At 72.1% G+C, this 115343-nt stretch carries 96 protein-coding genes, 1 tRNA gene and 1 pseudogene (2 of these 98 only partly in view); 66 read left to right on the top strand and 32 right to left on the bottom strand.

Annotated features, from left to right (window positions below; all coding sequences use genetic code 11):
- From H295_RS0110640 to H295_RS0110620, 5 genes are all read left to right on the top strand, one after another.
- Nucleotides 1–516, top strand: partial view of an ABC transporter permease gene (locus tag H295_RS0110640; RefSeq protein WP_028809241.1) — the final stretch only. 564 nt of this gene lie to the left of the window's left edge; the window shows 516 of its 1080 coding nt (coding positions 565–1080); its start codon lies off the left edge, out of view; its stop codon occupies nucleotides 514–516.
- A 7-nt stretch (nucleotides 517–523) separates the two neighbouring features.
- A complete protein-coding gene (locus H295_RS0110635) occupies nucleotides 524–1435 on the top strand; it encodes an ATP-binding cassette domain-containing protein (protein WP_020135343.1) in 912 nt (303 codons plus the stop codon).
- A gap of 1 nt (nucleotide 1436) precedes the next feature.
- The gene (locus H295_RS0110630; protein WP_020135342.1) at nucleotides 1437–2339 is read left to right on the top strand and encodes a sugar phosphate isomerase/epimerase family protein; all 903 of its coding nucleotides are present in this window, start codon (nucleotides 1437–1439) and stop codon (nucleotides 2337–2339) included.
- A gap of 11 nt (nucleotides 2340–2350) precedes the next feature.
- Complete coding sequence (locus H295_RS0110625; protein WP_028809240.1) at nucleotides 2351–3370, top strand: Gfo/Idh/MocA family protein; 1020 nt, start codon at nucleotides 2351–2353, stop codon at nucleotides 3368–3370.
- A gap of 132 nt (nucleotides 3371–3502) precedes the next feature.
- Nucleotides 3503–4723, top strand: a complete 1221-nt coding sequence (locus H295_RS0110620; RefSeq protein WP_028809239.1) for a tetratricopeptide repeat protein — start codon at nucleotides 3503–3505, stop codon at nucleotides 4721–4723.
- Here the strand turns inward: H295_RS0110620 and H295_RS0110615 are convergent.
- The 5 genes from H295_RS0110615 to H295_RS0110595 all read right to left on the bottom strand — a co-directional run bounded on the left by H295_RS0110615 (nucleotide 4720) and on the right by H295_RS0110595 (nucleotide 10244).
- A complete protein-coding gene (locus H295_RS0110615) occupies nucleotides 4720–5724 on the bottom strand; it encodes a Gfo/Idh/MocA family protein (RefSeq protein WP_020135340.1) in 1005 nt (334 codons plus the stop codon). The genes H295_RS0110620 and H295_RS0110615 overlap by 4 nt on opposite strands.
- Entirely contained in the window at nucleotides 5721–7046 is a 1326-nt protein-coding gene (locus tag H295_RS0110610) for a protoporphyrinogen/coproporphyrinogen oxidase (RefSeq protein ID WP_028809238.1), read from the bottom strand. The genes H295_RS0110615 and H295_RS0110610 overlap by 4 nt, the downstream gene beginning before the upstream one ends.
- Before the next feature lie 140 nt (nucleotides 7047–7186).
- Nucleotides 7187–8191, bottom strand: a complete 1005-nt coding sequence (locus H295_RS0110605; RefSeq protein ID WP_020135339.1) for a Gfo/Idh/MocA family oxidoreductase — start codon at nucleotides 8189–8191, stop codon at nucleotides 7187–7189.
- Between the two features lie 92 nt (nucleotides 8192–8283).
- On the bottom strand, nucleotides 8284–9060 hold the full coding sequence (locus H295_RS0110600; protein ID WP_020135338.1) for an SDR family oxidoreductase: 777 nt from the start codon (nucleotides 9058–9060) through the stop codon (nucleotides 8284–8286).
- Between the two features lie 17 nt (nucleotides 9061–9077).
- Complete coding sequence (locus H295_RS0110595) at nucleotides 9078–10244, bottom strand: phytanoyl-CoA dioxygenase family protein (RefSeq protein WP_020135337.1); 1167 nt, start codon at nucleotides 10242–10244, stop codon at nucleotides 9078–9080.
- A gap of 107 nt (nucleotides 10245–10351) precedes the next feature.
- On the opposite strand from H295_RS0110595, the gene H295_RS0110590 reads away from it, so the two are divergent.
- On the top strand, nucleotides 10352–11371 hold the full coding sequence (locus H295_RS0110590; RefSeq protein ID WP_020135336.1) for a LacI family DNA-binding transcriptional regulator: 1020 nt from the start codon (nucleotides 10352–10354) through the stop codon (nucleotides 11369–11371).
- Nucleotides 11372–11401: 30 nt separating this feature from the next.
- On the opposite strand, the gene H295_RS0110585 is transcribed toward H295_RS0110590, so the two are convergent.
- The gene (locus H295_RS0110585) at nucleotides 11402–12550 is read right to left on the bottom strand and encodes a Gfo/Idh/MocA family protein (RefSeq protein ID WP_020135335.1); all 1149 of its coding nucleotides are present in this window, start codon (nucleotides 12548–12550) and stop codon (nucleotides 11402–11404) included.
- Between the two features lie 121 nt (nucleotides 12551–12671).
- On the opposite strand from H295_RS0110585, the gene H295_RS0110580 reads away from it, so the two are divergent.
- Nucleotides 12672–13679 (top strand): LacI family DNA-binding transcriptional regulator, encoded by a 1008-nt coding sequence (locus tag H295_RS0110580; protein WP_020135334.1) that lies wholly within the window; start codon nucleotides 12672–12674, stop codon nucleotides 13677–13679.
- Nucleotides 13680–13697: 18 nt separating this feature from the next.
- On the opposite strand, the gene H295_RS0110575 is transcribed toward H295_RS0110580, so the two are convergent.
- Nucleotides 13698–14042, bottom strand: coding sequence for a cupin domain-containing protein (locus H295_RS0110575; protein WP_020135333.1), 345 nt, complete (start codon nucleotides 14040–14042; stop codon nucleotides 13698–13700).
- Between the two features lie 123 nt (nucleotides 14043–14165).
- Here H295_RS0110575 and H295_RS0110570 point away from each other — a divergent pair, with 123 nt between their 5' ends.
- Nucleotides 14166–14678, top strand: a complete 513-nt coding sequence (locus H295_RS0110570; protein ID WP_028809237.1) for a hypothetical protein — start codon at nucleotides 14166–14168, stop codon at nucleotides 14676–14678.
- A 46-nt stretch (nucleotides 14679–14724) separates the two neighbouring features.
- Here H295_RS0110570 and H295_RS0110565 read toward each other — a convergent pair whose 3' ends face one another.
- The gene (locus H295_RS0110565; RefSeq protein WP_020135331.1) at nucleotides 14725–15318 is read right to left on the bottom strand and encodes a TetR/AcrR family transcriptional regulator; all 594 of its coding nucleotides are present in this window, start codon (nucleotides 15316–15318) and stop codon (nucleotides 14725–14727) included.
- 177 nt (nucleotides 15319–15495) lie between these two features.
- Here H295_RS0110565 and H295_RS0110560 point away from each other — a divergent pair, with 177 nt between their 5' ends.
- The gene (locus H295_RS0110560) at nucleotides 15496–16926 is read left to right on the top strand and encodes an MFS transporter (RefSeq protein WP_020135330.1); all 1431 of its coding nucleotides are present in this window, start codon (nucleotides 15496–15498) and stop codon (nucleotides 16924–16926) included.
- Between the two features lie 81 nt (nucleotides 16927–17007).
- A tRNA-Pro gene (locus tag H295_RS0110555) sits at nucleotides 17008–17081 on the top strand.
- A gap of 117 nt (nucleotides 17082–17198) precedes the next feature.
- Here H295_RS0110555 and H295_RS47180 read toward each other — a convergent pair.
- Nucleotides 17199–17366: a hypothetical protein gene (locus H295_RS47180; protein ID WP_020135329.1), complete on the bottom strand. Its 168-nt coding sequence runs from the start codon at nucleotides 17364–17366 to the stop codon at nucleotides 17199–17201.
- Nucleotides 17367–17589: 223 nt separating this feature from the next.
- On the opposite strand from H295_RS47180, the gene H295_RS0110545 reads away from it, so the two are divergent.
- From H295_RS0110545 to H295_RS0110530, 4 genes are all read left to right on the top strand, one after another.
- Entirely contained in the window at nucleotides 17590–20280 is a 2691-nt protein-coding gene (locus H295_RS0110545) for a LuxR C-terminal-related transcriptional regulator (protein ID WP_028809236.1), read from the top strand.
- A gap of 112 nt (nucleotides 20281–20392) precedes the next feature.
- Nucleotides 20393–22021: an MFS transporter gene (locus tag H295_RS0110540; RefSeq protein ID WP_020135327.1), complete on the top strand. Its 1629-nt coding sequence runs from the start codon at nucleotides 20393–20395 to the stop codon at nucleotides 22019–22021.
- Nucleotides 22022–22037: 16 nt separating this feature from the next.
- Nucleotides 22038–22556 (top strand): hypothetical protein, encoded by a 519-nt coding sequence (locus tag H295_RS0110535; protein WP_020135326.1) that lies wholly within the window; start codon nucleotides 22038–22040, stop codon nucleotides 22554–22556.
- Between the two features lie 125 nt (nucleotides 22557–22681).
- Nucleotides 22682–22879: a hypothetical protein gene (locus H295_RS0110530; RefSeq protein ID WP_020135325.1), complete on the top strand. Its 198-nt coding sequence runs from the start codon at nucleotides 22682–22684 to the stop codon at nucleotides 22877–22879.
- A gap of 466 nt (nucleotides 22880–23345) precedes the next feature.
- On the opposite strand, the gene H295_RS0110525 is transcribed toward H295_RS0110530, so the two are convergent.
- Nucleotides 23346–24755 carry a DUF2252 domain-containing protein gene (locus H295_RS0110525; protein ID WP_020135324.1) on the bottom strand — a complete coding sequence of 470 codons (1410 nt, stop codon included), beginning with the start codon at nucleotides 24753–24755 and terminating at the stop codon, nucleotides 23346–23348.
- 340 nt (nucleotides 24756–25095) lie between these two features.
- Here H295_RS0110525 and H295_RS0110520 point away from each other — a divergent pair, with 340 nt between their 5' ends.
- The 5 genes from H295_RS0110520 (at nucleotide 25096) to H295_RS0110500 (ending at nucleotide 29733) form a co-directional block, all read left to right on the top strand.
- Complete coding sequence (locus H295_RS0110520) at nucleotides 25096–25755, top strand: HdeD family acid-resistance protein (RefSeq protein WP_020135323.1); 660 nt, start codon at nucleotides 25096–25098, stop codon at nucleotides 25753–25755.
- Between the two features lie 39 nt (nucleotides 25756–25794).
- Nucleotides 25795–27147 (top strand): hypothetical protein, encoded by a 1353-nt coding sequence (locus tag H295_RS0110515; protein WP_020135322.1) that lies wholly within the window; start codon nucleotides 25795–25797, stop codon nucleotides 27145–27147.
- A gap of 232 nt (nucleotides 27148–27379) precedes the next feature.
- Complete coding sequence (locus tag H295_RS0110510) at nucleotides 27380–27847, top strand: SHOCT domain-containing protein (RefSeq protein WP_020135321.1); 468 nt, start codon at nucleotides 27380–27382, stop codon at nucleotides 27845–27847.
- 31 nt (nucleotides 27848–27878) lie between these two features.
- Nucleotides 27879–28325, top strand: coding sequence for a DUF7144 family membrane protein (locus H295_RS0110505; RefSeq protein WP_020135320.1), 447 nt, complete (start codon nucleotides 27879–27881; stop codon nucleotides 28323–28325).
- A gap of 58 nt (nucleotides 28326–28383) precedes the next feature.
- Nucleotides 28384–29733 (top strand): diacylglycerol/lipid kinase family protein, encoded by a 1350-nt coding sequence (locus tag H295_RS0110500; RefSeq protein WP_020135319.1) that lies wholly within the window; start codon nucleotides 28384–28386, stop codon nucleotides 29731–29733.
- Between the two features lie 122 nt (nucleotides 29734–29855).
- On the opposite strand, the gene H295_RS0110495 is transcribed toward H295_RS0110500, so the two are convergent.
- The 5 genes from H295_RS0110495 to H295_RS0110475 form a co-directional block, all read right to left on the bottom strand.
- A complete protein-coding gene (locus H295_RS0110495; protein WP_020135318.1) occupies nucleotides 29856–30401 on the bottom strand; it encodes a hypothetical protein in 546 nt (181 codons plus the stop codon).
- Nucleotides 30402–30429: 28 nt separating this feature from the next.
- The gene (locus tag H295_RS43075) at nucleotides 30430–30975 is read right to left on the bottom strand and encodes an RDD family protein (RefSeq protein ID WP_051135531.1); all 546 of its coding nucleotides are present in this window, start codon (nucleotides 30973–30975) and stop codon (nucleotides 30430–30432) included.
- On the bottom strand, nucleotides 30972–31973 hold the full coding sequence (locus tag H295_RS43070) for a hypothetical protein (protein ID WP_020135316.1): 1002 nt from the start codon (nucleotides 31971–31973) through the stop codon (nucleotides 30972–30974). The genes H295_RS43075 and H295_RS43070 overlap by 4 nt, the downstream gene beginning before the upstream one ends.
- Nucleotides 31974–31978: 5 nt before the next feature.
- Complete coding sequence (locus H295_RS0110480; protein ID WP_020135315.1) at nucleotides 31979–33769, bottom strand: SulP family inorganic anion transporter; 1791 nt, start codon at nucleotides 33767–33769, stop codon at nucleotides 31979–31981.
- A gap of 207 nt (nucleotides 33770–33976) precedes the next feature.
- Nucleotides 33977–36931: a GH59 galactosidase gene (locus H295_RS0110475; protein ID WP_234021588.1), complete on the bottom strand. Its 2955-nt coding sequence runs from the start codon at nucleotides 36929–36931 to the stop codon at nucleotides 33977–33979.
- 168 nt (nucleotides 36932–37099) lie between these two features.
- On the opposite strand from H295_RS0110475, the gene H295_RS0110470 reads away from it, so the two are divergent.
- From H295_RS0110470 to H295_RS0110365, 22 genes are all read left to right on the top strand, one after another.
- Nucleotides 37100–38914: an ABC transporter ATP-binding protein gene (locus H295_RS0110470; protein ID WP_078616617.1), complete on the top strand. Its 1815-nt coding sequence runs from the start codon at nucleotides 37100–37102 to the stop codon at nucleotides 38912–38914.
- A 913-nt stretch (nucleotides 38915–39827) separates the two neighbouring features.
- Nucleotides 39828–41198, top strand: a complete 1371-nt coding sequence (locus H295_RS0110465; protein WP_020135312.1) for a sugar transferase — start codon at nucleotides 39828–39830, stop codon at nucleotides 41196–41198.
- 73 nt (nucleotides 41199–41271) lie between these two features.
- Nucleotides 41272–42588 (top strand): nucleotide sugar dehydrogenase, encoded by a 1317-nt coding sequence (locus H295_RS0110460; protein WP_020135311.1) that lies wholly within the window; start codon nucleotides 41272–41274, stop codon nucleotides 42586–42588.
- The gene (locus H295_RS0110455) at nucleotides 42578–43843 is read left to right on the top strand and encodes a glycosyltransferase family 4 protein (RefSeq protein ID WP_020135310.1); all 1266 of its coding nucleotides are present in this window, start codon (nucleotides 42578–42580) and stop codon (nucleotides 43841–43843) included. The genes H295_RS0110460 and H295_RS0110455 overlap by 11 nt, the downstream gene beginning before the upstream one ends.
- The gene (locus H295_RS0110450) at nucleotides 43840–45210 is read left to right on the top strand and encodes a Wzz/FepE/Etk N-terminal domain-containing protein (protein WP_020135309.1); all 1371 of its coding nucleotides are present in this window, start codon (nucleotides 43840–43842) and stop codon (nucleotides 45208–45210) included. The genes H295_RS0110455 and H295_RS0110450 overlap by 4 nt, the downstream gene beginning before the upstream one ends.
- The gene (locus H295_RS0110445) at nucleotides 45207–46727 is read left to right on the top strand and encodes a Wzz/FepE/Etk N-terminal domain-containing protein (protein ID WP_020135308.1); all 1521 of its coding nucleotides are present in this window, start codon (nucleotides 45207–45209) and stop codon (nucleotides 46725–46727) included. Before H295_RS0110450 ends, H295_RS0110445 begins: the two co-directional genes overlap by 4 nt.
- A 3-nt stretch (nucleotides 46728–46730) precedes the next feature.
- Nucleotides 46731–48665: an asparagine synthase (glutamine-hydrolyzing) gene (asnB, locus tag H295_RS0110440; protein WP_020135307.1), complete on the top strand. Its 1935-nt coding sequence runs from the start codon at nucleotides 46731–46733 to the stop codon at nucleotides 48663–48665.
- Nucleotides 48666–48681: 16 nt separating this feature from the next.
- A complete protein-coding gene (locus tag H295_RS0110435) occupies nucleotides 48682–50859 on the top strand; it encodes a bi-domain-containing oxidoreductase (protein WP_020135306.1) in 2178 nt (725 codons plus the stop codon).
- Entirely contained in the window at nucleotides 50859–52787 is a 1929-nt protein-coding gene (locus tag H295_RS0110430; protein ID WP_020135305.1) for a heparinase II/III family protein, read from the top strand. Before H295_RS0110435 ends, H295_RS0110430 begins: the two co-directional genes overlap by 1 nt.
- 8 nt (nucleotides 52788–52795) lie before the next feature.
- On the top strand, nucleotides 52796–54340 hold the full coding sequence (locus H295_RS0110425) for a right-handed parallel beta-helix repeat-containing protein (protein WP_020135304.1): 1545 nt from the start codon (nucleotides 52796–52798) through the stop codon (nucleotides 54338–54340).
- Between the two features lies 1 nt (nucleotide 54341).
- Nucleotides 54342–55574, top strand: coding sequence for a membrane protein (locus tag H295_RS0110420; protein ID WP_020135303.1), 1233 nt, complete (start codon nucleotides 54342–54344; stop codon nucleotides 55572–55574).
- Between the two features lie 2 nt (nucleotides 55575–55576).
- Complete coding sequence (locus H295_RS0110415; RefSeq protein WP_028809234.1) at nucleotides 55577–56821, top strand: glycosyltransferase; 1245 nt, start codon at nucleotides 55577–55579, stop codon at nucleotides 56819–56821.
- A complete protein-coding gene (locus H295_RS0110410; RefSeq protein ID WP_028809233.1) occupies nucleotides 56818–58071 on the top strand; it encodes a class I SAM-dependent methyltransferase in 1254 nt (417 codons plus the stop codon). The genes H295_RS0110415 and H295_RS0110410 overlap by 4 nt, the downstream gene beginning before the upstream one ends.
- Nucleotides 58068–58862, top strand: a complete 795-nt coding sequence (locus H295_RS0110405; RefSeq protein WP_020135300.1) for a glucose-1-phosphate cytidylyltransferase — start codon at nucleotides 58068–58070, stop codon at nucleotides 58860–58862. Before H295_RS0110410 ends, H295_RS0110405 begins: the two co-directional genes overlap by 4 nt.
- A complete protein-coding gene (locus H295_RS0110400) occupies nucleotides 58859–59506 on the top strand; it encodes a PIG-L deacetylase family protein (RefSeq protein WP_020135299.1) in 648 nt (215 codons plus the stop codon). The genes H295_RS0110405 and H295_RS0110400 overlap by 4 nt, the downstream gene beginning before the upstream one ends.
- A gap of 3 nt (nucleotides 59507–59509) precedes the next feature.
- Nucleotides 59510–60535, top strand: coding sequence for an NAD-dependent epimerase/dehydratase family protein (locus H295_RS0110395; RefSeq protein WP_020135298.1), 1026 nt, complete (start codon nucleotides 59510–59512; stop codon nucleotides 60533–60535).
- Nucleotides 60523–61806, top strand: a complete 1284-nt coding sequence (locus H295_RS0110390; protein WP_028809232.1) for a DUF4910 domain-containing protein — start codon at nucleotides 60523–60525, stop codon at nucleotides 61804–61806. Before H295_RS0110395 ends, H295_RS0110390 begins: the two co-directional genes overlap by 13 nt.
- Nucleotides 61803–63110 (top strand): membrane protein, encoded by a 1308-nt coding sequence (locus H295_RS0110385; protein WP_020135296.1) that lies wholly within the window; start codon nucleotides 61803–61805, stop codon nucleotides 63108–63110. Before H295_RS0110390 ends, H295_RS0110385 begins: the two co-directional genes overlap by 4 nt.
- Nucleotides 63107–64054 (top strand): glycosyltransferase family 2 protein, encoded by a 948-nt coding sequence (locus H295_RS0110380; RefSeq protein WP_020135295.1) that lies wholly within the window; start codon nucleotides 63107–63109, stop codon nucleotides 64052–64054. Before H295_RS0110385 ends, H295_RS0110380 begins: the two co-directional genes overlap by 4 nt.
- Nucleotides 64051–65283, top strand: coding sequence for a polysaccharide pyruvyl transferase family protein (locus H295_RS0110375; RefSeq protein ID WP_020135294.1), 1233 nt, complete (start codon nucleotides 64051–64053; stop codon nucleotides 65281–65283). The genes H295_RS0110380 and H295_RS0110375 overlap by 4 nt, the downstream gene beginning before the upstream one ends.
- The gene (rfbC, locus tag H295_RS0110370) at nucleotides 65280–65831 is read left to right on the top strand and encodes a dTDP-4-dehydrorhamnose 3,5-epimerase (RefSeq protein ID WP_020135293.1); all 552 of its coding nucleotides are present in this window, start codon (nucleotides 65280–65282) and stop codon (nucleotides 65829–65831) included. The genes H295_RS0110375 and rfbC overlap by 4 nt, the downstream gene beginning before the upstream one ends.
- A 7-nt stretch (nucleotides 65832–65838) precedes the next feature.
- On the top strand, nucleotides 65839–67164 hold the full coding sequence (locus H295_RS0110365; protein WP_020135292.1) for a glutamate-1-semialdehyde 2,1-aminomutase: 1326 nt from the start codon (nucleotides 65839–65841) through the stop codon (nucleotides 67162–67164).
- A gap of 31 nt (nucleotides 67165–67195) precedes the next feature.
- Here H295_RS0110365 and H295_RS0110360 read toward each other — a convergent pair whose 3' ends face one another.
- Together H295_RS0110360 and H295_RS0110355 are read right to left on the bottom strand one after the other, a co-directional pair.
- The gene (locus H295_RS0110360) at nucleotides 67196–67894 is read right to left on the bottom strand and encodes a phosphatase PAP2 family protein (RefSeq protein ID WP_020135291.1); all 699 of its coding nucleotides are present in this window, start codon (nucleotides 67892–67894) and stop codon (nucleotides 67196–67198) included.
- Nucleotides 67895–68001: 107 nt separating this feature from the next.
- Nucleotides 68002–69018, bottom strand: a complete 1017-nt coding sequence (locus H295_RS0110355; RefSeq protein ID WP_020135290.1) for a zinc-dependent alcohol dehydrogenase — start codon at nucleotides 69016–69018, stop codon at nucleotides 68002–68004.
- A 170-nt stretch (nucleotides 69019–69188) separates the two neighbouring features.
- Here H295_RS0110355 and H295_RS0110350 point away from each other — a divergent pair, with 170 nt between their 5' ends.
- The 11 genes from H295_RS0110350 (at nucleotide 69189) to H295_RS0110305 (ending at nucleotide 81300) form a co-directional block, all read left to right on the top strand.
- Nucleotides 69189–70901 (top strand): IlvD/Edd family dehydratase, encoded by a 1713-nt coding sequence (locus H295_RS0110350; RefSeq protein WP_020135289.1) that lies wholly within the window; start codon nucleotides 69189–69191, stop codon nucleotides 70899–70901.
- 121 nt (nucleotides 70902–71022) lie between these two features.
- Complete coding sequence (locus tag H295_RS48565) at nucleotides 71023–71145, top strand: putative leader peptide (protein ID WP_324606055.1); 123 nt, start codon at nucleotides 71023–71025, stop codon at nucleotides 71143–71145.
- A gap of 130 nt (nucleotides 71146–71275) precedes the next feature.
- A complete protein-coding gene (locus tag H295_RS0110345; protein ID WP_020135288.1) occupies nucleotides 71276–72142 on the top strand; it encodes a glutathione S-transferase C-terminal domain-containing protein in 867 nt (288 codons plus the stop codon).
- A gap of 438 nt (nucleotides 72143–72580) precedes the next feature.
- Nucleotides 72581–73564 (top strand): amino acid ABC transporter permease, encoded by a 984-nt coding sequence (locus H295_RS0110340; RefSeq protein WP_020135287.1) that lies wholly within the window; start codon nucleotides 72581–72583, stop codon nucleotides 73562–73564.
- Complete coding sequence (locus tag H295_RS0110335) at nucleotides 73561–74325, top strand: amino acid ABC transporter ATP-binding protein (protein WP_020135286.1); 765 nt, start codon at nucleotides 73561–73563, stop codon at nucleotides 74323–74325. The genes H295_RS0110340 and H295_RS0110335 overlap by 4 nt, the downstream gene beginning before the upstream one ends.
- A 108-nt stretch (nucleotides 74326–74433) precedes the next feature.
- Nucleotides 74434–75456: an ABC transporter substrate-binding protein gene (locus tag H295_RS0110330; RefSeq protein ID WP_020135285.1), complete on the top strand. Its 1023-nt coding sequence runs from the start codon at nucleotides 74434–74436 to the stop codon at nucleotides 75454–75456.
- A gap of 57 nt (nucleotides 75457–75513) precedes the next feature.
- A complete protein-coding gene (locus H295_RS0110325; protein WP_020135284.1) occupies nucleotides 75514–76320 on the top strand; it encodes a GNAT family N-acetyltransferase in 807 nt (268 codons plus the stop codon).
- Nucleotides 76321–76495: 175 nt separating this feature from the next.
- Nucleotides 76496–77695 carry an LLM class flavin-dependent oxidoreductase gene (locus H295_RS0110320; protein WP_020135283.1) on the top strand — a complete coding sequence of 400 codons (1200 nt, stop codon included), beginning with the start codon at nucleotides 76496–76498 and terminating at the stop codon, nucleotides 77693–77695.
- Between the two features lie 20 nt (nucleotides 77696–77715).
- Nucleotides 77716–79092: an NtaA/DmoA family FMN-dependent monooxygenase gene (locus H295_RS0110315; protein ID WP_020135282.1), complete on the top strand. Its 1377-nt coding sequence runs from the start codon at nucleotides 77716–77718 to the stop codon at nucleotides 79090–79092.
- The gene (locus tag H295_RS0110310; protein WP_020135281.1) at nucleotides 79089–80165 is read left to right on the top strand and encodes an LLM class flavin-dependent oxidoreductase; all 1077 of its coding nucleotides are present in this window, start codon (nucleotides 79089–79091) and stop codon (nucleotides 80163–80165) included. Before H295_RS0110315 ends, H295_RS0110310 begins: the two co-directional genes overlap by 4 nt.
- Nucleotides 80158–81300, top strand: a complete 1143-nt coding sequence (locus H295_RS0110305; protein WP_020135280.1) for an LLM class flavin-dependent oxidoreductase — start codon at nucleotides 80158–80160, stop codon at nucleotides 81298–81300. The genes H295_RS0110310 and H295_RS0110305 overlap by 8 nt, the downstream gene beginning before the upstream one ends.
- A 123-nt stretch (nucleotides 81301–81423) precedes the next feature.
- Here H295_RS0110305 and H295_RS0110300 read toward each other — a convergent pair whose 3' ends face one another.
- Nucleotides 81424–82104: a GAP family protein gene (locus H295_RS0110300; RefSeq protein WP_020135279.1), complete on the bottom strand. Its 681-nt coding sequence runs from the start codon at nucleotides 82102–82104 to the stop codon at nucleotides 81424–81426.
- A 171-nt stretch (nucleotides 82105–82275) separates the two neighbouring features.
- Between H295_RS0110300 and H295_RS43065 the strand changes: the two genes are divergently transcribed.
- Nucleotides 82276–83235: a YhjD/YihY/BrkB family envelope integrity protein gene (locus H295_RS43065; RefSeq protein WP_234021587.1), complete on the top strand. Its 960-nt coding sequence runs from the start codon at nucleotides 82276–82278 to the stop codon at nucleotides 83233–83235.
- Nucleotides 83236–83247: 12 nt separating this feature from the next.
- Nucleotides 83248–83409: pseudogene (locus H295_RS46615) on the top strand (aldo/keto reductase); the annotation flags it as partial.
- Here the strand turns inward: H295_RS46615 and H295_RS43060 are convergent.
- The 3 genes from H295_RS43060 to H295_RS0110280 all read right to left on the bottom strand — a co-directional run bounded on the left by H295_RS43060 (nucleotide 83404) and on the right by H295_RS0110280 (nucleotide 86707).
- Nucleotides 83404–84693, bottom strand: coding sequence for a chloride channel protein (locus H295_RS43060; protein ID WP_020135277.1), 1290 nt, complete (start codon nucleotides 84691–84693; stop codon nucleotides 83404–83406). The pseudogene H295_RS46615 and the gene H295_RS43060 overlap by 6 nt on opposite strands.
- A 127-nt stretch (nucleotides 84694–84820) precedes the next feature.
- Entirely contained in the window at nucleotides 84821–85231 is a 411-nt protein-coding gene (locus tag H295_RS0110285; RefSeq protein WP_020135276.1) for a DUF7144 family membrane protein, read from the bottom strand.
- Nucleotides 85232–85360: 129 nt separating this feature from the next.
- A complete protein-coding gene (locus H295_RS0110280; protein WP_234021586.1) occupies nucleotides 85361–86707 on the bottom strand; it encodes a hypothetical protein in 1347 nt (448 codons plus the stop codon).
- Between the two features lie 151 nt (nucleotides 86708–86858).
- Between H295_RS0110280 and H295_RS0110275 the strand changes: the two genes are divergently transcribed.
- The 3 genes from H295_RS0110275 to H295_RS0110265 are packed head-to-tail and all read left to right on the top strand — an operon-like array spanning nucleotide 86859 to nucleotide 88101.
- A complete protein-coding gene (locus tag H295_RS0110275; RefSeq protein WP_020135274.1) occupies nucleotides 86859–87302 on the top strand; it encodes a DUF6325 family protein in 444 nt (147 codons plus the stop codon).
- A gap of 27 nt (nucleotides 87303–87329) precedes the next feature.
- Entirely contained in the window at nucleotides 87330–87614 is a 285-nt protein-coding gene (locus H295_RS0110270) for an SHOCT domain-containing protein (protein WP_020135273.1), read from the top strand.
- Nucleotides 87615–87657: 43 nt separating this feature from the next.
- A complete protein-coding gene (locus H295_RS0110265; protein WP_020135272.1) occupies nucleotides 87658–88101 on the top strand; it encodes a GNAT family N-acetyltransferase in 444 nt (147 codons plus the stop codon).
- 347 nt (nucleotides 88102–88448) lie between these two features.
- Here H295_RS0110265 and H295_RS0110255 read toward each other — a convergent pair whose 3' ends face one another.
- The gene (locus H295_RS0110255) at nucleotides 88449–89534 is read right to left on the bottom strand and encodes a M12 family metallopeptidase (RefSeq protein WP_020135270.1); all 1086 of its coding nucleotides are present in this window, start codon (nucleotides 89532–89534) and stop codon (nucleotides 88449–88451) included.
- 95 nt (nucleotides 89535–89629) lie between these two features.
- Between H295_RS0110255 and H295_RS0110250 the strand changes: the two genes are divergently transcribed.
- Nucleotides 89630–91444 carry a helix-turn-helix transcriptional regulator gene (locus H295_RS0110250; RefSeq protein ID WP_020135269.1) on the top strand — a complete coding sequence of 605 codons (1815 nt, stop codon included), beginning with the start codon at nucleotides 89630–89632 and terminating at the stop codon, nucleotides 91442–91444.
- 83 nt (nucleotides 91445–91527) lie between these two features.
- On the opposite strand, the gene H295_RS0110245 is transcribed toward H295_RS0110250, so the two are convergent.
- A complete protein-coding gene (locus H295_RS0110245) occupies nucleotides 91528–94095 on the bottom strand; it encodes a CHAT domain-containing protein (RefSeq protein ID WP_020135268.1) in 2568 nt (855 codons plus the stop codon).
- 147 nt (nucleotides 94096–94242) lie between these two features.
- Between H295_RS0110245 and H295_RS0110240 the strand changes: the two genes are divergently transcribed.
- Genes H295_RS0110240 through H295_RS0110230 form a run of 3 tightly spaced genes read left to right on the top strand, consistent with a single transcriptional unit; the run spans nucleotide 94243 to nucleotide 96781 of the window.
- Nucleotides 94243–95670, top strand: a complete 1428-nt coding sequence (locus tag H295_RS0110240) for a S8/S53 family peptidase (protein ID WP_020135267.1) — start codon at nucleotides 94243–94245, stop codon at nucleotides 95668–95670.
- 59 nt (nucleotides 95671–95729) lie between these two features.
- Nucleotides 95730–96305: an RNA polymerase sigma factor gene (locus tag H295_RS0110235; RefSeq protein ID WP_020135266.1), complete on the top strand. Its 576-nt coding sequence runs from the start codon at nucleotides 95730–95732 to the stop codon at nucleotides 96303–96305.
- Entirely contained in the window at nucleotides 96302–96781 is a 480-nt protein-coding gene (locus tag H295_RS0110230; RefSeq protein WP_020135265.1) for a hypothetical protein, read from the top strand. Before H295_RS0110235 ends, H295_RS0110230 begins: the two co-directional genes overlap by 4 nt.
- Nucleotides 96782–96875: 94 nt before the next feature.
- Here the strand turns inward: H295_RS0110230 and H295_RS0110225 are convergent, their stop codons facing one another.
- Nucleotides 96876–97649 (bottom strand): N-formylglutamate amidohydrolase, encoded by a 774-nt coding sequence (locus H295_RS0110225; RefSeq protein ID WP_020135264.1) that lies wholly within the window; start codon nucleotides 97647–97649, stop codon nucleotides 96876–96878.
- 47 nt (nucleotides 97650–97696) lie between these two features.
- Between H295_RS0110225 and H295_RS0110220 the strand changes: the two genes are divergently transcribed.
- Nucleotides 97697–98026: a DUF5713 family protein gene (locus H295_RS0110220; RefSeq protein WP_028809229.1), complete on the top strand. Its 330-nt coding sequence runs from the start codon at nucleotides 97697–97699 to the stop codon at nucleotides 98024–98026.
- A 234-nt stretch (nucleotides 98027–98260) separates the two neighbouring features.
- Here H295_RS0110220 and H295_RS0110215 read toward each other — a convergent pair whose 3' ends face one another.
- Nucleotides 98261–100480, bottom strand: coding sequence for an NADP-dependent isocitrate dehydrogenase (locus H295_RS0110215; RefSeq protein ID WP_020135262.1), 2220 nt, complete (start codon nucleotides 100478–100480; stop codon nucleotides 98261–98263).
- Between the two features lie 205 nt (nucleotides 100481–100685).
- Here H295_RS0110215 and H295_RS0110210 point away from each other — a divergent pair, with 205 nt between their 5' ends.
- Nucleotides 100686–102239 (top strand): M1 family metallopeptidase, encoded by a 1554-nt coding sequence (locus tag H295_RS0110210; RefSeq protein ID WP_043217347.1) that lies wholly within the window; start codon nucleotides 100686–100688, stop codon nucleotides 102237–102239.
- 153 nt (nucleotides 102240–102392) lie between these two features.
- On the opposite strand, the gene H295_RS0110205 is transcribed toward H295_RS0110210, so the two are convergent.
- Both H295_RS0110205 and H295_RS0110200 read right to left on the bottom strand, forming a co-directional pair.
- A complete protein-coding gene (locus H295_RS0110205) occupies nucleotides 102393–103478 on the bottom strand; it encodes a mechanosensitive ion channel family protein (RefSeq protein ID WP_020135260.1) in 1086 nt (361 codons plus the stop codon).
- A 172-nt stretch (nucleotides 103479–103650) separates the two neighbouring features.
- A complete protein-coding gene (locus H295_RS0110200; RefSeq protein ID WP_020135259.1) occupies nucleotides 103651–104637 on the bottom strand; it encodes a lysylphosphatidylglycerol synthase domain-containing protein in 987 nt (328 codons plus the stop codon).
- Nucleotides 104638–104787: 150 nt separating this feature from the next.
- Between H295_RS0110200 and H295_RS0110195 the strand changes: the two genes are divergently transcribed.
- On the top strand, nucleotides 104788–106674 hold the full coding sequence (locus tag H295_RS0110195; RefSeq protein WP_078616616.1) for an ABC transporter ATP-binding protein: 1887 nt from the start codon (nucleotides 104788–104790) through the stop codon (nucleotides 106672–106674).
- Between the two features lie 42 nt (nucleotides 106675–106716).
- Here the strand turns inward: H295_RS0110195 and H295_RS0110190 are convergent, their stop codons facing one another.
- The 4 genes from H295_RS0110190 to H295_RS0110175 form a co-directional block, all read right to left on the bottom strand.
- Nucleotides 106717–107250, bottom strand: coding sequence for a hypothetical protein (locus tag H295_RS0110190; protein ID WP_020135257.1), 534 nt, complete (start codon nucleotides 107248–107250; stop codon nucleotides 106717–106719).
- Nucleotides 107247–107960, bottom strand: a complete 714-nt coding sequence (locus tag H295_RS0110185) for a hypothetical protein (RefSeq protein WP_020135256.1) — start codon at nucleotides 107958–107960, stop codon at nucleotides 107247–107249. Before H295_RS0110185 ends, H295_RS0110190 begins: the two co-directional genes overlap by 4 nt.
- Entirely contained in the window at nucleotides 107957–108673 is a 717-nt protein-coding gene (locus tag H295_RS0110180; protein ID WP_028809226.1) for a YqjF family protein, read from the bottom strand. The genes H295_RS0110185 and H295_RS0110180 overlap by 4 nt, the downstream gene beginning before the upstream one ends.
- 83 nt (nucleotides 108674–108756) lie before the next feature.
- Nucleotides 108757–109872 (bottom strand): hypothetical protein, encoded by a 1116-nt coding sequence (locus H295_RS0110175; RefSeq protein WP_234021584.1) that lies wholly within the window; start codon nucleotides 109870–109872, stop codon nucleotides 108757–108759.
- Nucleotides 109873–110016: 144 nt separating this feature from the next.
- Between H295_RS0110175 and uvrA the strand changes: the two genes are divergently transcribed.
- Nucleotides 110017–112485, top strand: a complete 2469-nt coding sequence (gene uvrA, locus H295_RS0110170) for an excinuclease ABC subunit UvrA (protein ID WP_020135253.1) — start codon at nucleotides 110017–110019, stop codon at nucleotides 112483–112485.
- A gap of 42 nt (nucleotides 112486–112527) precedes the next feature.
- On the opposite strand, the gene H295_RS0110165 is transcribed toward uvrA, so the two are convergent.
- Nucleotides 112528–114309, bottom strand: coding sequence for a PucR family transcriptional regulator (locus tag H295_RS0110165; RefSeq protein ID WP_020135252.1), 1782 nt, complete (start codon nucleotides 114307–114309; stop codon nucleotides 112528–112530).
- A 257-nt stretch (nucleotides 114310–114566) separates the two neighbouring features.
- Between H295_RS0110165 and dnaK the strand changes: the two genes are divergently transcribed.
- Nucleotides 114567–115343: the 5' portion of a molecular chaperone DnaK gene (gene dnaK, locus H295_RS0110160; RefSeq protein WP_020135251.1), read on the top strand. Its footprint extends 1131 nt past the window's final position; 777 of the gene's 1908 nt are visible here — the first part of the coding sequence; it begins with the start codon at nucleotides 114567–114569; its stop codon lies beyond the right edge, outside the window.

Genomic DNA, 115343 nt, shown 5'->3' with positions numbered 1-115343 from the left:
GCCAAGAAGGTCTTCGCGAACTCCTTCGAAGTGGGCGGCGTCCAGATCAAGATCACCATCATCTACTGGCTCGTCTTCGCTGCCCTCGCGACCTGGGTGCTGCTGCGCACCAAGTACGGCAACTGGATCTTCGCGGTCGGCGGCAACAAGGACTCCGCCCGCGCGGTCGGCGTGCCGGTGAACTTCACCAAGATCAGCCTGTTCATGCTGGTCGGCTTCGCCGCCTGGTTCGTCGGGATGCACAACCTGTTCTCCTTCAACACCGTGCAGTCCGGCGAGGGCGTGGGCCAGGAGCTCATCTACATCTCGGCCGCGGTGATCGGCGGCTGTCTGCTGACCGGCGGCGCGGGCTCGGCGATCGGGCCGGTGTTCGGGGCGTTCATGTTCGGCATGGTCCAGCAGGGCATCGTCTACGCCAACTGGAACCCGGACTGGTTCAAGGCCTTCCTCGGCGTGATGCTGCTCGGCGCCGTCCTGATCAATCTGTGGGTCAGCCGCACGGCGACCCGGAGGTGACCCACCCATGACCACTGAAGAGACCGGCACGCACGGCGCGATCCTCGCCGACACCCCCGACACTCCCGCGGGGGACGGGGCGATCGTCGAACTGCGCAACGCGGGCAAGTCCTACGGCAACATCCGCGCCCTGCACGGCGTCAGCCTGAAGGTGCACCCCAGCCAGGTGACCTGCGTGCTCGGCGACAACGGCGCCGGCAAGTCCACCCTCATCAAGATCATCTCCGGGCTGCACCAGCACACCGAGGGCGAGTTCCTCGTCGACGACACCCCGGTCCACTTCACCACCCCGCGCGAGGCCCTCGACAAGGGCATCGCCACCGTCTACCAGGACCTCGCCGTCGTCCCCCTGATGCCGGTCTGGCGCAACTTCTTCCTCGGCTCCGAGATGACCAAGGGCCCCTGGCCGATCCGTCGCCTCGACATCGAGAGGATGAAGAAGACCGCGGACGAGGAACTGCGGAACATGGGCATCGTCCTCGACGACCTCGAACAGCCCATCGGCACCCTGTCCGGCGGCCAGCGCCAGTGCGTGGCCATCGCCCGAGCCGTGTACTTCGGCGCCCGCGTCCTCATCCTGGACGAGCCCACCGCCGCCCTCGGCGTCAAGCAGTCCGGCGTCGTCCTCAAGTACGTGGCCGCCGCCCGCGACCGCGGACTCGGCGTCATCTTCATCACCCACAACCCGCACCACGCCTACATGGTCGGCGACCACTTCAGCGTGCTGCGCCTGGGCACCATGGAACTCTCCGCCTCCCGGGACCAGATCACCCTGGAGGAGCTGACCAACCACATGGCAGGCGGCGCCGAACTCGCCGCGCTCAAGCACGAGTTGTCCCAGGTGCGCGGCGTCGACACCGAAGCCCTCCCGGAAGAGGAAGACCTCACCGTGGCGGCCGGCGGCGAGGGGAAGTCCTGAGGTGGCGGCCCCGCTCGACCGCATCCGCGTCGGTTCGGCCCCGGACTCCTGGGGCGTCTGGTTCGCCGACGATCCGGCGCAGGTGCCGTGGGAACGCTTCCTGGACGAGGTCGCCGAGGCGGGCTACTCCTGGATCGAGCTGGGGCCGTACGGCTATCTGCCGACCGACCCGGCACGGCTGACCGACGAGATCGCCAAGCGTGACCTGAAGGTCTCGGCGGGCACCGTCTTCACCGGCCTGCACCGCGGCCCCTCGGTCTGGGAGTCCACCTGGGCGCACGTCAGCCAGGTCGCCGCGCTCACCCAGGCCGTGGGAGCGCGGCACCTCGTCGTCATCCCGTCCTTCTGGCGGGACGACAGGACCGCCGAGATCCTGGAGCCGCCCGAGCTGACCCACGAGCAGTGGGCCCACCTCACCAAGGGCATGGAACGCCTCGGCCACGAGGTCAAGGAGGCGTACGGGCTCGACCTCGTCGTCCACCCGCACGCCGACACCCACCTCGACACCGAGGACCACGTCGAGCACTTCCTGGACTCGACGGACTCCGAACTCGTCAACCTCTGCCTGGACACCGGCCATTACGCCTACTGCGGCGGGGACAGCGTCAAGCTGATCGAGTCGTACGGCGAACGCATCGGCTATCTGCACCTCAAGCAGGTGGACCCGGCGGTCCTCGCGGAGGTCGTGCGCGACGAGGTCCCCTTCGGCCCGGCCGTCCAGCGCGGCGTGATGTGCGAACCGCCCTCCGGAGTACCGGAGTTGGAGCCCGTGCTGGTCGCGGCGCAGAAGCTCGGCGTGGAGCTGTTCGCGATCGTCGAGCAGGACATGTACCCGTGCGAGCCGGACAGGCCGCTGCCGATCGCGGTGCGCACCCGCGCGTTCCTGAGGTCCTGCGGCGCCTGAGAGGGATGACCATGACCGAGCGAGGCACCCTCGGTGTCGCCGTCATCGGCACCGGCAAGATGGGTGCCGACCATGTCCGACGTATCCACGAGGTGGTCAGCGGGGCCCGGGTGACCGCCGTCGTGGACCTCGACGCGGACCGTGCCAAGCAGATCGCCGCCCGCGTGGAGGGCTGCACCGCGCACACCGACCCGGCCTCCGCGATGGCCGCGTCCGACGTGGACGCCGTCCTCATCGCCTCGTCCGGGCCCGCCCACGAGGAGGCACTGCTCCTCGCCCTGGAGCACGACCTGCCGGTGCTGTGCGAGAAGCCGCTCACCCCCGACGCGGCCTCCGCGCTGCGCGTCCTGGAGGCCGAGCGGGCACTCGGTCACCGGCGCGTCCAGGTGGGCTTCATGCGGCGCTTCGACGCCGAGTACATGAAGCTCAAGTCCCTCCTGGAGACAGGACAGTTGGGGCGGCCGCTCATGCTGCACAACCGGCACCGCAACGCCGCCAGCCCGCCCTTCTTCACCAGCTCCATGCTGATCAGCGACTCCGTGGCGCACGAGACGGACGTGACCCGCTGGCTGCTCGGGCACGAGATCACCGCGGTGACGGTGCTGCGACCGACCCCGTCGGCGAATGCCCCAGAAGGCCTCCAGGACCCGCAGTTCGTCGTCCTCGAGACCGACGGCGGCGCCCTCAGCGACGTCGAGATCTTCGTCAACTGCGGCTTCGGCTACCAGGTCCAGGCCGAGGTGGTCTGCGAACGCGGCACCGCCCGCATCGGCGACGGCCACGCCATGGTCACCAACATGGCCGGCCGCTGGGGCGGCACCGTCGCCCAGGACTTCGTCGAACGCTTCGCCGACGCCTACGACCGCGAGGTGCGGGCCTGGGTCGACGCCACCCGCCGCGGTGACGTCACCGGGCCGAGCGTGTGGGACGGCTACGCGGCGGCCACGGTGTGCGAGGCGGGCGTGCGCTCGCTGGAGGACGGGGGCCGGGTGCCGGTCGAACTCGTGGAGCGGCCCGCGCTGTACGGCTGACCGGCCGCCGCGCAGGGGGAGTTCGGCGAAGTTCCCTCGTGCTCGCTAAGCAGTCGTCGAATCGCGGCATCTTCGGGACGCCCTGTGCCACCATGGCGCGGCTGTCCTCGGCGGGGCGGCGAGGGGGTGCGCATGGGAGTCGTACGGATACTGCTGCCGTTGCCGCGTGCGGCGGCCAAGTGGGCGCCGGAGAAGGGCGGACCGCTGCTCGGGGCCGCGCTGTCGTACTGCGTCACGCCGTCCTGGGCGGGACTGCCACCGCCCTCGCCGGCGCGGCGGCTGGCCTGGGCCGAGGAGGCGGTCGCGGCCTACCGCGCGGCGGCCGACACGGCCGGCCTGAGCCGCGCCCTGGCACTGCGCGCCCACGCGCTGCTGCTCTCCGGCCGCTTCGAGGAGGCGTGCGGGGCGGTGGACGAGGCGGTGGCTGTGTGGGGCGCCGGGGCGGGCGGGGACGCGGGGGAGGCGGTCGCAGTGCGGGGTGCGCGGGACCGTACGACCCCGGACGAGGCGGCGGCCGCCGGTGCGGGTGCGGGTGCGGGTGCCGACGAGGTGACTGCCGCCGGTGCGGCCACAGGCCATGCGACTGTCGCTGGTACGGCAGCGGATGATGCGGCCGCCGCCGGTGCGGGTCTGGGCGGAGTGAGCGCCGTGCCGGATGTGTGCGCGGGGGCGGCGGTCGGTGGGGGCGGTGCGGTGTCGCCTGCGGTCGCCGCCTTCCTCGGGGACGTGCGGGCGCAGGCGCTCGCCGGGGTGGGGCGGGCCGAGGACGCCCTGCCGGTGGCCCGGGCGAGCGTGGCGGCCTACCGGCGCCTGCCCGCCCCCGACCGCAGGGACCGGGCGCTCGGCAGTCTCCCGGGCGCGCTGCGGACGTACGGCATGCTGCTCGCCACGACCGGCCGCCGCGAGGAGTCCGTGGCCGTCTACGAGGAGTGCGCCGCGCTCCTGGCCGCCATGTCGCTGCGGGAGCTGGCCCACGTCGAACGGGTGCGGCCGCAAGTGCTCGCCGAACTGGTCGGTGTGCTGCGCGCGTCGGGACGCCACGAGGACGCGCTCGGCGTCGGCCCCGAGGCCCGGGAGGCGCTGCGGGGGCCTCTCGCGTGGACCGTCCCCGAGACCGTGCTGCCCCTGCGGGTACGGCTCCTGGTCGACCTAGCCCGCTGCCACACCGCCACCGGCGACCCGGCCGAGGCCCGCGCCTGCGCCCAGGCGGCGGTCGCCGAGGCCCGCAAGCCGCACGGCGCGGGCGAGTTGACCTCGGCGCTGGACTGCCTCGCCGACGTGCTCGGTGAACTGGGCCAGACCGACAAGGAGTCGCTCGCCCGGCGCGAACTGGCCGAACTGCGCGACACCTAGGAGGACATGCGCGGCCGCGGCTCGAACCCCGCCGCCCAATAGGCGCCGTCGACGAGGGTCATCGTCGCCTCCGCGTCCTCCGCGTCCAGCGGCAGCGCCACGCCCCCGCGCACCCGGTCCGCGAACGCCTCCAGCTGGTAGGTGTACGACGACCGGGTGCCGAGCCGCTCGGTGCGTTCACCGTCCGCCGTGCGGACCACGAGCCGGTCGTCGAGGTGCGGCAGCACGAAGTTCGGCGCGAGCACCTCGCCCAGGGACCCGGTGACCCGGCAGCTCATCTCCAGCCGGTCGTACGCCATGTGACAGCGCGCCGACCCGGTCGCCCCGCCGGGGAAGGCCAGGTCGGCGTCGAGCCACTCGTCCACCCCGGGTGCCTGCGCCCGCTCCCCGCCCCGCGCGGAGACCAGCCGCGGGGTGCCGCCCGCCCAGGGGGCCAGCATCCGCAGCGCGTGCAGGCTGTAGCAGCCGAGGTCCATCACCGCGCCCCCGGCCAGCGGCAGCGACCAGCGCGGGTCGCCGTCGGGCGGTGCCGGGATCGCGACCAGGGCCTCGACGTGCCGCAGCTCGCCGATCTCCCCGCTCGCGAGGATCTCGTGGAGGCGCCGGGTGACCGGGTGGAAGAGGTAGTGGAAGGCCTCCATGAACACCGTCCCGGCCTTCGCGGCCGCCTCCCGCACCTCGGCGGCCTCCTCCGCGTTGCTCGCCGACGGCTTCTCGCTCAGGACGTGCTTGCCGGCCGCGAGCGCGGCGAGGTTCCACGGCCCGTGCAGCCCGTTGGCCAGAGGGTTGTAGACGACCTCCACCTCCGGGTCCGCGATCAGCTCGGCGTACGACCCCGCCACCCGCTCCACACCGTGCTCGGCCGCCCAGGCCTCGGCGCGGGACCGGTCGCGCGCGGCCACCGCGACGACCCGGTGACCGGTCGCCCGGGCCGGACCGATCAGCGACGACTCGCTGATCCGCGCGGCTCCCAGCACTCCGATGCGCAGCGGTTCACTCATCTCAGCGGTTCCTCCTGGCTGGTGGCGGGACGGTCGTCCCGCCGGGTCGGTGCGCCCTGAACGGGCGGGAAACGGCGGCGCACGAGGTCCTGGGCGTGGGCCACCACGCACTCCACGAGCTCGAAGGCGGGCAGTCCGCCGACATGGTAGGTGCGGTCACGGCCCTGGAGCGCGTCCAGGCGGTCCAGCGCGCCGTCCCGGAGGTCGTCGGATCCGAAGTGCGGCATGAACGCCCAGCCGTGCACCAGGTGCACCTCGCCGAGCTGCCCGCCGAGCGCCTCGACGTCCTCCCGCAGCAGCGCCGTGACCTCGTCGGGGCGGCCGTAGGAGTAGAAGGTCCGCACGTCGCTGCCCGGGTAGCGGTGGTGGTACGACACGCAGTGGCCGGCCGTCTCGCGGCTCGCCGTGTGGGCGGCGAGGAAGTAGAAGGCGTCCTCGGGCAGGCCGGACGCGGTGGCGAGGGTGGTGTGGTAGGCGTGGGAGCGGATCCGTGCGGCCAGGTCGCGCTCCTCTTCGTCGGCGTCCAGGGCCGGCAGGATCCGGTCCGGCGGGACGGCCAGCACCAGGTCGTCCGCGTCGACCGGCCCCGAGTCGGTGTGCACCCGCACCCCGTCGGGGCGCCGCTCGACCGAGGTCACGCGCACCCCGCACCGCACGTCCTTCAGCTCCTCCGCGACCCGGCGCCACAGCGTGGCGAACCCGCCCACCACCGTGAAGTCGCCCTTGTGGCCGAGCAGTTCGGGCCCGGGGTCCAACAGTCCGGTCATCTCGGCGTACTTGACGAAGTACAGCGCGGGTACGCCGTCGTCGAGATGGCCGTACCCGGCGGCCGTGAACCCGGTGGCGAAGGAGTCCGCCATCGACTCCAGGCCGTGCCCGGCGAGCCATTCGGGGACGGGCGCGGCCAGGGCCCGGGCGGAGTGGGCGAGCCCGGGTTCGGCTATGCGCGGGAACTCCCGTTCGCGCAGCGCCCGGTAGCGGTGCAGGGAGCCGTCGCGCAGGAACGCCATCGGCTGCCGGGCGGCTACTCCTCCGGGCGCGTCGAGGACGCGGTAGCGGCTGGTGCGCTCCGTCTCCACGTCCAGGTCCGTCAGCAACTCGGCGATCCGTTCGTACCTGTTGGTGCAGATGTGGCCGCCGAGGTCGTAGGCGCGGCCGTCGGTGTGCACGCTCCGGCACTTCCCGCCCACCGATTCCCGCTCCTCCAGGACGGTCACCCGGTGGCCGGCCCGCTCCAGTTCGCGGGCGACGGCCAGGCCGCCCGGTCCGGCGCCGACGACGGCAACGGTCCGGGGGGCTGCGGTGTCGCGTAACTCCTGCATGCTCGTGACTCCTGGGTCGGTCGGACGTGGCGGGCTCTCATGGTCGTACGGAGAGATCACGTGACCGTAAACGGGTGTCGCGGGCGCGCTGTTCACCGGGCCGTGTCCCGGGCGCGGACGCCCGGGACACGGCGGTGGCGTCAGGCGGAGCGGACCTCGGCGATGGTCACCGGGCGGTGCTCGTTGAGGGACAGCGTGCACGCCTCGGCGATCCAGCCCGCCTCCAGCGCGTCCGCGATGGTGCACGGCGAGGGCCGGGTACCGGCCACGACCTCGGTGAACGCGGTGAGTTCGGCGCGGTAGGCGGCCGTGAAGCGGTCCATGAAGAAGTCGTGCGGGGTGCCCGCCGGGAAGGTCACACCGGGCTCGACCGAGCGCAGCGGCAGCTTGTCCTCCAGGCCCACCGCGATGGAGTCCTGGAAGCCGTGGATCTCCATGCGGACGTCGTAACCGCGGGCGTTGTGGCGGGAGTTGGAGACCACCGCGATGGTGCCGTCGTCCAGGGTCAGGATCGCGCCGGTGGTGTCGGCGTCGCCCGCCTCCTTGATGTACTCGGCGCCCCGGTTGCCGCCGACGGCGTACACCTCGACGACCTCCCGGCCGGTCACCCAGCGGATGATGTCGAAGTCGTGCACCGAGCAGTCCCGGAAGATGCCCCCGGAGGCGGCCACGTAGGCGGCAGGCGGCGGGGCCGGGTCCAGGGTGGTCGAGCGCACGGTGTGCAGCTTGCCCAGCTCACCGCTCTGCACGGCGGCCCGCGCGTTCACGAAACCGGTGTCGAAGCGACGGTTGTAGCCGATCTGGATCGGCACTTCGCTGCCCTCGACGGCCCGGAGGACCCCGACGCCCTCGCTCATGTGCTTGGCGACCGGCTTCTCGCAGAAGACGGGGATGCCGGCCTCGACGCCGGCCAGGATCAGCCCGGGGTGGGCGTCGGTCGCGGCGGCGACCACGATGCCGTCGACGCCGGCGGCCAGCAGGGCCTCCGGCGAGTCCACGACCTCGCCGCCGAAGCGCTCCGCGGCGGACTTGGCGGCCTCGGCGAACGGGTCCGTGAGGACGAGGGACTCGACGGCGTCGAGTCCGGAGAGGGTCTCGGCGTGGAAGGCGCCGATGCGGCCGAGGCCGAGGATTCCGATACGCATGGGGGTGCAGCTCCTTGAGGGTTTTTCCGGTGAGCGGTGTGTTCGGTGAGCGGGGAGTCTCACGAGGTCTTTCGCGGGTGGGGAGGGTGAGGTCAGTCGAGGCCGCCCAGGACGTTCTGGTCCCAGTCGATCACCGATCCGGTCACCACGCCCGACCGGTCGGACAGCAGGAGGACCACGAAGTCGGCGATCTCGTCGGGCTGGCCCAGCTTGCCCATCGGGAGCCGGGCCGCGGCCTCCTCGCGCCAGTCGTCGCCGGCGCCGTGGAAGGCCTTCTGGGTGGCGTCCTCGCCCTCGGTCGCCGTCCAGCCGATGTTCAGGCCGTTGATCCGCACCCGGTCCCAGCGGTGCGCGTGCGCCGCGTTGCGGGTCAGGCCGATCAGCCCGGCCTTCGCCGCCACGTAGGGGGCGAGGAAGGGCTGTCCGCCGTGCGCCGAGGAGGTGATGATGTTGACGACCGTGCCGGGCGCGCCCCGTCCGACCATGTCCGCGACGGCCGCCTGCATGGCGAAGAACGGCGCCTTCAGGTTGATCGCGATGTGCTGGTCGAACAGCTCGGGCGTGGTGTCGAGGAGGGTGCCGCGGGAGGTGAGCCCGGCGGAGTTCACCAGGCAGTCGACCCGGCCGTACGCCTCCACGACCCGGGTGACGGAGGCCTTGGCCTGCTCGGCGTCGGCGAGGTCGGCGCGCACGAAGAGCGCCTTGCCGCCGGCCGCCTCCAGCTCCGCGACCAGCGCCTGACCGGGTTCCGGCCGGCGCCCGCTGACGGCCACGACCGCCCCCTCGCGGACCGCGGCCCGGGCGATGGCGGCACCGACGCCCTGGCTGCCGCCGTTGACGAGGACGACCTTGTCGTCGAGAAGTCCCATGGATGTGCTCGTCCCTTTCAGCTCGTGCGCCGCTCGGCGCCTGCCCGCAGCGCGTCCCTGAGGACCCGTGCGTTCCAGCCCTCGGCGAGCGCCCGCCGCACGAGGTCCGCCTGCGAGGGCGGGGCCAGTCCGTCGACCGGGGGGTCGCTGTCGAGGTTGGTCGGGAAGGGGTAGCCCTCGGCGCTCGCGGCGATCACGTTCTCCAGCCACTCCGCGTCGGCGCCCTCCGCCTTGCGCCGCAGCAGCGCGGGGTAGACCGCGTTGGACACCGCCTCCCGGTCCACGGTCTCCATGGCCCGCCCGAACGCCGAGGAGATCTGGAGCAGGTTGGCCATGCGGCGCACGTCCGTGGTGCGGTTGGTCCCGGCCGCGTGGAACAGCGCCGGGTTGAAGAAGGCGGCGTCGCCCTTCGCGAGCGGCAGCTGGACGTGGTGCTCCTTGAAGTACGCCTGGAACTCCGGCCGCCGCCACGCCAGGTACCCGGGCTCGTACGCCTGCGAGAACGGCAGGTACAGGGTCGGCCCCGACTCCACCGGCATGTCGCAGTGCGCGACCGCGCCCTGGAGCGTGAGCACGGGGGAGAGACGGTGCACGTGCGCCGGATAGGCGGCCGCGGCCTCGTCGGAGAGGAAACCGAGGTGGTAGTCGCGGTGCGCGGTCTGCGCGAGACCGCCCGGGTTGACCACGTTGACCTGCGAGGTGACCTGGTAGCCGGGGCCGAGCCAGGCCTCGGACACCAGGGCGAGGACGGGGTTGGCGTAGTAGTCGGCGAAGGCCGCGGGGTCGTACAGGGCCGCCTTCTCCAGCGCGTTCCACACCCGCTCGTTGGCGCCGGGCTTGGCGAAGTGGTCGCCTGCGGTCGCGCCCGCCGCGTACTGCTCGCGGATCAGCGAGTCGAACACCTCGGTGAACCGGTCCACCACCGCCGGATCGGGGAACGCCCCCTGGAAGACCACCACCCCCGGCCCGTCGGTCAGGGCCCGCACCAGCTCCTCCTGCACGTCACGGCGGTCCTTGGCGCCGCGGACCCGCCCGGCGTCGTACAGCAGGACGTTCCGGTCCACCCCGGACGCGTGCGGGTAGTCGGCGGGGTCGGCCGTCCGTTCGACGAGCGCACGGAAGGAGTCCAGGTCGCAGTCCTGCTCGGACAGCCAGGCGCGGCGGTGTACGGCGGTGAAGGACATCGGCGTCCTCTCGGTGACAGGGGCGACTCAGCGCTGTCATTCTTGTCATGACAAAGCCGTCGAACAACCGGCAGGCGGCCATCAAAAACCCCTCAAGGAGCAGACGCGTGGGACACCCGTTCCCCATTCGGGAGATCGCACGACAGGCGGGGCTCAGCGAGGCCACCGTCGACCGGGTCCTGAACGGCAGGGGCGGGGTCAGGGAGAACACCGTCCGCGAGGTCCACCAGGCGATCACCGACCTGGACCGGCAGCGCACCCAGGTCCGGCTGGTGGGCCGCACCTTCATGGTCGACATCGTGATGCAGACGCCGGAGCGATTCTCCACCGCCGTCCGCGCCGCCCTGGAGGCCGAGCTGCCCGCGCTGCACCCCGCCGTCCTGCGCTCGCGCTTCCACTTCCGCGAGACGGGCCCGGTGACGGAACTGACGAGAATCCTCGACCGGATCGCCCGACGGGGCTCCCAGGGCGTGATCCTCAAGGCCCCCGACGTCCCCGAGGTTACGGCCGCGGTCGGCCGGCTCGCCGAGGCCGGCATTCCCGTGGTCACCCTGGTCACCGATCTGCCCTCCACGGCCCGGCTTGCCTACGTCGGCATCGACAACCGGGCCGCCGGGGCGACCGCCGCCTATCTGACCGGTCAGTGGCTGGGCGACCGGCCCGGCAACGTCCTCACCAGCCTCAGCAGCGGGTTCTTCCGCAACGAGGAGGAACGCGAGATGGGCTTCCGCAGCGCCATGCGCGCCCGGCATCCCGACCGCGCGGTGGTCGAGATCGCCGAGGGCCAGGGACTGGACGCCACCCAGTACGAACTCGTCCGGGCGGCCCTGGAACGCGACCCGGACATCCGCGCGGTCTACTCGATCGGCGGCGGCAACATCGCCACCCTGAAGGCCTTCGAGGACCTGGGCCGGGAGTGCGCGGTGTTCGTGGCCCACGACCTCGACCACGACAACGACCGCCTGCTGCGCGAGCACCGCCTGTCCGCCGTGCTCCACCACGACCTGCGCCAGGACATGCGGGAGGCCTGCCACATCGTGATGCGCGCACACGGGGCGCTGCCACCGGCGGGACCCACGACACCGTCGGCGATCCAGGTGGTCACGCCCTACAACATGCCCTACTGACTACAACATGCCCTACTGAAGGGGCACTTGCTACACGTCCACCCACGCACCGCTCTCCGCGGACCGCGCCATCGCGTCCAGTACGGCCGCGCTGTGCACGGCGTCCGTCAGCGTGGCCCCGTACGACGTGCCCTCCGCGACCGAACGCAGGAACCGGTACGCCTCCACCACCTTGAGGTCGTCGTAGCCCATGGCGTTGGCCGCGCCCGGCTGGAAGGCCCCGAACTCGCCGTCGCCCGGGCCGACGTACACCGTGGAGACCGCCTGGTCCTGGTAGCCGGTGCCGCGGCCGACCCGCAGCTCGCCCATGCGGCGGAAGTCCCAGAACACCGCGCCCCGGGTGCCGTGCACCTCGAAGCCGTAGTTGTTCTGCTCGCCGACCGAGACCCGGCAGGCCTCCAGGACACCCCGGGCGCCGGAGGCGAAGCGCAGCAGGCAGTTGACGTAGTCCTCGTTCTCCACCGGTCCCAGTTCCCCGGTGGCGAGGGTGTGCCCGGCGGTGGCGCCGGTCGGGCGGGCGCGCTCGGGCAGGAAGACCGCGGTGTCGGCCGTGAGGGACGCGATGTCGCCCAGCAGGAAGCGGGCCAGGTCGGCGCCGTGCGAGGCGAGGTCGCCGAGGACTCCGCTGCCGCCGCGCTCACGCTCGTAGCGCCAGGTCAGGGCGCCCTGGGGATGGGCCGCGTAGTCGCTGAACAGCCGGATGCGGACATGGGTGATCGTGCCGAGCTCGCCGCCGGCGATCAGCTCGCGGGCGGCCTCCACGGCGGGCGCGTTGCGGTAGTTGAAGCCGACCGCGCTGCGCACGCCCGCGCCTGCGGCCGCGTCGGCCACCGCGCGCGCGTCCTCGACGGTCAGGCCCACCGGCTTCTCGATCCACAGGTGCTTGCCGGCCGCGGCCATCGCGACACCGATCTCGCGGTGCAGGAAGTTGGGCGCGGTGACGCTCACCGCCTGCACGCGCGGATCCGCGGCGACCTCCCGCCAGTCCCGGGTCGCGGAGGCGAACCCGAACTGCGCGGCGGCCTCCTCGGCCCGCCCCGGGACCTCCTCGGCGACGGCCACCAGCTCGGGGATCAGTGGGAGCCGGGGGTAGTGGTGCCGCACACGGGCGTAGGCCTGGGTGTGCACCCGTCCCATCCAGCCGAATCCGACGACGGCGACACCGAGCGTATCGACCATGGGGAACCCCTCCGCGAACTGTTTGGACCGTTCCAGTACGTGTCCAGGTCACCCTGAGTGCCGTATTCGCTCGCTGTCAAGCCTTTGACAAGCCGTGGGACCCCATGGAACGGTCCACCCCATGAGACCGCCGACGATCCGCGATGTGGCCGAACGGGCCGGAGTGTCGAAGTCGCTGGTCTCGCTCGTGCTGCGGGGCTCGGACCAGGTGCGCCCGGAAAAGCGGGAGGCCGTGCTGCGGGCCGTGCGCGAGCTCGGCTACCGCCCCAACGCCGCCGCCCGCAGCCTCAGCGAGCAGCGCACCCGCACGGTCGGCGTCCTCCTCCACGACCTGCGCAACCCCTGGTTCGTCGAACTCCTCGACGGCATGAACTCCCTCCTCCACGACAACGGCCTGCGCATGCTCCTGGCCGACGCCCGCCTCAACCGCCGTACCGGACAGGACCCGGCCGGGCCCTTCCTGGACCTCGGCGTCGACGGGCTCGTCGTGGTCGGCACGCTGCCGGAGGCCACCGCGCTCGGAGCGGTCGCCGAACGGCTGCCCGTGGTGGTCGCGGGCGCGCGCGAGCCGCGGCTGCCCGGGGCGGACGTCGTCGCGGGCGACGACGTGCGGGGCGCCCGCCTGGTCACCGAGCACCTGATCGGCCTCGGGCACCGGCGCATCGCGCACATCGCGGGGTACGGGGCGGTGGGCGAACTGCGCCGGGAGAGCTTCGAGGAGACCATGCGGGCCCACGGGCTCGCCGAGGGGGCCGTCGTCGAACCGAGCGACATGACCGAGGAGGGCGGCTACCGTACGACGGTCCGGCTGCTGAGCCGCGCGGACCGGCCGACGGCCGTCTTCGCCGTCAACGACATCGCCGCGATCGGCGCGGTGTCGGCCGCCGAGGAACTGGGGCTGCACGTCCCGCGCGACCTGTCCGTCGTCGGCTACGACAACACCAGCATCGCCCGGCTGCGCCACGTCTGGCTCACCACGGTCGACAACGCGGGGCACGAGGTCGGCCGGCGCGCCGCGCGGTGTCTGCTCGACCGGTTCGAGGGGCGCGGGGGAGCGGGCCGTACGGACCTCGCCGTACCGGTGCTGGAGGTGCGGGGGACGACGGCGGGGCCGCCGGACGGGACGTGACGGGGCCTCGGGGCTTCGTCAGAGGTTGATCGCGTACGCCTTCCGCAGGGTCTCGTGGACCGTCCACGTCGTGCGGTCGCCCTCGCGCAGGACGGCCATGTCACCGGGCCCCACCCGCAGGGTCGGACCGCCCTCGACCTCGATGGTCGCCGAGCCGCTGACGACGACGAACAGCTCGTCCGCCTCCGTGTCGGTGACGACTCCGGGGGTGATCTGCCAGATGCCCCGGATCTGGCGTCCGTCCGGCGACTCCCAGATCACCTTGCCGGTCACCTCGGGCGTCCCGGAGACGATCTGCTCCCGCGCGAGGGGCTCGGACTCGAGCTCGGCGTCGGGGACGTGGAGTACGAAACTGTGGTCCATGGGGCGACCCTAGCGAGATCGTCCGGGGCCGGTCCGTCGACAGTGTGTGGAGTGTCGGCGCAGGTGGGAGGACACTTCGTCGCGGACTGGCGGGGTGCCTCGGCCCGGGTGATCGTGGAGGACATGGCGGACACCCAGGCTGCCGCGCCCCCGGTGCGCCGGCACGACACCCGCGAGGCGGTCCTGTTCGGCGGGGTCTACGGCTCGGTGCTGGCCTGCTCGATGGTCGCCGCGCTTACCCAGTACGGGCACACGTCCCGGGACAGCCGCCGCTACGACGCGGCGTGGCTGCTGGTCACCGCGCTCGCCTCCGCTCTCGCGCACGGCTACGCCCACTACATCGCCGAGCGCACCCCGCACCGGCGCGGGGACGCCCTGCGCGCGTTGGCCGACGAGTGGCCGCTGGTCGCGGCGGTCGTGCCGACGGTCGTCCTGCTGGCCGGCGCGGGCTGGGGCTGGTGGCCCGCCAACGGCGTGGAGTACGCCGCCTTCGCGCTCAACATCACCCTCCTGTTCACCCTCGGCCTGGCCACGGCCCGCTGGTCCCACCGCCGCTGGCTCCCGGCGGTGACGATCGGGGTGGTGGACGCCATGTTGGGGGTGGTGGTCGTGGTGGCGAACGCGGTGATCAAGTAGGGCGTCGGGCAACGTTCCCCGGAAGCGGCGACACGGACCCGGGTGCTCAGGCGTCCGCCGCCCGCCCCGCCCGCACTCCGTCCAGCGCGATCGCCAGCACCCGGTCGCGCTGGACGTCGTCGTCGAAGGTCGTCGCCGTGATCCCGGCGACCATCCGGAGCAGGTCCACGAAGTCCATGTCCCGCCGTGCCTGCCCAGCCTCCTGGGCGCGCTCGAACAGCGGACCCCCCGCCGCGTACATGGAGTCCCGGCACGCGGCGAAGATCTCCGACTCGTCGTTGAGCGCCTCGCGCACCGCACGCTTGGTCACCATGTAGCCGGCGAACCGGTCCAGCCAGGCGGTGAGCGCCGCCCACGGTTCCTCGTCGGCGAGCTGCCGGGCCACCTCGACGAGCGTGTTCACCTCGTCCGCGTAGACGGTCTCGAAGAGGTGCCGGCGGGTGGGGAAGTTGCGGTAGAGCGTGCCGATGCCGACGCCCGCGCGCCGCGCGATGTCCTCCAGGGACGCCTCCGCCCCGTGCTCGGCGAACGCCTCGCGCGCGGCGGCCAGCAGGGCGTCGTAGTTGCGGGCGGCGTCCTTCCGGTGGGGCCGGCGGGACGCGACGATCTCGCTGACGTGGAACGACGACGGGGCGGTCACGACTGCCTCCCGGGGCTGAAACGGAGGTCGACCTCCGGAACGGGTTGAAGCGGAGGTATGCCTCCGGTAGAGTGGAGGCGTACCTCCATTTTAGCAGTCGAGGTGCTCCCACCGTCCTTTCCGCGACCGCTTCCCCAGAGGCTCCGGCCGCACCCCGTTCGTTCGGAGAGGCTCTCCATGCGCCGCAAGTCCACCCGTCTCACCTTCGCGGTCCTCGCGACCGGTGCAGGCGTGTTCTCCATGCTCCAGTCGCTGATCGCGCCGGCCCTGCCGACCGTCCAGCACGCCATGCATACCTCGCAGTCCACCGCGACCTGGGTGATGACCGCCTATCTGCTGTCCGCCTCGGTCTTCACGCCGATCCTCGGCCGGGTCGGCGACCTGGTCGGCAAGAAGCGCACGCTGGTCGCCGTCCTGGTGACCGTGGCCGTCGGCTGCCTCCTCGCCGCGCTCGCCCCGGGCATCGGCGTCCTGATCGTCGCCCGGGTCGTCCAGGGCGTGGGCGGCGCCCTGTTCCCGCTCTCCTTCGGCATCATCCGCGACGAGTTCGCCGCGTCCGAGGTCAGCGGCTCCATCAGCAACCTGTCCGCCGTGATCGCCGCCGGCGGTGGCGTCGGCATGGTCGCCGCCGGGCCCATCGTGACCGCGCTCGACTACCGCTGGCTGTTCTGGATCCCGGTCGCCATCGTGATCGCCGCGACCCTCATCGCCGTACGGTATGTGCCCGAGTCGCCCCGCAGGGCCGAGGGGAACGTCAACTGGCCCGGTGCCGTGCTGCTGTCCGCGTGGCTGGTCGCGCTGCTGCTGCCGCTCAGCCAGGCGGGCTCGTGGGGCTGGGGCTCGGCCCGGGTGCTCGGGCTGTTCGGCGCGGCCGTCGCGCTGTTCGCGCTGTGGCTGTACTCCGAGGCCCGCTCCCGCACCCCGCTGATCGACCTGCGGGTCATGCGGCTCCCGGCCGTGTGGACCACCAACACCGCGGCCCTGCTCTTCGGTGCCGGGATGTACTCGATCTGGTCCTTCCTCCCGGGCTTCGTGCAGACACCGTCGTCGGCGGGCTACGGCTTCGGAGCGACCGTCACCGCGGCCGGACTGCTCATGCTGCCCATGCTCGTGGCGATGTTCCTCTCCGGGGTGCTCAGCGGCCGGCTGGAGCCGGTGGTCGGCGCCAAGTCCCTGCTGGTGACCGGTGCCGCGCTGGGCGCGGTGGCCTGCGGCTTCCTCGCCCTGTGGCACGACGAGCGGTGGCAGATCGCCGTGGTCGCGGGCCTGTTCGGCCTCGGTATCGGACTCGCCTTCGCCTCCATGGCCAACCTGATCGTGGGCAGCGTCCCGGCCGACCAGACCGGCGCCGCGACCGGTATGAACGCCAACATCCGCACCATCGGCGGCTCCATCGGCGCGGCCGTCACCAGCGTCCTGGTCACCGGTCACCTCCAGCCCTCGGGCCTGCCGTACGAGTCCGGCTACACCCACGGTTTCGCCCTGCTGGCGGTGCTGTGCCTGGCGGCGGCGCTGGCCGCCCTGCTCGTTCCGGTACGACGGGCAGCCGTACGCCGGGTCGTCACGGAGGCCCCGGACGTGCGGGAGCCCGTCGCCACCCGGGGCTGACGCGGTGCCCGCCGGCCCGGCCGCAGGCTTGAGGTAGGGTTTACCCGCGCGATCACACGGAAGACCCGTGCGAGACGCGGCCGGGACGTGGCGCAGCTTGGTAGCGCACTTGACTGGGGGTCAAGGGGTCGCAGGTTCAAATCCTGTCGTCCCGACGGTTGAAGTAGCAGGTCAGGGGCTCTGCCGGAGGAATCCGGCAGAGCCCCTTGATCTTTTTTGGGCCGGAGTGCCGGCCGGTCCCCGTCGAGACCGGCAGGACGGGGCGACTTCCTTCACCCGGCGCCGTCGGCGCGTGCTCCCGCCGTCTCGGCGCCTCTGTGGATGGCTCGCCAGTCCCGGTACATCGCCAGACTCATGAGCGCCTGGCCCGTGCCGGGGCCACAGGTGTCGAGCATGCCGGACAGCACCTCGCCCGGTCCCAGTTCGAGAGCGGTGGTCACACCGTCCCGGTGCAGTCGGTCGACCGCGTCGGCGAAGCGGACGGGCTCGCGCTACCGGCGAGGTAGCCGAGGGACCGCGGGGCACGGGGGACCAGGTCCTCTGGTCCCTTCGTAGGGCGGTTCGGCCCTCTGGTGGGACCAGTGGGGACCTGTGCGCCGGGTGAGGGTGAGGGAAGAGTGAGAAGCTGAGCGATGGGGGGCGTTGCCCAGGACCTGACGACGCGTGGTGGTGAGCACCGTGGCTACAGGCGACAGGACCATCGGGGTGCCGGCCGAGGGCCCGGTCGATCCCTTCGGCGATCCCTTTCTGCGGACCCGGTTCGCCGTGCCGTCGAGGCCCGCCACCTTCCTTCCCCGCCGCCGGCTGACCCGGCATCTCGGCCAGGCCCTGCGGACCCCGCTGACCATGGTCAACGGCTCCGCGGGCGCGGGGAAGACCCTGCTGGTCGCCGACTGGACCGCGACCCTGGACCGCCCGGTCACCTGGCTCACCGTCGAGGCCGAGGAACAGCGGCCCGGCATGTTCTGGGCCTACTTCCTCCAGGCCCTGAACGCCGTCGGCACCCCCCTGTCCGACCGCGTCCACGTCCCGGCGGACCCGAGCCGGGTGAGCCGCAAGGTGCTCTCCGAGATCGCCGAGGACCTGGTCGGACGCGACCCGGCCCCGCTCGTCGTCCTCGACGAGTTCGACCGGGTGAGCGCCTCCAGGATCGCGGAGCAGCTGGAGTTCGTGCTCCAGCACGCCGGCTCCGGACTCCACCTGGTCCTCGTCACCCGCAACGAGCCCATGTTCTCCCTGCACCGGTACCGGGCGGCCGGGGCCCTGACGGAGATCCGCGACGCGGAGCTCGCCTTCACGCCCGAGGAGGCGGCGGCACTGCTGGAGCTGCACGGACTGCGCCTGCCCTGCGACGCCGTGCACGCCCTGGTGGAGCGCACCCGCGGCTGGGCCGCCGGGCTGCGGCTGTGCGCCCTGGCGGCCCAGGAGAGCCCGGACCCGCAGGCCTACCTCAAGGAGTTCGAGGCCGACCGCAGCACCGTCGCCGACTTCCTGCTGGCGGAGGTGCTCCGACGCCAGCCGCGGGAGACACAGGACCTCCTGCTGCGCGTCAGCGTCCTCGACCGCTTCTGCCCCGACCTGGTGAACGGACTGACCCACCGGACCGACGCCGGCCGCATCCTGGCCGAGCTGCACCGCGACAACGCCTTCGTCGAACAGCTGGGACAGGGGTGGTACCACCTGCACCCGCTGTTCGGGGAGATACTCCAGACCCACCTGCGGGTGCGCAGCCCCGGCCTCGAAGCCGATCTGCACCGGTCGGCGGCCCAGTGGCTGCGCCGCCGCGGCACCCTCCCGGAGGCCCTCGCGCACGGCGCCGCGGCCGACGACTGGGACTTCACCGCCAGCGCTCTCGTCGACGACCTGGCGATAGGACAGTTCTTCACCGGACTGCGCTCCGACGAGCTCAACGAACTCTTCTCCCACATGGGCCCCGAGGCCGTGGGACCCGCGCCCGAGCTCGTCCGGGCCGCCCGGGACCTGGCCCAGAGCGACCTCGACCGGGGCATGGCCCACCTCCACCACGCCGAGGCGGGGCTGGCCGGCGACGCGGGCGACCCCGCGGCCGCCCAGTTGAGCTGGGCCCTCCTGGAGGCGGTGGCCGCCAGACTGACCGGTTCGCCCGCGCGGGCCGAACAGGCCGCCGAGGCCGCCGACGAGGTACGACCGGAGATCCCGGCGCACCTCCTGGACAAGCACCCCGAACTTCCCGCCCTGCTGCTGACCCACCTGGGCTCCACCCGTCTGTGGGCCGGACGCTACGAGGACGCGCGAGCCGCGCTGACCGAGGCCGCCGAGTCTCCCGGCGGCGCCCAGACGGTGCTGCCCCGGGAGGAGTCGATGGGCCACCTGGCACTGATCGACTACCTGAACGGATGGCCCGGCAGGGCCGAGCACAAGGCCCTGGCGGCGATGACCGAGACCGAGCGGTTCAGCCTCCGCCGGCCGTCCGGCTCAGGCATCGAACGGCTGGTCCTTGCGGCCGTGGCCGTCGACCGCAACGAACTGGGTCGCGCCCAGTCGCTCATCGACGAGGCCGACGAACTCGCCCTCGACATCCAGGACCCCGTGCAGGCCGCCGGGCGGGCCCTCGCCACGGCCCGGCTCCAGCTGGCCCGCGGCAACACGCGGGCGGCCGTGGAGTCGGCGACCCCGGCCGTCTCCACCGCCGTCGCCTCCCCGTGGGCGGAGGGCCTGGAACAGGTGGTCGCCTCCGCCGTCCATCTGGCCGAGGGACGGACCGGGACCGCCGCCGAGCTGCTGCGACAGCTGCCGGACGACCGCCCCGCGTGGGTGGTGGAGGCCGCCCGGCTGAGACTGGCCGCGGGCCAGACGGACGCCGCGCTGGAACTCCTCGACAGCCTGCCCGCCGAGAGCCGGCCCGGGCCCGCGGTGACCGTCCGGGCGGCGCTGGTGAGAGCTCAGGCCGCGGCGGAGCGGGGAGACACCGAGACGGCCCGCAGGCTGGTCGCCCAAGCACTCCTCGGCGCCCGGCGCGAACGGCTGCGCCGCCCCTTCATCGACGCCGGACGGTGGATCAGGCCCTACCTGGCCGTGGCACCCGTGCGGACGCTGGCCGCCGGATGGCTCCTGCCCGCTGCCGCCCCCACGGCCGCCGCCGGACCGACCGGTGCCGGACCGCCCCCCGCGCCGGTCCTCGTGCAGGAACTCAGCGAGCGCGAACGCGATGTGCTGCGCGGGCTGGCCCAGATGATGTCCACACAGGAGATCGCCGCGGACCTGTACCTGTCGGTGAACACCGTCAAGACCCACCTCAAGAGCCTGTACCGGAAGCTGGCGGTGAACCGCCGCAGCGAGGCGGTACGCCGAGCACGGGACCTGCGGCTCCTGTGAGCAACCGGCAGGTCGCCCGTGACGGGTGAGGCGCCCGCGCACCCCGGTCCGCTGCCATGGGAGGAGCGGCCGTCCCCACCGAGCCGCTGACCGATCTGGCGAGGTGGTCACCATGCGGCGTTGGCGCGCTCTGATCGTCCTGGGCACGGCCCAGTTCCTGATGGTCCTGGACACCTCGGTCATGAACGTCTCGATCAGTCAGCTCGTCGAGGACTTCGACACCGAGGTGACCACGATCCAGGCCGTCATCACCCTGTACGCGCTGGTCATGGCCGCGTTCATGCTCATCGGCGGCCGGCTCGGCGACATCCTGGGGCGCCGCCGTCTCTTCTTCCTGGGGCTGACCGTGTACGCCACGGGATCGGCACTGACCGCACTCGCCCCCACCGTATGGGTCCTCGCGCTGGGCTGGTCCGTCGTCGAGGGAATCGGCGCCGCGATGGTGCTGCCGGCCATGGCGGCCCTCGTCGCGGAGTCCTACCGCGGGCCCGACCGGGCCGTCGCCTACGGCGTCATCGGCGGCCTCGCCGGTGCCGGGATCGCGGTCGGACCGCTCCTCGGCGGCTGGGTGACCACGTATCTCACCTGGCGGCTGGTCTTCGCCGGGGAGGTCGTCGTCGTCCTGGCCGTACTGTGCTGCCGCCGCATGATCGCCGAACCCGCCCGCACCGGGACCCGCCCCCGTCTCGACGGGATCGGAGCCGTACTGTCGGCCACCGGGCTCGGCCTGGGCGTGCTCGGGGTCCTCCAGAGCAGCACGTGGGGATGGGTCTCGCCCCGCAACCCGCCCTTCACCGTCCTCGGGTTCTCCCCGACGCTGTTCGTCGTCGGGGCCGGAGCGGCCGTCCTCGCCCTCTTCGTCCGCTGGGAACGGCGGCGGGACGAACGGGGCGTCGACCCCCTGGTCCACCTGCCCCTGCTGGGCCGGCCCGCGCTGCGCTCGGGTCTGATGGCCCTGCTGAGCCAGAACCTCATTCTGCTGGGGCTCTTCTTCGTGATCCCGCTGTACCTCCAGGTGGTGCAGGGCTTCGACGCCTTCGAGACTGGGCTCCGGCTGCTTCCGGTCTCCGTGACCATGCTCGCGGCCTCCCTGCTCGCCTCCTCGCTGGGCCGGACCGTCGGACCGCGCCGGATGATCCGGCTGGCCCTCGCCACCCTGGCCGTCGCCGTCGTCTGGCTGCTGGCCACCATCGACCCGGTCATCGACGACGCGCAGTTCGCCGGCGCCATGGCCCTGGTGGGCGTGGGCACGGGGCTGCTCGCGTCGCAGCTGGGCAACGTCGTCCAGTCCAGCGCGGGCGAGGAGGAGCGCAGCGAGGTCGGCGGGCTCCAGTTCACGGCGCAGAACCTGGGCTCCGCGCTGGGCACGGCCCTGATCGGGTCGATCCTGCTCGGCGCCCTCGCGCACGCCTTCACCAGCCAGGTCGCCGACGACCCGCGGCTGTCCGAGGAGACCCGCGCCGAGACCGGCGTCGCCCTGGAGGCCGGCATCTCCTTCGTCACCACCGACCAGGTGCGCTCGGCGGCGGAGAACGCCGGGCTGCCGCCCTCCGAGGTCGAGGCCGTCACGGACTCCTACGCCGCCGCGCAGCTCGACGGCCTCAAGGCGGCGATCCTCGCCACCGGAGGCATCACGCTGGCCAGTTTCCTCGTCACCCCGAACCTCCCGGCGGGCCGCGGCGGCCGGCGCGAGACGGCGGGCACCCCCGCGCCGTCCCCCTCGGCCGGACCGACGCGCTGACTTCCAAGGAGCATCCATGTCCACGACCGACCCCACGACGGTACGCGGGCCCGGCACCGGGACCCGGGCCCGCGCCGACTACTCCGGCGGTGTCTACGGCTCCATGCTCGCGGCCTCCGTGGTGATCGGAGCCGGCGCCCTCGGCTCCTTCCCACGGCTGGAGCTGGTGCTGCTGTTGCTGCTCACCGGGGTGGCGTTCTGGATCGCGCACGTGCACGCCCAGCTGTTCGGGGCGCGTCTGGCGCAACAGTCCCTCGACCGGCACGTCGTCTTCGAGGCCTGCCGGGAGGAGTGGCCGATCGTCAAGGCCGCCGTGCCGCCCGCCGTCGCGGTGGCGGTCAGTTCGCTGCTGGGCCTGGACCTGCAGGGTGCCCTGTGGCTGGCGCTGTCCGTCGCGGTGGCCGGACAGGTGGGCTGGTCGGTGGCGGCGGCCCGGCGTGCCGGTGCGTCCTGGCGCCTGGTCGTCGGCACCGCCACCGTCAACCTGTTGATCGGCCTGCTGATCATCTCGTTCAAGGTGTTCCTGAAGCACTGACCAGGTCGCCCGTGCGCCGGCCGGCGGATCACCTCCGCCGGGTGAGGCAGGAAGGAGGCGTTCGAATGGACCATCGGAGTACAGGGCGCCGACCGCCCGCCAGGCCGCCTGCGGGAGTACAGCCCATGCGCTACGAGATCCGAGTCGACGGACATATGTCGGACACACTGGCCGAAGCCTTTCCCGAGCTGGAACGCGTGGTCATGTCCGGGCAGACGGTCCTGTTCGGCTCGGTCATCGACGAGGCGCACCTGTTCGGACTCCTGGCCCGCTGCCAGTCCCTGGGGCTGCACGTGGTGGAGATGCGACGCATGCCCGACTGAGACGGGCCCGTCAGCTGTACCGGCTCGCCGTCGGCGCACGGCGCCGGGCAGTCGGACCGGTCGGCCGTCGGCGTGCGGGGCTCGTCGGCGGCACCGTCCGACGGGCATTGCGCGGGGCCGGCCGGCCGTACCGGCCCGCCGCCGGCACCCGGTGCCCGTCAGTCGCACCGGGTCGCCGCCGTGAGAGGGGCGAGCACGGGCCCCTGCCGCCACTCGTCCGCCCCGGGGCGGGGGTGGCTCACTCGTCTGAGTGCCGCTGTGGCGCACCCACCGCCGGAGTGCGTGTGCCCCCGCGCACGCTCATCTGCCCGTGGGTCCCTCACGCGGCCCGCCCCCGCCCTCACTGCCTCACCCCACCCCGAGTGTTCGCGCCCACCGCCCACGCGCCTCCCGCGCCGGTTCCGGGCCCACCCGGCTTCGAACGCACAGCACCGCAGGGCAGCGTGGTCGCTGCCGTTCCTCTCGCTCAGAGCGTCTCCGCCTGGACCCGGCCCGAGCGGACCGCGGTGGCCAGTGCCTCGAAGTCCCGTTCGTTCTGGTCGGCGTAGGACTGGGCGTAGCCGGTGAGGGCCTGGTCGAAGCGGTTGCCGGAGCCCAGGTAGGCGGCGATGGCGATCGGGTCGCCGGACCGGGCGTGGGCGCGGGCCAGCGAGGAGCCGCACACCCGGGCGAACAGGGCGAGCATCGCGGGGTCCATCATCTCCGGCCGGGCGATGCCCTTCCAGTCCCGCAACTGCCGTACGTAGAAGTCGCGTTCGACGCCGTCGATGCCCACCACATGGGTCCAGCCGAGGAAGATGTCACTGGTCGTCTGGATCAGATGCTGGCCGTCGACGACCCGCCGGCCCTGGTTGTCGAAGCGGTCCGCGCCGGTCTGCGCGGCCAGCACCGACTCCTGGGCCTCCTTGGCCTGGAGGAGCAGCGGGTCGTCGTCGTTCCTGCCCAGCAGGAGCAGGATCCAGCAGCGGGTGCCGACACTGCCCACCCCCACCACCTTGCGGGCCATGTCCACCAGGTGGAAGTGGTGCAACAGGTGCTGCCGTTCGGACGGCAGGGTGCGCGCGTACTGCTCCACAACGGTCTGCAGCTCCTTCTCCTGCTCGTTGTCCGCCGCGTAGGCCAGCAGATCCCTCAGCGGTGTGATCAGCGGCGGGTCGGCGGTGATCCGGCGGCCCTCCGGGGTGCTCCGCGTGAGCTTCGCGAAGGCCTGCATATGCGTACGGGTACGCGCCTGCTCGGTGGCCTGGGCGGTACGGCGTCTGGCCTTCTTGTCCATCGAGGACGCCAGCAGCGCCCGCAGGTGGTCGGCGTCGTCCTGGGCGTACCAGATGTCCAGGGTGCGCATCCCGGCGAAATCCCGCATCCGCTTGCGGTAGGAGCGGACGCAGGTCCGCACGATGGTGTTCTGCTCCTTGAGGGAGAAGCCGTTGGCGCGCGCCGCGATGGCGAAGCTCGCCGCCAGCCGCTTCACGTCCCATTCGAAGGGGCCGGGCAGCGTCTCGTCGAAGTCGTTGATGTCGAAGACCAGATGACGCTCCGGTGAGGCCAGCAGCCGGAAGTTCAGCAGATGCGCGTCCCCGCACAACTGCACCCGCAGCCCCGTGTTCGGGGAGGCGCCCAGGTCGGCCGCCATGATGGCCGCCGCGCCGCGGTAGAAACGGAAGGGCGACTCGAGCATCCGCCCGTAGCGGATGGGTACCAACTCCGGTACTCGCGTGGCCGACTGACGCTCTATCACCTCGATCGGGTCGAACCGCGCCGGGTCCGTCTCGAAGAAGCCGTGGCTCGAACGGGGCACGCGGGCGCGGGCGTTCCTGCCGATCGCCGCCCGTTCCGAGGGCGACAGAAGGACCGTCGAGGAGTTCGGTACGGTCATGGCTTGACCTCCTGGATCGTAGACGAGAGGCCGCACCACGACCGGCGGGCCGGACACCCGCGAGGTGCGGGCGACGGCCTCGCACACCGCCCGCCGGACCCGGGCGGGCGGTGCCCCGTCCGGGCGCTCGGGGGGAGCGCTCATCCCGTCCCACTTCGTTCGGGCCGCCGCCGGGCCGGCGTACGACCTCGTTCCCAGCCCACCGGCACGGCCGGACCCGCGGATCACCCACGACGGGTGACCCGGGCACCGGCGGTACGCGGGACGCTGGCCGCGTGAGGGGCCCCGCACCGCTCCGGCGGTGTGGGGGACGACCCGTTCGAGCGGGCGAGGAGAAGCCATGACCACGCAGCGGGGCCCGGCACCACACACCGCGACGGACCAGGACCCCTACGGGGGCACCCCCGGAGGCACGGCCGCCGGAGCGGACGTACTGGAGCGGCTCGGCCGTTCCTGGACCTGGATCCTCGGATCCGCGATCGCCACGCTCGTGCCCGGCATCCTCGTCCTGGTGTGGCCGGACGAGACCCTGCACGTCCTCGCCGTCCTGATCGGCCTGTACCTGCTGGTCGCCGGCTCGTTCAAGTTCGTCTCCGTCTTCGCCTGGCACGCACCCGGCGAGCGGCTCCTCGGCCTGATCATGGCCGTGCTGTACGTCCTCGCGGGCGTGCTGTGCCTGCGCAATCCGCTCCAGACCATCGCCGCCCTCTCGCTGATCGTCGGGGTCGTCTGGCTGGTGACCGGCATCCTCACCCTCTACACGGCGATCACCGCCGAGGACCTGCCGCACCGGGCCTTCGTGCTGGGCGCGGCCGTGATCGGCATCGTCGCCGGGATCGTGGTGCTGGCCCTGCCGACCGAGTCGGCGCGGGCGCTGACCCGGCTGCTCGGACTGTGGCTCGTGCTGCTCGGCCTGTTCGAGCTGGTCCTCGCCCTCGCCTGGCGGGCCGCGCTGCGCCGGTCCGGCATCACGGACGTCCGTCGGCCCGCCGACGCCTGAGGAACGAGCCCGGCGGCCCGGTCCAGCCAGGGAGCCCCCATGATTCCCGCCCCGACCTCCGGCACGCCGGGCGGCGACGCATCCCCGGGCACCGGCCACACCATGACCGCGGACGAGCACGCCGAGTACCGGCGACTGCGCCGCGCCGCGACGGTACGGCACCGCCGAGCGCGCTGCGCGGGCGCCACCGTCCTCCTGGTCCTCACACTCCTGCTCGCACCCCTCGCCCTCGTCGCGACCTGGGTGCACGACCAGGTCGCCGACACCGACCGGTATGTGCAGACCGTCGCCCCCCTGGCCTCCGACCCGGCCGTGCAGGGCGTCGTGACCGACCGGCTGACCGACCGGGTGGTGGCCCAGGTCGACGTGGAGGCCATCACGACCGCGCTCACCAGGACGCTGTCGGACAACGGGGCCCCGCCCCGGGTCGTCGAGGGCTCGAAGTCCCTCACCGCCCCGCTGCGCTCCGCGGTGCGCTCCGTCGTGGAGCGCACCGTGAGCCGCGTGGTCACGAGCGAGGTCTTCCAGCAGACCTGGGAGGGCGCCAACCGGCGGGCCCACGCCACCGTGGTGAACATGCTCACCGGCGACCGCGAGGGCGCGGTGCAGGCCGAGGGGGACACGGTGCAGCTGGACATCGGTGCCGTGGTCGACCAGGTGCGGCAGCGGCTCGTCGACGCCGGCTTCGAGAAGGCCGCCGCCATCCCGGACACCGACCGCACGGTCACGCTGTTCCGCACCGAACAGCTCGCCAAGGCCCAGGACGGCATGCGCCTCCTGGACGTCGTGGGCACCTGGCTGCCCGTCCTGACGCTCGCTCTCGCCGCCCTCGCCGTGTGGGTCGCTCCCGGACACCGGGTGATGGTGATGATCACCGCGCTCGGCGTGGCCGTGACGACGGTGGTGGTGCTGGTCGCGCTGGTCGTGCTGCGGCGCGTCTACCTGGACTCCGTGCCCTCGGCGACCCTGCCGCCCGATGCCGCCGCGGCGATCTTCGACACCTTCCTCCGCTTCCTGCGCGCGAGCGCCCGCACCCTGCTCGTCGTCTGCCTCCTCACGGCCCTCACCGCCTGTCTCTACGGCCCCGGCCGGGTCGCCCGCGGCGTGCGCGCGCTCGCCGGGCGCGGCGCGGCGGGCGCCGGGAGCACGCTGCGCCGCGCGGGGGTGACCACCGGTCTCACCGGGCACTGGCTCTCCGCCCACCAGAAGTGGACCACCGGGATCGTCATCGGGGCGGGTGCCCTGGCTCTCGTCCTGTGGAACCACCCCACCGTCGGCGCGGTGGCCCTCGTCCTGGCGCTGGTCCTGGTGGTGCTGGGGATCATCGCGGTGCTCGCCGCGGCACAACCGGCGCCCGACACCCCCGGCCGACCGGGACACGCGGCCGCGTGAGCCAGGGGGCCGGGTGAGCCAGGGGGCCGGGTGAGCCATACCAGGAACGCCGATCCGGTTCGCCCGGCACATGGGGCCCGGGCCGCACGGCTAGTGGAGAGCGCACGGGCCGGCGCGCCGGCCCGGTCACCCGCTCACCCGCGCCGGGTGAAGCCGTCGGCTCCTTGCCGTGGGCACGCTGAAGACGCACAGACAGGCGGCCGGGCGAAGGCCCCGGACGGAGGAGAGTGACATGAGCGAGTCCACGTACCTCGCGTACGACTACCCGCTGCTGAGCGTCTTCTGGTCGATGCTCTGGTTCTTCCTGTGGATCATGTGGTTCGTCCTGCTCTTCCGGGTCGTCGTCGACATCTTCCGCGACGACGCCATGAGCGGCTGGGCCAAGGCCGGCTGGCTGGTGTTCACGATCGTCCTGCCCTTCCTGGGCGTCTTCGTGTACATCATCGCCCGCGGCAAGAACATGGGACGCCGTGAGGTCGCCCAGGCACGGGCGCAGCAGCAGGCCTTCGACTCCTACATCCGCGAGACCGCCCAGGGCGGCGGCGGGACCAGCAGTGCCGACGAACTCGCCAAGCTGTCGGAGATCCGGGCCAAGGGCGACATCACCGACGAGGAGTTCGCCCGGGCCAAGGACCTCGTCCTGAGCGGCCACGGTTCGGGGACCGCCTCCACCGGTGTCGCCGCCGGCTCCCGGCACTGAGCCCACCGAACGATCGAAACGAGGGGTCAGGATGACCGCCACACACACCACGCACCGCACCACGGCCAAGCAGGACTGGGCCGCCGGCACGACGGTCTTCGCGGCCGTCATGCTGATGCTCGCCGGAGTGCTCGACATCTTCCGGGGCATCATGGCCATCGCCGAGGACGACGTCTTCGTCACGACGCGCAACTACGTCTTCGAGTTCGACCTCACCAGCTGGGGCTGGATCCACCTCGCGCTGGGAGTGGTGGGCGTGCTGGTGAGCCTCGGCCTCTTCCGCGCGGCCACCTGGGCGCGGGTGGCCGGAGTGGCCATCGCCGGACTCATCATCATCGCCAACTTCCTCTCCCTGCCGTACTACCCGGCCTGGTCGATCGTGATGATCGCGATGTCGGGGTTCATCATCTGGGCCCTGTGCACGGTCCGGCGCGACGACTCCTTCGAGCCCTTCGAGCGCCCCGGACGCGACATGTGACGACCCGTCGAGTGCGTGGCCCATGGGTGAGGGCCGCGCCGGGAGGGAGGGCGAGGACATGGAACGGCAGCAGCGCGACGGTGCACGCACCGGCAGCGTCCTCCGGGCCCGCCTCGCCCTCCTCGCCCTGCTGTGCAGCGTCCTGGTACCGCTCCTGGTGGCCGGACTGCGCAGTGTGCTGTGGGCCCTCGTAGGCATCGCCGGACTGGCGGTCGCCGCCGTCGGGGTGTGGTGGACGCTGGCCCACACCGGTGTGCTGCGCGTCCTCGGGCTGGTGCTGTCGGTGACCGCGCCGCTCACCGTGCTCTCCCTGTACGCCGCGTCGGGCATGCTGGGCCCGGCCTGTCTGTCCCTGGTCCTGTGGGTGCTGGCCGTCGCCTCGGCACGTACGGCCCTCGCGCCCCCGCGCTCCCCGGCCCGGCGGGCACCGGCACCGCGCGATCCCTGGGTCGTGATGAACCCCCGGTCCGGCGGCGGCAAGGTGGGACGCTTCGGCCTGGTGGAGAAGGCCCGGTCCGCCGGCGCCCGCGTCGTGCTGCTCGACGGGAACCAGGACGTGGTGCAACTCGCCCGGCAGGCCGTGGCCGAGGGCGCCGACCTGCTGGCGGTGGCCGGCGGCGACGGCACCCAGGCCCTGGTCGCCGAGGTGGCGGCCCGGCACGACCTGCCCTTCGTGGTGATCCCCGCCGGGACCCGCAACCACTTCGCCCTCGATCTCGGTCTCGACCGCGACGATCCGGCGGCAGCCCTCGAAGCCCTCACCGACGGCGTGGAACAGCCCGTGGACCTCGGCTTCGCCGCGGACCGGGTGTTCGTCAACAACGCGTCGTTCGGGACGTACGCCTCCGTGGTCGCCGACCCCGCCTACCGCGACGCCAAGCTGCACACGACCCTGCGGACCCTTCCCGGACTGCTCACCGGCGAGGACGCGCCGGGCCTGCGGATGCGGACCGGCGCCACGCAGGTAGGCGGACTCCAGGCGCTCCTCGTCAGCAACAACCCCTATCTGCGGGCCGTCGACGCGGCCCGCCCCGGACGCCGGGAACGCCTCGACTCGGGGCTGCTCGGAGTGCTGGGCGTGCGCGTCGCGAACACCGCGCAGGCGGCCCGCCTGGTGCGCGGTGAGCGCTCCGGGTCCGTCATGCGGCTGCGGGTCGACGAGGTCGTCGTGGACGCGGACACCAGCGACATCGCGGTCGGCATCGACGGGGAACACGTCCTGCTGCCGACCCCCGTGGTCTGCCGCAGCGAGCCGGGAGCGCTCCGGGTCCGCGTACCCCGCCACCGCCCCGGCAGGCCGGTACTCGCGGCACCGGCCGACTGGCGGCGCGTGGCCCGGCTGGCCCGGGGCGGGCGGGGTGCCGGGGCTGCGGCGCGGGGCTCCGCCGTGCAGGAGCCGGACGCCTGACTACTCGCGGCGCGGCCCGGCCCATTGCGACCGGTGACCTGTGCACGCGGCGCTCCGGCCGGGAGGCAGACGCTCCCGGCCGGAGACACGGGTCACCCGCGCCCGGCCACGTCACCCCGTCGTCACCCCGTCCTCGCGGTCAGCCGCCCGGAGGCCTGCTGCGCTGCCGTCAGGTCGTCGACGGTCTGGGTCGTCGCCAGCAGGTCCGCCGCCACCGGCGCCAGGGCCTGCGGGGTCAGGAAGCCCTCGGCGACGGGCAGCCCGCCCGCGTCCCGGATGGCCTCCCGCAGCGGCTTGGCCCACAGGTGCTCCAGCAGCACGAAGGCCGCCGCCGTACCGGGCAGGAGTTCCTCCGCGAGCGCCCTGAGATCACGCGGAGTGAACCCGAAGGCCCTGGTGCCGGGGCCGTACTCCGGTGCGCCGCGCGTCGCGTCCGGGAAACGGGGCGTCAGACCGAGCAGCGCCTCGACGGTCTCACCCATGCCCTCCGCCTCGTAGTTGAGGCCGACCGTGTCGCCGTCGATCTCCTTCTGGAGGAACAGCACGTCCAGGACCCGGATCTGCCCCTTGCCCTCCAGGACAGCCAGCTCCTGGAGGACACGGCCCTCGAACGCCGCGTCGGGGCCGAACTCGATGGTCAGCAACTGCACCGGACCGAGTGTCGCCATGACTTCTCTCCCTTTCTCCGCCCCGGGCTCATCCCATCCGGCCGCGCGCATCCCGCGCCTCACCCGCGGAAGGTGAACCCGTAGGACGTGAACCCGTAGGACGGTTGCGCGTACGGCCGTACCAGTCGTGCACGACGGCACTGCCCGTCACCGCGTCCTGGAGCGACGCACCGCGCCGGCTGAACGGGATCCACAACAGCCCCACGGGCAGCGCGACACAGAGCAGGGCCCGGATCAGGGCCGCGCCCGAGGTGAGGCGCCGCCCCGAACGGTCCGTCACCCGCAGGCCCATCAGCTGGTCCCCGGCGGTCCGCCCGCCGAAGAGCCACCCGCAGGCGAGGTAGACGACGAGGGCCCCGGAGCCGAGAGCCGCGGTGGCGGCGGGCCCGGGGTCGGGGAACGCGAACGGCGGGCCCACCAGCAGCCGGTGGGCCGCGGCGTACCCGGCCTCGGCGGCCAGCAGGATCGCCAGCACCACGAGCAGGTCCACTGCGGCCGCCGCCGTCCGCGACACCAACCCCGCCGGACGCCCCTGCACTTCCTGCGGGCGACGGGCGCGGGCCGGGGCTGTCACGGCGTCTCCACCGGTGCGGCCGGCCCGTCGGAGAGCCCGCCCGCCCCGGACGCGCCCGCCCGGTGCAGCAGCCGGTCCGTGAGCCGCTGCACCAGCCGGTCGGCGCGGGCGTTCTGCTCACGGAACGAGTCCAGCGTCTCCGCGGTGATGCTTCCGCCGGTGTCCCGCACCACCCGGCCGAGGTCGAGTTCGTCGAGCACCGACTCGGCGTACGCCACGAGGTCGAGTCGGGCGAGCACGGGGTCCGGGTCGACGCGGGCGAGCAGGGCGTCGAGGTCCACCCGGTCGAGGACGCCGTCGAGGTCGACGCGGGCCAGCACGGCGTCCAGGTCGACGCGCGCGGGCGCCGCGTCGAGGTCGAGTCGGGCGAGCACGGGGTCCGGGTCGACGCGGGCGAGCAGGGCGTCGAGGTCCACCCGGTCGAGGACGCCGTCGAGGTCGACGCGGGCCAGCACGGCGTCCAGGTCGACGCGCGCGAGCACCGCGTCGAGGTCGAGACGGGCGAGCACGGCGTCCAGGTCCACGCGGGCCAGCACCGCGTCCAGGTCCAGGCGGGCGGCGACGCGGTCGACGTCGAGGCGGTCGGCCACCGCGTCGACGTCGACCTCGTCGAGGACTGCGGCGGTCAGCGCACGCACCAGCGCCCGGGCGCGCAGTTCCGCCTCGGCACGGGCCCGCAGCCGCTCCGCCGCGCCGAGGGCACTCCAGCGCGCCACCCGGCGGGTAACGGCATCGGCCGCGAACGACGGCACGAGGACCCGTACCGCGGCGCGGGTGCAGGGCACGGCCACGGCGCCGACTCCGGTCACGACCGCGCGCGACCGGCGCCGCAGCTCCCACGCGAGACCGAACGCCGCGTCCGGTACGGCCGGCGAGCCCCGGCGCCGTACCCGTGCCGCGCCCTCGGCGGTGCCCGTGACGGCCCGTACGGCGAGATCGACCAGCCCCACGGCCAGCCGTGCCGCCTCCGTGGCGGCTCCCCTGTCGTTGCTGCCCATCCGCCTCACCTCCTGTCGAGCGGTCGGGTGTCGGAGCCGACGGACCACTCGGCCCCGGTACTGCGGCTGAAGGCGGTGACGGCGGCCTCCACGGTGGGGAAGAACCGGTCGGGATCGATGGTGCGGGTGAGCCCGTAGCGCTCGATCTTCCGCCGCACCGGGTCCTTGAGTTCGGCGAAGACCAGCCGGACGTGCCGGACGCTGAGCGCGGTGTCGAGTTCGTGCAGCACGTCCGCCGCGGTGGTGTCCACGTCCGTCATGGGCTCCGCGGCGACGACGATCCAGCGCGGCCCGGGATCGGCACCGGCCAGTCGCCGCACCTCGTCGCGGAAGCTCTTGGCGTTGGCGAAGAACAGCGGCGCGTCGAACCGGTAGATGACCAGCCCCGGCAGCCTGTCCGCGCCCGGGTAGGAGCGGATGTCGTGGTACCCCTCCAGGCCCGGCACCCGCCCGAGCACGGTGTCGTACGGCCACCAGGCCCGCCGGAAGACGTTGAGGACCGACAGCCCGACCGCGATCGCGATGCCGGGCAGCACCCCGAGCACGGCGACCCCGACGAACGCGGCGACGCACAGAGAGAATTCGGTCCGTCGCTGCCGCCACAGCCGTATCGCGCCCGGGATGTCGGCCAGCGACAGGGACGCGGCGATGACCACGGCGGCCAGCGCGGGCTGCGGGAGGTTGCGGAACAGGCCCGGCACCAGCACCAGCATGAGCACGATCAGGACCGCGCCGACCACGCCGGTGAGCTGGGACTTCGCGCCCGTGCGCTCGGCGACCGCCGTACGGGAGCCGCTCGCGCTGACGGGGAAACCCTGAAAGAGCCCGGCTGCCAGGTTCGCCGCCCCGACCCCCGCCATCTCCTGGTTCCCGTGCACCTCCTGCCCGGTACGGGCCGCGAACGCCGACGAGTTGGAGATGGTGTCGGCCAGTGACACCACGGCGATCCCGAGGGCGCCGCCGAACAGCGGGACCAGGTCGTCGGCCCGTACGTGGGGAAGCGTGAACGGCGGGAAGCCCTCCGGCAACCGGCCGACCAGCCCCACGCCGTGCTCGTCGAGGTCGAGGAGCGAGGCCGCCGCGATCGCGAGGGCGACCATCACGAGCACGGCGGGCACCTTGGGAAGCAACCGCTGCAACAGCAGGATCAGGACCAGCCCCGAGATGCCCACGGCCGCCGCCGCGGGTACCGTCGCCCCCTCGGCCAGCTTCCGTACCAGTCCCGCGCACTCGCCGAGCAGGTTGTCCGCGTCGACCTTGAACCCGAGCAGCTTCGGCAACTGGCCGATGAGGATGGTCAGGGCCAGGCCGTTCATGTAGCCGATCATCGTCGGCTTGGAGATGAGGTCCGCGATGAAACCGAGGCGGGCCACGGAGGCGAGGATCATGATGCCGGCCACCATGAGCCCGAGCATCGAGGCCAGGGCGACCGCCCGCTCCGGATCCCCGTCCGACGCGACGAGGGGGAGCACGGTGGCGGCGATCATCGGGCCGAGCGAGGAGTCGGGCCCGAGCACCAGGATCCGGGACGGGCCGCACACCGCGTAGCCGAGGAGGCACAGGATCGTGGTGTATAGGCCGGTGATCGGCGGCAGCCCCGCGAGTTCCGCGTACGCCATGCCCTGCGGGACGAGCAGGGTGGTGAGGGCGATCCCGGCCACCACGTCCTTGGCCAGCCACTCGCGCCGGTAGCCCGTGAGCGCCTGGATCCCCGGCACGGCTCGCAGCCGGTCCCACGGCCCCCGGACGTCGTGACCGGGGGTCGTGGACCGTCCCTGCGACTGCTGGCCGTCCATCCGCCCTTCCCGACCTCGTCACGGCCCTCGACTGGTCCTCGGGCGCGGAACGCTGTGCCCCTCAAGGATCCGACCACCCCGCCCGCACGGCTTCACCCCGCGAGGGTGACCGAGAGGACTGGGGAGCTCGGGACCGGGAAGGACGGGGGTCGGGAAGGACGGGGCCGGGAAGAACCGTGCCGGGAACCCGCGAAGCTCCCGCCTCGGTCAGGCCCCCTCCCGCACCAGCCCGTCCCGCGCCGCGGTGAGCCGGTTCGCGACTTGGGCGACGCCGATGACGTCGAGGCCCCGCTGCCCGTCCACGGCGGCCCTGGCCGCCGAGCGGGTGGCGCTGAACACGGCCCAGGAGTCCGCCGTCCATTCGGACCGGTCAGGGGATCCCACGGTGTCCAGGGCGGTGCGCAGCGGCGTGGTGTCGACCCGGCCGTCCACGTCACCGGAGATCGCGGTGAAGGCGTCGAGCACGATCGTCCCGGACCGCAGGGTGAACGTGGCCGTGTGCCGGCCCTCCCGCAGCCCGCGGAGCCGGTAGGTCGCCTGGCGCTTGTCGGTGGCGACCGTCCGCGCGTCCCGGGCGAGCGGCCGTCCGTCCAAGGTGACGTCGAGAACGGCACTGCCGTCGTTCCCGCCGATGACGTCGAGGCCCGTGCCGGTGAACGGGACGGTCACGGACGCACCGGCGCTCGCGCCGGTCGATGTCGACCGGTACCAGTTCATCGCGTCCCCGAGGGAGGCGTTCCGGCTCCACGGGCCGGTGTAGGAGACCGAGCCGTCCATGTTGTCGGTCAGCGCCGTGGCGTACGGCGTGTAGCCGGCGACCTTCTCCACCTTCAGGTTGTCGAAGCCGACCTTGTGGAAGTCGGAGCCGAGCTTGACGCGGCCCCCGGTCACCGGCGTCGGGTCCTGGTACTCGGCCACGGCCTGGCCGTCGACGGAGACGGTGACCCGCGCGTCCTTGGCCTCGACGGTGAGGCGGTAGCGGTCGGCCGGGGCGACCGTCCCGGTGCGGAGCGCCGTGCCGTAGCGGTAGAAGGTCCAGTTCCCGGCCGGTCCGATCCCGATGCCGTACGCGGCGTCGGTCGCCGCCATGCCCTTCTGCTGCCGTACGCCCAAGGTGGCCAGGCCGCCCTGCGGATCGGGGAAGGAGACGTCGACCGAGGCCTTGTAGTTCTCCCAACGGAAGTCACCGACCGTGGTGTTGGGGGTGTTCCGGTTCCAGGCGCCGGTGTCCTTCATGGACTGGTCCAGGTACTGGTAGAGGACGTTGTCGCCGTCGGAGTCCTTCCCCACCTCCCACGCACCCGTCTGGTCCACCAGGTAGCGCGGCTGGTTGCCCCGGGACGTGAGGTACGGCTGGGACACCGTGCGTGCGCCGTTGTCCGTGCCGACCCGGACCGGGCCCTCCTCCTCGTACCCGAAGTCGTCGGCGTACAGCACGCCGTCGCGGGTGTCGTGCCGTTTGCCGGTCGCGTCCGTGTCGAGCACGGTGCGGGCCCCGGACTCCGGGAGGCGTTGCCGCGTCGCCTTGTCGTGGCTGCGGTCGAGCGTGGTGAAGGTGACGATCGAGCGCGGCTTCACCGTGTAGGTGTAGAACCCCTCGCCGTCGGGGCGGAGTTCGGCGGCGAGGTGCTTGAAGTTCGCGTCGTAGGCCTGGCCGGGGTCGGCCGCGCGGGTCTCCCAGACCTCCATGGCCGGATCGTCGCCCAGCTCCATGTTCTCGGCCTTGATGCGATAACTCTTCGTCCGGTCGCTGTCGTTGACGGCGATCGTCGAGAAGTCCCGCTTCCTCGGGTCGGCGAGGGTCAGATAACTGGGCGCGCCGTTGGAGCCGTCGACGTTCTCGGTGCCGCTCACCCCGCTGTAGCTCGCCTCGGGCACGGTGCGCCAGATGCCGGCCGTGTTGGTGGCGTTCTCCCAGCCGGTTCTCGCGAACTGGGTGAAGTGCTGCATCATGTACAGCGCGGCGTCGTAGTGGATGTTCCCCGACCACGGATCGCGGGCGCTGACCAGTTCCTTGTGGCTGTACTGGGCGCCCTCGTAGAAGGCGCCGATGGCCGGCTGGAAGATGTAGTGGGTCCGCTTGGAGTTGGCGTAGCTCTTCACCGAGCGGTTGGCGACGTCCAGCGCGCTCTGCACGCCGCCGATACCCGTGCTCGCCCCGCCCGGGCCCTCGGTGTTGTTCACCCGGTAGTCCGTCCAGCCGAAGGAGCCGACGCCCTCGCTGTACCAGACCTCCTTGTCCTGACCTCCGGCGGCGGTCGCCAGCTTCGTGTAGGGCCGGTAGGTGGCGCTGTCCGTAGTGCCGTCGAGCCGGTCCTCGGTGGTGTAGTGGTAGCCCACCGCGTCGACCATGCCGAAGAGTTCGGTGTCCGTGAGCATCGCCGGGCCGATGTTCTTGGTCGTGTTCTCGTCCGAGGCCACGATCTTGATGCCGTGATACGCCGTCGCGGCGGCCCGTTGCTGACGGGGCGTCAAGTCATAGCGGGCGTCGGCGAATTCGGTGTCGTTCGTCAGGGCGTTCTTGTACCACTTGACGAAGGAGAGGTCCGGCTTCGTGGTCTCGTTGGTGTCCGGATCGACGTAGTCGACCATGTACCCGTACTTCTCGTACGCGTCGAGGATCGTCTCCTTGTACCACTTGTACATCTCGTCGGTGCCGGTGCCCTTGTTCCACTCGGTCTGCACCCACTGGGGCATCACCCAGCGCAGGATCGAGACCTTCAGGCCCGGGTTCACCGTCTTGGCGTCGGCTGCCAGCTGGAAACCGGGGGAGCGGGACGCGTCGGCGAGCTCGTCCGCCGTGCGCATGGTCGCCGGGTCGGAGCCGGTCGAGGTGTTGGTGTCCGAACCCATCTCGATCTTCACATGGTTGATCAGCGGGTTCCGCCCGCCGAACAGCACCCGGATCAGCTGCCAGTACCGCTCCGGGTGCTCCGCCTTGTAGTCCATCAGCAGATTGCTCGTGCTGTTGCAGCTGAGCAGGCCGAGGCCCTTGTAGGTGAGACCGTTGACGTTGTCGGCGCGTACGTCGTGCCCGTCGACCACGACCTGCACCGGATCGTCCGCGGAGTGGGCGGCCGGTGCCGCGGTCACCCCTGCCGCCAGTGCCATGGTGGTCGCCGCGGCGAGCGACGCCCAGCCGAATCCTCGCTTCATACCCATTCGGGGGACCGTAGGTGGCAAGCGCTTTCTGGGTCAATCCCCTTGCGCCACTTGAGAGTTGCCGAATCCCTCAGGTCCTCACCCGTCGTAAAACACGTGGACCGCGAGACCGCGGCCACGGGACACTTCCCGACTCGGACCGTTACTCCCCATACACACAGGGTTAGGATGCAGACGCCTGAGCTGGAGAAAATCGCACCGCGCAGGGGCGCGGTGCTCCTCGCACTTCGTTACTACGGACGGGAGTTGGCCCGCCTGCGCCGGCTGACGGCTCCCGCCATGCTGATGTTCGCGCTGGGCAACATCGGCCTCAACTACCTCGCCCCGCTGGTCGTGGCCAAGCTGGCCGGAGACATCGCCGGCGGCGCCGAACTCACCATCCGGTCGGCCCTGCCGTACGTCCTGGGTTTCGCCGGTGTCCTGCTGGTGGCGGAGGCGCTGTGGCGGGTCGCCCTGCACTGCATGAACCGCCTCGACGCCCTCGGCATCGAGCACCTGTACATCATCGGGATGGACGAACTCTTCGCCAAGGACGCGGCGTTCTTCCACGACAACTTCGCCGGGTCGCTCACCAAGCGCGTCCTGAGCTTCGCCACCCGCTTCGAGCCCTTCGTCGACACCTTGTGCTTCCAGGTCGTGGGCAGCGTCGTGCCGCTGCTGTTCGGCTCGGTGGTGCTCTGGCGGTACGAACCGCTGCTCGTCGTGGGGCTGTTGACGATGATCGTGGTGACGGCGCTGGTCGCGGCACCCCTCATCCGGCGCCGTCAGGAACTGGTCGCCGAACGCGAGGCGGCGGTCGCCCGGGTGTCCGGGCACGTCGCCGACAGCCTGATGAACATGGACACCGTCCGGGCGTTCGGCGCCGAGGAACGGGAGGCCGCCGAGCACCGGTCGCGCGTCGCGGCCTCACGCCGGCTCATGCTCAGGTCGTGGGACTACGGCAACCTGCGCATCGACACCTTCGTCGCACCGATGTCGGTGCTGACCAACGCGCTGGGGCTGCTGCTCGCGGTGACCCTGGGTGGGGGCGAGCACGGCGTGGAGGCGGTGGTGGTCGCCTTCACCTACTACTCCAACGCCACCCGGATCATGTTCGAGTTCAACCAGATCTACCGTCGGCTGGAGAGCTCGATGACGGAGGCCGCGCAGTTCACCGAGCTGCTGCTGACCCCGCCGACCGTGCTCGACCCGCCGTCGCCCGAGCCGCTGGTGCCCGGGGCCGCCGACGTCCGCTTCGAGGGGGTGCACTTCAGCCACGCGGGAGCGGAGCGGCTCTTCGAGGGGCTCGACCTCGTCGTGCCCGGCGGGACCAAGGTCGGTCTCGTCGGACGCTCCGGCGGCGGCAAGACCACGCTCACCCGGCTGCTGCTGCGGATGCAGGACATCGAGGGCGGCCGGATCCTGATCGGCGGCCAGGACATCAGCAGGCTGCGCCAGACCGACCTGCGCTCCCTGATGGCCTACGTCCCGCAGGATCCGGCCATGTTCCACCGCACCCTGCGCGACAACATCGCCTTCGCCCGGCCGGAGGCCACCGAGGCCGAGATCCGCCGGGCCGCCGAGGCGGCCCACGTCACGGAGTTCGCCGACGCGCTGCCGGACGGCTTCGACACGCTGGTGGGGGAGCGGGGCGTGAAACTGTCCGGCGGCCAGCGCCAGCGGGTCGCCCTCGCCCGGGCGATCCTGCGGGACGCGCCGATCCTGCTCCTCGACGAGGCGACCAGCGCGCTGGACTCGGAGAGCGAGATCCTGGTCCAGGAGGCGCTGTGGCGGCTCATGGAGGGGCGGACGGCGCTGGTGGTGGCCCACAGGCTGAGCACGGTCGCGGGCATGGACCAGCTCGTCGTCCTCGACCGCGGGCGGATCGTGGAGCAGGGCAGCCACCAGGAACTGCTCACGCTGGACGGACCGTACGCGAAGCTGTGGCACCACCAGTCGGGGGGCTTCCTCGAAGACAGCCCGGTGGAGGCCGAGTTGCGCTGAGCGGTGCGAGTGCGGGCAGGGAGGACAGATGACCGGCGGCGTCCCGCGCGGGACGCCGCCCGGGCCGGCGGGAGTGCAGGGGCAGGTTCCGGACCGTGATCGGACTGCGTCGGTTCGACGTCCGCTTCTGCACTTCGCTGATCCCGATCCGAACGCCGATGACAGCATGTGCGGTGCGTATGAGTCGTTTTCAGCCTTCGGTCGGCAGTGTCCTGATCGGCCCCACTGCCGGGCAATCAGTGCGCGTGATACCGCCCTGCAACCGTGGACCGCCGTCTTCGCAGGTCACGAGGGTCGCTTCGGTGGTCGAAGCGTGTGCAGCGGTGACGACTCCGTTGACTCATCTCCAAATCGTAAGCACATATTCCACACATGCCCCCTTGCGGACGGGTCTTGATGGTCTAGATTGACCTTGCTGCCCATGGTGGGACACGGGGCGACAAATAGTGATCTATTGGTCTGACGCTGCGGACATTGAGCAGAAACGTCTCGGCGTCGGGCTCGGGGTGGTTGGTTCTTGGAACCCGAGGGGGGCTTCGGGTGCGCGGGGAGCATCCGGGGTTTCAGTGGGGTCCGGAACAACTCAAAGTCTGGCGGAACGTGCAAGTCTACTTTCTTCCTGGGTGGGTCCTTTACTCAGTGTTGACCTAGGCATGTCATCCGGGGGGTGATGCGCCTCCCGGGAGAAGTACAGCGCGGCGTGGGGCGGGGGCCTGCGAGGAACGGTGCGGGAGGCGGGGGCCTCCCGGAGGGGGGTAGGAACGATGTCTGGCAATCAGGTCGTACCACTGGGGACCGGGGGGCTTCCGTGCCGGATGGGGGGATAGCCAGGCCCTTTCCGGCGGCGCACGAGCTGACGGACAGGGCGACAGGACAGTCGGCGAACGACTGGGAACAGCGCTACCGCCGAACCGTGATCACCAGCGACACGGTGACCACCGCCTTCGTGGTGGCGGGGATCGGCGAGTTCTTCGGGGCCCGGGACGCGGCCAACTGGCATGAGAAATGGGGCATTCTCGCGTTCGGCACCGAACTGCTGGTGCTGGCCGCGCTCGCGGTGGGCCGGGCGTGGGCACCGGCCGTGCTCGGCCAGGGTGCCGAGGAGTTCCGCAGGCTCGGACGTTCCCTGTTCGCGGCGACCGTCGTGCTCGCGCTCGGCGGGATCGCCCTCACCTCACGCAACATCAAGCTCTGGATCTTCGTCGCGATCCCCGCCATCGCGCTGGTCACCATGACCGCGCGCTATGTGCTCCGCCTCGGGCTGCACAAGCAGCGCAAGGAAGGGCAGTGCCTGAGACCGGTGCTCGCCGCCGGGAGCCCGGCCACCGTGAGCGACCTGATCAACCGCACCCGCAAGTTCCCGCACCTCGGCTGGCGGGTGGACGGGGTGTGCACGACGGAGGGCCGCGGGTTCGACGACGACGAACTGGACGGAGTGCCGGTCGTCGGTCAGCTCACGGACGTCGCCAAGTACGTGGAGAACGACGGCTACCGGGTCGTCGCGGTCACACCGGACCCGTACTGGACTCCGGAGCGCTTGCAGCGGCTGGCCTGGAACCTCGAGGGCAGCGAGGCCGAGATGGTCGTGGCCCCGGTCCTGATGGAGGTGGCCGGCCCACGGCTGCACGTCGACGCCGTGCTCGGGATCCCGCTGCTGCGGGTCAGCATGCCGACGTTCACCGGCGGCCGCCGGGCCATCAAGGCGGTCGTCGACCGGCTGGGCTCGGCGTTCCTGCTGATCCTGTTCGCGCCGCTGATGCTCCTCGTCGGACTGCTCGTGGTGGCGGACAGCCGGGGCGGGGCGTTCTACAGCCAGCGCCGGGTCGGCAAGGACGGCCGGGAGTTCACCATCCTCAAGTTCCGCACCATGGTCGCCGACGCCGACCAGGTACGCGCCCAGCTGGCCGACCGCAACGAGGGCGCGGGGCTGCTGTTCAAGATGCGCCGGGACCCGCGGGTGACCCGGGTCGGCACCGTGCTGCGCCGGTACTCGCTCGACGAACTCCCGCAGCTGTTCAACGTATTGACCGGATCGATGTCGCTCGTCGGTCCACGCCCTCCGCTGCCGGAGGAGTCCGCCGCGTACGGCCCGGACATCCGGCGGCGACTGCTGGTCAAGCCCGGCCTCACCGGCCTGTGGCAGATCAGCGGACGCAGCGACCTGCCGTGGGAGGAGGCCGTCCGCCTCGACCTGCGGTACGTGGAGGACTGGTCGCTCGCCCTGGACGCGGTGATCCTGTGGAAGACGCTGCGCGCGGTGCTCTACGGCCAGGGGGCCTACTGATGTGCGGGGGGCGCCGTCCGAGGGGCGGGCAGACAGCGGGCCACAAGGGCCTGGCTGGGGGGAGGAACGGGTCATGAGAATCAGCGTGTTCGGGCTCGGCTACGTGGGCTGCGTGTCGGCCGCGTGCCTGGCCCACATGGGGCACGAGGTCATCGGCGTGGACGTCAACCAGGTGAAGGTCGACCTGGTCAACGACGGCAAGGCCCCGGTGGTCGAGGAGCGGATCGGCGAACTCACCGCCGACGTCGTGCGGTCCGGCGCGCTCCGCGCCACCACCGACGTCCGTGAGGCGATCCTGGGCAGCGAGGTGTCGCTGATCTGCGTGGGCACCCCGTCGGAGCCCAACGGCAGCCTGTGCACCACCTACTTGGAGCGGGTCACCGAGGAGATCGGCGCCGCGCTCGCCGAGCGGGGCGGCCGGCACACCGTGGTGTTCCGCAGCACCATGCTCCCGGGCACCTGTCTGAACCTCCTGGTGCCGATCCTGGAGAAGAACATCGGCGGCACCGCCGGAGTGGACGTCGGGGTCGCGGTCAACCCGGAATTCCTGCGCGAGGGCACCAGCGTGCGGGACTTCTTCGACCCGCCCAAGACGGTCATCGGCGAACTCGACCCGGCCAGCGGCGACGTGGTGGCGGCGCTGTACGAGAGCCTGCCCGGCGAGGTCTTCCGGGTGCCGGTCCCGACGGCCGAGGCGATCAAGTACGCGGACAACGCGTTCCACGGCCTCAAGATCGGCTTCGCCAACGAACTCGGCGCCGTGTGCCAGGCGTTGGGCGTGGACTCGCACCAGGTGATGGACGTGTTCCTCGCCGACCGCAAGCTCAACATCAGCCCCGCCTACCTGCGGCCCGGCTTCGCCTTCGGCGGCTCCTGCCTGCCCAAGGACCTGCGCAGCCTGGTGTACGCGGCACAGCGCGCCGACGTCTCGGTGCCGATCCTGTCCCACGTGCTGCCCTCCAACTCCGACCACCTCCAGCGAGCGGTGGACCTGGTGGAGCGCACCGGCAAGCGGAAGGTGGGCCTGTTCGGGCTGTCCTTCAAGCCCGGCACCGACGACCTCCGCGAGAGCCCGCTCGTCGAACTCGCGGAACGACTCCACGGCAAGGGGTACGACCTGCGGATCCACGACGCCAACGTGAGCCTGTCCCGGCTCATGGGCGCCAACCGCGAGTACATCGAGACGCGGCTGCCGCACCTCGCGCAGCTCCTCGCGGACTCCGTCGAGGAAGTCCTCGACCACGCGGAGGTGTGCCTGGTCGGGACCAAGGACCCGGCCGTCCTCGCGGCCCTGCCGCACGGCGGCGACCGGACGATCGTCGACCTCATCCGCCTTCCCGACGCCGAGACGCGCCGGACCGAACCGGGATACATGGGCCTTGCTTGGTAACGAAGTCAGCGGCGACGGCAACGGCCGGCGCGCGCTGATCCTGGTGGAGAACCTGTCGGTGCCGTTCGACCGGCGGGTGTGGCAGGAGTGCACGACGCTGCGCGACGCGGGCTGGGAGGTCCACGTCATCTGCCCGCAGGGGGAGAAGCGGGACACCGAGCCGGAGGCGGTGATCGACGGGGTGCGCATCCACCGGTACCCGTTGCGCGCCGCTACCGGAGGACCGTCCGGCTACCTCAAGGAGTACGGCTCCGCGCTCTGGCACACGGTCCGGCTGGCCCGCAAGGTCGGACCCGTCCACGTGGTGCACGCCTGCAACCCGCCCGACCTGCTGTTCCTGGCGGCCCGTTGGCTGCGGCGGCGCGGCGCACAGTTCGTCTTCGACCAGCACGACCTGGTGCCCGAGCTGTACCTCTCCCGTTTCGACCGCGGCAAGGACCTGCTCTACCGCGCCGTGTGCGCCGTGGAACGGCGGACCTACCGGGCCGCGGACGTGGTGCTCGCCACCAACGAGAGCTACAAGGACGTCGCCGTCAGCCGTGGCGGCAAGCGGCCCGAGGACGTCTTCGTGGTGCGCAGCGCCCCGCAGATCGAGCGGTTCCAACCGGTGCCCGCCGAACCGGAGTTGAAGAGCGGCAAGCCCCATCTGCTGTGCTACCTGGGCGTCATGGGCCCGCAGGACGGCGTCGACTACGCCCTGCGCGCCCTCGCCAAGCTGCGCGACGAGTTCGGGCGGACCGACTGGCACGCGGTGTTCGTCGGCTCGGGTGACGCCTTCGACGCCATGGTGGAGCTGTCCCGGGAGCTCGGGCTCACCGACCAGGTGCAGTTCACCGGGCGCATCCCGGACGCCGACCTGGTGCGCTACCTCTCCACCGCGGACGTGTGCCTGTCTCCCGACCCGCTCAACCCGCTCAACGACGTGTCGACCATGAACAAGGTCCTGGAGTACATGGCCATGGGCCGGCCGATCGTCTCCTTCGACCTGAAGGAGGCGCGCGTCTCCGCCGCTGAGGCCGCCGTCTACGCGCCCGCCAACGACGAGACCCGGTTCGCCGAGCTCATCACGGTGCTGCTGGACGACCCGGACCAGCGGGCCCGCATGGGCAAGATCGGCCAGGAGCGGATCGGCGGGCAGCTTTCCTGGCGCAACTCCCAGGCGTCACTGCTCGCCGCCTATGCCGCCGCCTGCCGGGACCGCGAGGCCCCTGCGAGCGGTTCGGTGCGCACGAGGAAGAAGAGGCAGCGCAGTTGAACGAAGACACCATCCGCCTTGTCACGATCGGGCGGATACTCCGGCGGCGGTGGCGGCTCCTGGCCGTCCTCGCCGCGCTGGGCGCACTGGTCGGCTACGGCACCTCGGTGCTGGTGTTCCCGCCGAGATACACCGCTTCGGCGCCCGTACTGCTGCCAGGGGTCTGGGAGGAGCGGGAGCTGCTCACGCAGGTCGACATCGCCACCAGCCTGACCGTGGTCGACCGTACGGCCGACGCCCTGCACTGGTCCGACGTCAGCAGCTCCGAGCTGCGGCATGACGTGAGTGCCTCGGCGGGCGACGGGAACATCATCACGATCTCCGGCACGGCCGACACCCCGCAGCGCGCGCAGCGGCTCGCCGACGGAGTGGCCCAGCAGTTCGTGCAGTTCGCCGCGCAGGTCGCGGGCAGCGGCACCGACGCCTCGGTGGCCGCGCAGACCGAGGCGCTGCGCAAGCAGGTGGCGGAGACCAACCGGCGCATCTCCGACCTGGCCGAGGCGGCCGATCCGGGACAGACCGTGGAGAGCGTGCAGTCCCGCACGGCGCTCGAGAACCTCCGCACCTCGCTGGAGGCGGCCATGAAGAAGCTGGAGGAAGCCGACCCGTCGGCCGGCAAGTCGGGCATGGTCGTCATGGGCCAGGCCGCCCTGCCCACCGGCGAGGCACCGCCGACGCGGATCCAGCTCATCGCCGGCGGGGCGCTGCTGTTCTTCCTGCTCGCGGTCGTCGGCCATCTCGTCGCCGCACGGATGAACCGCCGGCTGCGCACCGAACCCGCGATCGCCGCGGCACTGGGCTCGACGCCGCTGGGCGCCGTGGACGTGGCCGGTGACTGGCCCGCGCACCGGCCGAAGGGCTCGGGCCGGGGAGCCCGGATCAGCCGGCTCGTGGGCGCCGACACCCGCTGGGACGAACCGGCCCCGCAGAAGTCGGGCGACGAGGCCGGCCGGCGGCTCCGCTACCGGCGGGTGTGCGCCCGCCTCCGGGAACAGCTGCCGGCGCCCCGGCGGCTGCTGCTCGTCGTACCGGACGGCGACGAGATCGCCCGCCGGGCCGCGGGACAGCTCCTCGCCGAGGCCAAGAACGATCCGCAACTGCGCTTGGTGGAGGTGTCGGTGGACCGGCCGATCGTGCCGGACCGAGGGACGGAGAACGGTGCCGTGGTGGTGCTCAGCGCGAACAGCTGGACCGCGGAGGAGCTCGCCGGCATCGCCGAGGCGTGCGCGGAGGGCCGGCACGACGTCGTCGGTGTCGTCCTCGCGGGCCCGGTCCAGGCCGGCCCCACGCGTGCCGCCGCCGACCTGCCGGACGACGCCACGCTGACCTTCGCCGTTCCCCGCCCTGCGACAGGAGGCCGGGCGTGACCACGAACACGACGTCACCCGAGTCGACCACCACCCCGCTGCTGGACGTCCAGGCCCTCGTGGTCGCGGTGCGCAGGCGCCGCCGCCTGTGGTGCGGCATGGCGGTCCTGGGCTTCCTCGCCGGCCTCGCCGTCGCGGTCCTGCTGCCGCCGGCGCCGAGCGCGACGACCAAGGTGCTGGTCGCCCACGCGGACGACCAGCCGAACGACACCGGAACACTGATCCGCACCGACGTCGCGCTGCTCCAGACCACGCGCATCGCCGACACGGCCCTCAAGGCCCTCAAGTCCCCGGAGAAGCCCGAGGACTTCATGAAGGACTACCGGGGCACCGGACTCACCAACAACCTGCTCCAGATCGACGTCACCGGCGACGACGACGCGCAGGCGGTGGCCCGGGCCAAGGCGCTCGCCGACGCCTTCGTCGCGGACCACGTGCAGCGGATGAAGGCCACCGCGCAGGCCGAGTCCAAGGCCCTGCTCGACCAGCGCGACCGTACCCGCAACGAGCTCGCCTCGGTGAACAGGCAGATCAACGAGCGCGCCACGACCGGCGACACCACCGGGGCGGCGAGCCTCGAATCGCTCTACGCCCGCCGGGCCGAACTCAACTCGCGGATCTCCGACTTCGACCAGCGCGCCGCCGACGCCCGCACCGGGACGCCCGCCGTCATCGCCGGCACGCAGATCGTGGACGCCCCGAGCGCGGTACGGCACTCCCTGCCCAAGGCCGCCGCCACCGACGCCGGCATCGGACTCGTCCTCGGGCTCTTCCTCGGGCTCGCGCTGGCCGCGGTCGGCGTGGTGGTCGCGGACCGCCCCGTACTGCGCCGGGACATCGCCGCCAACCTGGGCGCCTCGGTCATCTCGGAGCTGCCCCGCAGGTCGGGCAGGCCGTGGCAGCGCCGACGCACCCGGCTGGCACGCGAACGGCTCACCACCTCCCTGGCCCGCACCGCGCGCGGCGCCGCGGAACCGCTGTCCCTGCTGGAACTGGGCTGCGCGCGCGACACGAGCGCGATCGCCCTGGACGTCGCCAGGGCGCTGGCGGCCGACGGGCCCGTGGCCGTCGTCGACGGTCTGCCGGGCTCGGAACTCTCCCGCCGCCGCTCCAAGCCGGGTGATCCCACCGTGGTCACCGGCCACCAGGCCGCGGGGGCCCCGGACCACGGCCGCCTGCTGGGCGTCGGCTCGGTGGCACCCGGCACCGCGTGGACCGACCTCCAGTACCTCGGCACCCAGACCGTGCTCGTCGTACGGGCCGGGCACGGCAGCGCCGCATGGCTGCACACCGTGGCACGACAGCTCGCGGACCAGCGCATCGCGGTGGTCGGCGTGGTGCTGATCGACCCCGATCCACGGGACCGGACCGACGGCACCCTCTGGGACGGGCTGCACATCGCGCTGCGGGGCCACAGCGAGCGCACCGCCCGGCAGAACGGCACAGCCCAGGTGAAGACGGAACGACAGCCGATGTGGGCCGCACGCGTCCCGGACAGCGACCAGGAGGTGCGGTAGGGCATGTGTGGCATCGCAGGGACCTACCTATGGCCCGACGGCAAGACCGTCACCGACCGGCTCACCGAGACCCTCGCCCACCGCGGTCCGGACGGGGCGGGCCGCTACGGCCACCCCGTCGGTGACGGCGAGGTGCAGCTCGGGCACCGCCGGCTGTCCATCATCGACCTGTCCGAGACCGGCGCCCAGCCGATGGCCAAGGACAGCCTCGTCCTGACGTACAACGGCGAGCTGTACAACGCGCCCGAGCTGCGGGCCGAGCTGGAGGCCGCCGGGACGCGCTTCCGCGGCACCTCCGACACCGAGGTGCTCCTCGAGGCCTGGCGGCGCTGGGGCACCGACTGCCTGCCCCGGCTGCGCGGCATGTTCGCGTTCGGCGTCTTCGACGAGCGAACCGGCGAACTGGTGCTGGTCCGCGACCAGTTGGGCATCAAGCCGCTGTTCCTGCTCCGGCGCGACGGCGGACTGGCCTTCGCCTCCGAACTCAAGGCGCTCGCCGCCGCGACCGGCGGAGCACTGGAGGTGGACCACGCGGCTCTGGTGGCCTCTCTCCTCTACTACTGGGTGCCGGACTCGCGGTGCGCCTTCCGCGAGGCGGAGAAGCTGCCGCCGGGGAGCTGGCTGCGGATCCGGCCCGACGGCCAGGTGCAGCGCGGCCGGTTCTGGAACCTGAAGGACGTCGCCGCCGAGGGACAGGCACGCGCCCGGGCCGGTGAACAGCCCGACCTGGCCGCCATCGTCGAGGAGTCGACCCGCAAGCACCTGCTCGCCGACGTCCCCGTGGCCACCTTCCTGTCCGGCGGCCTCGACTCCAGCTGGCTGACCGCCCTCGCGGCCCGCCACCAGCCGGGGATCTCCGCCTACACGATCGGGTTCCGCGCCGAGGACGCCCGGTTCGAGGCCATGCCCGACGACCTGCGCTACGCCCGGCAGGTGGCCGAGCAGTTCGGCGTCGAGCTGCACGAGATCGAGATCGCCCCGAACGTGCTCGACCTGCTGCCGCAGATGACGTACTCCCTGGACGAGCCCATCGGCGACCCCGCGGCGATCAACACCTTCCTGATCTGCCAGGCGGCCCGGGAGGCCGGGGTCAAGGTGATGCTCTCCGGCATGGGCGCCGACGAGCTGTTCGCCGGGTACCGCAAGCACCTGGCCAACCTGCTCGCCCTGCGCTACCAACGGGTGCCTGGCCCGGTGCGGCGCGGGGTGTCCGGGGTCGTGGACCGGCTGCCGGTCGCCACGTCCCGCCGGGGCCTGCGCTCGGTGCGCTTCGCGAAGCGGTTCCTGTCCTTCGCCGATCTCCCGGAGGAGACCGCGTTCCGGCGCAGCTACACCATGTACGACCAGGACGAACTGCTCGCCCTGGTCGACCCGGACCTGGCCGGGACGGTCGACGACGTGCTGACCGAGCATGCCGACACCTACGAGGACAACGCCCTCGACGACTTCGTCAACCGCATGTGCCTGGCGGACGCCCGGATGTTCCTGCCGGGCCTCAACCTCACCTACACGGACCGCTCCAGCATGGCCGCGTCGACCGAGGTGCGGGTGCCGTACGTGGACGTCGAGGTGGTCAGGGCGGCGTTCGCCGTGCCCGGCAACCGCAAGATCGTCAAGCGGCAGGGCAAGGCGGTCCTCAAGGAGGCGGCCACCTCGATCCTGCCCCGGGAGATCGTCTACCGGCCCAAGGGCCTGTTCAGCGCCCCGCTGCGGGCCTGGATGAGCCGGGACCTGGCACCGCTGGTGCGCGAGGTGGTCAACGACGGTGAGCTCGTGCGGTCCGGCTTCCTGCGCCGGGACGCGCTGAACCGGATGGTCGCCGTGGACGCCGCCGGACAGCAGGACTTCTCCAAGCATCTGTGGCATGTGCTGACCCTCGAGTACTGGTACCGCGACGCGACCTCCCGCTCCGACCAGAGCACTCGGCAAACGGCTTAGGAATCAGGGGACTTCGGTGAAACAGGTTGTACAGAACTACAAGAGCGGCGAGCTGGCGGTGCTCGACGTGCCGGTGCCCGGGTGCAAGCCGGGCGGTGTGCTGGTCCGCACCGTCTACTCGCTGATCTCCACCGGCACCGAGATGATGAAGGTGTCCGAGGCCGGCATGTCGATGCTGGGCAAGGCCCGCTCCCGCCCCGACCAGGTCGCCAAGGTCATGCAGAGCGTGGCCACCAACGGGGTGCCCGCGACGTACCGCAAGGTGATGGGCAAGCTCGACTCCTACACACCGCTGGGCTACTCCCTGTGCGGGGTGGTCGAGCAGGTCGGTGCCGGTGTCGACGACGTGAAGGTCGGCGACCTGGTGGCCTGCGCCGGCAACGAGCACGCGCTGCACGCCGAGCTCAACTGGGTCCCGAAGAACCTCTACGTCCCCGTGCCGGACGGTCTCGCACCGCAGCACGCGGCCTTCGGCACCGTCGGCTCGATCGCGATGCAGGGCGTCCGCCAGGGCGAACCGCAGCTCGGCGAAGTGGCCCTGGTCATCGGCCTCGGGCTGATCGGACAGCTGGTGGTGCAGCTCCTGGCCGCCTCCGGCGTCCGCGTCGTCGGCGCCGACCCCGACCCGGCGCGCTGCGAGCTGGCCGAGCGTCTGGGCGCCGCGGCCTGCGGCGACCCCGCCTCCACCGCCGTGGAGAACGCCGTCGCCGAACTCACCGACGGACACGGCGTGGACCAGGTGTACCTGGCCGCCGGCGGCGGCAGCAACCAGCCCGTCGAGCTGGCCGCCAAGCTGGCCCGGGACCGCGGCCGGGTCGTCGACATCGGCAAGTGCCGCCTCGACCTGCCGTGGAACGCGTACTACGAGAAGGAACTCGACGTCCGGTTCTCCCGCAGTTACGGCCCCGGGCGCTACGACCCGTCGTACGAGCTGGAGGGGCGCGACTACCCGATCGGTTACGTCCGCTGGACCGAGCGCCGCAACCTGGCCTGCTTCCTCGACCTCGCCGCCCGCGGCAAGGTCGACGTGGAGCCCCTGATCTCCCACGTCGCCGACTTCGACGACGCCGTCGAGACCTACCGGCGCCTGAAGGACGGCGAACTGAAGGCCGTCACCGCCCTGTTCCGGTACCCGGAGCAGGCGGGGGAGACGGAGGAGACGAAGGCTCCGGCGGTCGCCGTGCCCGCGGTGCAGGTGAAGGCGGCTCCGGCGCGGGCCGCCAAGACGCCGGTGAAGCTGGCGTTCGTCGGCGCGGGCAACTACGCGACGTCGATGCTGCTGCCGCACCTCGCCCAGCGCGAGGGCGTCGAGCTGTCGACCGTCGTCACCACGACCTCGCTGTCCGGGGCCAACGCGCAGCGGAAGTTCGGCTTCGCCAAGGCCACCACCGACCTCGACGCCGTGCTCGGCGACGAGTCCATCGACGCGGTGTTCGTGGTGACCCGGCACAGCTCGCACGCCGAGCTGACCCGGCAGGCCCTCCTGGCCGGCAAGACCGTGTTCGTGGAGAAGCCCCTGGCCCTCACCGAGGACGAGCTGTCCGGAGTGCTCGCGGCGGTCGAGGAGTCCGGCAACGACCGGCTCCAGGTGGGCTTCAACCGCCGTTTCGCCCCGCTGCTGCACGAGGCCAGGACCCACTTCGGCGCCCGGAGCGGTCCGGCGCACCTGCGCTACCTCGTCAACGCGGGCCGCCTCGCGCACGGCAGCTGGTACCTCCAGCAGGGCTCCGAGGGCTCGCGGTTCGTCGGCGAGGGCGGGCACTTCATCGACACGGCGAGCTGGCTGCTCGACGCGGACCCGGTCTCGGTGTACGCGACCGCCACCTCCGGCAACGAGGACCTCCAGGTCGTGCTGCGCTACCCGGACGGCTCCACCGCCACCATCAGCTACGTCACCACCGGCCCGTCCGGCTTCCCCAAGGAGACGCTGGACCTGGTCGCCGACGGCCGCGCGCTGCGCCTCGACGACTTCGTGCGTGCCTCGGTGTACGGCCGTAAGAAGTGGGTCAGTTCGCGGCTGCCCAAGGCGCGGGACAAGGGCCAGAACGCCGAACTGGCCGCGTTCGTCAAGGCGGTGCGCACCGGCGGGCCGATGCCGACGCCGCTTCAGTCCCTGGTCGCCACCACGGCGGCCACCCTCGCCGTGCAGGCCGGCCTGGCCGGTGGTGTGCCGGTGACGTTGGCGAGGCCCTGATGACGATGAGCGTGGGCTGGTACCTCCGGCGGCTGTCCCGGATGGGGCCGCAGGAGGTCGCGGGCCGGGTGGGCGACACCCTGCGCAGACGGCGCTGGCGTGCGACGCCGCCCGACTGCCCGAGCGTGACCGGCGCCCGGTTCACCGCGGTGCTGCCCGTCGGCACGATCGCCGCCGTACCCCCGGACGCCGCCAAGCGTCTCGTCGCCGAGGCGGACCTGCTCATGGACGGACACGCCGAGTTCTTCGGCGTGGTCCGCGACGACCTGGCCGACCCGGACTGGTGGTTCGACCCGAAGACCGGGCGCCGGGCCCCCGAGGGCTACGCCTTCGACGTGCCGTACCGCAGCGAGGACGCGGTCGGGGACATCAAGCAGATCTGGGAACCGTCCCGGCACCAGTACCTCACCCAGCTCGCGGCCGCCTACGCGGTCACCGGCGACGAGCGGTACGCCGAGCGCGTCGCCGAGCACCTGCGGTCGTGGTGGGAGGCCAACCCCCCGCTGCGCGGCGTCCACTGGCTCAGCGGCATCGAGCTGGGCATCCGGCTCATGTCCTGGGTGTGGGTCCGCCGGCTGCTCGACGGCTGGCCGGGCGCGGCCGAGCTGTTCGAGGGCAACCCGGTGGCGCGCAACCAGATCTGGCACCACCAGCGCTGGCTGGCCGCGTTCCCCAGCCGGGGCTCCTCGGCGAACAACCACGTCATCGCCGAGGACGCCGGCCAGCTGGCCGCGGCCTGCGCGTTCGACTGGTTCCCCGAGTCGGCACGCTGGCGGGCCGGCGCGCTGCGCTCGCTGGAGCGGCAGCTGCGCGCCAACACCTACCTCTCCGGCCTCAACCGCGAGCTGGCCACCGAGTACCACGGCCTGGTCCTGGAACTCGGCCTGGCCGCGCTGGCCGAGGCGGACGCGGCCGCGGTGCCGGTCCCCGCGACCGTCCGCCTGGTGCTGCTGCGCATGACCGACGCGCTCGCGGCCGTCGTGGACAACCGGCTGCGGCCGCCGCGTCAGGGGGACGCGGACGACGGGCACGGTCTGATCGTGGACGGCACGGGCACCGACCGCTGGGCCTCGCTCCTTGCCACCGGGGACGCCGTGTTCGGCCGCCTCGACTGGTGGCCGACGGTCACCGGCACCGACGTGCGCACCCCGCTGCTGGCCGCGCTCATCAAGCCCGCAGAACCCTCGGTGACCCGGCCGGCGAGCCGCCCCACCCACTTCGCCGACGCCGGCATGACGATCCTGCGCGGCCCGGAGGAGATCTGGGTCCGCTGCGACGGCGGCCCGCACGGCTTCCTGTCCATCGCCGCGCACGCCCACGCGGACGCGCTGTCCGTGGAGGTCCGGCACGACGGGGTCGACGTGCTCGCCGACCCGGGGACGTACTGCTACCACGGACAGCCCGAGTGGCGGCAGTACTTCCGCTCGACCCTCGGCCACAACACCCTCCAGCTGGACGGCGCCGATCAGTCCGTCTCCGGCGGCCCGTTCCTGTGGACCCGGCATGCGCAGAGCCGCGTCCTGACGGCGGAAGCGTCCCGCTGGAGCGCCGAACACGACGGCTACCAGGGCACCGTGCACCGCCGGCAGGTGGAACTGTCCGCCGACGAGCAGGAGTTGAGGATCGTGGACGAGGTGCGCGGCCCGCGCCGGGAGGCACGCCTGGCGTTCCACCTCGGCCCGGCGGTCACCGCCGAACTGGCCGGGAACCGGGCACGGCTCACCTGGACCCGCGACGGCGAGGACCGCTCCGCCGTGCTCGACCTGCCCGCACAGCTGTCCTGGCAGGCCCACCGCGGCGAGACCGAGCCCCCGCTGGGCTGGTACTCCGCCGGATTCGGGCGCAAGGAACCCGCCACCACCCTGATCGGCACCGGATCCACCGACGGCACGGAGGGTTTCACCACCGTGCTCGGGTTCCGCGGATAGGGGGGCACGTGGAGATCAGGACGCGGCTCTGGGCGTGGGCGGCGGCACCGCTGACGCTGGCCCTGCTGGCGACCGGTTGTGACAGCGGCACGCAGGAAGCCGACGCGAAGCCCGCCGCCGTGCCGACCACGTCCGGAGCCCGGTCCGAGTCCCCGGCCCGGGTGTGCGCCCACCCCGAGGCCGGACCGGCCAAGGCACCGGCGGGTGCGGTGACGGTCGACCCCGCGAAGGTCGGCGACCTGGCGGCCAAGACCAGGAAGAGCCCTCCGAACACCACGTTCTGGCTCCGGCCGGGCACCCACCGGCTCGACCCGGACCGCTTCGCCCAGGTCGTCCCCAAGAAGGGGGACCGCTACCTCGGTGCGCCGGGTGCGGTGCTCGACGGCAGAGGGAAGAACCAGTACGCGTTCAGCGGCAGCGCCCCCGACGTCACCATCCGCCACCTGACCGTGCAGGGTTTCGTGGCGCCGACGGACGAGGGCGTGGTCAACCACGACTCGGCCGACGGCTGGGTCATCGAGGACGCGACGATCCAGCACAACTCCGGTGCCGGGCTGATGGCCGGTGCCCGCCAGCAGGTCCGCGACAGCTGCCTGCGCGACAACGGCCAGTACGGCATGAACGCCTACAAGGGCAACGGCCGTATCACCGGACTGGTGGTCGAGGGCAACGAGATCGTGGGCAACAACACCGGTGACTGGGAGCGGCGCAAGCCGGGCTGCGGCTGCACCGGGGGCATCAAGTTCTGGGCCGTCGACGGCGCCGACGTCCGCGGGAACTGGGTGCACGACAACCGGGGAACCGGGCTGTGGGCGGACACCAACAACAACGACTTCCTCATCGAGAACAACGTGATCGAGGCCAACGACGGTGCCGCACTCATCTACGAGATCAGCTACAACGCGATCATCCGCAACAACACGGTCCGGCGGAACAACTGGGTCGAGGGCCGCAAGGCGGCCGACAAGGGCGACAGCTTCCCCTTCGCGACGATCTACCTGTCCGAGTCGGGCGGCGAACCACGGGTCAAGGCCCGCACCGACAAGATCGAGATCTACCGGAACCTGCTGGAGGACAACTGGTCCGGCATCACCCTGTGGGAGAACGCCGACCGGTTCTGCAACAGCCCGGCCAACACCTCCTCCGGCGACTGCACGTTGCTGGTGAAGAAGACGAGCAGCTGCAAGAAGCCGGCGATCGACAAGGAGCCGCTCCGCTCCGACTGCCGGTGGAAGACCCAGCGGGTCGACATCCACGACAACCGCTTCGTGCTGGACACCTCCGTCGTCAAGTGCACGACCAAGTGCGACCGGATGGCGGTGCTGTCCAACTACGGCACCTACCCGGACTGGTCGCCGTACAAGGGCGAGGCCGTGGCCGACGCGATCACCACCGGGCAGCACAACCGCTGGCACGACAACGTCTACGTCGGACCCTGGCACTTCGTAGCCCACGACCCGGCCGATGTCCTCGACTTCACGCAGTGGCAGAGCGTGCCGTACCGCCAGGACACGGGCAGCACCCTCGCCACCGACCCGAAGGCGGGTGACTGAGATGGAGACGGAGCGCACACCGAGGATCGTCGGGGTGATCTGGGGGCTGCTGGTCCTCAACACGCTCGGCTCCGCCGGGGCGGTGACCATCGTCCCGCTGCCCCGCTCCCTCATCCAGATGGTCACCATGGGCTCCCTGGTCGCCGCGTTCACCCTGGCCCTCGTGATCAACGCCCGGCTGCGGGTCCGGCCCAACGCGTACGTGTTCCTGCTGACCCTGCTGCTGGTGACGAGCGTGATCTCCAGCGCCCACCTGGAGTCCGGGTTCGGCGCGCTGTTCCGCTGCTTCCGGCTGACCCTCTTCGTCGGCACGCTGTGGCTGCTCAGCCGCTGGTGGGACGGCAGCCTGACGTTCGTACGGCACCACATCCGGATGTACTTCGCGGTGCTCGGGTCGGTGGCCCTCGGCCTCGCCATCTCCCCGGGCGCGGCCCTGCCCGACCTCTACGGCGGACGGCTGGTCGGCGCGCTGTGGCCGCTCACCCCGCCGCAGATCGGCCAGTACGCCGCGGTGATCATCGGGCTCACCGCGCTGCTCCTGCTCGGGCGCCGGATCGACCGGACCAGCGCGGCGGTGGTCATCGTGCCCTCGCTCGTGCTGCTCGCGCTGACCCATACCCGCACGGCCACGCTCGGCCTGCTGCTCGGCCTGGTGCTGGCGATCGGCTCGCTGCTGATGACCAGCGCCGCGGCCCGCCGTTTCTTCACTTGGTCGGTGGCGATCGCCGCGGTCGCAGCGGTGGGGTTCGCCGGCGCGCTCCAGGCGTGGTTCCTGCGCGGACAGAGCAAGGACAACTTCTCCAGCCTCACCGGTCGCGCCAAGGTCTGGGACGCCCTGCTGGCCGCGCCCCGCACGACCGGGGAGAAGTGGTTCGGCGTGGGCCTGGGCGACAAGTCGTTCGGCGGCCTGCCGATCGACAACAGCTGGCTGGCCGTCTACAACGAGCAGGGACTGATCGGCGTCGGCCTCGTCGCGGCGTTCATCGTCGTGCTGGGCGCCGTCGCGCTGCTGCGGCCGCCCTCGCTCCAGCGGGCCTGCGCGATCTTCCTGATCAGCTACTGCGCGATCGCCTCGTACACCGAGGCCGGCCTGGGCGACGCCTCGCCGTATCTGCTCCATCTGGCCCTGGCCGTCTCGCTGTTGGCGGCACCCGCCGAGGCCCCTGCCCCGGGGGCGCCCGCCGTCCCCCGCCCCCGTGTCCCGCGCTGGGCCCAGAGATCGGAGGTGAGGTGAGCATGCACGTCCTCGTGGTGCACAACCGCTACGCATCGGCGCAGCCGAGCGGCGAGAACAAGGTCGTCGACCAGGAGGTGGAGCTGCTGCGTGCGGGCGGCCACCGGGTCGAGCTGTTCGAGCGGCGCAGCGACGACATCGGCTCCATGTCCCTCCTCGCCAAGGTCGCGGTGCCCCTGCGGGTGCCGTGGAACGCGGCGGTCCGCAGCGAACTCGCCGACCGGCTGCGCACCGAGCGGCCGGACGTCGTCCACGTCCACAACGTCTTCCCGCTGCTGTCGCCCGCGGTCCTCGCCGCCTGTGCCGACGCCGGCGTGCCCGCGGTGGCGACCCTGCACAACTACACCCAGGTCTGCCCGCCCGGCACGTTGCAGCGGGACGGCAGCCCGTGCACCGAATGCGTCGGATCGAAGGTGCCCCTGCCCGCCGTCCGGCACGGCTGCTACCGGGGCTCCCGTCTCGCGACCGTGCCGCTCGCGGTCAGCCTGTCGGCCAACCGGCGGCGCTGGTGGTCCGGTGTGGAGCGCTTCCTGTGCATCTCCGCGGCGCAGCGGGACGTCCTGGTGAACGCCGGGATGCCGGCCGAGCGGCTGGCGGTGAAGCACAACTTCGTGCCGGACCCGGAGGCGCGCCGCACGGACACCGGCGAGCATCTGCTGTATCTCGGCCGGCTCGCGGAGGCCAAGGGCGTACGGCTGCTCATGGCCGCGTGGGACGAGCTCGCGGCGGGCGGCGGAGTGGGGGTACCCCTCGTGATCGCCGGCACGGGGCCGCTGGAGGCGGAGGTCAGCGCCTGGGCGGTGGGCCGGGACGACGTGCGTTACGTCGGCCTGTACGACACGGCGGAGTGCCAGAAGGCCATCGCCCGGTCGGTGGCCGTGGTGGCGCCCTCGACATGGCTCGAGGCGTTCGGCCTGGTGGTCGTGGAGGCGATGGCGGCCGGGGTGCCGGTCGTCGCCGCCGGGCACGGCGCCTTCGTCGAACTGGTCGAGGACGGGGTGACCGGGCTGCTGCACCGGCCGGGCGAGTCCGCCTCGCTCGCGTCCTGCATGCGCCGGATCGCGGTCGATGCGGACCGCAACCGGGAGATGGGCGAGGCGGCCCGGCGCCGCTACGAACAGGGTTTCAGCCCGGCGGTCGGCCTCGACCGTCTGGTGGAGGAGTACCGCACCGCGATCGCGGGTCGGTCAGCACTGACTCGCGACGGGGACACCCGCGCGAGCTGGGGGGATGGGAACAACAGATGACACGATGCCGACTGTGCGGCTCGGAGGCGATGGCGAGCGTCGTCGACCTCGGGGCGACGCCTCCTTGTGAGAGCTTCCTGGCCGCGGACCAACTCGACCAGCCGGAGCCCGCCTACCCGCTGCACCTCCAGGTGTGCACGGACTGCTGGCTCGCGCAGATCCCGCCGCTGATCACGCCGGAGGAGACCTTCAAGGAGTACGCGTACTTCTCGTCGTTCTCGACCTCCTGGGTGGAGCACGCGCGGACCTTCGTCGACGGTGCCGTGGACCGGGCCGGGCTCGACGCCTCCGGGGCCTTCGTGGTCGAGGTCGCGAGCAACGACGGATACCTGCTGAAGCACGTGGTGGACCGGGGGATCCGCTGCCTGGGCATCGAACCGTCGGTCAACGTCGGCGCGGCCGCACGGGACAAGGGGGTGCCCACGCTCACCGAGTTCCTGAGCCCGGAGACCGGCGCGGCCGTCCGCGCCGAGCACGGCCCGGCCGACCTCGTCGTGGCCAACAACGTGTACGCGCACATCCCCGACGTGATCGGCTTCACCCAGGGCCTGCGCGCCCTGGTCGCCGACGACGGCTGGGTCTCCATCGAGGTGCAGCACCTGCTCACCCTGATCGAGGACAACCAGTACGACACGATCTACCACGAGCACTTCCAGTACTACACCGTCGCGTCCGCGATCCGCGCCCTCGCCAGCGGCGGACTCGCCCTCGTGGACGTGGAGCTGCTGCCCACCCACGGCGGCTCCATCCGGCTGTGGGCCCGGCCCGCAGAGGCGGCCGGCGAACCGAGCGAGCGGGTGGCCGACGTGCTGGCCCGCGAGAAGGCCGCCGGGCTCCAGGAGCTGTCCGGCTACACCGAGTTCTCCGCCCGGGTGGCCAAGGTGCGCCGCGACCTCCTCAAGTTCCTCATCGAGGCGGCCGAGCGCGGCGAGACGGTCGTCGGCTACGGCGCCCCCGGCAAGGGCAACACCCTGCTCAACCACTGCGGCATCCGGCCCGACCTGCTCGCGTACACGGTCGACCGCAACCCGTACAAGCACGGCCGGTTCACCCCCGGCACCCGCATCCCGATCCTCGCGCCCGAGCAGATCGCCGTCGACAAGCCGGACTACGTGCTCGTCCTGCCGTGGAACCTGCGCGCCGAACTCACCGAGCAGCTGTCCTACGTGGGCGAGTGGGGCGGCCGGCTGGTCTTCCCCATCCCGGAACTGAGCGTTGTCGAGGTCGCGTCCCGAAAGGTCACAGCATGAAGGTCGTTCTGTTCTGCGGCGGTTACGGGATGCGGATGCGCAACGGCACCGCCGACGACGTGCCCAAGCCCATGGCAATGGTCGGCCCGAGACCCCTGATCTGGCACGTCATGCGCTACTACGCGCACTTCGGGCACAAGGAGTTCATCCTGTGCCTCGGCTACGGCGCGCACCACATCAAGGACTTCTTCCTCAACTACGAGGAGACGACGTCCAACGACTTCGTGCTGCGCAAGGGCCGCACCGAGCTGCTGTCCACCGACATAGCGGACTGGACGATCACGTTCGCGCAGACCGGCATCGAGTCCCCGATCGGGGAGCGGCTGCGCCGGGTGCGCCACCACCTGGACGGCGACGAGATGTTCCTCGCCAACTACGCCGACGTCCTCACCGACGCCCCGCTGCCCGAGATGATCGAGAAGTTCTCCCAGCGCGACGCCGGCGCCTCGATGATGGTCGTGCCGCCCCAGTCCTCCTTCCACTGCGTGGAGCTGGGCGAGGACAACCTGGTCGGCGGCATCACCGCGGTGAGCGACATGCCGCTGTGGGAGAACGGCGGCTACTTCGTGCTCCGCCAGGAGGTCTTCGACCACATACCGGAGAACGGTGACCTCGTCGCCGACGGCTGCGGCCAACTGGCCAAGCAGGGACGCCTGGTGGCCCACCAGCACCGAGGCTTCTGGAAGCCGACCGACACCGTCAAGGAGCGGGCCGCGCTCGACGAGGCCTACGCCCGCGGCGAGCGCCCGTGGGCCGTGTGGGAGCAGGACAGCGCGGCGGTGCGCGCGTGATCCGGCTCGGCGCCGGCCGCCTGGACCGGATCGTCGCGGTGGGCGCGCACTGCGACGACATCGCCATCGGCGCCGGCGGCACGCTGCTGACGCTGTGCCACGCGCGGCCGGGCCTGCGCGTCGACGCGCTGGTGCTCTCCGGCGGCGGCACCGAACGCGAGCAGGAGGAGCGGGCCGCGCTCGCCGCCTTCTGCCCGGGTGCCGACCTGCGGCTGACCGTGCTCAAACTGCCGGACGGCCGTATGCCGGTGCACTGGGACGAGGCCAAGGCCGCGGTGGAGGAACTGCGCGCGCAGACCGACCCGGACCTGGTCCTGGCCCCGCGCACCGAGGACGCGCACCAGGACCACCGCGGCCTGGCGCAGCTGATGCCCACCGCGTTCCGCGACCACCTGGTCCTCGGCTACGAGATCGTCAAGTGGGACGGCGACCTCGGCCGGATGGCGGCCTACCAGCCGCTGTCGACGGAGATCGCCGAGGAGAAGGTGCGGCTGCTCCAGGAGCACTACGCCTCGCAGCGGCACCGTCCCTGGTACGACCGGGAGGCCTTCCTGGGCCTCGCCCGGATCCGTGGCATCGAATGCCACGAGCGATACGCGGAAGCGTTCGCCGCCACCAAACTCACGCTCAACCTGGGGGGTTGAACCATGCGCGTACTCCTTACCGGACACCAGGGCTACCTGGGCACCGTGATGGCCCCGGTCCTCGCTGCCGCGGGACACGAGGTCGTCGGCCTCGACGCCGGCCTGTTCGCCGACTCCGTCCTCGGCGACACACCCGCGGACCCGCAGGGCCACCGCGTGGACCTGCGCGACGTCACGGCCGAGCACGTGGCCGGCGTCGACGCCGTGATCCACCTGGCCGCCCTCTCCAACGACCCGCTGGGCTCGCTGGCGCCGGAACTCACCTACGACATCAACCACCACGCGTCCGTGCACCTCGCCCGGCTCGCCCGCGAGGCCGGGGTGCGGCGCTTCCTGTACGCGTCCACCTGCTCGGTCTACGGCGCCGCGGGCGGCGACGACCTGGTCGGCGAGGACGCCCCGCTGCGCCCGGTGACCCCGTACGCGGAGTCCAAGGTGCGGGTCGAGGACGACCTGCACGCGCTGGCCGACGACGACTTCACCCCGGTCTACATGCGCAACGCCACCGCCTTCGGCTACTCGCCCCGGCTGCGCGCCGACATCGTGCTGAACAACCTGGTGGGCCACGCGCTGCTGTCCGGCGAGGTGCTGGTGCTCTCCGACGGCACCCCCTGGCGCCCGCTGGTGCACGCCGCCGACATCGCGCGGGCCTTCACGGCCGCGCTGTCCGCGCCGCGCGAGGCGGTCCACGACCGGGCGTTCAACATCGGCAGCGAGGCCAACAACGTCACGGTCGCCGAGATCGCCGAGCAGGTCGCCGAGGCGGTGCCCGGCGCCAAGGTGCGGATCACCGGCGAGAACGGCGCCGACCCGCGCTCCTACCGGGTGGACTTCTCCCGCTTCCGTGCCGCCATCCCCGGCTTCGACATCGAGTGGTCCGTCAAGCGCGGCGCCCTCGAACTCGCCGACGCCTACCAGAAGTTCGGGCTGACCAAGGAAGCCTTCGACCAGCGCTTCACCCGGCTCGCCGTGCTGCGCGCCGCGTCCGAGGCCGGCACCGTCGACGACACCCTGCGGTGGCGCCGATGACCCCTGTCGGCGAGGAAATGCACGCCCTGGTGGAGCGGCTGTACCCGCTCTGCCGGAGCATCACCGGCGACGGCGTCCGGGCCACCCTGGACATCGTCGGCGAGTACCTCCCGCTCCAGGTGCACGAGGTGCCGACCGGGACACCGGTGCTGGACTGGACGGTGCCGCAGGAGTGGAACATCCGCGACGCGTACATCGCCGACAGCACCGGACACCGGGTCGTCGACTTCGCCGCGTCCAGCCTGCACGTGCTCGGCTACAGCGTCCCGGTGTCGGCGACCATGCCGCTCGCCGAGCTGCGCGACCACCTGCACACCCTGCCGGACCAGCCGTCCTGGGTGCCGTACCGCACCAGCTACTACAAGCCGGAGTGGGGCTTCTGCCTGTCCCAGGACACCCTGGACGCGATGCCGGACGGCGACTACGAGGTCCGCATCGACTCCACGCTCGCCGACGGCCACCTCACCTACGCCGAGCACGTGGTCCCCGGCCGGGTCGCCGACGAGGTGATCGTCTCCTGCCACACCTGCCACCCGGCGCTGGCCAACGACAACATGGCCGGCGTCGCGGTGGCGACCTACCTGGCCCGGGAACTGGCGCAGCGGACGCCGTACTACACCTACCGGTTCATCTTCGCGCCCGGCACCATCGGGGCGATCACCTGGCTGGCCCGCAACGCGGAGCGGGTCGAGCGGGTCAGGCACGGGCTCGTGCTGGCCTGCGCCGGCGACCGGGGCCAGGTGACGTACAAGCAGAGCAGGCGCGGCGACGCGGAGATCGACCGGGTGCTGCGGCACGTGCTGACGGCCTCCGAACGCCCGCACCAGGTCAACGAGTTCACCCCGTACGGCTACGACGAGCGGCAGTACTGCTCGCCCGGCTTCAACCTCGGCGTGGGCTCGCTCACCCGGACCCCGTACGCGGGCTACCCCGAGTACCACACCTCGGCGGACAACCCGGACTTCGTCTCCCCGGAGGCGATGGCCGACACCCTCGCGGTGTGCCGCGAGGCGTTCGCCGTCCTGGACCGCAACCGGCGCTACCTCAACCTCAGCCCCTACGGCGAACCGCAGCTCGGCAGGCGCGGGTTGTACGACGCGCTCGGCGGCCGCAGCGACACCAAGCAGGCCCAGATGGCCATGCTCTGGGTGCTCAACCTCTCCGACGGCGACCACGATCTGCTGGACGTCGCCGAGCGGTCCGGGCTGCCCTTCGACACCGTCGCCGACGCGGCCGGCGCACTGCACGAGGCAGGACTGATCAAGACATGACGTCGATGCCCGTCGAGGGGGAGAACCCGCCGACAGCGGTGCCACGGGCCGGATCCGCCAAGCGGGCCCTCCTCGGCCGGCTGTCCTGGGGACTGGCCGACCAGGCGGCCTCCAGCATCAGCAACTTCGCGGTGGGCATCTACGTCGCCCGCTCCCTCGGGGTGACCGCGTTCGGCGTGTTCAGCCTGGCGTGGGTCACCTACGGCGTGGTGCTGAACGTCTCGCGCGGTCTGTCCACCGACCCGCTCGTGGTGCGCTTCAGCGGGGTGCCGGAAGCGTCCTGGCGCAGGGCGGTGGCCCGCTCGACGGGTACGGCACTCACGGTCGGTGCCGCCGTGGGCGTGGTGTCCCTGGTGGCCGGGCTGGCTCTCGGCGGCCGGCTGGGCGCCGCCTTCGCCTGCCTGGGCGTCATGCTGCCGGGGCTGCTGCTCCAGGACGCCTGGCGGTTCGCGTTCTTCGCCGCGGGCACCGGGCGCAAGGCCTTCGTCAACGACGTCGTGTGGTGCGTGGCGCTCGTCCCGGCGATGGTGGCGGCGGCCCATGTGGACACCGTGGGCGCCTTCGTGCTGGCCTGGGGCGCGTCCGCCGCGGTGGCCGCCGGGTACGGCTGCTACCAGTCCGGCATCCGGCCCCGGATGCACAAGGCGCGTGGCTGGCTGCGCGAGCAGCGCGACCTCGGCTACCGCTACCTGGTCGAGAACGTCAGCCTCAGCGGGGCGAGCCAGCTGCGGGCCTACGGGCTCGGTGCGATCGTCGGCCTCGGCGCGGTGGGCGCGGTGCGCGGCGCCGAGCTCCTCATGGGCCCATTCCTCGCCGTCCTGATGGGCCTTTCGCTGGTCACCGTGCCGGAGGCGGCCCGGGTGCTGCGGCAGTCCCCGCACCGCCTGGGGAAGTTCTGCCTCCTGCTGGGCGGCGGACAGGCCGTCGCCGCCCTGCTGTGGGGCGGCTCGTTGCTGCTGCTGCCGAACCGGCTCGGCGACTTCCTGCTCGGCGGCGTCTGGCACTCCTCCTCGCATCTCATCGTGCCCATCACCTTCAGCGTCGCGGGCGCGGGTCTCGGCACCGGCGCCGCGGCCGGCCTGCGCGCGCTCGGCGCCGCCCGGCGCAGCCTGCGCTGTCAGCTGTTCGCCTCCGCCTTCTACGTCGGCGGCGGCCTCGGCGGGGCGGCCCTGGCCGGCACGGTCGGCTCGGCCTGGGGCGTCGCCGCCGCGACCGTCGGCGGCTCGGCCGTGTGGTGGCTCCAGCTGCGGGCCGCCCTGCGCGAGCGCCGCCCCGACTCCGTTCCCGAAGTGAGGACCTCATGACCGACCGACCCAGGCTGACCATCGGCCTGCCCGTGTACAACGGCGAGGAGTACCTCGCCGAGTCCCTCGACGCGCTGCTCGGCCAGACCTACGAGGACTTCGAGCTGGTCGTCTCCGACAACGCCTCGACCGACGGGACCGAGGAGATCTGCCGCAAGTACCTCGCCCAGGACTCACGCATCCGGTACATCCGGCTGCCCCGCAACATCGGCGCCACCCCGAACCACAACAAGGTGCTCGACGAAGCCCGCGGCGAACTGTTCAAGTGGGCCTCGCACGACGACCTCTACGGCCGCGACCTGCTGCGGCGCTGCATCGAGGCGCTGGACGAACACCCGGACGTCATCCTCGCCCACACCGACCAGGCGGTCATCGACGGCGACGGCCAGGTGAAGGTCCCCTACGACTACACGCTCGCCACCGACTCCCCGCACGCACCGGACCGCTTCCGCAGCCTGCTCTTCGAGCCCGGCGGCGACGACTTCTACGGCGTCATGCGGACCGACGTGCTGCGCCGGGTGCGACCGATGGACAGCTACCACCACGCCGACCGCACCTACGTCGCCGAGATCACCCTGCACGGCCGCTTCCACCAGGTGCCGGAACTCCTGTACTTCCGCCGCGACCACCCCACCCGCGCCGAACGCGCGAACCCGTCCAAGCGGTCCCGGTGCGTCAACCTGGACCCCCGCCGGGCCGGCCTGCTGCACCCGACGCCCCGGCTGCTCGCCGAGTACGTCTGGGGTTTCGCCTCGGCGATCCGGCGGGCCCCGCTGTCCGCGGCCGACCGGCGCGAGTGCTTCCGCCACCTGGCCGCCTGGATGACCAGCCGGGTCCGGCCGGGCGCCGGCGAGCGGGTCGAGGACCGCACCCCGGTCGACCCGGCCAAGCTGACCGTCTCGGTCGATGCCCTCGTCGCGGGCCGCGAAGGGAGGGGGGCATGACGCCGAAGGACGAGACCCCGGCACGCGTCGGGGTATTCGGCCTGCTCGGCTCCGGAAACCTCGGCAACGACGGGTCCCTCGAAGCCGTCCTTCGATACCTGCGCGCCGAGCATCCGGAAGCGGTCGTCGACGCGCTGTGCGGCGGGCCCGAGGCCGTCACGGCCCGGTTCGGGATCCCCGCGACACGGCTGCACTGGTACCGCGGGGAGTACCGGACCGCCTCCCGTGCGGCCGCGATCGCGGGCAAGGGCGTCGGCAAACTCGTCGACGCCTTCCGCACCGCCGCCTGGGTGCGCCGGCACGACGTGGTGATCGTGCCGGGCATGGGCGTCCTGGAGGCCACACTGCCGTTGCGGCCGTGGGGCTTCCCCTACTCGCTGTTCCTGCTCTGCGCGAGCGGGCGGCTGCTGGGCACCCGGGTCGCGCTGGTCAGCGTCGGCGCCGCCCGGATCAAGAGCCGTCCGACCCGGGCGCTGGTGCGCTGGTCGGCGCGGCTCGCCGCCCACCGCTCCTACCGGGACGCCCAGTCCCGTGACGCGATGCGGGCGATGGGCGTGAACACCGCGCACGACGAGGTCTACCCGGACCTCGCGTTCTTCCTTCCGGCCCCACGGTCGGCCGAGCCCACCGGCACACCGGGTCCCGTCTGCCTGGGCGTCATGGACTTCCACGGCGGCAACGACGACCGGGCCCGGGCCGAGGAGATCTACCGGCGTTACCTCGACGGGACGATCACCTTCGTCCGCGCGCTCGTCGCCGAGGGCCGACCGGTCCGGCTCCTCACCGGCGACGAATGCGACCTGCCGGTGGTCGACGCGATCCTCGACGCCGTCGACTCACCGCTGGTCACCGCGGCCGAACCGGCCTCACTGGCCGACCTGATGCACGAGATGGCGGCCGCCGACACCGTGGTGGCCGTCCGCTACCACAACCTGATCTGCGCGCTGAAGACCGGAACACCCGTGCTCGCCGTGTCCTACGCGGCGAAGAGCGACGCGCTCATGGAGCGAATGGGCGTCGGCGCGTACTGCCACCCGGCCCGCGAGGTCGACGCCGACCGGCTGCTCCAGCAGTTCCGGGACCTGGAGAAGCACGCGCCGGAGGTACGGCAGACCCTGGCCGAGCGGAACCGGGTCGCCGCGGATCAACTCGCCCAGCAGTTCACCGTCTTGACCACGACCCTGTTCCCGGCGAACTCCCACGCCCACGCCCCGCGGAAGGCCCCATGAAAGCGACCGAAGTCCCGGAGATCACCGGCGCGTACCTGTTCGAGCCGACACCGTTCTCCGACGAACGCGGCTTCTTCAGCCGCACCTTCGACGTCGACGTGGCCCGCTCGGTGGGCATCGATCCGCACGCCTTCGTCCAGGACAGCGTGTCCCGCTCGGTGCGGGGCGTGCTGCGCGGCCTGCACCTGCGCTCCGGCGCCGGCGAGGCCAAGCTGGTGCGGTGCTCGTACGGCCGGATCTTCGACGTCGTCGTGGACCTGCGGCCGGGCTCGCCGACGTACCGGAACTGGGCCTCTTTCGAGCTGTCCGGCGAGACGCAGAAGAGCGTGTACATCCCGGCGGGATGCGCCCACGGTTTCCAGGCTCTTACCGAAATCGCAGATACCTCTTACCGTATCGACCGTGAGCACGATCCGTCCGAGGACGTGACGATCGCCTTCGACGACCCGGAACTCGCCATTCCCTGGCCGCTTCCGGTCACATCGATGTCCCAGCGCGACCGTGAGGCACCGAGCCTCGCCGAGGTCCTCAAGCACACGGAAAGGTGAAGTCGGCTTGCACAGCGAAGACTTCCAGCTGCCACGGTCGCGTGCGGCCAACGAACGGCTCCATGCCCTGATCCCTGGCGGCGCCCACACCTACGCCAAGGGCGACGACCAGTACCCCGAGAACATGGCCCCGGTCATCAGCCACGGCAGCGGTGCCCATGTGTGGGACGTCGACGGCAACCGGTACATCGAGTACGGCTCGGGCCTGCGGTCGGTCAGCCTCGGACACGCCCACCCGCGGGTCACCGAGGCGGTCCGGCGGGAGATCGACCGCGGCAGCAATTTCGTCCGGCCCTCCATCGTGGAGGCCGAGGCCGCGGAACGGTTCCTGGCCACGGTGCCGACCGCCGAGATGGTGAAGTTCGCCAAGAACGGCTCCGACGCCACCACGGCCGCGGTACGGCTCGCCCGTGCCGTCACCGGGCGCCGGCGGGTGGCCCTGTGCGCCGACCATCCGTTCTTCTCCACCGACGACTGGTTCATCGGCACCACACCGATGTCCGCAGGCATCCCCGCGTCGACCAACGAGCTCACGGTGGCGTTCCCCTACGGGGACCTGGCGGCCACGGAGGAACTGCTCACCCGGTACCAGGACGACATCGCCTGTCTGATCCTCGAACCCGCCACCCACAGCGAGCCGCCGCCCGGCTACCTGGCCGGCCTGCGCGAACTGGCGGACCGGCACGGCTGCGTCCTGGTCTTCGACGAGATGATCACCGGGTTCCGCTGGTCCGAGGCGGGCGCCCAGGGCCTGTACGGCGTCGTCCCCGACCTCTCGACGTTCGGCAAGGCGCTGGGCAACGGGTTCGCCGTCTCCGCCCTGGCCGGACGCCGTGAGCTGATGGAGCGGGGCGGGCTGCGGCACTCCGACGAACGGGTGTTCCTGCTCTCCACCACGCACGGCGCGGAGACGCACTCGCTGGCCGCCGCGATGGCCGTGCAGACCGTCTACGTCGAAGAAGGTGTCACCGCGCGGCTGCACTCCCTCGGCGAGCGGTTGGCCGCCGGTGTCCGTGACGCGGCGGCCGGCATGGGCGTCGGCGACCACGTCGTCGTCCGGGGCCGGGCCAGCAACCTGGTCTTCGCCACCCTCGACGAGAACGGACAGCCGTCACAGGAGTACCGCACGCTGTTCCTGCGCCGGCTTCTCGCGGGCGGGGTGCTGGCCCCGTCGTTCGTGGTGAGCAGCGCGCTCACCGAAGCCGACATCGATCACACCGTCGACGTGGTGGCCCAGGCGTGTGCGGTGTACCGGAAGGCACTGGACGCCGCCGACCCCACTCCCTGGACGGGCGGCCGACCGGTGAAGCCGGTGTTCCGTCGCCTGGCGTGACGAAGTCCGTGTTCCGTCCCCCGGCGTGACGTCAGCGGCGCTCTCGCGAACCGGCACCGACCGGGGGGTCGACCGAGCGGGCGGCCATCCGGTCGGCCGCCCGGTCGACCAGCCACGCGGTCGCCGGGACCACCGCCAGCGCGGTGCACCAGCCGCCCAGCGCGTCGGTCGGGTAGTGCGCGCCCAGGGCGACCTCCGCCCATCCCATCGCGGCGCCGGCGACCAGCGTCGCGGCCAGCACGAGTGACGTGCCGGCCCTGCCGCCGAGGCCGAGCCGGTCGGTCGCGAGCAACGCCGCGACGAAGGCGAGCGCCGTGAAGAAGGTGGTGTGGCCGCTCGGGTAGGACAGGTTCTCGGGTCCGTGGATGGTGCGGCCCACCAGCTGCTTGAGCAGCGTCGCCGTGCCCACGGCGAGGCTGACGCCGGCCACCGCGAGGACGGCCGCGCGAGGACGTCGAAGCAGCAGGCAGCAGGCCACGGCGACCAGGACCGTCAGCACCGATCCCGTGGGTTCCCCGAGGAAGTCCAGGGTGTCGGCGACGTACCGCAGCGGCGGCCGCACGCTGTCCGCCGTCGGCGACACGATCCAGCTGTCCACCCTGCTGGGCCGGCTGTGGCCGGCGAACAGGACGGCGAGCACGGCGACCACCAGCGCGGCGAGGACCGCGACCACCCCGAGCCGCGCGCGCAGTGACGGGGGCAGCACCGCGGTCGTCGACCGGCCGGTCACCCTCTCACCATGTTCGGTCGATTTTCGATGCCCTTCTTGTCCGCCGTGATCACAGACGCCACGTTATCGGAAGGTGCGGGCAGCCGTGGCCGGTCCGTTACATGAGCTCACGTCAGCCGGGGATCGACATGGATCTTCGGCCCCGGTCCGGCGCCGGGCGGTCGCTCACCGGCGAGCACGGCTCCGATCGCGTCCAGCGCGACGGTCGCGGCCACGAGCGGTCTCGGGTCGACGGCCTTCTCGGCGTACGCCTTGATCGTGGCGTCGAGCCCGGGGGAGGCCGACAGGATGCCGACCGCCGTCACGTCCTTCAGGACGAGCGCCCGGGTGTCGATCAGGCTGGGCTCGGCGGCCAGCCCTATGTACACCAGCCGTCCGCCCGGTTCGACCAACTCCTGGGCCAGCGCGGGCAGACGGACCGCGTTGGTGGCGTCCACGACCGCGTCGAACGGCAGGTCGGGCAGCATGTCCTCGCGCCAGGCGTGCGGAAAGCCCAGTGAGCGTGCGAAGGCGAGGGAGGCCTCCGTGGTACCCATCAGGTGCACCTCCGCTCCGGCGGCCCGGGCGAACAGGGCGACCAGCAGACCGATGGTGCCAGGGCCCAGCACCAGGACCCGGTCGCCGGGCCCGGCCCCGGTGGCCCGCGCCGCCCGCAGGGCGTTGCCACCCGGCTCGACCAGCGCCCCCAACTCCGGGTCCACGGAGTCCGGCAGGGCGTGCAACGACCCTGCGGGGACGGCGAGTTGCTCGGCCAGCGCACCCGCACGGCCGCCCCGGATGCCCACCTCCTCGCGCTTCTCGCAGACGTGCTGTTGTCCGCGCAGGCAGCGGCGGCAGGACCCGCAGCCGAGCATGGTGTCGCCCATGACCCGGCGCCCGACCCAGCCGGGATCGACCCCGGCTCCGACCGTACGGACCCGCCCGGCCCACTCGTGGCCCAGCCGCATCGGATAGCCGGCGTGCCCCTGGTGGAGATAGGCCATGTCACCGGTGAAGAACTCCAGATCGGTCCCGCAGACGCCCACCCGCTCCACCTCCACGACCACCTCGCCGGGCACGGCCACCGGCTCCGGCACCTCCTGGACCGCGCACTCGCCGGGACCGGTGAGGACGAAGGCACGCATCAGAAGGTCTCCTTCGGGGGCAGGGCACCAGGGGTCGCTCCTGCACCCGCACCGGCCGCACAGGGCGGCCGACACCGCAGACCGGGGCTGCCGAAGCGCGGAACGGCTGCGTAAGCTGCATCGCGTTCCGGATAGTAGACCGCGGTACCGACGACCGGAAAGGGCGGGCGATGCCCCTTCGCAGCGCACAGTGGTACGGAGGACAGGACCGCAACGCCTACATCCACCGGGCCTGGATGCGCCGGGGCGCACCGGCCGACGCCTTCACCGGCCGGCCCCAGATCGCCATCGCCAACACCGCCTCCGACCTCACGCCCTGCAACGCGCACCTGGACGAGGTCGCCAGATCGGTCCGGGACGGCGTGCACGAGGCGGGCGGCATCCCCCTCGACCTGCCCGTGGTGTCGCTCGGCGAGACCAACGTGCGGCCCACCGCCATGCTCTGGCGCAACATGGCGGCCATGGCCACCGAGGAGATGCTCCGGGCCAACCCCCTCGACGGAGTGGTCCTGCTGGGCGGCTGCGACAAGACGATCCCGTCCCTGCTGATGGCCGCCGCCTCGGTCGACCTGCCCGCCGTGGTCGTGCCCGGCGGACCCATGCTGACCGGCACCTTCCGCGGCACCCCGCTGGGCTGCGGCACGGACGTGTGGCGGCTGTCGGAGGAGGTCCGCGCCGGAACCCTCTCCCAGGAGCAGTTCACCCGCTCCGAGTCGTCGATGATCCGCAGCCGGGGCCACTGCAACACCATGGGCACGGCCTCCACGATGGCGTTGGTCGCCGAAGCCCTGGGCACGGTCGTCCCCGGGGTCGCCGGGACGCCCGCTCCCGACAGCCGGCTCCTGGAGGCCGCGCACGGCACCGGACGCCTCGCGGTGGAGCTGGTGTCCGGCGACCGCCGCCCGAGCACCTTCCTGACCAAGGGGTCCTTCCACAACGCGATCGTGGCCCTGGCCGCGATCGGCGGCTCCACCAACGCGGTCGTCCATCTCCTCGCCATCGCCGGGCGGTTGGGCGTCGAGCTGACCCTGGACGACTTCGACCGCATCGGCTCCCGGGTGCCGGTCCTCGTCGACCTCCAGCCCGCCGGGCGCTTCCTCATGGAGGACTTCCACCGGGCTGGCGGACTGCTCGCCGTGCTCCGGGAGGTCGCCGACCTCCTCGACCCGCGGGCGCTGACCGTCACCGGAAGGCCGCTGGTGGACCATCTCGCCGACGCCCCGATCTGGGACGCCGAGGTGATCAGGACCAGGGCCCGCCCGCTCGTCGAGGAGGGCGGCATCGCCGTGCTGCGCGGCAGCCTCGCCCCCGACGGTGCCCTGATCAAACCCGCGGCGGCCTCCCCGCACCTGCTGCGCCACCGGGGCCGCGCGGTCGTCTTCGACAGCATCGAGGACTTCCACGCCCGCGTCGACGACCCGGACCTGGACGTCGACGCCGACTCCGTCCTCGTGCTGCGCGGCTGCGGCCCCAAGGGCTACCCGGGCATGCCCGAGGTGGCCAACATGCCGCTGCCCACCAAGCTCCTCGAGCAGGGCGTCCGGGACATGGTCCGGGTCTGCGACGGCCGGATGAGCGGCACGGCGTACGGCACGGTCGTCCTGCACGTGGCGCCGGAGGCCGCGGCGGGCGGCCCGCTCGCCCTCGTCAGGACCGGCGACGTCATCAGCCTGGACGTCGAGGCCCGCCGCATCGACCTGGAGGTGCCCGCCGACGAACTCGCCGCTCGCACCCCGGACCAGGCCACCGTGGAGGCGTTCGCCGACCCGCGGCGGGGCTGGCAGCGGCTGTACGTCGACCATGTCCAACAGGCCGACAAGGGCGCCGACCTGGACTTCCTCGTCGGCTCCAGCGGCTCGGAGGTCACCCGCGAGTCGCACTGACCGCAGACGTCCGTGGCGTCCGTGGACGTCCGCCCGATCCCGTCTCGTGGACGCCCTCTTGACGTGCGCCCCGGCCCGATCGACACTCCAATCGGTAATCCTAGTGAACAGGTAGGGAAACATGGGGCGCCTTGAACCGGCCGTCGGCCGAGTGAGCCGTACGTCGCGGCCTTCGCCTCTTCTGACCTCCCGCCGTCACATCGATCTGCTGCGCGTCTGCAGTGCGATCAGGCCCCTGGGCTGAGCCCGGCCGCACCCACCCGTTCCGCACCCGAACGGCACACCCCTGCCGCCGCGCACGGGGACGGCCGCCCGCTCCCGCCCGACGACGCTTCCGCCGCGCGTACGTCTGCGCCCGACTCCCGGGGAGACCCATGTCCGTCACACCGCTCGCCCACGTCCCCACCACCCACCCGAGCCCCGCGTTCCGGGGCAGGATCGGCCAGGACGCGCGCAGTGGGCACTATGCCGTGCCGCGCCGCTACCGGCTCCACCTGACCGTCGCCTGCGCCGACGGCCTGCGTATCGCCGTCGTGCACAGCCTGCTCGGCCTCGACGACGTCTGTCCCGTGACCTACCTGGACCCGGTCCCCGACTGTCCCGACGGAGGACACTCCGCGCTGCGCCCGCTGTACGAGGCCAGCGCGCACCGGTACACCGGCGCGGCCGTCGCCCCGGTGCTCAGCGACGACTGGTCGGGGCGCATCGTCAGCACCCACGCCACCGACATCACCCGCGACCTGGCCCGGCACTTCGGCTCCGGCCGTCCGGCGCTGCATCCGTGCGGTGCGGAGTCGGAGACCGAGGCCGTCGAGCGGATGTGCCGCGGCATCGGACAGGCCGCCCAGCACGCCGGATCGGCGGGCGGCGACGCGGCGGAACGCGCCGCGCACCTGGAGCAACTGCTCGACTCCCTGGGCTCGTTGGAGCGGTGGCTGGCCGGCCGCGAGTACCTGATCCGCGATCACGTCACGGCCGCGGACGTCGAGTTGTGGGTCGCCCTGGTCCAACTGGACACCGTGCACCGCCATCACCTGGACGCCGCCGCCGTGCAGCGGATCGCCGACCACCCCCACCTGTGGGCGTACGCCCGCCGCCTGGCCGCCCACCCGGCCTTCGGCACCCACCTCGACCTCGACGGCATCGCCCGCCGGCACCACGCCCGCTGCCGGGGCCTGGAGGCCGCCGGGTCCGCCGTGCAGATCCTGGACTGGGCCGCGCACGCCGCCCGCGCACACTGACCGTTTCACCTGATGGACCGGGATTGACACCGGTTCAGACGACTGCCTTACCCTACGGGTCCAGCAGGGCCCTGTTTCAGCCACGGGCCCACCAGGGTTCCGCGGGACCCCCGAGAACAGCGACGGTGACCGAGATGTACGCAGCTCCCAGGACGGCCGCACGCCGTTCTCCGGGCTGCGTACGGCCGTACGGCGACCCCCCTGGTCGCCAACCGGGCCGTCGACCTGCTCCGCGTGAGCAGCGCACTGTGTACCGCACCGGGCCGTGCCCGCTGTCGGGGCTGACGTTCCTTCCCAGCCCCCGCGTTCCTGACGAACACCGCGCTCGCGGTGTCCCGTTGTCCGCCCAGCCCCCGGTGCCCGTGCGTCGCGTCCTACCGCCGTAGAACGCCGCGCTCGCCGTGTCCCAGGGGTGACCGGACTCCGCCGGAGCCCCTCATGACCGAACCCCCAGGCGCTGCCGTGTCCGTGACCGACGCACCGCCCCGGTCCGACACCCCGTCAAAGCCCCTCGCCGCACAACGCGTTCAGCCGCTGCGGCGGCCGGGCCGCTGGATCGCCACCGCCGTCGTCCTGGTCCTGGCCGCCCAGTTCGTCCACGGGCTCGCGACCAACCCGTTCTACCAGTGGGACCGCTTCGGCTACTGGTTCCTGAGGCCGACCGTCCTCGACGGACTCCTCATCACCCTCGAAGTCACCGCCTACAGCGCGGTGTTCGGCCTCCTCGGCGGCATCCTGCTCGCCCTCGCCCGGCTCTCCAAGAGCCCGGTGCTGCGGGCGGTCAGCTGGACCTACGTCTGGGCGCTGCGCTCGATCCCGCTCATCGTGGTCCTGCTCTTCCTCTACAACTTCTCTGCCCTGTACAAGACGTTGAGCATCGGCGTCCCCTTCGGGCCGGCCTTCTTCTCCTTCGACGAGTCCCGGCTCGCCACCGACATGGTCATCGCCGTCATCGGCCTCAGCCTCAACGAGGCCGCCTACGCCGCCGAGGTCGTCCGCGGCGGCATCCTCTCCGTCGACCAGGGCCAGCACGAGGCAGCGTCGGCGCTCGGCCTGCCGAAGGGCTACCAGTTCCGGAGGATCGTCTTTCCGCAGGCGCTGCGCTCCATCACGCCGAACTACGTCAACCAGCTCATCGGCCTCGTCAAGAGCACCTCGCTGGTCTTCTACGTGTCCCTCCTGGACCTGTTCGGCACGGTCCAGTCCATGGGCGCCACCTACCCCGGCGACATCGTGCCGCTGCTCCTGGTCGCCACCGTCTGGTACCTGATCCTCACCAGCGCGGTGTCCGTCGTCCAGTTCTACGTCGAGCGGCACTACGCCCGGGGCGCCACCCGCTCCCTGCCGCCGACCCCGCTCCAGAAACTGCGGGCCGGGCTCACCGGCCTGCGCGACCGCATCCGCAGGGAGGCCGCCGTATGACCGCCGCAGCTCTCGAAGTGCACGGCGTGCACAAGTGGTACGGCGCCCACCGGGTCCTGGACGGCGTCGACCTGACCGTCCGGCCCGGCGAGGTCACCGTGATCCTCGGCCCGTCCGGCTCCGGGAAGTCCACCCTGCTGCGGGTCATCAACCACCTGGAGAAGCCGGAGATCGGCTACGTCAGCGTCAACGACGAACTGATCGGCGTACGACGGCAGGGCGACCGGCTCAAGGAGCTCAGCGAGCGGGCCATCCTGACCCAGCGCGGCCGGATCGGGTTCGTCTTCCAGAACTTCAACCTCTTCCCGCACCTGACCGTGCTGGACAACGTGGCCGCCGCCCCGGTGGCGACCGGGAAGCTCGGCAAGGCGGAGGCACAGGAGCTGGCCCGCGAACTCCTCGGCCGCGTCGGTCTGGCCGACAGGACCGGCGCCTACCCGCGGCAGCTGTCCGGCGGACAGCAGCAGCGGGTGGCCATCGCCCGCGCCCTCGCGCTGCGGCCCGGGGTCATCCTCTTCGACGAGCCGACCTCCGCCCTCGACCCCGAGCTCGTCGGCGAAGTCCTCGCCGTCATCAAGGACTTGGCGACCAGCGGCACCACGCTCGTCATCGTCACCCACGAGATCGGCTTCGCCCGCGAGATCGCCGACCGGGTCGTCTTCATCGACGGCGGCCGGATCGTCGAACAGGGCCCGCCCTCCGAGGTCCTGGACCGGCCGCGGCACGAACGGACCCGGGACTTCCTGAGCAAGGTCCTGTGATCCCGCGCGGCACGGTGGTCCCACCGCTGCCGCCCCCTGAACTCCCCCCACGCGCACCACCCTTCACCTCTCTCATCGACCATCGACCATCGAACACCGAGGACGGACATGTCTGCCCACGTCACCCGACGCAGCCTGATACGCGGCATCACCGCGGCGACCGCCGTCGCCACCCTCGCCACCGGGCTCGCCGCCTGCGGTGGGGACAGCGACGCGGCCACGCAGACGAACGACAGCGCCGGCACCGTCACCGTCGGCCGGCTGTCCAACGGCGCCGCCAAGGAGACCACCCTCAAGGTCGCCGAGGTCAAGTCCATCAGCGCCGAACTGCCCGCCGCCCTCAAGAAGAGCGGCACCCTCGTCATCGGCTCCGGCACCCTGCCCTCCGGCTCCCCGCCGCTCGGCTTCGTCGGCAGCGACCAGAAGACCCTCACCGGCTCGGAGAGCGATCTGGCCCGCCTGGTCGCCGCCGTCCTCGGCCTCAAGCCCGAGGTCAAGCGGTTCACCTGGGAGAACCTCTTCGTCGGCATCGACAGCGGCAAGGTGGACGTCGGCTTCTCCAACATCACCGACACCGAGGAGCGCAAGCAAAAGTACGAGTTCGCCTCCTACCGCAAGGACGACCTCGCTTTCGAGACGGCGAAGTCCTCGAAGTGGACCTTCCACGGCACCTACGAGGCGCTCGCGGGCCAGACCGTCTCGGTCGGCGCCGGCACCAACCAGGAGCGGATCCTGCTGGAGTGGCAGAGCCGGCTGAAGAAGGAGGGCAAAAAGCTGACCATCAAGTACTTCCAGGACAGCCCCAGCACCTACCTCGCCCTCAACAGCGGCAAGATCGACTCCTACCTCGGCCCCAGCCCCAACCTCTCCTACCACGTCACCCAGACGGCGAGCACGCCCAACCCGACGAAGATCGCGGGGCAGTACTCCGGCGCCGGTGAGTCGCTCCAGGGCCTGATCGCCGCGACCGCGAAGAAGGACAGCGGTCTCGCGAAGCCGCTCGCCGACGCCATCAACTACCTGATCGACAACGGCCAGTACGCCAAGTGGCTCGCCGCGTGGAACCTCTCCAACGACGCCGTCACCAAGTCGGAGATCAACCCGCCCGGACTGCCGCTGACGAACTCCTGACGTCCGGTCAGGAAGCCTGCACCGCTTGCTCATCAATGGGGAAAGGACTCCGCCTCCGTGGCACAGCAGACCGAACTCCGCGGAGGCGGAGCCCTCCTGGGACCCACCGCACACCCCGTCTCCGTCCTCGACAACGCCGTATGGGCCGCCCTGAACGGCCCGCACGCCCACCTCGCCGAACGGATCGGCCGCGCGGCACGCTACCCGGACGACGTCTACGCCTTCGCCGCCCTCGCCGATCCCGCCGACCCGGCAGCCTGGGCCGACCTGCACACGCTCGTCGGTCCCGGAACCACCGTACGGATCAAGCCCGTCGAGGACGTCCCGGAAGGCTGGGAGATCGTCGGCGGGGGAGTGGGTGTGCAGCTCGTCGACACCGCCCTGCGGGCCGAACCCGCTCCCGAGGCGGTGCGGCTCGGCCCGGACGACGTGCCCGAGATCCTGGACCTGGTGGCCTGCACCCGACCGGGCCCCTTCCTCCGGCGGACCATCCGGCTCGGCACCTACCTCGGCATCCGGGACCGGGGCCGTCTGATCGCCCTGGCGGGGGAGCGGCTGCGACCGCCCGGCTGGACCGAGATCAGCGCGGTCTGCACCGACCCGGCACACCGGGGCCGGGGCCTGGCCACCCGCCTGGTCCGCGCGGTCGCCGCCGGCATCCGGGAGCGCGGCGACACCCCGTTCCTGCACGCGGCCGCGGACAACACCAACGCCGTCCACCTCTACGAGTCGATCGGCTTCACCCTGCGCCGCCGCTCACCGGTTCTCCTGGTCCGCAGTCCAGGAACACCGGGCCGGGGCGCGGTGTTGTGGCTCACGACGAGATCCGCCGGGCGCCCTCGCGCGTCCAGAGGGAGGAGGTGACGGGCGTGATCAGAAAGCTCCGCTCCGCCCGTCTCCACTCCCGGCCGCACATCGATCTGCTGCGCGTGTCCACCGCGCTCTGTTGTTCCTGACCCGTCACCACCAGCCGCCGTGCCCGCGCGGTCGTAGCGCGGGCCGGTCCCTCTCGTACGGACCTCCAGGAAGGCACCCACTCGTGTCCCCCTCTTCTCTGCACCTCGCCGTCGCCCTCGACGGCACCGGCTGGCACCCCGCCTCCTGGCGTGAGCCGGTGGCCCGGCCGCGCGAGCTGTTCACCGCCGGATACTGGGCCGACCAGGTCGCCGAGGCCGAACACGGCCTGCTCGACTTCGTCACCATCGAGGACGGACTCGGCCCGCAGTCCAGCCACTTCCTCGACCCGGACGAGCGCACCGACCAGGTCCGCGGCCGCCTCGACGCCGTACTGATCGCCTCGCGCATCGCGCCGCTCACCCGGCACATAGGCCTGGTCCCCACGGCGGTGGTCACCCACACGGAGCCGTTCCACCTCTCCAAGGCCATCGCGACCCTCGACTACGTCAGCACCGGCCGCGCGGGCGTACGCGTCCAGATCACCGCCCGCCCCAACGAGTCCGCGCACTTCGGCCGCCGTACCATCCCCGCGATCGAGGCCTACGACAGCCCCGGGGCCCAGGACTTGGTCACCGACCTCTTCGACGAGGCCGCCGACTACGTGGAGGCCGTCCGCCGCCTGTGGGACAGCTGGGAGGACGACGCCGAGATCCGCGACGCCGCCACCGGCCGCTTCATCGACAGGGACAAGCTGCACTACATCGACTTCGAGGGCCGGCACTTCAGCGTCAAGGGCCCCTCCATCACGCCCCGGCCGCCGCAGGGCCAGCCGCTCGTCACCGCCCTCGGCCACCAGACGGTCCCGTACCGGCTCATCGCCCGTCAGGCCGACGTCGGTTACATCACCCCGCACGACACCGGCCAGGCGCGCGCGATCGTCAGCGAGATCCGCGACGAGCAGTCGGCCGCCGGTCGCGAGGGCGAGCCCCTGCACGTCTTCGGCGACCTCGTCGTCTTCCTCGACGAGGACCCGGCCGAGGCCGCCGCCCGCCGGGACCGGCTCGACACGCTCGCGGGGGAGCCGTACACCAGTGACGCCCCTGTCTTCACCGGCACACCGGCTCAACTCGCCGACCTCCTCGGTGAGTTCCAGGCGGCCGGACTCACCGGCTTCCGGCTCAGGCCCGCCGTCCTCGGCCACGACCTCCCGGCGATCACCCACGGCCTGGTCCCCGAACTCCAGCGCCGGAACGCCTTCCGCACCGCCTACGAGGCCGACACCCTGCGCGGCCTGCTGGGCCTCGCCCGCCCCGCCAACCGCTACGCCGCCGCGTCCGCCTGAGCCGGAGGGATCCCGCACCCGTGTCCAAGCCCCTGAAGCAGATCCACCTGGCCGCGCACTTCCCCGGCGTCAACAACACCACCGTGTGGAGCGACCCGGAGGCCGGCAGCCACATCGAGTTCAGCTCCTTCGCCCACTTCGCGAAGACCGCCGAACGCGCCAAGTTCGACTTCCTGTTCCTCGCCGAGGGCCTGCGCCTGCGCGAACAGGGCGGCAGCATCTACGACCTGGACGTGGTCGGCCGCCCCGACACCTTCACGATCCTCGCCGCGCTCGCCGCCGTCACCGATCACCTCGGGCTGACCGGCACCATCAACTCCACCTTCAACGAGCCCTACGAGGTGGCCCGCCAGTTCGCCAGCCTCGACCACCTCTCCGGCGGCCGCTCCGCCTGGAACGTCGTCACCTCCTGGGACGCCTTCACCGGTGAGAACTTCCGCCGCGGCGGCTTCCTGCCCCAGCAGGAGCGCTACTCCCGCGCCAAGGAGTTCCTCGCCACCACCCAGGAGCTCTTCGACTCCTGGCAGGGCGACGAGATCCTCGCCGACCAGGCCTCCGGCGTGTTCCTGCGGGACGCCAAGGCCGGCTCCTTCGTCCACACCGGACAGCACTTCGACATCCACGGGCAGTTCAACGTGCCGCGCTCCCCGCAGGGCCGCCCGGTGATCTTCCAGGCGGGCGACTCCGACGAGGGCCGCGAGTTCGCCGCCTCCTCGGCCGACGCGATCTTCAGCCGGTACGCCACCCTCGAGGAGGGCCAGGCCTTCTACACCGACGTCAAGAACCGCCTCGCCAAGTACGGCCGCAGCCACGACCAGTTGCTGATCCTGCCGGCCGCCTCCTTCGCGCTCGCCGACACCGACGCCGAGGCCGAGGAACTGGCCCGGATCGTGCGCCGCCAGCAGGTCAGCGGCGCCACCGCGCTCAAGCACCTGGAGTTTGTCTGGAACCGGGACCTGTCCGGGTACGACCCCGAGGGACCGCTTCCCGACATCGACCCGGACGTCAGCGACGACCACATCTCCAAGGGCCGTGCTCAGGTGCGGATGTACCGGGACCCGCTGGCCACCGCCCGCGAGTGGCGCGAGCTGGCCGAGGCCAACAAGTGGTCCATCCGCGACCTGGTCATCCACACCGGCAACCGGCAGAACTTCATCGGCTCGGCCGAGACCATCGCCCGCACCATCAACGAGTACGTGCAGGCCGACGCGAGCGACGGCTTCATCCTCGTCCCGCACATCACCCCGACCGGACTCGACACCTTCGCCGACAAGGTCGTCCCGCTCCTCCAGGAACAGGGCGTCTTCCGCACCGACTACGAGGGCCCGACCCTGCGCCACCACCTCGGCCTCGCGCACCCGGACGAGGCCAAGGGCGAGCAGCGGGCGGCATCGTGAAGTTCCTCGCGATCACCCTGATCGTGCACCGGCCGGATCCGGTCACGGGCGTGCGGAAGCCGACGCACGAGCGGTTCCGTGAGGTGCTCGACAACGCCGTGCTCGCCGAGGAGCTGGGCTTCGACGGCTTCGGCGTGGGGGAGCGGCACGAGCGGCCGTTCATCTCCTCCTCGCCGACGGTCGTCCTCAGCCATGTCGCCGCGCTGACCAGACGCATCCGTCTCTTCACCGCGGTGACGACCCTGAGCCTGCTCGACCCGGTGCGCGCCTACGAGGACTACGCCACCCTCGACCACCTCTCCGAGGGCCGCCTGGACCTCATCATCGGCAAGGGCAACGGCGCCGCACAGCGCACGCTGTTCCATGTCACGCCCGAGGACCAGTGGGACCGCAACGCCGAGAGCTACGAGGTGTTCCGGCAGCTCTGGCGCCAGGACAAGGTCACCGCGGACACCCGCTTCCGGCCCCCGCTGAAGGACGCCGAGGCGTGGCCCAGGCCCTACCAGCGTCCGGTGCGCGTCTGGCACGGCAGCGCCACCAGCAAGGAGTCGGTGGACCTCGCCGCCCGCTACGGCGATCCCCTGTTCTCGGCAAACGTCACCCACCCCATCGAGCCGTACGCCGAGTTGATCCGCTACTACCGGGAGCGCTGGGAGTTCCACGGCCACGACCCGGCCGGCATCGCGGTCGGCGCCGGTTCGGCCGGGCTGCTCGTCACCCGCACCTCCCAGGAGGCGCTCGACGTCTACCGGCCGCTCTTCGAGGCGAACCTGGCCTTCTTCCGCACGGCGGGCCTCCCCGTGGTCTTCGAGACCCTGGAGGACTTCGTCGAGCGCAGCTCCGCCCTGATCGGCAGCCCGCAGCAGATCATCGACAAAGTCCACCGCTACCACGAGCAGTTCGGGCACTCCGTGCTCCATGTGCACGCCGACGCGAGCGGCCTGACGGACACTCAGCACCGCGACTCGCTCGAACTCTTCCAGTCCGAGGTCGCCCCCGTGCTGCGCCGCAGCATCCCGGACCCGCCGTTCCCCTGGGGACCGGTCCACACCGAGGAGCCCGCCCATGCCTGACATCCCCCTCGGCGTCCTGGACCTGGTCCCGGTCTCCTCCGGTGCCACGGCCGCCGACGCCCTGCGCAACTCCATCGACCTGGCCCGGCAGACCGAGCGCTTCGGCTACACCCGCTACTGGTTCGCCGAGCACCACCTCAACCCGGGTGTCGCGGGCACCTCCCCGGCGGTCGTCCTCGCGCTCACGGCCTCGGCGACCTCCACGATCCGCCTGGGCTCGGGCGCCGTACAGCTCGGTCACCGCTCTGCGCTCAGCACGGTCGAGGAGTTCGGACTCCTCGACGCCCTGCACCCCGGCCGCCTCGACCTGGGCCTCGGCCGCTCGGGCGGGAGCCCGCCGGGGGAGCCCAAGGTCCCGCTGCCGACCGGCGTGGTCGACGGCCGCGCCCCGAACGGTCTGCGCATCCCGCCCCGCTTCTCCTTCGCCCACCTCCTCGGCTCGCCCCGCATCGCCCTCCAGCGCAAGCTGCTCCTGCTGCCGGGCGCCACGTCGCAGGACTACGCCGAGCAGATCGACGACATCCTCGCCCTGCTCGCGGGCACCTACCGCTCCCCGGAGGGCGAGGAGGCGCACGTGGTGCCGGGCGAGGGGGCCGACCTCCAGGTGTGGATCCTCGGCAGCAGCGGCGGGGAGAGCGCCGAGGCCGCGGGCGCGCGGGGCCTGCCCTTCGCGGCGAACTACCACGTCAGCCCGGGGACGGTCCTGGAGGCCGCCGAGGGCTACCGGGCCGCCTTCCAGCCCTCCGACGCCCTCGACAAGCCGTACGTCAGCGTGTCCGCCGACGTGGTGGTGGCCGAGGACGACGACACCGCCCGCGAACTCGCCACCGGGTACGGCCTGTGGGTCCGCAGCATCCGCACCGCCGAGGGCGCCATCCCGTTCCCGACCCCCGAGGAGGCCCGCGCCCACGACTGGACGGACGCGGACCGGGAACTGGTCCAGGACCGCCTCGACACCCAGTTCGTCGGCTCCCCGGCCCGGGTCGCCGACCGGCTGGAGCAGCTCCAGGAGGCCACGGGCGCGGACGAGTTGCTGCTCACCACCATCACCCACGACCACCGGGACCGGGTCCGCTCCTACGAACTGCTCGCCGGGGAATGGCGTAGAAGGGGTCACTCAGGCCAGTCGGGCTGATGCTCCGGAGTTCCCATCGACCTGCCGTACGCCACCGCTGCGGCGCGGCCCGCCGCATCGCCGCGCCGACAGCGGCTGTTCCGACATGCGGCCACCGCCGCTGTCTCCCCCGTCCGGCACGGCTCAGGACGTCAACTGGGCGATGCTCCTGCTGACCAGGAACAATCCGGCCACCAAGGCCACGGCCACCAGCGCCTGCTCCTGGTGGGTGGTGATCCAGACGCGGAGCTTGTCCAGGCGCACTCCGGCCGACTCCGGGGCGAACGTCGTGTAGATCTCCATCGCCAGCAGACTGCTCGTGGCAAGGAGGCAATATCCGAACAGGGCCAGATAGGACGCGGCGTGGGACATGTCCGCGCTGACCACCGTCGCCGCGCCGGCTGCCACGAGCCCCCACGGCTGGAGCAGCGGAGCCAGCCCCGCCGCCGCCCACAGGGAGATCCGGTCGAGTCGTGCCATCAGTCCGCCGGAGGACTTGTGCCGTCGGCCCGAGGAAGGGGCGGCCCCCGCACGCTTCCTGCGCCGGGACCGGTGCCGGTACCAGCCGTATCCGACGAGTCCCACGCCGATGGCCAGCTTCACGGCGGACGAGGCGGTGGAGGGCGGGGAGTGGGGAGCGGGCGGTTTGCCGCCGGTGGTGAGCAGTACGGCGGCGATGACGGCCACGAAGCAGGCGAGCCAGGCCAGGATGAAGACCAGCCCTTTCCACACCCCGCCACGCGTCGACAGCACCAGCACGAACGCGGTCACCGACAGGGGGAACACGGTGATCGCGAGACCGATGACCACCAGGTCGAGCACCATCACGGCCCCCCGCGCGGCAGTGCGCGTCCGGCCACGGCTCGACGTTCGACCATGCCTCCAGTCTCCCCGTCCGTCCCGCGCCGCACCATTCGCGCGAGTTTCTTGGCCCATCCGGCCCTGTGTTGTACACCTGCCGAGGCCACGCGGTCGCGGCAGCGGCACCCTGGCAGCATGCAGCCAGGGAAAGGGACCGGAAGAAGGCGCCCGGGCCGTCCCTCCCGCTGGGCGGCACTGCGGGAGCGCGCCGCCTCGACGGGATCCCGGCTGATGGACCTGCGCACCCGGACCGAGAACCAGTTCCCCGTGCTCACACGTCTGCTGTCGCACCTGATCTCGGTGAACGTGTTCGACTCCGCGACCCGGCTCGCCGCCCAGACGTTCCTCACCGCCGTCCCGCTGCTGTTCGTGGTGGCCTCCATCGCCCCGCAGTGGTTGCGCGACCAGTTCGTCGCGTCCCTGCACGACGCCTTCGGACTGACGGGAAGCGCGAACGCCGAGCTGAAGAAGGCCGTCCAGGGCACGGGCCAACCGTCCGACGAGCTGCGCCAGACCACGGGTGTCGTCGGCGGGCTGATGGTGCTCCTGTCGGCCACCGCGTGCAGCCGCGCCATGCAGCGGCTGTGCCAGCGGGCCTGGAGCCTGCCCAAGGCGAGCGCGCGGGTGGCCGCCTGGCGCTGGCTCGCCTGGATCGCGACCTGGCTGGCCATGTTCGCCGTACAGGGGAGCCTGCGCAACGGCTTCGGCCTCGGCCTGTGGCTCGGCGTGCCGCTGCTGCTGATCGCGGAGGTCGCCATCTGGTGGTGGACGCAGCATCTGCTGCTGGTCGCGCGCGTGCCCTGGCGTCCGCTGCTGCCGGGTGCGCTGCTGACCGGGGCGGCCATGACCGTCGTCACCTCCACCGCCTCGCTGTACGTCCCCCGGGCGCTCAACCACAGTCTGGAGAAGTACGGCTCCCTGGGTGCCGTCTTCACGCTGTTGTCCTGGCTCATCACGCTGTGCGTGGTCGCGACCCTGTGCCTGACGACCGGCGCGGTCATCGCCCGCGAACCCTGGGCCGTCCGCCGTCTGGGCTCCCCTGACGCGCCGACCCCGCCGCAGAAGGGCGCTCCGCGCGGCAGCTCACCACCGTGACGACCCGCACAAGGCGCCCTCACGGACGGCCTGGTCCCGCGCCGGGACCTGGTCATCTCCACGAAGGCGGGCAGCGTGCCCGACCCGGACCGCCGCGTCGACGGCTCGCGCGGGCACCTCCTCTCCGCGCTGGACGACTCCCTGGCACGGCTCGGCACGGACTACGCGTCAGTTCGGCGTCCGGCCGGTCGGCCGCTCACCCGCCGCAGGGACGGCCGGGCCCTGCGGCAGCCGCTGGACCAGCACGAAGGACATGACCGCGGCCAGCACCACCAGCGCCACCGTGTCCACGTTGCCCAGCAGGAGCACGACCAGGACGACGCTGCTCACGGGCAGGCGGAGAGCCGCGGTCACCGCGGCCGCCATGCCGACCGCCATCGCCGGCACCAGCCCCAGACCGGGCAGCGGCGCCAGCAGCGCCCCGGCCGCCCCACCCAGGAACAGGGCCGGAAAGACCGGACCACCGCGCAGACTGCCCAGACACAGCGCGTACGCCAGGCCCTTGAGGGCCAGCACCGCGATCAGTGCCCCCACCGGCCAGGCGTGCGGATCCTGCGCCAGTTCGGAGAGGGCGGACTCTCCCGACAGGGCCGCCTCGGCGGGCGAGCGGCCCGTGGCGACGGCGTAGAGGGTGATGCAGACCGCCGCGGCCAGCGCGCAGAGGACGGTGCGGCGGACCGTCCGGGTCGCTGTGAACCGCGCCGCGAAGCGTCCGCCGACGAACGCCCCGTGGACGAGGAACGCGAGGGCGGGCGCCAGCACCAGCGCCCACAGCACATCCGGCCAGTCGAGCGGCGGAGGTGTGGGCAGGCCGATGTCCAGGCTCCCCGTCTCGAAGCCGGTCCAGCGGACGAAGCCGGTGAAGATCAGGTCGCCCACCCCGCTGGCCAGCAGTGCGGGCAGCATCACCGCGAACAGCTGCGGGCCGCCCACCCCGGCCACCTCGATCAGCAGCACCGCGCCCACGATCGGATTCCCGAAGAGCGCGGAGACGGCGGCCGCCGCCCCGGCCGCACTCAGCAGCGCTGCGCTCGCGTCGGTCTCCGGCGCCCGGACCAGGTGCGCGAAGAGAAGTGCCAGCCCGCCGCCCATGGCGATCAGCGGTGCCTCGGGCCCCAGCACTGCTCCGAGCGGCAGACCGACCAGAGCGGCGATCAGGACGCCGGGCAGCGCCTTTCTCGTGATGCCACCCGAGTGCAGGCCCCCGGCGGGCACATGCCCGCCCCGGCCCGGAAAGCGGGCGGCGACCACGCCGACCACGAGACCGGCCGGCGTGAGCAGGGGAAGCGCCCACCACCAGGGAGCCTTCTCCCAGCCCAGGTCCTTGGGCCAGTCCGTCCAGATCAGCTGCTCCAGCTGATGGACCGCCACAAGGAACCAGAAGGCGATCAGCGCCACCGGAACACCGATCAGGCCGCAGAAGACCAGGGCCCTGCGATACTCCGGCCGGCCCAGCATGGTCCTCAGCAGGTCGGCTTCCGGCGGCTGACTCCGCGCAGCGGGTTCGGAGCCGCTTTCCGGCGTCGGTGCGGCGATGGGTCCTCCCGGGTTCAGCGCCCCGGCTCGGGGGCGACCGGTATGCCGCTCAGCGGTCCCGACGCACGGTGCACAGGCCCCAGATGACGAAGCCGTACATCGCGATCAGGGTGAGCGACCAGAAGGGGTAGTAGGGCAGTGACAGGAAGTTGGCGATGATCGCCAGCCCCGCGATGCCGACCCCGACGACCCGGGCCCAGGTGGCGCGTGTGAAGAGACCCGCGCCCACGCACATGGCGATCACTCCGAGGGCCAGCTGGATCCAGCCCCAGCTGGTCAGATCGAACTTGAAGACGTAGTTGGGTGTCCTCACGAACACGTTGTCGTCGGCGATGGCCATGATGCCCCGGAAGAGATCCAGGACACCGGCGATGAACAGCAGGACAGCGGCGAACACCGTCAGTCCGCCGGCGGCGGCCTGGGCGGTCTCCGAGCGGCGGTGCGTCGTGGGTGTGGCCATGATCGATTCCTCTTTCCCCGGTGAGAGGCAGCAGTCAGTGCCTCACCTGCGAGCATCGGGAGTGATCCGGCGCAGGTGATCACCCGTGACGGGTGAGGTTCGCAAGGACGGTTCGCCCGGCGAGCCGGGTCAGTGCGCGGCCGCTGCCCCGGCGTCCGGGCCGGCGGACGGCGTGGAGCCGTCTTGGTCCAGGAACTCCCGGATCGCGAAGGCCACCAACGTGATCACCGCCGTCCACACCACGACCGCCGTGGTGGGGTAGGTCCAGGTGAACAGAACGATCGCCGCGACCACCAGGATGACCACCCCGATCCAACGCTTGAAGCGGTGGACGAACCGCCCGACGGCCCCGAGCCGAAGGCCCGCCGAGGTCGTCACGTCACGCAGCGCGCCGATGCTCCTGCGGCAGGCGGTACGCGTGACGACGGCGACCCGGGACGGCCCGGCGAGGAAGGCCCCGGCCGCGGTGAACAGGGCGACCGCGGCGAGGGCCCGGATACCGGCGCGCAGGAACTTGACCAGGGCGTCGTACACGGATCCCGCGGCGGCCTCGGAGACACTGGACGGCAGATGGTTGAGGTAGACGTCACGGAAGACGGTCAGGCCGATCCCGAGGATCAGCATGGCGACGAAGACCGCCAGGGCAGCCCCGATCAGCGCGTGCCGTCGGTTGAACGCGACGTACACCCCCGCGGCCGCGATCAGCAGCGCGATGACCGGCAGCCAGCCGCCCAGGAGCTCCAGCACTCTCACGTAGGACCTGATCCTGCCGAGGTCCTTCGACTGGAACACCACGAAGTTCGTGTGCACGGCCGGGATCTTGGCGGCGGGCGTGAAGCCGGCGGCGACCAGCTGGTCCTTGACCTCGGCGACGATCGGACCCAGGTCGACGACGACCTGGTCGTTGTCCACCTTGACCGTGCTGTCGTCGGTCTGGCCGGTCAGGGCCTTGTCCAGCGCCGCGTGCGCCCTGCGGTTGCCGTTCACCCAGACCGTCTCGAAGGCGTTGCTGGTGACCACCCGCTCCACGGTGCCGCTGACCAGCTGCTTGAGCCCGCTCTCGATCGGGCCGTCCAGGTTGCCGAGCAGCTTGGCCGCCTGCGGTGGCACCCCCTTCGCCGAGGCCGCGTCGGTGAGCTGTTTCACCAGAGCGTCCACGTCGATCTGGGCCAGGACGGCGGTGGTGATCCGGTTGGTGGCCGCCTTCTGCACATCCGGGTCGCTCGCCAGCGGGCCGACGGTCTTCACGTAGCGGTCCGTGTCCTGGACGATGCTGTTCGCCCACACCGCCACGACGGAGAGCATGGCCAGCAGCGCGGCCAGCAGGATCAGCAGGACCGAGCCGAGCGAGCGGAACGGGTGGTGCCGCGCCGCGCGGGGTGGTCCGCCGCTCTCCAGGGCGTGAACCCGTTTCCTCAGTTCGGCCAGTTCGCCGCGCTCGTCGCCCGAGAGCTGTTCGTCACCGCTAGCGTTCATGGACACCAGCACAGACGGCTTCCGTGCAGCGCGCGATCCTGGTGCTCCGGACGGGTGAACGGCGCACCGAGGTGCGAGGGCCACGCTGCGGTGATGCAATGGGCTCAGCGGAGTTCCGGGGGAAGCAGCCACGAGCACCAGAGGTGACGCCGTGAGCGACGAATTCGAAGACGTGGGCCCCGTCGACTATCTGGTCGTCGAGTTCCCCGGCAACCGGATGACGGGCGAGGGCCTCCCCCTCCTCGTCGATCTCGTGGACCGGGGCATCATCCGGATCCTGGACCTGGTCTTCATCAGAAAGGACGACGACGGCTCGGTGGCCGGAATGGAGATCACCGACTTCGACGGCGACGGCCGGCTCGACCTCGCCGTCTTCGAGGGAGCCTCGTCGGGGCTCCTCGGCCAGGACGACATCGACGAAGCCGCCAAGGCGCTGGAACCCGGCTGTTCGGCGGGCATCCTGCTCTACGAGAACCGATGGGCCGCACCCTTTGCCGCCGCCCTGCGCCGCGGCGGGGCCCGGATGGTCGCCTCCGGCCGGATCCCGGTCCCCGCGCTCGTCGCGGCCCTCGACGCGACCGAGACCGCCGACTGAAGGTTGATGGATCGAAGGGAAACAGTCATGCCAGGTCTCCTCCGCGGGGTCGCGCGCACGGCCGTCGTCGCCGGAACGGCGACCGCCGTGTCGAACCGGGTGAACCGCCGACAGCAAGGGCGATGGGCGGCCCAGCAGGAATCCCAGGCGCCCCCGCCCCCGTCCTACTCCCAGCAGCCGGCGGCTGCTCCTCCGGCTCCCGACATGAGCGCCAAGATCGAACAGCTGAAGCAGCTGGGCGAGCTGAAGACCCAAGGCGTGCTCACCGAGGCCGAGTTCGAGGAGCAGAAGCGCAGGCTCCTGGAGGCGTGAGCGCCCGCCACTGGTACCGGCGGCCTCGTGCCATGATCGGCACATGGCTGTCCTTATCAACCGCGCCGACGTGAGCGACCTCCACCAGGTCCTCGCGGACCATGCCCGCTACTGGGGCGAGCGCGATCTGCGGGCGCTCCATCTGACCGCGCTGGTACGGGAGTTCGGCTCGACCTGCCTGGTCGCCCGCGCCGACGACGGCATCCGGGGCTACCTCTTCGGCTTCGTCACCCCCGACCGCACCGGCTACGTCCATCTGATCGCGATCCGCGACGACACCCGCGGCACCGGCCTCGGCCGTACCCTCTATGAGGCCTTCACCACCGCCGCCCGCGGCCAGGGCGCGCTCCGCCTCAAGGCGATCACCTCGCCCGCGAACACGGGCTCCCTCGCCTTCCACCGCAGCCTCGGCTTCCAGGACCACCTGGTCGAGGACTACGACGGCCCAGGCCGCCCCCGGGTGGTCTTCACCCGCGATCTGCCCTGAGGGACGCCTCGACGAGCGGGGCGAGCGAGCCTCTCGGCTCCAGCTGATTGACCGGCTCGACGATCACGGTGTGCCACTGCGGCGGCTGCTCCTAGGTCAGGGCGTACCCCACGACGTAGGCCACAGGGCCTACCGCATGCCGCGCCGGCCCGGAGCGGACGACCGCCTGTTCGATGGTGTCGACCCGGAGATGGATCAGCATGCCGCCACTCTCGCAGCCGGAGCTCCGCCCCGAACGCCGCGTGGCCGGTGCTCGTCTCCCTCCCCCGAAGGCGACGAGCACCGGCCGTTCCCCCGGCGCCGGACAGTGGTCCAGCCTCGTCCGTGTGCGGTCCGTACGTGCCGGCTCACCAGCACATGACCGCGGTTTCCCCCGAACCCCACGCGGAGTACAGGCGCACACGGACGAAGTAGCGGCGGCCCTTGACGAGACGGGCCCTGAGCGTTGCGTTGCGGGCGGTGCCCCCGTCGTCGTGGCCGCAGAGGTAGCGGGCTTCTCCGTCCCGTTCCTCGAAGACCACCACGACGGTGTCGGCGTCACCGAAGGTGCCCACGGTGTACTCGCGGGTCTCCGGCGGTTCCACGGTGAAGTCGGCCTGCCCGCCCGGCCCGAGCCCCAGCGGCGCGGACCGGAAGGGCACCAGCGCGGGCGGCCGGACCGGCTCGGTCGGCGGATACCAGCGCAGGACGTACTCCTTGTCGGCGGCCGACAGGGTGCCGGGCGGGTTGAGGCCCGCGCGGAACTGCTCCGGTTCCAGGATCAGCCCCGCCCCGAAGGGGTACTCCATGATCGACTGCGGGTCCCAGACGGAGCCGTTGACCTCGTCCGGGTCGAGCTTGCGCAGGATGTTGAAGAACGTCCGGTCCCGGCTCCAATGGTTCGGCGGGCCCGCCAGATCGGCGTAGACGGCCTCCTCGTCCCAGTGGATCCCGGCGAACGGACTCTGGTGCTCGTGCAGCATGCCGAGCGCGTGCCCGATCTCGTGCAGGGCCGTCCCGCGCTCCCCGGGCGCGGTCAGGTCCCAGCCGAAGTTCATGGTGCGCTCGTTCACCCCGACCCGCAGGGCGTCCCTGCCCACGGTCGACCAGGATCCGTCGCCGAGCTGGAACCCGATGCGCAGTTCGGCCTCCGAACGGTCGCCGACCTCGGTGAAACGCACCCCCACCCCGAGGTCCTGCCACTCCTGGAAGCACTCGCGCACCACGTCCCGCTGCTCCTTGGCGCCCACCCACGACACCCGGCGGTTCTGCCCGGTCCCCGGAACAGGAATGACCGACCCGTCGGAGTCGCCGTCGAAGAAGCAGTAGTGCAGGACCGTGCTGTTGACCCACATCCGGCCGCCGCCGACGAGCGCGCTCAGCCGCTCGGCGGCCAGCCCCGGAGCGAACACCGGAGCCGACTGCTGCGCGAGGGAGCAGTAGCGAGCGGTCATGCGTCCCACCTTGCCGTCGGGCCTCCGGGGGCGCCTGAGTCGGGGGCTGCTCAAGTCCCCCTGTATCAGACCTGAGTAGCGGTGCTCTTGCTTCCGTGACGACATTCGAACGGGACGCGACAGGCCTGCGGCCGCCCTGGCCGTTCACCGGGCGCCAGGACGAACTCGAGCTGATCCGCGGGTCCTTGGCCGGCGGCCGGCACGGCATCGTGGTCACCGGCCCGGCGGGGCGGGGCAAGACCCGGCTGGTCACGGAGGCCGTACGCGGCACCGACTGCGCGCGGGCGACGGGGACGCCCGAGACCCGCGGCCTCCCGTTCGCCGCCTTCGCCCACCTGCTCCCGGACACCGTGTCCCTGCACCGCGCGGTCCATCTGCTGTCAGGCGTACGGCTGTTGCTGGTCGACGACGCCCATCTGCTCGACGACGCCTCGGCCGCCCTGGTCCACCAGCTCGCCGTGCACGGCCGCACCCGGCTCCTGGTTGTCGCCACCGAGGGCACCCGGGCACCGGAAGCGATCACCCGACTGTGGACCGCAGAGCTCCTGCCGCGCCTCGACCTGGAGCCGCTGCCCCGCGAGGACACCGCGCAGCTGCTCGCGGCCGGTGCGGGCGGCCTGGACGCCCTCACCGTCGACCGGCTGCACCGGCTCTGCCAGGGCGATCTGCGGCTGTTGCGGGAACTGGTGGGCGCGGTGCGCGAGCAGGGGCTCCTGTCACGCGTCCCCGACTCGGGCGAGTGGGAGTGGCGGGGCCCGGTGCCGGTCACCGCGACCGTACGCGAACGCACCGCGGACCTTCTCGCCCGCACGGGACCCGGTGAGCGCGAGACCCTGGACCGCCTGGCGTTCGGCGAGCCGCTCCCCGTGGACGCCGACACGCTCGACCTGGACGCGCTCGAGGCCCTGGAAGCCGACGGCCTGGTCCACATCGACGACCACGGCACCGCCCGCCTCGCCCACCCCCTCCACGGCCCGGTGCTCCGGTCGGTGGCCGGACGCCTCAGGGCCCGCCGCCTGGCCCGCACCCCGTCCGACCGCACGGCCGCCCTGGAGACCGAAACCGGCACCCTGGCGCGGGCCATCGCCGGGACGGACGTACGGGCCGTGCCGGCGCCGGTGGGGGAGTGGCTCGTGACCGAGGGCATCGGCATCCCGGCCCCGCACGCCGCCGTACGAGCCCGCTTCGCCCGCCTGCGCGGACAACTGCGCGAGGCCGCCTCCTGGGCCCGAGAGGGCCTGCGCACCACCCCCGAGGACCACCCCTGCCACCTCGAACTCGCCCTGTGCACGGCCCAGTCGGGCACACAAGCGGACGGGCAGACCTCAGGCGGAACCCCTACGCCCTCCTCAGCCGATGCCGCCGTCTGGCGGGCCGCCGCTCGGGGTGATCTCGGAGCCGCTCTGGACGCGGTCGGTGCGGAGCCGTACGACGCCGTCCGCCTCGGTGCGCCCGAACGGGCCGCCGGCCGGCTGACCGGGGTCTTCGCCGCGCACGCCGACGCGCTCGCCCAAGGAGACGGACCCGCCCTCGACCGTGCGGCCCGGACGCTGGAGGAGCGCGGTTTCCTGCTGTTCGCTGCGGAGGCCTACGCCCAGGCGGCGCAGGCGCACCGCGACCCCGGCGCGGCCCGCACCTCCCGCACCCGGGCCGTCGCGCTGGCCCGCCGCTGCCAGGGCGCCCGTACCCCGGCCCTGGCCGGGATGGTCCTCGGCGAACTCACCGCCCGTCAGCGGCAGATCGTCACCCTCGCCGCCGCCGGGCTCACCAACCGCCAGATCGCGGAGAAGCTCACCCTGTCGGTCCGGACCGTCGGCAACCACCTCTACGGCGCCTACACCCGCCTCGGCGCGAGCGACCGCGACGCACTGCCGTGCCTGGTGGAGCTGCCCGAACCACAACCGGCCTGAGCCGGACACGAACCGGGGCGGTCTGACCCCCAGTATTCGGGGGAGGGGTCAGGCCGTCCCACCCCTCACACCACGGGCAGGCACTACGCCGCCCCGAACGCCGAGAACGCCCACCCCGTCGCCTGATGCACCGAGTCCCCCGGCAGCGCGGCCCGCGCGTCCCGCAACGCCTCCGCCATCGACGCCCCCGCACCGAGTCCCTTGTGCAGCGCGAGCATCAACGGCACCACCGCCTCGTCGTTGACCGGCGCACTGCACGCCACCACCCCCGCCGTGCCGAGCGGCAGCAACGCGGTGACCAGGCCGAGCAGTTCGTCCGCGCCGACCGAGGCGAACCGGGCCGTGTCGCAGCAGGACAGGATGATCCGGTACGGGCTGCGGTCGAGGCGCTCGAAGTCATGGACGATCAGCGGACCGTCCGCCATCCGCAACGAGGAGAACAACGGACTGTCCGCGCGGAACGTACCGTGCGCCGCGATATGGGCCAGCGCCGCCCCGTCCAGTTCCTCCAGCACCCGCGGCACACGCGCCTCGTCGTACTCCAGGACGGTCGCGGAACCGTGGCGTCCGGCCAGTTCGGGGACTTCGGCGCCGCCCGTCGCAAGCCCCGGCCCGCGCACCAGGACCTGGCGTCCGCCGGCCGGCGGCGCGGTCCCGTGCGCCCGCAGCCAGCTGCTCGCCGACGGCGACACACTGAACACCCGCTCCCGCAGCGACGGCAGCAGCGCCCACGGCACCCGGTGCAGTCGCCCCGGCGGCACCACCACCACCGGCCCGGAGCCGAGCTGCGCCGCGGCCGGGCCCAGCAGCAGCTCCTCCAGCCGCCGCCCCGCCGCCTCCACCACCGCACGCCGCGCCTCCGCACCCGGGTGGGCGAGCCGTCGCAGCCCCGCCTGGACGTGCTCCGCCTCGCGCTCCGCGTCGGCCAGCAGCCCGCCCTCGAACCGCCGCACCCGCCCCCGCCCGCACAGCAGCACCTGCACCCGTCCGTCCAGCACGGCCAGTTCGACCAGCCGTACGTCCTCACCGAGCCGTTCCAGCAGGTCGGCCGGGTCGAAGCGGTAGCCGTCCCCCGGGGCGTCGCCGCGGATGTGGTGGGTGCGGGAGCGGATCTCCCGTTCCAGGCGCCGCTGTTCACGCTCCAGCGCCGGCACCGGCCGCCCCTCCATCCGGGCCGCCTCCGCACGGGCGGCGATCTCCCGGAACGCGGTGAGATCGCTGAGCAGCCCGGGGTCGGCCGGTGGGCGGGTCGGCGGGGCGGACAGCGCGGTGGCCCGCCAGCGCTCGCTCCACACCAGCAGCCGGCGCGGTCCGCCCGAGGCGAGCGAGGCCCGCGCGGCCAGCGCGGCGAGCTCCGCGCCCTGGGCGGTGGCCCGGGCCCTGAGCTCGGAGGCGCCCAGGGTCGTCCGGTGGTCGTCGAGCACGTCCAGACCCCGGCGGCAGGCCTCCAGGACCCGCCGGTCGGAGCCCATGGCCCGCGCCCACAGCGCCCGGGCCGCCCAGCCCGTCATCCGTGCCAGCGGCGGCCCGCCGTGCCTGCTGCGCGCGGCGACCTCCAGATGCCGCCGGGCGTCCTCGCGCCACCCCAGGTCCAGCGCGATCCGGCCCGCCAGCAGCGAGGCCTCGGGGGCGGCGGGCGCCCCGAAGGAGGCCAGCCGTTCCGCGACCGCCGCCGCGTCCGCGACCAGCCGTCCCGACCCGCGCCCCGCGGCGACCCGCGCCTCGATCAGCACCAGCCGGGCATGCGTCTCCCACCAGGAGCGCCGCTGCCCCGCGAACAGCCGTACCGCCAGGTCGGCCCGGGCGATCGCGGTGTGCGCGTCCCCCTCGACCCGGGCCGCCCGCGCGGCGGCGAGCAGCAGTTCCGCCTTCAGCGTCGACTGTCCGCCGATGCCGTCGAGGACCTTGATCGCCGCGTCCGCCTCCGCCAGCGCCTCCCGGGCGAGCCCCGCCGCCATCAGGACCTCGCAGCGCCGCACGGTGAGCATGAACGTCGGTGTGCCGAGCTTGGCGTACCGCTCCTGCGCCTCGTCCAGCAGCCGCAGCGCGGCCGGGACGTCCCCCGACCGGTAGGCGGCGAGGCCTCGGCTCTCCACCGCGTCGGCCTTGTCGTGCTCCTGGCCCGTGGTGTCCCACAGCGCCTCGGCCGCCGTGAAGTCGGCGTCCGCGCGGTCCACCGCGCCGAGCGCCAGATGCACGGTCGCCCGCAGGGTCAGCGCCCGCGCGGTCCAGATCACGTCCTCGGCCTGCCGCAGCACCGGGATCGCCCGCCGTACGTCCTCCAGCGCCGCCTTGTGCTGCCCCAGCACCCAGGACGCGTAGGCCCGCCGGAACAGCACGCGGGCGCGGGTGTGCCCGCCGGAGACCTCGACCCCCCGCTCCAGCGCCGCCAGCCCCTGCCGGGTGCGGCCCGCGTGCACCAGCGCCACCCCGAGCGCGGCCAGCACGTCCGCCTCCCGGTCGGCCGACTCCGAGCGCGCCGCGAGATCACGGGCGCGGCGCAGATGGTCCAGGGCGATCCGCATGTCGCCCCAGTCCCGCTGCCAGATCCCGATCACCTGGTGGGCCACGGAGGCGTGCAGCGGTGAGGGATCCGAGCCGAGTACCTCCTCTGCCCTCGCCAGCGCCTGGTTGGGGGCGGCGAACACCATCGGCAGAAGTTCGAGAACCGAGTCGCTTCCCGCTGTCACTCCAAGGATGGTAGTGGCACGGGTGGCGGGCCACACCGGTTCGGCGCTGTATCAATCACCGGTCCCGCGGCTCTGACTGACGACCGCCGCCCAGTGGGAGGACACGCCATGGCACCTCAGCGATTCCACGAGCAGTTCGACCAGATCCAGCGTTCCATGCCCGGTGTCCCCCTGGCCCTCGGGCCCGACGACGCCTCGGAGTTCATCTACGAGAAGGGTGTCGTCCTCGCCCGGGACGGCCACGACGCGGCGCTCGTCGAGGAGACCGTGCGCACCCACTTCACCGCGGCGACCGGCCTGACCGGCGACCACGTACGCCGGGACAGCCCCGAGACCAACCGCTCGGGCATCACCCGCATCAAGGTCGGCGACCCGGGCCACGGCGACCGGCGCGGCGACCGCGCCGTCACCCACGCACTGCGCGCCATGAGCGAGCGCGAGGGCCGCGCCGGGCGCCGGATCGTCAGCCGCAACCACGTGGTGTCGATCGCCGTCAACTCCTGCCCCGGCGACGAACCGGTGCCCGCCTCCCTCAGCCAGGGCACCAACCCGGCCCCGGCGGAGGCGGCTTACGACCCCGACACCGCGGTGGGCGTGCTCGTCGTCGACAACGGCCTCACCCACGACCACGCGCTCGTCCCGCTGCTCGCCCACGTCGACGGCGACCTGCACGGCACCGAGACCGACGCGGCCGGTACCCTCCTCCAGTACGTCGGCCACGGCACCTTCATCGCCGGTGTCCTCGCGGCCGTCGCGCCGAACACCGACATCACCGTCCGCAACACCCTCAACGACGCGGGCGCCATCCTGGAGTCCGAGCTCGGCGACAGGCTCTTCGAGGCGGTCGCCGACGGCTGGCCGGCCATCATCAGCCTGTCCGCGGGCACCTCCAACGGCCGCACCGACGGACTGCTCGGCATGGACGCCTTCATGCAGGAACTGCGCGCCCACGGCACCCTGTTGGTCGCCGCCGCCGGCAACAACGCCAGCGCCAGCCCCTTCTGGCCGGCCGCCTACGCCGACCTGCCCGACTACCGGGACGTCGTCCTGTCGGTCGGCGCGCTGCGCGGCGACGGCGAATTCGGCGCCTGCTTCTCCAACCACGGCTCCTGGGTGAAGGTCTACGCCCCCGGCGAGCGCCTCACCAGCGCCCTCACCGGCTTCGACGCACCGGTGCCGTACGCCTACCAGCACTCCACCTACGAGGCCTGCCGGTACGGCTTCACCTATGTCTGCACCTGCCAGTCCCCGTCCCACGTCGGGGTGTTGAGCGAGGACGGCGGCACCGTCAAGCCGGACCAGGTGATGTTCGAGGGGTACGCGCACTGGAGCGGCACCTCCTTCGCCACCCCGGTCGTCGCCGGTCTGGTCGCCGCCCACATGACCGCGAACAAGGAGACCGACCCGCGCGCCGCCCGGAGTCAACTCCTTGCCGGTAACACCCAGTTCGCCGAAGTGCGCGGGGCGCACGTCCCGGCGCTGCGGCCGGCCGGCTGGCGTCCGGTGCCGGTGGTGCAGCGCCCGGTGGGCGCATGAGGGCCGGAGCGGTCCCTTCCACGGCGTACGATGACTTGCCGTACACGAGGGGTGGGACCGTGGACCGAGCAGATGTCGGTGGGCTGGTCCAGTCCGCCGTCGACGGCGACGCGGCGGCCTGGAAGGCGCTCGTGGAGGGGCTGAGCCCGCTGGTGTGGTCGGTGGTGCGCGCGCACCGGCTCTCCGACGCCGACGCGCACGAGGTGTACCAGACCGTCTGGTTCCGTTTCGCCCAGCACCTGGGGCGGATCCGCGAACCCGACAAGGCCAAGTCCTGGCTGGCCAGCACCGCGCGCCACGAGTGCCTGAAGGTGCTCAAGAGCTTAAGGCGGCTGACGGTCACGGACGATCCGCAACTGCTGGACCGGATCAGCGAGGACCGTACGCCCGAGCAGTCCCTCATCGACTCCGAGGAGGCCGCCGCGCAGAGCGAACGCGTGCGGCGCCTGTGGCAGGAGTTCGAGGAACTCGGCGACCGCTGCCGGCAGTTGCTGCGCATCCTGATGGCCTCCCCGAAACCCGGCTACCAGGAGGTGTCCGCCTCCCTGGGGATCGCGGTGGGCAGCATCGGACCTCTGCGCCAGCGCTGTCTGAGGCGGCTGCGGGCGCGGCTCGAAGCCCGGGGGGCGGTATGAGCGACGACGACCTCTTCTCCGAAGAGACCCTGCCCGACGAGGAGTTGGCCCAGGACCTGCTGGAGGAGGAGCTCCGGCAGGCCACCGCCATCCTGGACCCCGTGCCGGCGGCCCTGCGGCAGATCGCCGTCGAGGCGTTCGCGCTGCACGACCTGGACAGCCGTATCGCCGAGCTGTCCTTCGACTCGGTGGTCGACGCCCTTCCCGTGCGGGGAGCGGCGGCGGCACCCCGGATGCTCACCTTCCACGCGGGCGAGGTGACGGTCGACGTCGAACTCACCGCGCAGGGCCTGATGGGCCAGGTGCTGCCGCCCCGGCCGGCCCGCATCGAGGTGCTCAGCGGCCCCCGGCCGGGCGCACCGCTCACCACCGACGACCTGGGGCGCTTCACCTGCGAGGCGCCCCCGACCGGCCCGTTCGCCCTGCGCCTGCGAACCGGCGAAGAGGTGATCGTCACGGACTGGCTGACGGTGTGAACCGCCTGTTCAGCGCGTGGTCCGGCGGCCGGACCGGGCACCGGGCCGGACCCGGTGCCGGGCAGGCCGGGCGCGGATGCGCTCCGGGCGGGGGTCAGTGCACGGCGTCCACCAGCGCGGCCAGTGCCCGCGCGAGCCGGTTCAGACCCGGTCCGGCCGGGCCGCCCGGTTCGGTCATGTACGTGTCCCGGCGGATCTCCACCATCAGGGCACTCACCCGGGGATCACGGCCGTAGAACTCCAGCGGCACGTACGTCCCGCTGAACGGGCTGTCCAGCCCGACCTCCCCGAACGCCTCCCGCGCCGCGGCGACCAGCGCGGGCGGCGTGTGGAAGGGATCGGTCCCCAGGCACACACGCGGCCGCGGTCCCCCGCCGTGGAGTTCGTACGGCAGGGGCGCGCTGGGGTAGGAGTGCACGTCGATGACGACGGCCCGCCCGACGGCCGCGAGCCGCGCGGCGACGGCCTCGGTCATGGCCCGGGCGTAGGGCCGGAACCAGCGGTCGACGAGCGGCTCCGGGTCGGTGTCCGCGGCCCGCAGCGGCTCCCGCCCCGTGGTCCTGGTGTACACGGCCCCCATCCCCACGGCGAGCATCTCCTCCCGCTCGTCCGGGAACCGCTCGGGATCGACGACGAGCCGGGAGAGCCGGTTCACGAACCGCCACGGGGTCCTGCCGGCCAGCCCGGCCGCCAGCTCGGCGAGCTCCGCCGTGTGCGCGTCGACGATGTGGTCCAGCTCCCGCTCCAGCGCGAGATCGTCCAGCACGATCCCGGCCCGCACCTCGGCGGGCATCTCCCGCGCGGAGTGCGGCACATGGAGGATCACCGGCGACTCCCCGGCACCGGGCAGGAGGTCGAACGAGGACATACGGCAGCTCCCGGGGCGTTGTCAGTGGTGTGGTGCACCATCTCAGCATGAACATCGACGACCAGCGGGTGGCCGCCCACCCGTTCCTCGACGCGCTCTACCGCGACGGCTGGTACCCCGACCGCGCGGTGGACCTCGGCAAGGAGATCCTGCTGCGCCTGTGCGCCCGTATCGAGGCCGAGCGGCCCGCCGACCTGGCCGCGCTGTACGTCCTGACGCAGGCGGCCACCGAGGAGTTCAACGACCTCCAGGACGACGGCTTCGACATCGAGACCGTGGCCCGCGAGGAGATAGCCGAGGAGTTCTGGTTCATCGCCCGGAGCTACGGCTTCGAGGACGCGGACGTGGAGGAACTGATCGCGACTCGGGACTGGTGAGTTGCGCTGCGCTGGGCTTGGGCCGGGCGCCTACGGGGGTGCCGGGTCTTCTTGTCGGGCGGGTGCGGGTCCGTTGTGGCTGGTCGCGCCCACGCGGCGGAGCCGCACATCGATACAGCCCCGCGCCCCTGGGGCACCCATCCGGCTCCGGCACCCCTCGGGACCGCCTCCGCCCCGGTCGGACCGAAGTCGACCGGGGCGGAGGGCAGGCAGCTGGGCCCGTAGGGGCTGGCGTCAGCTCAGGGACGTCAGCGTCTCGTTCCACGTGGTGGACGGGCGCATGACCTTCGCGGCCTTGGCCGGGTCGGGCTGGTAGTAGCCGCCGATGTCGGCCGGCTTGCCCTGGACGGAGTTCAGCTCCTCGACGATCTTCTGCTCGTTCGCCGCGAGGGCCTCGGCGAACGGGCCGAAGGCCTTGGCGAGGTCCGCGTCCTCGGTCTGCGCGGCCAGCTCCTGGGCCCAGTACAGGGACAGGTAGAAGTGGCTGCCGCGGTTGTCGATGCCGCCGACGCGACGGGTCGGGGACTTGTCCTCGTTGAGGAAGGTCGCCGTGGCGCGGTCCAGGGTGTCGGCCAGGACCTTGGCGCGGGAGTTGCCCGTGAAGTCGGCGTACTGCTCCAGCGACGGGACCAGCGCGAAGAACTCGCCCAGCGAGTCCCAGCGCAGGTAGTCCTCCTTGACCAGCTGCTGGACGTGCTTGGGCGCGGAACCGCCCGCGCCGGTCTCGAAGAGACCGCCGCCCGCCATCAGCGGCACGACCGACAGCATCTTGGCGCTGGTGCCCAGCTCCAGGATCGGGAACAGGTCGGTCAGGTAGTCGCGCAGGACGTTGCCCGTCACCGAGATGGTGTCCTCGCCGCGGCGGATGCGCTCCACCGACAGCTTGGTCGCCTCGACCGGGTTGAGGATCCGGATGTCCAGGCCCTCGGTGTCGTGCTCCGCGAGGTAGGTGTTGACCTTGGCGATCAGGTTGGCGTCGTGCGCGCGGGTCTCGTCCAGCCAGAACACGGCCGGGCTGCCGGTGGCGCGGGCGCGGGTGACGGCCAGCTTCACCCAGTCGCGGATCGGCGCGTCCTTGGTCTGGCAGGCGCGGAAGATGTCGCCGGCCGAGACCGTCTGCTCGATCAGGACGTTGCCGGCCTGGTCGACGAGGCGGACCGTGCCCGTGGTCGCGATCTCGAAGGTCTTGTCGTGGGAGCCGTACTCCTCGGCCTTCTGCGCCATGAGGCCGACGTTCGGCACCGAGCCCATGGTCGAGGGGTCGTAGGCGCCGTTGGCCCGGCAGTCCTCGATCACGGCCTGGTAGACACCGGCGTACGAGGAGTCCGGGAGCACCGCGAGGGTGTCGGCCTCCTGGCCGTCCGGGCCCCACATGTGGCCGGAGGTGCGGATCATGGCCGGCATCGAGGCGTCGACGATGACGTCGGACGGCACGTGCAGGTTGGTGATGCCCTTGTCGGAGTCGACCATCGCGAGCGCCGGGCCCTCGGCGAGCTCGGCGTCGAAGGAAGCCTTGATCTCGGCGCCCTCGGGGAGCGACTCCAGGCCCTTGTAGATGCCGCCCAGACCGTCGTTCGGGGTCAGACCGGCGGCGGCGAGCGTGGCGCCGTACTGCGCGAAGGTCTTCGGGAAGAACGCGCGCACCACGTGACCGAAGATGATCGGGTCGGAGACCTTCATCATCGTGGCCTTGAGGTGCACGGAGAACAGTACGTCCTCGGCCTTGGCGCGGGCGATCTGCGCGGTCAGGAACTCGCGCAGCGGGGCCACGTGCAGGACGGACGCGTCGACGACCTCGCCCGCGAGGACCGGTACGGACTCGCGCAGCACGGTGGTGGAGCCGTCGTCGCCGACCAGCTCGATCTTCAGCGAACCGGCCTCGGAGATCACGACGGACTTCTCGGTGGAGCGGAAGTCGTCCACGCCCATGGTCGCCACGTCGGTCTTCGAGTCCGAGGACCAGGCGCCCATGCGGTGCGGGTGGGTCTTGGCGTAGTTCTTGACCGAGGCGGGGGCGCGCCGGTCGGAGTTGCCCTCGCGCAGGACCGGGTTCACGGCGGAGCCCTTGACCTTGTCGTAGCGGGCCTGGATGTCCCGCTCCTCGTCGGTCTTCGGGTCGTCCGGGTAGTCCGGCAGCGCGTAGCCCTGGGCCTGGAGCTCGGCGACGGCGGCCTTGAGCTGCGGGATCGACGCCGAGATGTTCGGCAGCTTGATGATGTTGGCCTCGGGCGTCTTCGCCAGTTCACCCAGCTCGTGCAGGGCGTCCGGGATCCGCTGGTCCTCGGTCAGGTACTCCGGGAACACGGCGATGATGCGCCCGGCCAGCGAGATGTCCCGCGTCTCCACGGAGACACCCGCCTGCGAGGCGTACGCCTTGACCACCGGCAGGAAGGAATACGTCGCCAGGGCCGGGGCCTCGTCAGTGTGCGTATAGATGATGGTCGAGTCAGTCACCGGGTGCTCCGCTCCACGTCTGCAACATTGCTCGACATCAAGATATCTCGTGATCCGGCGCGGCTCGACAGGGGTCCGGGCACGCTGTCCGAGAACCTGTGCATCCGCTGAGGCAACTCAAGCGTCCGATCTTGCGGTCATGCAGGTTGATCACACTCATCCGACGGCCGGACCCGACCAGCCGGCCGCCCGACGAAAGCGGACCATGAGATATCGCTCCAGAGTGACGGCCCCGGCAGCCCTGCTCGGCACGGTGGCGGCCCTGTCCCTGGCCTCCCCGGCGCACGCGGACGCCTCCCCGGCGCAGGCGGACCCGGAGACCGGCACCCCTGGCCCGGAGACCCTGGGGGACTCCGTCTACCCGAGCCTCGGCAACGACGGCTACCGGGTCTCCGCCTACGGCCTCGACCTCGCGTACGACGCCGGCACCCGGCTCGTCGACGCGAGCGCGACGCTGACCCTCACCGCCACCCAGGAGCTGAGCCGCTTCTCCCTGGACGCGCTGGGCCTGGACATACGCACCGTGACCGTGGGCGGCGAGACGGCCGTCTTCGAGCAGGCGGGCGAGAAACTGCGGATCACGCCCGCCGCCACGCTGCCCGCGGGGGAGTCGACGACCGTCGTCGTGGCCTACGGCGCCGACCCGCGCCGCACGCTCGCGCACACCGCCTGGGTGCCCACCCCGGACGGCTTCGCCGTCTGCCCCCAGCCGAACTCGGCGCACACGGTCTTCCCGTGCAACGACCATCCCTCGGACAAGGCGGACTTCACCGTCCGCGTCACCGTCCCGGCGGGCCTGAAGGGCGTCGCGAGCGGCCGGCTGATCGGCACGGAGGACCTCGGCGACGGGCGTACCGCGTACTGCTACGCGTCCCGGGAGCCGATGGCCACCGAGCTGGTGCAGATCACGGTCGGCGACTACGTGATCAAGGAACGGCAGGGGCCGCACGGACTCCCGCTCCGGGACGTCGTCCCGACGGCCCGGGCCACCGCCCTGGAGCCGGCGCTCGCCCTCACCCCGAACCTGGTGAGCTGGATCGAGCAGCGGCTCGGTGCCTTCCCGTTCGAGACGTACGGCCTGCTGCCCTGCAACAACGACTCCTCGACCGCCTTCGACTTCACGGGCCTGGAGACCCAGACCCTCACCCTGTACAAGCCGAACTTCCTGCTCCAGGCGGAGAAGAGCATCGGCTCGCACATGATGCACGAGCTGGTCCACTCCTACTTCGGCAACAGCGTCAGCCCCGCCACCTGGTCGGACCTGTGGCTCAACGAGGGCCACGCCGACTTCTACGGCCTGCTGTACCGGTACGAGCGCGGCTGGACCGACTCCCTCGGCCTCACCACGATGGAAGCGCGCATGAAGGACACGTACGCGCGCGGCGACCAGTGGCGGAAGTCCTCCGGCCCGGTCGCCGCCCCGAACGCGGCCAACCTCTTCGACAGCCAGCGCTACCTCGGCGGTGTGCTCGTCCTGTACGCGCTGCGCCAGCAGGTCGGCGAGACGGTCTTCACCGCGATCGAGTCCACCTTCCTCGCCCGCTTCCGCAATGCCTCCGCCTCCACCGCCGACTACATCGCCGTCGCCTCCGAGATCTCCGGCACCGACCAGTCCGGCTTCCTGCGGGACTGGCTCTACGGCACGAAGACCCCCAGAATGCCGGGCCACCCGGACTGGACGGTCACCCCCGCGACCACGTCCCTGCGCACCCCACAGAACCGCCCGAGCACCCCGCACGACAACTCGGCGACCCTGTAACGCAGTCCACGCCCGCGACACCACCCCAGCCCCTCCTTCGCCGCCCGGGCGGGGCTGCGGTGTCGCGGGTTGCGGAGTCGTGCTGTCCGGAAGTCGGGCCACGCTCTCCGAGCCCGACCCGTCCGGACACCGGCCCCATGCCAGACGCTTGACCTAGTCGAGCCGACCCGGTGACAGCGTGTCCGGTTCGTTCGAGGGGTCTCCGGTTCGCTGGTGCGGGATCGACAGCGTGCCCTGCTGGATGGCCACCGTTCGGGTCGGGGCCGGGATGCGGATGCCCTCCTCGCGGTAGCGGCGGTGCAGTTGCTTGATGAACTCGTGCTTGATCCGGAACTGGTCGCTGAACTCCCCGACGCCCAGGATCACGGTGAAGCCGATCCTGGAGTCGCCGAAGGTGTGGAAGCGCACCAGCGGTTCGTGTTCCGGTACCGCGCCCTCGACCCGGGTCATGACCTCCGTGACCACCTCGCAGGTGACCCGCTCCACATGCTCGAGGTCACTGTCGTAGGCCACCCCGACCTGGACCAGGATCGTCAACTGCTGCTCGGGACGCATGAAGTTGGTCATGTTCGTCTTGGCGAGCTCGCCGTTGGGGACGACGATCAGGTTGTTGGAGAGCGCGCGGACCGTGGTCTGACGCCAGTTGATGTCCTCGACGTAGCCCTCCTCCCCGCTGCTCAGCCGGATGTAGTCGCCGGGCTGCACGGTCTTGGACGCGAGGATGTGGATGCCCGCGAAGAGGTTGGCGAGGGTGTCCTGAAGGGCCAGCGCCACCGCGAGACCGCCGACACCCAGCGCGGTGAGCAGGGGCGCTATGGAGATGCCGAGGGTCTGGAGCACCACCAGGAAGCCGATCGCCAGGACCAGCACGCGGGTGATGTTGACGAAGATCGTGGCCGAACCGGCGACCCCCGAGCGGGACGTGGTGACCGTCCGCACCAGCCCGGCGACCAGCCGGGCCGCCGCCACCGTGACGACGAAGATCAGCAGCACGGTCAGGACCTGGTTGACGGTCCGCTGGACCGCCGACGTCAGCGGCAGGGCCGCCGCCGCGACGGCGACGCCACCCGCGATCGCGGCCGACGGCACCACGGTCCGCAACGCCGCAACGATCACGTCGTCACCGCCCCACTTGGTGCGGTCCGCGTGCTTGCCCAGCCACTTGAGCAGCATGCGCAGCAGGAACGCCGTCACGAGGCCCGCCGCCACGGCGATACCGGCGACGACCAGGTCGTCCATGGTGAGATCCCGTTTGAATGCCGTCACATTGCCACCTGTTCGAAATTGCGGGACGTGCGAACGCGCCGGTCCTGTGGGCGTTCCGTGGCCGACGCGACCGCTCATCCTGCCGTATCCGACACGGGAGTTCGTACTTGGCACCGTGCCGGACCGCCTCGTTTCGGACGGCCGGTCAGATCACCTTCAGCCGCACCAGCGCACCCAGCGTCAGCGCCCCCGGCACCAGCGGCACCCAGACCGTGATGATCCGGTAGGCGAGCACCACCGCCGTGGCCACGGCCGCCGGCCCGCCCGCCGCCACCAGCGCGACCACCAGCGCCGCCTCCACCGAGCCCACCCCGCCCGGCGTGGGCACCAGCGCCACCGCGCAGGTCGCCGCGAGGTAGGCGAGAGCCATGTGCACCGGCGGCACCGACAGCCCCAGCGCCTGCCCCACCGCGGCGAGCCCGGCCGCCTGGAGGGCGGGGAAGGCCAGCGAACCGCCCCACAGGGCGAGGGCCCGGGACGGCCGGGAGTGCACCGAGCGTGCCTCGCACAGCGCGGTCCGCAGGAAGGAGCCCACGGCCGTACGGACCCGGCGGACCCCGGTGAGGACACCCACGGCCACCACCACGACCGCGCCCAGCCCCAGCAGCAGCGGACCGACCGCCGCGTCCGGCAGCAGCGCGCCGAGGTGCAGCGCGTCGGGGAAGGCGACGAACAGCGCGGCCAGCAGGGTGAGCCGGCCGACCGACTCCGCCAGCAGGTACAGGGCCAGCGCGGCCGAGGAACGCGCGAGCGGCACCCCGCACACGGTCATGAAGCGCAGGTTGACCGCGCTCGCGCCGAGGCCCGTCGGCAGCAGGTGGTTGGCCGCGCCCGCCGCGAACTGCGTCGCCAGCAGCCGCCGTCTGGGCAGCCGCTGCACCACGGCGCCCTGCCGGGTGAAGGAGGCCGCCACCCAGGTCAGACAGGTGGCACCGGCCGCGGCGGCGAGCCACGGCCACTCGGCGTGCCGCAGATGTCCGAAACCCTCGGCGAGCACGGACCGGTGACGCACGGCCACGACGGTGACGAGCAGGAGCGGCACCAGACACAGGATCTTGCGGACACGGACACGGATACGGTGGACGGGGAGGCGCTGGAGAGGGCGTCCCGGGGGGAGTTCTACCGCGGTCACACCGGGAGACGTTCCCCCCGCCGCGCCAACTGCGGGTTGCGGAAGCGGGGCCAGGGTCTTACGTGCGCTCATCGAATCCTTCGGTCGGACGGAACTGGTCCGGGCATTGACCTCAACAACGCTTGAGGTCCTAGGTTCTCTCCCATGAGCATGGAGACCACAGCCTGGACACAGCTTCACAGTGTCATGAACGCCGAGCAGGAGCGCCGTCCGTTCGCCCGCGCGACGCTGCGCCGCATCGGCGCGTTCGCCCGTCCGCATCGCACGCGAATCGCCCGTTTCGTCCTGCTCGGGGTGGCGACCGCGCTGCTCGCCGTCGCCACGCCCGTGCTGGCCGGCAAGGTCGTGGACGCGATCGTGTCGGGCGACGACGAGGGCGAGGTCGTACGTCTGGCCCTGCTGATCGCGCTGATCGCGGTCGCCGAGGCGGCGCTCGGCATCCTCGCCCGGCGCCTGTCGGCCTCGCTCGGGGAGGGACTCATCCTCGATCTGCGCACGGCTGTGTTCGATCATGTGCAGCGCATGCCGGTCGCGTTCTTCACACGCACTCGTACGGGAGCGCTCGTCTCCCGTCTCAACAACGACGTCATCGGCGCCCAGCGCGCCTTCAGCAACACCCTGTCCGGCGTGGTCAGCAACCTGGTCACCCTGCTGCTGACCCTTGTGGTGATGCTCACCCTGTCCTGGCAGATCACCCTGCTCGCGCTCGCCCTGCTCCCCGTGTTCGTGATCCCGGCCCGCCGCATGGGCAGCCGGATGGCCCGGATGCAGCGGGAGGCGGCCACCCTGAACGCGGCCATGGGCACCCGGATGACCGAACGCTTCTCCGCACCCGGCGCCACCCTGGTCAAGCTGTTCGGCCGCCCCGAACAGGAGTCCGTGGAGTTCGCGGCCCGCGCCCGTCAGGTGGCCGACATCGGGGTGCGCACGGCCACCGCCCAGTCGGTGTTCATCACCGCCCTGACCCTGGTCTCCGCACTGGCCCTCGCCCTCGTCTACGGCCTCGGCGGCTGGTTCGCCCTGCGCGGCACCCTGGAACCCGGCGCGGTCGTCTCCCTCGCGCTGCTGCTGACCCGCATGTACGCCCCGCTCACCGCGCTGGCCGGCGCCCGGGTCGAGGTGATGAGCGCGCTGGTCAGCTTCGAGCGGGTCTTCGAGGTGCTGGACCTGAAGCCCCTGATCGAGGACAAGCCGGACGCCCGCACGGTCCCCGAGGGCCCGGTCGCCGTCGAGTTCGAGGACGTCCGCTTCGGCTACCCCTCCGCCGACAAGGTCTCCCTCGCCTCACTGGAAGAGGTCGCCTCCCTCGACACCCGCGGCGGCGCCGAGGTCCTGCACGGGATCTCCTTCCGCGCCGAACCCGGCCAGACGGTCGCGCTCGTCGGCTCGTCGGGCGCCGGCAAGTCGACCGTCGCACAACTGCTGCCGCGCCTCTACGACGTCGACGAGGGCGCCATCCGCATCGGCGGGGTCGACGTCCGCGACCTGACCGCGGGATCCCTGCGGGCGACCCTCGGCATGGTCACCCAGGACGGCCACCTCTTCCACGACAGCGTCCGGGCCAACCTGCTGCTGGCCCGCCCCGAGGCGACCGAGGACGAGCTCTGGGACGCGCTGCGCCGCTCCCGCCTCGACGCCCTCGTACGGTCCCTGCCCGACGGCCTCGACACCGTGGTCGGCGAGCGCGGATACCGGCTCTCCGGCGGCGAACGCCAGCGCATGACCATCGCCCGGCTGCTGCTGGCCCGCCAGCGGGTCGTGATCCTCGACGAGGCCACCGCCCACCTGGACAACACCTCCGAGGCTGCCGTGCAGGAGGCGCTCACCGAGGCGCTGGAGGGCAGGACGGCGATCGTGATCGCCCACCGCCTGTCCACGGTCCGGGCGGCCGACCAGATCCTGGTCGTCGAGGACGGGCACATCGTGGAGCGGGGGACCCACGAGACACTGCTGACCCTGGACGGCCGCTACGCGGAGCTGTACCGCACCCAGTTCGCCACGCACGACGGCGACATGCCGGAGACGGCCGTGATCTAGCCGGCAGGGCCGCGGAGTCGGCCCGTGTCCGGACAGCCCCCGCTACGACGGCTGCGGCGCCCCCGCCCCTTCCAGCAGCGCGGGCGCGGCCCTGCCGTGCAGGGAGTCGAGGGTCTCGATCTGCCGCTCCGCCCTGCGCAGCAGCTCCTCCAGACGGGCGGCGGGCAGGCGCGCGTCCTGTGCCGACGCGGCGAGCAGTCCGCGCCACAGGGCCGCCTTGCCCTGAACTCCCAGCCGCAGCGCCTCGAGTTCGACCAGCAGCGCGAGCCCGGAGCGACGCACCAGCCGTCCGTTGGGCTTCGCCCGTCCGGCCTTCTCGGCCAGCCAGGCCGCGTACACCTTGTGGTGCCGCACGGGTACGTCGAGGTCGGCGAGGAGGCGCACCAGGGCCTGGCGGTCCTGCGAGATCTCCTTGCGCAGGCTCTCCAGGTCCTCGCCGAAGGGGGACGCACGGTGCTCCTCGGCCGCACGGCGGGCCAGTTCCACGCCCGCCGTGGCCCCGGCCAGGTGATCGTTGAGGTAGATCACCAGCCGCTTGTGCCGCGCCGAATCGTCCAGGGAGGTCGGTGCCGTCATGTTCGTGTTCCTCTCCGCCCGGGACGGATCCGCTCAACCGCCTTCACTCGTCCGCCGACGGCCGGGTACCCCCTCCAGGGGGCCTCACCCGGCGCCGGTTCCACCGTGGTCGTGACGCGGGTCAGGGAGGGCTGCCTCGGCACCGAGCCGAATCCGAAGCGCACCGGCGGGCGGACGGGTGCCACGGCACCCAGGTCGACGCCCTCGAAGACCGCCGACACCGCCCGGACCGGCCGCAGGTCCCGGGCCCCGTACCACTCGCGGCGCCCCGCTCCCGCGCTGCCCCGGGTGCGTACCCCCGGCAGCAGGAGGCGGGCGGGGACGGAGGTGAGCGTGCACCAGGCGGGCCGCCGGGTGAGCACGCCGGGCACCGCGCGCAGCAGCAGGCCCAGAGGTCCTCGGCGCCCGGTCGTGAAGCGCAGGTCGAGCGGCCCGGCGAGGACGCTCCACATCCCGCCCGCGACCCGGACGTCGACCGGGACGACCCGGACCCGGTCGAAGACATAGGTGCCGCTGACGAAGTCCGCCACCTCCCGCGTGGGAGCGAGCAGCAGCCGTTCCCCGTCCGGCCGTTCCACCATCACATCGCTGAACGGCCCGAACGGCGACGCCGGCCAGTGCCCCAGCACGATCCGGGTCCCGGAGGCCGTGCCCAGACCGGCGATCCAGCCGTCGAAGCGCAGCCGTCGGCGGTGTCGCGGACGGCTCATGCGGACGCCGGCCGGGATGCGCCCAGCCGGACGTGCGTGACGCCGGGGGAGAAGTGCACGACGGGCTCGCCGAGCGGGACGGGCAGACCGGCCGCGCGGGTCAGCGTCTGCTCCAGCCCGTCGACGGCCGCGTCCGCCAGCGGCCAGGGTTCGTGTTCCACCGGTGTCCCCCAGATACGGCCCAGCCGACGGGTGTACGCCCGCCAGCGCGAGGTCAGCCACACGTCCCGTTCCGTCGGCCGCAGCGGCTCGCCGGGACGGACACGCAGACGGTACGAGACCCGGCCCCCGACCCGCCTCCCGGCGTACGACACGGCATCCCCGGCCCCGTCCCCGGCGACCCGCAGGGATCCCAGGTGGTACGGGGCGCCCACGGCACGGGCCGCCAGCATCACCGGGCTGGCCACGTCGATGGACAGGAACCAGATCCCGTCCCGCCCGTCCGCGCGCCGCACGTACGTGCGCAGGTTGGTCTCCGCGAACGAGGGGAGGGCGGGCACCGTGGCGGGCAGGCCGACCGGGCGCACGTCGGCCATGACGAACGGCGTGAGACCCACCCAGGCCGCCCCCTCGTACACGTCCACGGCGAGTTCCGGCGGCAGCAGCGCCTGCACCGCCTGCGGCGGGAAGGGCCAGTGCACGAACGTCTGCCGGAGCCAGCGCGCCCGCACGGCCGCCACCCGAACCCGCTGCTCCGCTCCGTACGCCACCACACCGGCCGGGTCCCCACCCGACGACCCCGGAAACGGACAGGTCACGGGGACGTGGGGGGGCGGAGGCGGGGCGGGGGCGTGCGCTAGTCGTCGGAGTCCTCCTCCAGCAGGCTGCGGCGTTCCTGTTCGCGTTTGGAGTAGGCGGCCGCCCGGATCGCCTCGTCGCTCTCCAGGCCGGAGCCCAGGGCGCCGCCCACCGTGGCCACCGAGGCGACGAACCAGGCCAGCGTCCAGTACTCCGTGGCATGCAGCGGGGTGCGGGTCAGGGAGGCGAACAGCCGGTCGTTGAGGATGAAGAGCGCCCAGATCAGGTTGACGACCGCCAGGCCCGCGTAGCACACGATCACCCCCAGACCCACGGTCACGACCGTCGAGGCGTTGTAGAGAGCCGCCCTCTTCCGCGCTTCCGGCGACACCTCGTCGGTTCGGTGCCAGAGATTCGCGTCCACGATCAGCCACCCGATCATCAGCGCGACCGACCCCACCATGGCGATCACCAGGCGTGGCGTGCTCAGGGAGGTGGCGAGGCTCCAGACGGTGGAGTTCACGGTGGCGACGGCCCCCGTGGCGAGTGCGGCGGCCAGGGCCTTCGACAAGCCGGGCACCAGGCGCCAGGGCCGGTTGGCGCGGACCATCCCGCCGAGCACCCTCAGATATCCGCGCGGCCCGCTGACGACGTACCGCAGATCCGCGATCTCCTCCTCGTCGACCCGGCCCTGACGGATGGGCGCGAGACGTCCGGTGAAGGGTGGCCGCTGCGGCCGGCTTCCCGGCGGCTCCCCGGCCTCCTCGCTCCGCGGGCTGGCCAGGCTGAGCACCGCCTCCTCCACGGCCTGCCGGGCCCTTGTCTCCAGCCGGAAGCCCCCCAGCGTGGGAAGGGACAGCAATGCCAAGCCGTGTTCGTGACTGAGATCCACCACGAGCTTGAGCCCCTGTGAGTGCAGCGGAAGGTCGGTGAGCGCCACGACGATGTCCCAGTGCCCGTCGCCCGCGCGATCCCTGATCCGTCGCATCAGGGCGAGAGGGTCCTCGACCTCGGCGGTGAAGGGTTCGCTCACCACCGTGACGTCGAACCGCCGTCCCTGGTCCGACCGGTCGGCGAGCCGGTCCGGAAGAGTCCGGGCCATGCGCTGCGCGATCTCCGTCGGCGCATCCGGGTCCGCCAGAAGAGCCACGACCACTACGTCCTGTGACGACACCCGATGGCTCCTTCTCGTCGGCAGGCCCCGCGACCGCGAGTGCCCACAGGGTGCCCCGAGGTAACGCCGACACCCTCCGGCGTCTGAAGAGGGACCGGTGACGGAGGTCGCGCGGTTTCCGGCGCGATCGGGTACTCGGCAACGATGGACAAGGACGCGACCGACCCCTTCGTGCATGTCCGGGGCGCCAGTGAGAACAACCTGCGCACCGTCGACGTCGACGTTCCGCGGGACGCGATGGTCGCCTTCACCGGGGTCTCCGGTTCGGGCAAGTCCTCGCTCGCGTTCGGCACGCTCTACGCCGAGGCCCAGCGCCGCTACTTCGAGTCCGTGGCGCCGTACGCCCGAAGGCTGTTGCAGCAGGTCGGCGCACCGCACGTGCAGGAGATCACCGGACTGCCACCGGCCGTGGCGCTTCAGCAGCGACGGGGGTCGCCCGGCTCGCGCTCGACGGTCGGCACCCTCACCACGCTGTCCAACCTGCTGCGCATGCTGTACTCCCGCGCCGGCACCTACCCGCCGGGGGCCGCACGGCTGGAAGCCGAGTCGTTCTCGCCCAACACCGCGGCCGGCGCCTGCCCGGAATGCCACGGGCTGGGGGTCGTGCACGACGTCGCCGAGGACCTGCTCGTCCCGGACCCCTCGCTGAGCATCCGCGAGGGGGCGATCGCCGCTTGGCCGGGCGCCTGGCAGGGCGCCAACCTGCGCAGTGTCGTGAAGGGCCTCGGCATCGACATCGACCGGCCGTGGCGCAGGCTCAGGAAGAAGGACCGCGACTGGCTGCTCTACACGGACGAGCAGCCCTCCGTGTACATCGAGCCGGAGGAGGATCGCGTCGACTACGGCTACCAGGGCACGTTCTGGAGCGCCCGCAAGCACGTCATGCACGTCCTCGCCGACTCCAGGAGCGAGAGGATGCGCGAACGGGCGCTCCGGTTCGTCAGGAGCGTGCCCTGCCCCGCCTGCCACGGCAGCGGACTGCGGCCCGAGGCGCTCGCCGTGACCTTCGCGGGACGTTCCGTCGCCGAGATCAACGCGATGCCGCTCACCGAGGTCGTGGCGCTGCTGCGGCCCGTCGCCGAGCGGTCCGAGGCCGACGCCACCACGACGACCGCACGGTCCGGGGAGACCACCGAGGTCGCGGTCCGGATCTGCCGCGACCTGGTCGCGCGGATCGACGTACTGCTCGACCTGGGCCTCGGCTATCTCGGCCTCGGACGCCGCTCGACGACCCTGTCGCCCGGCGAGGCGCAGCGCCTGCGGATCGCCACCCAGCTGCGCTCGGGCCTGTTCGGCGTGGTCTACGTCCTCGACGAACCCTCCGCGGGCCTGCACCCGGCCGACGCGGAACCCCTGCTGGAGGTGCTGGACCGCCTCAGGGCGGCGGGCAACTCGCTGTTCGTCGTGGAGCACGACATGGACGTCGTACGGCGGGCGGACTGGGTCGTCGACATCGGCCCCGGCGCGGGCGAGGGCGGCGGACGCGTGCTGTACAGCGGCCCGGTCGCCGGTCTCGAACCGGTCGGGGAGTCGGCCACGAGCCAGTACCTGTTCGGGCGCGCCCAGCCGCCCGATCACCGCCCGCGCAGCCCGCAGGGCCGACTGCACCTGGGCGGCGTCTCCCGGCACAATCTGCACGACGTGTCCGTCGACCTACCGCTGTGCGTCCTGACGGCGGTGACGGGCGTGTCGGGTTCCGGGAAGTCGACGCTGGTGACGCAGGTGCTCGCCGAGGTCGTCCGCGACCACCTCGGACTCGCGCCCGAGGAGCCGGACGGGGCGCAGTGGGAGGTCGACGTCCAGGAGGCCTCGGGTGTCGAGTCGTTCGACCGGCTGGTCCTGGTCGACCAACGGCCCATCGGCCGGACCCCCCGGTCCAACCTGGCCACGTACACCGGGATGTTCGACGCGGTGCGCAAGCTGTACGCGGCGACGGACGAGGCCCGGGCGCGCGGCTACTCGGCCGGGCGGTTCTCCTTCAACGTGCCCGAGGGCCGGTGCGAGACCTGTCAGGGCGAAGGATTCGTCGCGGTGGAACTGCTGTTCCTGCCCGGCACCTACGCGCCCTGCCCGACCTGCGGTGGCGCCCGCTACAACGCCGAAACGCTGGAAGTCACCTACCAAGGCAAGGACATCGCGGAAGTGCTGGCACTGTCCGTCGACGACGCCGCCAAGTTCCTGTCCGCCGTCCCGGCCGCCTCCCGCAGTCTGGAGACCTTGCGCGAGGTGGGGCTTGGCTACCTGCGGCTGGGCCAGCCCGCGACCGAACTCAGCGGCGGCGAGGCGCAACGCATCAAACTGGCGACCGAACTCCAGCGAGCCCGCCGCGGGCACGCGCTGTACCTGCTCGACGAGCCGACGGCGGGGCTGCACCCCTCGGACATCGCGCTGCTGCTGCGTCAGTTGCACCGGCTCGTCGACGCCGGCAACACGGTCGTCCTCGTCGAGCACGACCTGGACACGATCGCCACCGCCGACTGGGTCATCGACCTCGGCCCGGGCGGCGGCGACGCGGGCGGGCGGGTCGTCGCGGCGGGCCCGCCCGCCAAGGTGGCAGGGTCCCGCCGCAGCGCCACGGCGCCCTATCTCGCGGCCCGGCTCGCGCGGTCCTGACGAGAGCCGGGGGGAGAGAGGCTGGGCAGCCTCCCCATGGCGTCAGTCCAGCCCGCCCAGCACGATCTTCCACACCCGGGTCGCCACCTGGAGGTTCAGCCGGTCCTCGACGTTCGCGAGGTCGTGACCGCTGATGTCGCGGATGCGCTGGAGCCGGTAGCGCAGGGTGCTGCGGTGGATCGCGAGGGAGTCGGCGGTCTCGTCGTAGTTGCCGCCGCAGTCGAAGTACCGGGCCAGGGTCTCCACCATGGTCGCGTGGTGCCGGGAGTCGTAGTCGATGAGCTGCCCGAGCCACTCCTGGACGAACCTCTCCAGTTCCCGGTGGCCACTGCCGGGTCCCAGGATGCGGTAGAGACCGAGCTCGTCGAAGAACGACGTGCCGTAGCGCTCGCGGGAGTGGCGGCGCACGTCCAGCGCGCGTTGCGCCTCCCGGTAGTGGTGGGGGATGTCGTCCACGGAGTCGCAGGAGGAGCTCACTCCGATCGTTCCGGACCGTGTCCCGTTCTCCCGGGCGAGCGCCTCGTACAAAGCCCGCGCGTGCGGCCTGTCGCCGGCGATGAGCACGACATGGTCGGAGCGGCGGGTCAGCAGTGAACGCAGGCCCACCGCTGCGGCCACCCGTCCCACGCTCTGCGCGAAGGAGTCGTCCGTGGTCCGGTTCGACCACTGCACCACGACGATGTAATGGCTGCCGTGCAGGTCGTGGCCGACGGCCGCGGACCGGGCGTAGGCGCTCGGTCCGTCCGTCCCGGTCAGGAGGTCGTCGGCCAGCTCGCGGTGCAGCCTCAGCTCCACCTCGGCCAGACTGCGCAGGTGCGTCAGCTCCAGGGCGAGCGAGGTGGCGGCGTGTCCGAGCGCGAGGACGGTGTGCTCGTCGGCCTCGTCGCGGTCGTCGACCAGGGCCAGCACGCCGAGGATCTCGCCGTGCGGGCGGATCAGGGCGACCAGTCGGTCCCCGATCCGCACGGGCCCGGCCTGACGGGCGACGGCGTGCAGCATGTCGTCCCGGCGCACGGGGTCCGGCTCGGGGTAGGGGACGGGGCGGCCGGGGCCGGTCCAGGACCTCAGCCGGCCGAACCGGTCCTCGACCAGCGCGGGAAGACCGGTGAGCCCGTGCAGTGCACGCGTGACGGCCTCCTCGCCGCCACCCGAGGCGGCGACGTCGGCCATGAGAGCGTGAACGGCTCGCTCCCAGCCCAGCTCGGCCATCGCGGAGATCAGCTGCCGCTGGAGGACGGTGCGTTCCTCCCGCAGCCGGTGCAGCGCCAGCGCGTCCTCGTGCCGGCGGCGGCGTGCGACGGCGACCGAAAGTGCGGCGGCGGTCTGCCGGACGAGCACGGCGAGCAGAGAACGCTCAGCCCTGGTGGGCCGCCCGACGGCCGTGACGACGAGATAGCCGTGGAGCCCCGCAGGTCCGCGCAGCCCCAGGGCCCGGCCCCAGGGCCTGCCGGCCACGGTCACCTTGCCGTCCTGCCCGGCCAGCTCCCGGACCCTCCGGGCCACCGCCACGGCATGGGCGGGCCCGTTTGCCGGGCTGGGGACCAGGTCGTGGCCCACCTTCAGGTACCCGGCCTCGGCGCTGTAAGGTCCCGCGGCGACCACGTGGTCCATGGCCAGGCGCAGGATCTCCCCTTCGTCCGAGGCCTCGGACAGGGCTTGGGAGACCGCGGCCAGTTCGTGCAGGGCACGGGCGGCCGGAGTGCGGACGAGGGGGCGGGACCGCCTGGGCGCGGGCGTGGCCTGCCGCCCGGCGCCACCCTTCGGAAGGCTGCCCCTCCGGGCGGAGTAGCGGTGGTACAGGCGGTACACCCGGCTGCCGACCATGCGATCACTCCGTCCTCGGAGGCGAGCGCCTTCCCGCGTACCCGTTCCCGGACCGCCCTACCCGAGACGGGGTTGCCGGATCGGCCCGCACGAGCGTCCGTCGGCGCCGGGCGGGCCGTAGGAGCGTGCGGTTTGTCGGGCTCGTACTCGCGGGGCGAGCGAGCCCGTGCGTTTCTGACCTGCCAGGCGCAGGTGTCGAGCCGGCCGGCTCGACACCCTGGGGAACGAGGCAGGCGTCGCACCGGAAGGAGTTCCTCATGGCCAAGGCAGTGGGCATCGACCTGGGCACCACCAACTCGGTGATCGCCGTGTGGGAGGGCGGCGAGCCGTCCGTCGTGCCCAACAGCGAGGGCAACCGCACCACCCCGTCCGTGGTGGCCTTCACCGACACCGGGGAGCGTCTGGTGGGCCAGCTGGCCCGGCGCCAGGCGATCCTCAACCCCAAGGGCACCATCTACTCGGCCAAGCGGTTCATCGGCCGGCACTTCGACGAGATCTCCGAAGAGGCCAGGGCGGTGGCGTACGACGTCGTCGAGGGCGACGGCGGGGCGGCCCGCATCAAGGTGCGCGACAAGCTCTACGCGCCGGAGGAGATCAGCGCACAGGTGCTGCGCAAACTCGCGGACGACGCCTCCAAGCAGCTGGGGGAGCGGGTCACGGAGGCGGTCATCACGGTGCCCGCCTACTTCAACGACGCCCAGCGCACCGCCACCAAGGACGCCGGACGGATCGCCGGCCTCGAGGTGCTGCGGATCATCAACGAACCAACTGCGGCCGCCCTCGCGTACGGCATGGACAAGAAGGAGCACGAGACCGTCCTCGTCTTCGACCTGGGCGGCGGCACCTTCGACGTGAGCATCCTCGACGTCGGCGACGGCGTGGTGGAGGTGCGCTCCACCGCCGGTGACAGCCACCTGGGCGGCGACGACTTCGACCGGCGCCTTGTGGACCACCTCGCGGACGACTTCCAGAAGGAGAACGGCATCGACCTGCGCAAGGACCCGCAGGCGCTGCAACGACTGTTCGAGGCGGCG

Origin of the sequence: Streptomyces sp. 351MFTsu5.1 (genome assembly GCF_000383655.1) — a bacterium.
Taxonomy (GTDB): Bacteria; Actinomycetota; Actinomycetes; order Streptomycetales; family Streptomycetaceae; genus Streptomyces; species Streptomyces griseorubiginosus.
Note: the sequence above shows the minus strand (reverse complement) of the source record. Positions and strands in the feature narration are given on the sequence as shown.

Excerpts from the sequence above, each read along its gene's own strand:
- H295_RS0110635 (WP_020135343.1), top strand. The coding sequence starts at position 524 with ATGACCACTGAAGAGACCGGCACGCACGGCGCGATCCTCGCCGACACC.
- H295_RS0110625 (WP_028809240.1), top strand. The coding sequence starts at position 2,351 with ATGACCGAGCGAGGCACCCTCGGTGTCGCCGTCATCGGCACCGGCAAG.
- H295_RS0110620 (WP_028809239.1), top strand. The coding sequence starts at position 3,503 with ATGGGAGTCGTACGGATACTGCTGCCGTTGCCGCGTGCGGCGGCCAAG.
- H295_RS0110615 (WP_020135340.1), bottom strand. The coding sequence starts at position 5,724 with ATGAGTGAACCGCTGCGCATCGGAGTGCTGGGAGCCGCGCGGATCAGC.
- H295_RS0110610 (WP_028809238.1), bottom strand. The coding sequence starts at position 7,046 with ATGCAGGAGTTACGCGACACCGCAGCCCCCCGGACCGTTGCCGTCGTC.
- H295_RS0110605 (WP_020135339.1), bottom strand. The coding sequence starts at position 8,191 with ATGCGTATCGGAATCCTCGGCCTCGGCCGCATCGGCGCCTTCCACGCC.
- H295_RS0110600 (WP_020135338.1), bottom strand. The coding sequence starts at position 9,060 with ATGGGACTTCTCGACGACAAGGTCGTCCTCGTCAACGGCGGCAGCCAG.
- H295_RS0110595 (WP_020135337.1), bottom strand. The coding sequence starts at position 10,244 with ATGTCCTTCACCGCCGTACACCGCCGCGCCTGGCTGTCCGAGCAGGAC.
- H295_RS0110585 (WP_020135335.1), bottom strand. The coding sequence starts at position 12,550 with ATGGTCGATACGCTCGGTGTCGCCGTCGTCGGATTCGGCTGGATGGGA.
- H295_RS0110580 (WP_020135334.1), top strand. The coding sequence starts at position 12,672 with ATGAGACCGCCGACGATCCGCGATGTGGCCGAACGGGCCGGAGTGTCG.
- H295_RS0110575 (WP_020135333.1), bottom strand. The coding sequence starts at position 14,042 with ATGGACCACAGTTTCGTACTCCACGTCCCCGACGCCGAGCTCGAGTCC.
- H295_RS0110570 (WP_028809237.1), top strand. The coding sequence starts at position 14,166 with ATGGCGGACACCCAGGCTGCCGCGCCCCCGGTGCGCCGGCACGACACC.
- H295_RS0110560 (WP_020135330.1), top strand. The coding sequence starts at position 15,496 with ATGCGCCGCAAGTCCACCCGTCTCACCTTCGCGGTCCTCGCGACCGGT.
- H295_RS0110540 (WP_020135327.1), top strand. The coding sequence starts at position 20,393 with ATGCGGCGTTGGCGCGCTCTGATCGTCCTGGGCACGGCCCAGTTCCTG.
- H295_RS0110535 (WP_020135326.1), top strand. The coding sequence starts at position 22,038 with ATGTCCACGACCGACCCCACGACGGTACGCGGGCCCGGCACCGGGACC.
- H295_RS0110530 (WP_020135325.1), top strand. The coding sequence starts at position 22,682 with ATGCGCTACGAGATCCGAGTCGACGGACATATGTCGGACACACTGGCC.
- H295_RS0110525 (WP_020135324.1), bottom strand. The coding sequence starts at position 24,755 with ATGACCGTACCGAACTCCTCGACGGTCCTTCTGTCGCCCTCGGAACGG.
- H295_RS0110520 (WP_020135323.1), top strand. The coding sequence starts at position 25,096 with ATGACCACGCAGCGGGGCCCGGCACCACACACCGCGACGGACCAGGAC.
- H295_RS0110515 (WP_020135322.1), top strand. The coding sequence starts at position 25,795 with ATGATTCCCGCCCCGACCTCCGGCACGCCGGGCGGCGACGCATCCCCG.
- H295_RS0110510 (WP_020135321.1), top strand. The coding sequence starts at position 27,380 with ATGAGCGAGTCCACGTACCTCGCGTACGACTACCCGCTGCTGAGCGTC.
- H295_RS0110505 (WP_020135320.1), top strand. The coding sequence starts at position 27,879 with ATGACCGCCACACACACCACGCACCGCACCACGGCCAAGCAGGACTGG.
- H295_RS0110500 (WP_020135319.1), top strand. The coding sequence starts at position 28,384 with ATGGAACGGCAGCAGCGCGACGGTGCACGCACCGGCAGCGTCCTCCGG.
- H295_RS0110495 (WP_020135318.1), bottom strand. The coding sequence starts at position 30,401 with ATGGCGACACTCGGTCCGGTGCAGTTGCTGACCATCGAGTTCGGCCCC.
- H295_RS43070 (WP_020135316.1), bottom strand. The coding sequence starts at position 31,973 with ATGGGCAGCAACGACAGGGGAGCCGCCACGGAGGCGGCACGGCTGGCC.
- H295_RS0110480 (WP_020135315.1), bottom strand. The coding sequence starts at position 33,769 with ATGGACGGCCAGCAGTCGCAGGGACGGTCCACGACCCCCGGTCACGAC.
- H295_RS0110475 (WP_234021588.1), bottom strand. The coding sequence starts at position 36,931 with ATGGGTATGAAGCGAGGATTCGGCTGGGCGTCGCTCGCCGCGGCGACC.
- H295_RS0110470 (WP_078616617.1), top strand. The coding sequence starts at position 37,100 with ATGCAGACGCCTGAGCTGGAGAAAATCGCACCGCGCAGGGGCGCGGTG.
- H295_RS0110460 (WP_020135311.1), top strand. The coding sequence starts at position 41,272 with ATGAGAATCAGCGTGTTCGGGCTCGGCTACGTGGGCTGCGTGTCGGCC.
- asnB (WP_020135307.1), top strand. The coding sequence starts at position 46,731 with ATGTGTGGCATCGCAGGGACCTACCTATGGCCCGACGGCAAGACCGTC.
- H295_RS0110430 (WP_020135305.1), top strand. The coding sequence starts at position 50,859 with ATGACGATGAGCGTGGGCTGGTACCTCCGGCGGCTGTCCCGGATGGGG.
- H295_RS0110420 (WP_020135303.1), top strand. The coding sequence starts at position 54,342 with ATGGAGACGGAGCGCACACCGAGGATCGTCGGGGTGATCTGGGGGCTG.
- H295_RS0110415 (WP_028809234.1), top strand. The coding sequence starts at position 55,577 with ATGCACGTCCTCGTGGTGCACAACCGCTACGCATCGGCGCAGCCGAGC.
- H295_RS0110410 (WP_028809233.1), top strand. The coding sequence starts at position 56,818 with ATGACACGATGCCGACTGTGCGGCTCGGAGGCGATGGCGAGCGTCGTC.
- H295_RS0110405 (WP_020135300.1), top strand. The coding sequence starts at position 58,068 with ATGAAGGTCGTTCTGTTCTGCGGCGGTTACGGGATGCGGATGCGCAAC.
- H295_RS0110395 (WP_020135298.1), top strand. The coding sequence starts at position 59,510 with ATGCGCGTACTCCTTACCGGACACCAGGGCTACCTGGGCACCGTGATG.
- H295_RS0110385 (WP_020135296.1), top strand. The coding sequence starts at position 61,803 with ATGACGTCGATGCCCGTCGAGGGGGAGAACCCGCCGACAGCGGTGCCA.
- H295_RS0110380 (WP_020135295.1), top strand. The coding sequence starts at position 63,107 with ATGACCGACCGACCCAGGCTGACCATCGGCCTGCCCGTGTACAACGGC.
- H295_RS0110375 (WP_020135294.1), top strand. The coding sequence starts at position 64,051 with ATGACGCCGAAGGACGAGACCCCGGCACGCGTCGGGGTATTCGGCCTG.
- rfbC (WP_020135293.1), top strand. The coding sequence starts at position 65,280 with ATGAAAGCGACCGAAGTCCCGGAGATCACCGGCGCGTACCTGTTCGAG.
- H295_RS0110355 (WP_020135290.1), bottom strand. The coding sequence starts at position 69,018 with ATGCGTGCCTTCGTCCTCACCGGTCCCGGCGAGTGCGCGGTCCAGGAG.
- H295_RS0110350 (WP_020135289.1), top strand. The coding sequence starts at position 69,189 with ATGCCCCTTCGCAGCGCACAGTGGTACGGAGGACAGGACCGCAACGCC.
- H295_RS48565 (WP_324606055.1), top strand. The coding sequence starts at position 71,023 with ATGGGGCGCCTTGAACCGGCCGTCGGCCGAGTGAGCCGTACGTCGCGG.
- H295_RS0110345 (WP_020135288.1), top strand. The coding sequence starts at position 71,276 with ATGTCCGTCACACCGCTCGCCCACGTCCCCACCACCCACCCGAGCCCC.
- H295_RS0110340 (WP_020135287.1), top strand. The coding sequence starts at position 72,581 with ATGACCGAACCCCCAGGCGCTGCCGTGTCCGTGACCGACGCACCGCCC.
- H295_RS0110335 (WP_020135286.1), top strand. The coding sequence starts at position 73,561 with ATGACCGCCGCAGCTCTCGAAGTGCACGGCGTGCACAAGTGGTACGGC.
- H295_RS0110330 (WP_020135285.1), top strand. The coding sequence starts at position 74,434 with ATGTCTGCCCACGTCACCCGACGCAGCCTGATACGCGGCATCACCGCG.
- H295_RS0110305 (WP_020135280.1), top strand. The coding sequence starts at position 80,158 with ATGCCTGACATCCCCCTCGGCGTCCTGGACCTGGTCCCGGTCTCCTCC.
- H295_RS0110300 (WP_020135279.1), bottom strand. The coding sequence starts at position 82,104 with ATGGTGCTCGACCTGGTGGTCATCGGTCTCGCGATCACCGTGTTCCCC.
- H295_RS43065 (WP_234021587.1), top strand. The coding sequence starts at position 82,276 with ATGCAGCCAGGGAAAGGGACCGGAAGAAGGCGCCCGGGCCGTCCCTCC.
- H295_RS43060 (WP_020135277.1), bottom strand. The coding sequence starts at position 84,693 with ATGCTGGGCCGGCCGGAGTATCGCAGGGCCCTGGTCTTCTGCGGCCTG.
- H295_RS0110285 (WP_020135276.1), bottom strand. The coding sequence starts at position 85,231 with ATGGCCACACCCACGACGCACCGCCGCTCGGAGACCGCCCAGGCCGCC.
- H295_RS0110280 (WP_234021586.1), bottom strand. The coding sequence starts at position 86,707 with ATGAACGCTAGCGGTGACGAACAGCTCTCGGGCGACGAGCGCGGCGAA.
- H295_RS0110270 (WP_020135273.1), top strand. The coding sequence starts at position 87,330 with ATGCCAGGTCTCCTCCGCGGGGTCGCGCGCACGGCCGTCGTCGCCGGA.
- H295_RS0110265 (WP_020135272.1), top strand. The coding sequence starts at position 87,658 with ATGGCTGTCCTTATCAACCGCGCCGACGTGAGCGACCTCCACCAGGTC.
- H295_RS0110255 (WP_020135270.1), bottom strand. The coding sequence starts at position 89,534 with ATGACCGCTCGCTACTGCTCCCTCGCGCAGCAGTCGGCTCCGGTGTTC.
- H295_RS0110245 (WP_020135268.1), bottom strand. The coding sequence starts at position 94,095 with ATGGTGTTCGCCGCCCCCAACCAGGCGCTGGCGAGGGCAGAGGAGGTA.
- H295_RS0110240 (WP_020135267.1), top strand. The coding sequence starts at position 94,243 with ATGGCACCTCAGCGATTCCACGAGCAGTTCGACCAGATCCAGCGTTCC.
- H295_RS0110230 (WP_020135265.1), top strand. The coding sequence starts at position 96,302 with ATGAGCGACGACGACCTCTTCTCCGAAGAGACCCTGCCCGACGAGGAG.
- H295_RS0110225 (WP_020135264.1), bottom strand. The coding sequence starts at position 97,649 with ATGTCCTCGTTCGACCTCCTGCCCGGTGCCGGGGAGTCGCCGGTGATC.
- H295_RS0110220 (WP_028809229.1), top strand. The coding sequence starts at position 97,697 with ATGAACATCGACGACCAGCGGGTGGCCGCCCACCCGTTCCTCGACGCG.
- H295_RS0110210 (WP_043217347.1), top strand. The coding sequence starts at position 100,686 with ATGAGATATCGCTCCAGAGTGACGGCCCCGGCAGCCCTGCTCGGCACG.
- H295_RS0110205 (WP_020135260.1), bottom strand. The coding sequence starts at position 103,478 with ATGGACGACCTGGTCGTCGCCGGTATCGCCGTGGCGGCGGGCCTCGTG.
- H295_RS0110195 (WP_078616616.1), top strand. The coding sequence starts at position 104,788 with ATGGAGACCACAGCCTGGACACAGCTTCACAGTGTCATGAACGCCGAG.
- H295_RS0110190 (WP_020135257.1), bottom strand. The coding sequence starts at position 107,250 with ATGACGGCACCGACCTCCCTGGACGATTCGGCGCGGCACAAGCGGCTG.
- H295_RS0110185 (WP_020135256.1), bottom strand. The coding sequence starts at position 107,960 with ATGAGCCGTCCGCGACACCGCCGACGGCTGCGCTTCGACGGCTGGATC.
- uvrA (WP_020135253.1), top strand. The coding sequence starts at position 110,017 with ATGGACAAGGACGCGACCGACCCCTTCGTGCATGTCCGGGGCGCCAGT.
- H295_RS0110165 (WP_020135252.1), bottom strand. The coding sequence starts at position 114,309 with ATGGTCGGCAGCCGGGTGTACCGCCTGTACCACCGCTACTCCGCCCGG.